Annotated in this window: 100 protein-coding genes and 2 pseudogenes (2 of these 102 only partly in view); 55 read left to right on the top strand and 47 right to left on the bottom strand. The window is 36.8% G+C overall.

All coding sequences use genetic code 11. From position 1 onward, the window contains the following. Positions 1-3,175, top strand: partial view of a T9SS type A sorting domain-containing protein gene (locus IPK91_08895; protein ID MBK8297375.1) — the 3' portion only. The gene continues 476 nt to the left of window position 1, outside the view; the window shows 3,175 of its 3,651 coding nt (coding positions 477-3,651); its start codon lies off the left edge, out of view; it ends in the stop codon at positions 3,173-3,175. A 177-nt stretch (positions 3,176-3,352) separates the two neighbouring features. On the opposite strand, the gene IPK91_08890 is transcribed toward IPK91_08895, so the two are convergent. The 7 genes from IPK91_08890 to pheS all read right to left on the bottom strand — a co-directional run bounded on the left by IPK91_08890 (position 3,353) and on the right by pheS (position 11,773). Beyond that, positions 3,353-4,642, bottom strand: coding sequence for a hypothetical protein (locus tag IPK91_08890; GenBank protein MBK8297374.1), 1,290 nt, complete (start codon positions 4,640-4,642; stop codon positions 3,353-3,355). A 331-nt stretch (positions 4,643-4,973) separates the two neighbouring features. Then, entirely contained in the window at positions 4,974-5,573 is a 600-nt protein-coding gene (locus IPK91_08885; protein ID MBK8297373.1) for a DUF4230 domain-containing protein, read from the bottom strand. Further along, entirely contained in the window at positions 5,574-6,380 is an 807-nt protein-coding gene (locus IPK91_08880) for a DUF3108 domain-containing protein (GenBank protein ID MBK8297372.1), read from the bottom strand. Positions 6,381-6,514: 134 nt separating this feature from the next. Next, the gene (locus tag IPK91_08875) at positions 6,515-7,744 is read right to left on the bottom strand and encodes a transglycosylase SLT domain-containing protein (GenBank protein MBK8297371.1); all 1,230 of its coding nucleotides are present in this window, start codon (positions 7,742-7,744) and stop codon (positions 6,515-6,517) included. 407 nt (positions 7,745-8,151) lie between these two features. Further along, positions 8,152-9,318, bottom strand: coding sequence for an ATP-binding protein (locus tag IPK91_08870; GenBank protein MBK8297370.1), 1,167 nt, complete (start codon positions 9,316-9,318; stop codon positions 8,152-8,154). Between the two features lie 85 nt (positions 9,319-9,403). Beyond that, positions 9,404-10,735, bottom strand: a complete 1,332-nt coding sequence (locus tag IPK91_08865) for a histidine--tRNA ligase (GenBank protein ID MBK8297369.1) — start codon at positions 10,733-10,735, stop codon at positions 9,404-9,406. 15 nt (positions 10,736-10,750) lie between these two features. Then, positions 10,751-11,773 (bottom strand): phenylalanine--tRNA ligase subunit alpha, encoded by a 1,023-nt coding sequence (pheS, locus tag IPK91_08860; GenBank protein MBK8297368.1) that lies wholly within the window; start codon positions 11,771-11,773, stop codon positions 10,751-10,753. A gap of 127 nt (positions 11,774-11,900) precedes the next feature. Between pheS and IPK91_08855 the strand changes: the two genes are divergently transcribed. After that, on the top strand, positions 11,901-13,121 hold the full coding sequence (locus IPK91_08855) for an O-antigen ligase family protein (GenBank protein MBK8297367.1): 1,221 nt from the start codon (positions 11,901-11,903) through the stop codon (positions 13,119-13,121). Positions 13,122-13,194: 73 nt separating this feature from the next. Here IPK91_08855 and IPK91_08850 read toward each other — a convergent pair whose 3' ends face one another. The 3 genes from IPK91_08850 to IPK91_08840 are packed head-to-tail and all read right to left on the bottom strand — an operon-like array spanning position 13,195 to position 15,737. Continuing rightward, positions 13,195-13,488, bottom strand: coding sequence for a hypothetical protein (locus IPK91_08850; GenBank protein ID MBK8297366.1), 294 nt, complete (start codon positions 13,486-13,488; stop codon positions 13,195-13,197). A gap of 27 nt (positions 13,489-13,515) precedes the next feature. Further along, positions 13,516-14,823 (bottom strand): ester cyclase, encoded by a 1,308-nt coding sequence (locus IPK91_08845; GenBank protein ID MBK8297365.1) that lies wholly within the window; start codon positions 14,821-14,823, stop codon positions 13,516-13,518. Positions 14,824-14,870: 47 nt separating this feature from the next. Continuing rightward, the gene (locus IPK91_08840) at positions 14,871-15,737 is read right to left on the bottom strand and encodes a nuclear transport factor 2 family protein (protein MBK8297364.1); all 867 of its coding nucleotides are present in this window, start codon (positions 15,735-15,737) and stop codon (positions 14,871-14,873) included. A 225-nt stretch (positions 15,738-15,962) separates the two neighbouring features. Here IPK91_08840 and IPK91_08835 point away from each other — a divergent pair, with 225 nt between their 5' ends. The 19 genes from IPK91_08835 to IPK91_08745 all read left to right on the top strand — a co-directional run bounded on the left by IPK91_08835 (position 15,963) and on the right by IPK91_08745 (position 36,743). Beyond that, positions 15,963-17,678, top strand: a complete 1,716-nt coding sequence (locus IPK91_08835) for a hypothetical protein (protein MBK8297363.1) — start codon at positions 15,963-15,965, stop codon at positions 17,676-17,678. A gap of 141 nt (positions 17,679-17,819) precedes the next feature. Beyond that, a complete protein-coding gene (locus tag IPK91_08830) occupies positions 17,820-18,236 on the top strand; it encodes an SET domain-containing protein-lysine N-methyltransferase (protein ID MBK8297362.1) in 417 nt (138 codons plus the stop codon). Positions 18,237-18,339: 103 nt separating this feature from the next. Next, entirely contained in the window at positions 18,340-19,416 is a 1,077-nt protein-coding gene (locus IPK91_08825) for a hypothetical protein (GenBank protein MBK8297361.1), read from the top strand. A gap of 29 nt (positions 19,417-19,445) precedes the next feature. Further along, positions 19,446-19,982: an ArsR family transcriptional regulator gene (locus IPK91_08820; protein ID MBK8297360.1), complete on the top strand. Its 537-nt coding sequence runs from the start codon at positions 19,446-19,448 to the stop codon at positions 19,980-19,982. 2 nt (positions 19,983-19,984) lie between these two features. Next, positions 19,985-21,274: a nucleotide sugar dehydrogenase gene (locus tag IPK91_08815; GenBank protein ID MBK8297359.1), complete on the top strand. Its 1,290-nt coding sequence runs from the start codon at positions 19,985-19,987 to the stop codon at positions 21,272-21,274. 12 nt (positions 21,275-21,286) lie between these two features. After that, positions 21,287-22,591, top strand: a complete 1,305-nt coding sequence (locus IPK91_08810; GenBank protein ID MBK8297358.1) for a UDP-glucose/GDP-mannose dehydrogenase family protein — start codon at positions 21,287-21,289, stop codon at positions 22,589-22,591. A 39-nt stretch (positions 22,592-22,630) separates the two neighbouring features. Then, complete coding sequence (locus IPK91_08805; protein MBK8297357.1) at positions 22,631-23,749, top strand: DegT/DnrJ/EryC1/StrS family aminotransferase; 1,119 nt, start codon at positions 22,631-22,633, stop codon at positions 23,747-23,749. 3 nt (positions 23,750-23,752) lie between these two features. Beyond that, complete coding sequence (locus IPK91_08800) at positions 23,753-24,328, top strand: N-acetyltransferase (protein ID MBK8297356.1); 576 nt, start codon at positions 23,753-23,755, stop codon at positions 24,326-24,328. Beyond that, positions 24,325-25,260 (top strand): Gfo/Idh/MocA family oxidoreductase, encoded by a 936-nt coding sequence (locus tag IPK91_08795; GenBank protein MBK8297355.1) that lies wholly within the window; start codon positions 24,325-24,327, stop codon positions 25,258-25,260. Before IPK91_08800 ends, IPK91_08795 begins: the two co-directional genes overlap by 4 nt. 6 nt (positions 25,261-25,266) lie before the next feature. Then, positions 25,267-26,268 carry an N-acetylneuraminate synthase family protein gene (locus IPK91_08790; GenBank protein ID MBK8297354.1) on the top strand — a complete coding sequence of 334 codons (1,002 nt, stop codon included), beginning with the start codon at positions 25,267-25,269 and terminating at the stop codon, positions 26,266-26,268. After that, positions 26,258-27,424, top strand: a complete 1,167-nt coding sequence (neuC, locus tag IPK91_08785; protein ID MBK8297353.1) for a UDP-N-acetylglucosamine 2-epimerase (hydrolyzing) — start codon at positions 26,258-26,260, stop codon at positions 27,422-27,424. The genes IPK91_08790 and neuC overlap by 11 nt, the downstream gene beginning before the upstream one ends. Beyond that, positions 27,421-28,374 carry a hypothetical protein gene (locus tag IPK91_08780; GenBank protein ID MBK8297352.1) on the top strand — a complete coding sequence of 318 codons (954 nt, stop codon included), beginning with the start codon at positions 27,421-27,423 and terminating at the stop codon, positions 28,372-28,374. Before neuC ends, IPK91_08780 begins: the two co-directional genes overlap by 4 nt. 1 nt (position 28,375) lies before the next feature. Further along, positions 28,376-29,071 carry an acylneuraminate cytidylyltransferase family protein gene (locus IPK91_08775; GenBank protein ID MBK8297351.1) on the top strand — a complete coding sequence of 232 codons (696 nt, stop codon included), beginning with the start codon at positions 28,376-28,378 and terminating at the stop codon, positions 29,069-29,071. Continuing rightward, on the top strand, positions 29,068-31,170 hold the full coding sequence (locus tag IPK91_08770) for a bi-domain-containing oxidoreductase (GenBank protein ID MBK8297350.1): 2,103 nt from the start codon (positions 29,068-29,070) through the stop codon (positions 31,168-31,170). Before IPK91_08775 ends, IPK91_08770 begins: the two co-directional genes overlap by 4 nt. Positions 31,171-31,179: 9 nt before the next feature. Next, positions 31,180-32,271 (top strand): UDP-N-acetylglucosamine 2-epimerase (non-hydrolyzing), encoded by a 1,092-nt coding sequence (gene wecB / locus IPK91_08765; protein MBK8297349.1) that lies wholly within the window; start codon positions 31,180-31,182, stop codon positions 32,269-32,271. A 10-nt stretch (positions 32,272-32,281) separates the two neighbouring features. Continuing rightward, on the top strand, positions 32,282-33,871 hold the full coding sequence (locus IPK91_08760; GenBank protein ID MBK8297348.1) for an alginate lyase family protein: 1,590 nt from the start codon (positions 32,282-32,284) through the stop codon (positions 33,869-33,871). After that, positions 33,868-35,052, top strand: coding sequence for a glycosyltransferase WbuB (locus tag IPK91_08755; protein MBK8297347.1), 1,185 nt, complete (start codon positions 33,868-33,870; stop codon positions 35,050-35,052). Before IPK91_08760 ends, IPK91_08755 begins: the two co-directional genes overlap by 4 nt. Then, a complete protein-coding gene (locus IPK91_08750; protein ID MBK8297346.1) occupies positions 35,039-36,172 on the top strand; it encodes a glycosyltransferase family 4 protein in 1,134 nt (377 codons plus the stop codon). Before IPK91_08755 ends, IPK91_08750 begins: the two co-directional genes overlap by 14 nt. A 10-nt stretch (positions 36,173-36,182) precedes the next feature. Next, positions 36,183-36,743: a hypothetical protein gene (locus IPK91_08745; protein MBK8297345.1), complete on the top strand. Its 561-nt coding sequence runs from the start codon at positions 36,183-36,185 to the stop codon at positions 36,741-36,743. Here the strand turns inward: IPK91_08745 and gmk are convergent. Genes gmk through IPK91_08730 form a run of 3 tightly spaced genes read right to left on the bottom strand, consistent with a single transcriptional unit; the run spans position 36,724 to position 38,212 of the window. Then, a complete protein-coding gene (gmk, locus tag IPK91_08740) occupies positions 36,724-37,299 on the bottom strand; it encodes a guanylate kinase (protein ID MBK8297344.1) in 576 nt (191 codons plus the stop codon). The two genes, IPK91_08745 and gmk, sit on opposite strands and share 20 nt — an antisense overlap. Positions 37,300-37,307: 8 nt before the next feature. Beyond that, entirely contained in the window at positions 37,308-37,583 is a 276-nt protein-coding gene (locus IPK91_08735; protein ID MBK8297343.1) for a DUF1732 domain-containing protein, read from the bottom strand. A gap of 38 nt (positions 37,584-37,621) precedes the next feature. Then, entirely contained in the window at positions 37,622-38,212 is a 591-nt protein-coding gene (locus IPK91_08730; protein MBK8297342.1) for a hypothetical protein, read from the bottom strand. A gap of 186 nt (positions 38,213-38,398) precedes the next feature. On the opposite strand from IPK91_08730, the gene IPK91_08725 reads away from it, so the two are divergent. The 5 genes from IPK91_08725 to phbB all read left to right on the top strand — a co-directional run bounded on the left by IPK91_08725 (position 38,399) and on the right by phbB (position 43,458). Then, positions 38,399-38,725, top strand: a complete 327-nt coding sequence (locus IPK91_08725) for an integration host factor subunit beta (protein ID MBK8297341.1) — start codon at positions 38,399-38,401, stop codon at positions 38,723-38,725. Further along, complete coding sequence (locus IPK91_08720; GenBank protein ID MBK8297340.1) at positions 38,725-39,498, top strand: hypothetical protein; 774 nt, start codon at positions 38,725-38,727, stop codon at positions 39,496-39,498. The genes IPK91_08725 and IPK91_08720 overlap by 1 nt, the downstream gene beginning before the upstream one ends. A gap of 396 nt (positions 39,499-39,894) precedes the next feature. Continuing rightward, positions 39,895-41,448, top strand: coding sequence for an Rne/Rng family ribonuclease (locus IPK91_08715; protein ID MBK8297339.1), 1,554 nt, complete (start codon positions 39,895-39,897; stop codon positions 41,446-41,448). A gap of 58 nt (positions 41,449-41,506) precedes the next feature. After that, a complete protein-coding gene (locus IPK91_08710; protein ID MBK8297338.1) occupies positions 41,507-42,598 on the top strand; it encodes a hypothetical protein in 1,092 nt (363 codons plus the stop codon). Positions 42,599-42,702: 104 nt separating this feature from the next. Continuing rightward, positions 42,703-43,458: an acetoacetyl-CoA reductase gene (gene phbB / locus IPK91_08705; protein ID MBK8297337.1), complete on the top strand. Its 756-nt coding sequence runs from the start codon at positions 42,703-42,705 to the stop codon at positions 43,456-43,458. 214 nt (positions 43,459-43,672) lie between these two features. Here phbB and IPK91_08700 read toward each other — a convergent pair whose 3' ends face one another. Continuing rightward, positions 43,673-44,179: a DUF1905 domain-containing protein gene (locus IPK91_08700; protein ID MBK8297336.1), complete on the bottom strand. Its 507-nt coding sequence runs from the start codon at positions 44,177-44,179 to the stop codon at positions 43,673-43,675. Beyond that, positions 44,166-44,552, bottom strand: coding sequence for a hypothetical protein (locus IPK91_08695; GenBank protein MBK8297335.1), 387 nt, complete (start codon positions 44,550-44,552; stop codon positions 44,166-44,168). Before IPK91_08695 ends, IPK91_08700 begins: the two co-directional genes overlap by 14 nt. 178 nt (positions 44,553-44,730) lie before the next feature. On the opposite strand from IPK91_08695, the gene IPK91_08690 reads away from it, so the two are divergent. Continuing rightward, on the top strand, positions 44,731-45,075 hold the full coding sequence (locus IPK91_08690) for a single-stranded DNA-binding protein (protein ID MBK8297334.1): 345 nt from the start codon (positions 44,731-44,733) through the stop codon (positions 45,073-45,075). Positions 45,076-45,586: 511 nt separating this feature from the next. Here the strand turns inward: IPK91_08690 and IPK91_08685 are convergent. The 4 genes from IPK91_08685 to IPK91_08670 all read right to left on the bottom strand — a co-directional run bounded on the left by IPK91_08685 (position 45,587) and on the right by IPK91_08670 (position 48,420). Continuing rightward, positions 45,587-46,045 (bottom strand): gliding motility lipoprotein GldH, encoded by a 459-nt coding sequence (locus IPK91_08685; GenBank protein ID MBK8297333.1) that lies wholly within the window; start codon positions 46,043-46,045, stop codon positions 45,587-45,589. Positions 46,046-46,087: 42 nt separating this feature from the next. Continuing rightward, complete coding sequence (dnaJ, locus tag IPK91_08680) at positions 46,088-47,254, bottom strand: molecular chaperone DnaJ (protein ID MBK8297332.1); 1,167 nt, start codon at positions 47,252-47,254, stop codon at positions 46,088-46,090. Between the two features lie 27 nt (positions 47,255-47,281). Further along, positions 47,282-47,824: a nucleotide exchange factor GrpE gene (locus tag IPK91_08675; GenBank protein ID MBK8297331.1), complete on the bottom strand. Its 543-nt coding sequence runs from the start codon at positions 47,822-47,824 to the stop codon at positions 47,282-47,284. A gap of 71 nt (positions 47,825-47,895) precedes the next feature. Beyond that, positions 47,896-48,420, bottom strand: a complete 525-nt coding sequence (locus IPK91_08670) for a TlpA family protein disulfide reductase (GenBank protein MBK8297330.1) — start codon at positions 48,418-48,420, stop codon at positions 47,896-47,898. A gap of 74 nt (positions 48,421-48,494) precedes the next feature. On the opposite strand from IPK91_08670, the gene IPK91_08665 reads away from it, so the two are divergent. Beyond that, the gene (locus tag IPK91_08665; GenBank protein MBK8297329.1) at positions 48,495-49,370 is read left to right on the top strand and encodes a flavin reductase family protein; all 876 of its coding nucleotides are present in this window, start codon (positions 48,495-48,497) and stop codon (positions 49,368-49,370) included. Here the strand turns inward: IPK91_08665 and IPK91_08660 are convergent. Then, positions 49,367-50,413, bottom strand: a complete 1,047-nt coding sequence (locus IPK91_08660; GenBank protein ID MBK8297328.1) for a quinone-dependent dihydroorotate dehydrogenase — start codon at positions 50,411-50,413, stop codon at positions 49,367-49,369. The two genes, IPK91_08665 and IPK91_08660, sit on opposite strands and share 4 nt — an antisense overlap. A gap of 10 nt (positions 50,414-50,423) precedes the next feature. Next, positions 50,424-52,145 (bottom strand): DNA polymerase III subunit gamma/tau, encoded by a 1,722-nt coding sequence (gene dnaX, locus IPK91_08655; protein MBK8297327.1) that lies wholly within the window; start codon positions 52,143-52,145, stop codon positions 50,424-50,426. Between the two features lie 186 nt (positions 52,146-52,331). Here dnaX and IPK91_08650 point away from each other — a divergent pair, with 186 nt between their 5' ends. Both IPK91_08650 and IPK91_08645 read left to right on the top strand, forming a co-directional pair. Further along, positions 52,332-56,045, top strand: coding sequence for a T9SS type A sorting domain-containing protein (locus tag IPK91_08650; GenBank protein ID MBK8297326.1), 3,714 nt, complete (start codon positions 52,332-52,334; stop codon positions 56,043-56,045). Positions 56,046-56,280: 235 nt separating this feature from the next. Continuing rightward, positions 56,281-57,917, top strand: a pseudogene (locus tag IPK91_08645) (NAD+ synthase). A gap of 18 nt (positions 57,918-57,935) precedes the next feature. On the opposite strand, the gene IPK91_08640 reads toward IPK91_08645, so the two are convergent. From IPK91_08640 to IPK91_08620, 5 genes are all read right to left on the bottom strand, one after another. Then, positions 57,936-58,550: a NifU family protein gene (locus IPK91_08640; protein ID MBK8297325.1), complete on the bottom strand. Its 615-nt coding sequence runs from the start codon at positions 58,548-58,550 to the stop codon at positions 57,936-57,938. Positions 58,551-58,605: 55 nt separating this feature from the next. Beyond that, a complete protein-coding gene (xth, locus tag IPK91_08635) occupies positions 58,606-59,373 on the bottom strand; it encodes an exodeoxyribonuclease III (protein ID MBK8297324.1) in 768 nt (255 codons plus the stop codon). Positions 59,374-60,004: 631 nt separating this feature from the next. Continuing rightward, positions 60,005-60,853 (bottom strand): carboxylating nicotinate-nucleotide diphosphorylase, encoded by an 849-nt coding sequence (gene nadC / locus IPK91_08630; protein MBK8297323.1) that lies wholly within the window; start codon positions 60,851-60,853, stop codon positions 60,005-60,007. A gap of 2 nt (positions 60,854-60,855) precedes the next feature. Continuing rightward, positions 60,856-61,014: a hypothetical protein gene (locus tag IPK91_08625; protein ID MBK8297322.1), complete on the bottom strand. Its 159-nt coding sequence runs from the start codon at positions 61,012-61,014 to the stop codon at positions 60,856-60,858. Beyond that, a complete protein-coding gene (locus IPK91_08620) occupies positions 60,987-61,562 on the bottom strand; it encodes a PorT family protein (protein ID MBK8297321.1) in 576 nt (191 codons plus the stop codon). Before IPK91_08620 ends, IPK91_08625 begins: the two co-directional genes overlap by 28 nt. Positions 61,563-61,737: 175 nt before the next feature. Here IPK91_08620 and IPK91_08615 point away from each other — a divergent pair, with 175 nt between their 5' ends. The 4 genes from IPK91_08615 to IPK91_08600 all read left to right on the top strand — a co-directional run bounded on the left by IPK91_08615 (position 61,738) and on the right by IPK91_08600 (position 64,641). Beyond that, positions 61,738-62,853, top strand: coding sequence for a hypothetical protein (locus IPK91_08615; GenBank protein MBK8297320.1), 1,116 nt, complete (start codon positions 61,738-61,740; stop codon positions 62,851-62,853). A gap of 66 nt (positions 62,854-62,919) precedes the next feature. Then, positions 62,920-63,870 carry an isopenicillin N synthase family oxygenase gene (locus tag IPK91_08610; protein ID MBK8297319.1) on the top strand — a complete coding sequence of 317 codons (951 nt, stop codon included), beginning with the start codon at positions 62,920-62,922 and terminating at the stop codon, positions 63,868-63,870. A 23-nt stretch (positions 63,871-63,893) separates the two neighbouring features. Further along, the gene (locus IPK91_08605; GenBank protein ID MBK8297318.1) at positions 63,894-64,112 is read left to right on the top strand and encodes a twin-arginine translocase TatA/TatE family subunit; all 219 of its coding nucleotides are present in this window, start codon (positions 63,894-63,896) and stop codon (positions 64,110-64,112) included. Then, a complete protein-coding gene (locus IPK91_08600) occupies positions 64,093-64,641 on the top strand; it encodes an OmpH family outer membrane protein (protein ID MBK8297317.1) in 549 nt (182 codons plus the stop codon). The genes IPK91_08605 and IPK91_08600 overlap by 20 nt, the downstream gene beginning before the upstream one ends. Before the next feature lie 215 nt (positions 64,642-64,856). Here the strand turns inward: IPK91_08600 and IPK91_08595 are convergent, their stop codons facing one another. The 4 genes from IPK91_08595 to IPK91_08580 all read right to left on the bottom strand — a co-directional run bounded on the left by IPK91_08595 (position 64,857) and on the right by IPK91_08580 (position 67,257). Next, positions 64,857-65,636: an AMP nucleosidase gene (locus IPK91_08595; GenBank protein ID MBK8297316.1), complete on the bottom strand. Its 780-nt coding sequence runs from the start codon at positions 65,634-65,636 to the stop codon at positions 64,857-64,859. 60 nt (positions 65,637-65,696) lie between these two features. Next, positions 65,697-66,251 (bottom strand): crossover junction endodeoxyribonuclease RuvC, encoded by a 555-nt coding sequence (ruvC, locus tag IPK91_08590; GenBank protein ID MBK8297315.1) that lies wholly within the window; start codon positions 66,249-66,251, stop codon positions 65,697-65,699. A 149-nt stretch (positions 66,252-66,400) separates the two neighbouring features. Continuing rightward, entirely contained in the window at positions 66,401-66,826 is a 426-nt protein-coding gene (locus IPK91_08585; protein ID MBK8297314.1) for an Hsp20/alpha crystallin family protein, read from the bottom strand. Positions 66,827-66,852: 26 nt separating this feature from the next. Continuing rightward, on the bottom strand, positions 66,853-67,257 hold the full coding sequence (locus tag IPK91_08580; GenBank protein MBK8297313.1) for an Hsp20/alpha crystallin family protein: 405 nt from the start codon (positions 67,255-67,257) through the stop codon (positions 66,853-66,855). Positions 67,258-67,439: 182 nt separating this feature from the next. On the opposite strand from IPK91_08580, the gene IPK91_08575 reads away from it, so the two are divergent. Continuing rightward, positions 67,440-68,162, top strand: a complete 723-nt coding sequence (locus IPK91_08575) for a hypothetical protein (GenBank protein ID MBK8297312.1) — start codon at positions 67,440-67,442, stop codon at positions 68,160-68,162. A 243-nt stretch (positions 68,163-68,405) separates the two neighbouring features. Here IPK91_08575 and IPK91_08570 read toward each other — a convergent pair whose 3' ends face one another. Continuing rightward, entirely contained in the window at positions 68,406-69,797 is a 1,392-nt protein-coding gene (locus IPK91_08570; protein MBK8297311.1) for a vanadium-dependent haloperoxidase, read from the bottom strand. Positions 69,798-70,109: 312 nt separating this feature from the next. Further along, the gene (cphA, locus tag IPK91_08565) at positions 70,110-72,761 is read right to left on the bottom strand and encodes a cyanophycin synthetase (protein MBK8297310.1); all 2,652 of its coding nucleotides are present in this window, start codon (positions 72,759-72,761) and stop codon (positions 70,110-70,112) included. Positions 72,762-72,848: 87 nt separating this feature from the next. Here cphA and IPK91_08560 point away from each other — a divergent pair, with 87 nt between their 5' ends. The 3 genes from IPK91_08560 (at position 72,849) to IPK91_08550 (ending at position 75,663) form a co-directional block, all read left to right on the top strand. Further along, the gene (locus IPK91_08560; GenBank protein ID MBK8297309.1) at positions 72,849-73,715 is read left to right on the top strand and encodes a cyanophycinase; all 867 of its coding nucleotides are present in this window, start codon (positions 72,849-72,851) and stop codon (positions 73,713-73,715) included. Positions 73,716-73,848: 133 nt separating this feature from the next. Then, positions 73,849-75,219 carry a hypothetical protein gene (locus tag IPK91_08555; protein ID MBK8297308.1) on the top strand — a complete coding sequence of 457 codons (1,371 nt, stop codon included), beginning with the start codon at positions 73,849-73,851 and terminating at the stop codon, positions 75,217-75,219. A gap of 81 nt (positions 75,220-75,300) precedes the next feature. Then, positions 75,301-75,663, top strand: coding sequence for a hypothetical protein (locus IPK91_08550; protein MBK8297307.1), 363 nt, complete (start codon positions 75,301-75,303; stop codon positions 75,661-75,663). A 69-nt stretch (positions 75,664-75,732) separates the two neighbouring features. Here IPK91_08550 and IPK91_08545 read toward each other — a convergent pair whose 3' ends face one another. Then, complete coding sequence (locus tag IPK91_08545) at positions 75,733-76,746, bottom strand: hypothetical protein (GenBank protein ID MBK8297306.1); 1,014 nt, start codon at positions 76,744-76,746, stop codon at positions 75,733-75,735. A 52-nt stretch (positions 76,747-76,798) separates the two neighbouring features. On the opposite strand from IPK91_08545, the gene IPK91_08540 reads away from it, so the two are divergent. Next, the gene (locus IPK91_08540; GenBank protein ID MBK8297305.1) at positions 76,799-77,581 is read left to right on the top strand and encodes a class I SAM-dependent methyltransferase; all 783 of its coding nucleotides are present in this window, start codon (positions 76,799-76,801) and stop codon (positions 77,579-77,581) included. Positions 77,582-77,676: 95 nt separating this feature from the next. Here the strand turns inward: IPK91_08540 and IPK91_08535 are convergent, their stop codons facing one another. The 4 genes from IPK91_08535 to IPK91_08520 all read right to left on the bottom strand — a co-directional run bounded on the left by IPK91_08535 (position 77,677) and on the right by IPK91_08520 (position 81,431). After that, positions 77,677-78,795 (bottom strand): hypothetical protein, encoded by a 1,119-nt coding sequence (locus tag IPK91_08535; protein ID MBK8297304.1) that lies wholly within the window; start codon positions 78,793-78,795, stop codon positions 77,677-77,679. Positions 78,796-79,572: 777 nt separating this feature from the next. After that, on the bottom strand, positions 79,573-80,616 hold the full coding sequence (gene thiL, locus IPK91_08530) for a thiamine-phosphate kinase (protein MBK8297303.1): 1,044 nt from the start codon (positions 80,614-80,616) through the stop codon (positions 79,573-79,575). Further along, positions 80,613-81,281, bottom strand: coding sequence for an RluA family pseudouridine synthase (locus tag IPK91_08525; GenBank protein MBK8297302.1), 669 nt, complete (start codon positions 81,279-81,281; stop codon positions 80,613-80,615). Before IPK91_08525 ends, thiL begins: the two co-directional genes overlap by 4 nt. A gap of 12 nt (positions 81,282-81,293) precedes the next feature. Continuing rightward, positions 81,294-81,431 (bottom strand): hypothetical protein, encoded by a 138-nt coding sequence (locus IPK91_08520; protein ID MBK8297301.1) that lies wholly within the window; start codon positions 81,429-81,431, stop codon positions 81,294-81,296. Between the two features lie 163 nt (positions 81,432-81,594). Here IPK91_08520 and IPK91_08515 point away from each other — a divergent pair, with 163 nt between their 5' ends. From IPK91_08515 to IPK91_08500, 4 genes are read left to right on the top strand one after another with little or no spacing between them, the layout of a single operon-like run. Next, positions 81,595-83,019, top strand: coding sequence for a DUF2723 domain-containing protein (locus IPK91_08515; protein MBK8297300.1), 1,425 nt, complete (start codon positions 81,595-81,597; stop codon positions 83,017-83,019). After that, the gene (locus IPK91_08510; protein ID MBK8297299.1) at positions 82,974-84,512 is read left to right on the top strand and encodes a hypothetical protein; all 1,539 of its coding nucleotides are present in this window, start codon (positions 82,974-82,976) and stop codon (positions 84,510-84,512) included. Before IPK91_08515 ends, IPK91_08510 begins: the two co-directional genes overlap by 46 nt. 8 nt (positions 84,513-84,520) lie before the next feature. Then, a complete protein-coding gene (gene rpiB, locus IPK91_08505) occupies positions 84,521-84,952 on the top strand; it encodes a ribose 5-phosphate isomerase B (protein ID MBK8297298.1) in 432 nt (143 codons plus the stop codon). Continuing rightward, positions 84,949-86,538: a M28 family peptidase gene (locus tag IPK91_08500; GenBank protein MBK8297297.1), complete on the top strand. Its 1,590-nt coding sequence runs from the start codon at positions 84,949-84,951 to the stop codon at positions 86,536-86,538. The genes rpiB and IPK91_08500 overlap by 4 nt, the downstream gene beginning before the upstream one ends. 588 nt (positions 86,539-87,126) lie before the next feature. On the opposite strand, the gene IPK91_08495 is transcribed toward IPK91_08500, so the two are convergent. From IPK91_08495 to IPK91_08485, 3 genes are read right to left on the bottom strand one after another with little or no spacing between them, the layout of a single operon-like run. After that, positions 87,127-88,503 carry a T9SS type A sorting domain-containing protein gene (locus tag IPK91_08495; GenBank protein MBK8297296.1) on the bottom strand — a complete coding sequence of 459 codons (1,377 nt, stop codon included), beginning with the start codon at positions 88,501-88,503 and terminating at the stop codon, positions 87,127-87,129. Continuing rightward, entirely contained in the window at positions 88,428-88,886 is a 459-nt protein-coding gene (locus tag IPK91_08490; protein MBK8297295.1) for a hypothetical protein, read from the bottom strand. Before IPK91_08490 ends, IPK91_08495 begins: the two co-directional genes overlap by 76 nt. Beyond that, positions 88,883-91,702 (bottom strand): T9SS type A sorting domain-containing protein, encoded by a 2,820-nt coding sequence (locus IPK91_08485; GenBank protein MBK8297294.1) that lies wholly within the window; start codon positions 91,700-91,702, stop codon positions 88,883-88,885. Before IPK91_08485 ends, IPK91_08490 begins: the two co-directional genes overlap by 4 nt. Positions 91,703-92,159: 457 nt before the next feature. Between IPK91_08485 and IPK91_08480 the strand changes: the two are divergent. The 3 genes and pseudogenes from IPK91_08480 to IPK91_08470 all read left to right on the top strand — a co-directional run bounded on the left by IPK91_08480 (position 92,160) and on the right by IPK91_08470 (position 95,894). After that, positions 92,160-93,116: pseudogene (locus tag IPK91_08480) on the top strand (peptide MFS transporter). 15 nt (positions 93,117-93,131) lie between these two features. After that, positions 93,132-93,827 carry a hypothetical protein gene (locus IPK91_08475; GenBank protein ID MBK8297293.1) on the top strand — a complete coding sequence of 232 codons (696 nt, stop codon included), beginning with the start codon at positions 93,132-93,134 and terminating at the stop codon, positions 93,825-93,827. 39 nt (positions 93,828-93,866) lie between these two features. After that, positions 93,867-95,894, top strand: a complete 2,028-nt coding sequence (locus IPK91_08470) for an oligopeptide transporter, OPT family (GenBank protein MBK8297292.1) — start codon at positions 93,867-93,869, stop codon at positions 95,892-95,894. Between the two features lie 310 nt (positions 95,895-96,204). Here the strand turns inward: IPK91_08470 and IPK91_08465 are convergent, their stop codons facing one another. Beyond that, positions 96,205-97,149 (bottom strand): GSCFA domain-containing protein, encoded by a 945-nt coding sequence (locus IPK91_08465; protein ID MBK8297291.1) that lies wholly within the window; start codon positions 97,147-97,149, stop codon positions 96,205-96,207. 95 nt (positions 97,150-97,244) lie between these two features. Here IPK91_08465 and IPK91_08460 point away from each other — a divergent pair, with 95 nt between their 5' ends. From IPK91_08460 to IPK91_08430, 7 genes are all read left to right on the top strand, one after another. Next, positions 97,245-98,546 (top strand): hypothetical protein, encoded by a 1,302-nt coding sequence (locus IPK91_08460; protein ID MBK8297290.1) that lies wholly within the window; start codon positions 97,245-97,247, stop codon positions 98,544-98,546. After that, complete coding sequence (locus tag IPK91_08455) at positions 98,543-99,622, top strand: trypsin-like peptidase domain-containing protein (GenBank protein ID MBK8297289.1); 1,080 nt, start codon at positions 98,543-98,545, stop codon at positions 99,620-99,622. The genes IPK91_08460 and IPK91_08455 overlap by 4 nt, the downstream gene beginning before the upstream one ends. A 102-nt stretch (positions 99,623-99,724) precedes the next feature. Then, positions 99,725-100,792, top strand: a complete 1,068-nt coding sequence (locus tag IPK91_08450; GenBank protein ID MBK8297288.1) for a PorP/SprF family type IX secretion system membrane protein — start codon at positions 99,725-99,727, stop codon at positions 100,790-100,792. A gap of 185 nt (positions 100,793-100,977) precedes the next feature. Next, entirely contained in the window at positions 100,978-101,409 is a 432-nt protein-coding gene (locus IPK91_08445; GenBank protein ID MBK8297287.1) for a polymer-forming cytoskeletal protein, read from the top strand. A 225-nt stretch (positions 101,410-101,634) separates the two neighbouring features. Then, complete coding sequence (locus IPK91_08440) at positions 101,635-101,904, top strand: hypothetical protein (protein ID MBK8297286.1); 270 nt, start codon at positions 101,635-101,637, stop codon at positions 101,902-101,904. Positions 101,905-102,141: 237 nt separating this feature from the next. Then, positions 102,142-102,396: a 30S ribosomal protein S20 gene (locus IPK91_08435; GenBank protein ID MBK8297285.1), complete on the top strand. Its 255-nt coding sequence runs from the start codon at positions 102,142-102,144 to the stop codon at positions 102,394-102,396. A 133-nt stretch (positions 102,397-102,529) separates the two neighbouring features. Beyond that, positions 102,530-103,090 carry a TetR/AcrR family transcriptional regulator gene (locus IPK91_08430; protein MBK8297284.1) on the top strand — a complete coding sequence of 187 codons (561 nt, stop codon included), beginning with the start codon at positions 102,530-102,532 and terminating at the stop codon, positions 103,088-103,090. Positions 103,091-103,389: 299 nt separating this feature from the next. On the opposite strand, the gene IPK91_08425 is transcribed toward IPK91_08430, so the two are convergent. The 6 genes from IPK91_08425 to IPK91_08400 are packed head-to-tail and all read right to left on the bottom strand — an operon-like array spanning position 103,390 to position 109,857. Further along, positions 103,390-104,130: a glycosyltransferase family 2 protein gene (locus IPK91_08425; GenBank protein ID MBK8297283.1), complete on the bottom strand. Its 741-nt coding sequence runs from the start codon at positions 104,128-104,130 to the stop codon at positions 103,390-103,392. A gap of 10 nt (positions 104,131-104,140) precedes the next feature. Further along, positions 104,141-104,572 carry a DUF5606 domain-containing protein gene (locus tag IPK91_08420; GenBank protein ID MBK8297282.1) on the bottom strand — a complete coding sequence of 144 codons (432 nt, stop codon included), beginning with the start codon at positions 104,570-104,572 and terminating at the stop codon, positions 104,141-104,143. Positions 104,573-104,580: 8 nt separating this feature from the next. Further along, on the bottom strand, positions 104,581-106,578 hold the full coding sequence (locus IPK91_08415; protein ID MBK8297281.1) for a dehydrogenase E1 component subunit alpha/beta: 1,998 nt from the start codon (positions 106,576-106,578) through the stop codon (positions 104,581-104,583). Positions 106,579-106,624: 46 nt separating this feature from the next. Then, positions 106,625-107,338: a DNA repair protein RecO gene (gene recO, locus IPK91_08410; protein ID MBK8297280.1), complete on the bottom strand. Its 714-nt coding sequence runs from the start codon at positions 107,336-107,338 to the stop codon at positions 106,625-106,627. Between the two features lie 45 nt (positions 107,339-107,383). Next, positions 107,384-108,607 carry an OmpA family protein gene (locus IPK91_08405; protein ID MBK8297279.1) on the bottom strand — a complete coding sequence of 408 codons (1,224 nt, stop codon included), beginning with the start codon at positions 108,605-108,607 and terminating at the stop codon, positions 107,384-107,386. 53 nt (positions 108,608-108,660) lie between these two features. Then, positions 108,661-109,857, bottom strand: a complete 1,197-nt coding sequence (locus IPK91_08400; GenBank protein ID MBK8297278.1) for an acyl-CoA dehydrogenase family protein — start codon at positions 109,855-109,857, stop codon at positions 108,661-108,663. Positions 109,858-109,944: 87 nt separating this feature from the next. Between IPK91_08400 and IPK91_08395 the strand changes: the two genes are divergently transcribed. Beyond that, positions 109,945-110,295: a dihydroneopterin aldolase gene (locus IPK91_08395; protein ID MBK8297277.1), complete on the top strand. Its 351-nt coding sequence runs from the start codon at positions 109,945-109,947 to the stop codon at positions 110,293-110,295. Positions 110,296-110,481: 186 nt separating this feature from the next. Then, positions 110,482-115,343, top strand: the 5' portion of a protein-coding gene (locus IPK91_08390) for a hypothetical protein (protein MBK8297276.1). Its footprint extends 1,168 nt past the window's final position; 4,862 of the gene's 6,030 nt are visible here — the first part of the coding sequence; the start codon lies at positions 110,482-110,484; its stop codon lies off the right edge, out of view.

The following is a 115,343-nucleotide window of genomic DNA, read 5'->3' as shown; positions in this document are numbered from 1 at the left end:
CCTGCGATTAAATGATCCAGTTCAATTGAGTTGTGGTACAAAGGATATCACCGAAGTGAAAGCACCCGTTGATCCACAAGTCGAACAAAAATTACAATCCAGAACCGGGGGCATTTTGGGCACTCCGGTTGAATTAAAAACATACCGATTGGCTTTAACCTGCACGGGAGATTGGGGAGGACGTGGCGATTTAGGCGGAGGAACCCTTGCCCTGGCATTGGACAAAATGGTTGCTTCCTTATCATTGATCAATGCAGTTTATGAAAAAGATATTGCGGTCCATTTAAGTTTAATTGCATCCAATGACCGCTTGATCTATTTAGACGGGAATGCAGACCCTTACCCACAACCTACGATGGGTGGTGCTACTTTAGGAATCAACACCAGCATCATCAATGCTAAAATTCCAAGATCAGCTTATGACATTGGTCATATCTATACCATTGGCTGTACTGATGTTGGGGGCATTGCATTTTTAGGATGCGTATGCAACGACAACAAAGGGGGTGGCGTGACCTGTTGGTATACTTCCGACATTGCATATGTCAGTCAACGAATCACTTGCCATGAAATGGGGCATCAATTCAATGCTTCGCATACCTTCTCCAATTGCAATGGAAATGAATCAGGCACTTCGTATGAGCCAGGAAGTGGTACAACCATTATGTCTTACAGTGGCTTGTGTGGTGCCGGTTTAAATGTAGAACCAGGCAACGGACCACATCCTAATTTTTTTCACGTAAACAGTGTCGAACGCATTTACAATTTTACAAGAAATGAAATTGGTTCATGCGGAACAACCACACCAACAAACAACAGTTATCCTCAACCAGAAATACTATTTCCTTCAGGGCTCTATATTCCGATCAGAACTCCATTTAAATTGAGTGGTAGAGCAACAGATATGGAAAACGATGCCATGACCTATAACTGGGAACAATACGATGCAGGAGGTTATGGTCCGATGTTGGGTGAACCCTCATTGACCGAAGAAGGACCTTTGTTTAAATCCATTTTCCCAAATAATAATCCCATTCGAATTGTTCCTGTTTGGAATACCATTCTTACCAAAGCAAATTTTGAGCGTACAGAAGTTTTGCCAACTGTTGACAGACAAATTACATTCCGGTTTACTGCAAGAGACAATCATGCTGGGGCAGGAGGTACTGCCTGGAAACAAATTGGATTTAAAGCGTTGGAATCAGCCGGGCCTTTTGCGGTTGTTTTTCCAAATGAATCTACTTTAGATACACTCTATACCGATTTATGTAATAAGATTCGTTGGGACGTTGCCAATACTGATAAATCGCTGGTGAACTGTAAGAATGTAAATGTTTATTTAATGCCTAATCGAACCAATCCGGATAATTTAATTCCGTTGGCATTAAATACGGATAATGATGGAGAGGAATTGGTTACAATTCCTGATTCATTAATCGGTTCTTCACGAGCACGAATCTTGGTTGAATCAGTTGGAAATATTTTCTTTGATGTATCTGATCAAGATATTCGAATTCGCAGCTCGGTATCTCCAAAGCTTTTATTTGGTGTTGCACCCAAATCGTTGCGAGTTTGTGTTCCTACCAAAACAGATATCCAGGTTCACTCATGTGCAGCAAAGATTTCAGGCAACATGCAGATTTTTGTTGAAAGTGGATTACCGGATAATTCAAGCTATCGTTTTGATCAATCGTCATTTGATGTCAATGGATCAAATGTATTGCATTTGGATTTTACCAATGTGGTCACATCAGGAATCAACACCTTGGTTATTGCTGCAATCACACCCAATGGAGATACCTTAAGAGAATCCATTGAATTGGATTTGGTCAGCGTGGATTACACAGCGGTAAAAACAATTTATCCTGCTGATGGACTTTCAGGTTTGGCTCAATCTATTGAATTTAAATGGAATCCAAGCGTGAATGCAGAATCCTATAATTTGGAAATTGCAAGTTCACCTGTGTTTGGAAATACAATTGTTTACACATTAAAAGGAATTAAAGGTTCGACCTTTAAGCCAAATTTTTTCTTTGAAGAAAACAAATTATACTACTGGAGAATCATTCCTGTAAACCGCTGCGGTGATGGTGGACCAACCACACCGGCTGCATTTCATACAATCAATAAAGCATGTATTGAAACGGATTATATAGGAAATGTGATTAGCTTAAAATCAAACAGAACCGGATCCATGATGCTTACCATACCCGATGCGGGATTTATCAGCGATGTCAATGTGAAAAATTTTGAAGCCACTGCAGTGGGTATAAATAGTGTGAGCCTCACTCTGGTAAGCCCCTTGGGCACTAAAGTAAAATTATTTGATAAAAATTGCGGTGTTACCAGCAATTTTGATTGCAGCTTTGATGACGATGCTTCAGTTACTTTATTGGCAGGAGGCTGTCCGCCCATTCAAGGAAAGCTGATCCAGCCTTTAGAATCCTTAAGTAAATTTATTGGTGAAAATAAAAAAGGAGATTGGCGGATTGAACTGGCAACTGATAATTTTTTATCAGGCTTTGCAGAATTTAATAATTTCAAATTAGATATTTGTTCGGATCTCATTGTAAACAATCCATTCAATTTAAATAATTTGGGTTTGTATTTGAATGCAGGCGAAACCAAAGGCATTGGTTTGGATTTGTTGCAATCACAGGACATTGATAATACCGCTGACCAATTGGTTTATACCATTGTAGCTAAAACGCAACGGGGAGATTTGTTATTAAATGGACAGCCTTTGGATTACGGTTCCAGGTTTACACAAAAAGATATTGATGATGGCAAATTAAGTTATCATCACAAAGGTGCTGATATGGAAATTGATGGCTTCTTATTTACTGTTGAAGATGGAGCCGGTGGTTGGTATGGCACGGATTATTTTAAAATACAAATTGGAGCCGTAGCAACAGACGATAAAACACTTGATCCGGGATTGCTGGTGTATCCAAATCCAACCCAAGGACAGTTGCAGATTTCAACCAATGAAATTTTAGATAAAACGGCTCGACTCCGATTGATTAATTTACAAGGGCAAGTGATCCTTAATCGTTCGATGGCCAATTCAAAAGCAGAACAAATTAGTATTCAAAATTTAACCGATGGCATTTACATTTTGGAAATAAAATCTGATAAGTACTTTGCTGCCAAAAAAGTGGTGTTGAAGAAATAAAAATCCGTTCCTATCAGGAACAAAGGGGCAAGAAGAAATTTACTTTTTTGCCCCTTTTTTAATTGAAGAATATTTTTTTTAATACTTTGTTGTAATATTTTAAAATGCAATATTCAATTGATTGATTTCCATTCTGTTATAATTATTTTGAAAAATTTATTAGAGATTATAATTCAATTATTTTAATAAATTATACCTTTTCATTGCTGGAATTACATACAGATTTGCTAATCTTTCAGTTTCAACTTCGTTACGGCCAGGACGTCTTTTTAATTTATTTTCATCTTCAAAACTACCAGAATAATAAACATTTGAAATAACCAAAATATATCTCAAGGCCTTATCTTCGTCGCCTTGAGCTTGGGCTGCATCAGCATTATTAATCATTTCAATTATTATATTTTCATTAAGAATTGGATTAAGGTAGGCCGAAACAAATCCGAATAAATTAGTGTTACCTTCATCAATCCATTGATAATGTTTTTGGATAACCATATCCCACAATCTGATGATCTGACTTTTTGACTCTGATACCAATGCAAAAGAAGAATCCCTTACTATAAAATCTGAATAAAGGTTCATGTAATTATCAATGATACCAATTTGCTCATCATTTGGGGTGAATAATCCATAAACATATCTATCCCCTAATAATTGAAATACTTTCCTTAAATGAATAATATCAGGGCTACCATTTAGTTGATATTCAAACTTAATAGTATCATAAATTGATTTAGCATCAATAGAAGTTAAGAAAACAAACAATTCTTCATTTGTTAGACTGTCAAATCTCATTCCATCATCTCCCAAGCTAATACTAGGGTAGCCATCTTCCCAAAGCATGGTATCAGAGGCTACATAAATTTGATGCTTCTCGGCTTCAGATAAATTTTCCCAATGTGAAATCTCATTCAAAGAGTCTTGAAGTTTTTCCTCATTTTCACGCAACTGTTGCAGAGCTGTTCTCGTACTGTCATCAGGATAAGAATCGTTATTTCTAATATTTATCTCGAGTGAATCAGGCTCATCACCATAAATTTGATTTATAATATATTTTGCATAAACATTGCTTGTATCATTAATAATAAACCAATTGTATTCACCTTCAAGTAAACTGTCTTTTTCATCTAAATTAGACATTTTAAGTCTCAATAAATATCTTGAATAAGCCAAATTACAACCTCTGACTTTATTTAAATTATTTTGAGTTAAATTGAAATAACGCCCGCTCCCGATACTGTCATAATAGAATAAATTTAAGAATTCTTCTATGGAATCACAATTATTTAAATTGGATAATTTAGTTGCCAAATATTTAAAATTTATCGTTTTAAATAGAAATTTAAGTAAATATATTTCATTACAACTTAACAGTGTATCTGCCAATTCTCCTTCAGTCAAATGATTAAAATTTAATGATTTCAAATATATTGTATGTTCAATTTTAGTGATTTTAGCAATATCCATACCACCTATTGTTGTATCAATGTAATAATCTAGGTATTGGATGTTGGAATCAAGGCACATTTTCAAGCCCATATTGTTTGAAAATTTGTTCACTTCAATTATCGAATAAATACTTTGAATCCAAAAATTGATTTCATTAATGTGATCATTTTGATATAAATAAATATTCTCTTGACTTAGTTTATTAAATAATACCCTAACCGAATCCGTGTTAGGATCTTGTGAGTAAACCATATTGGTATAAAAATGTATTAATATTAATACTAATCCCCAATTCAACTTTACTCTCATAATTTAGATTTATTAATGCTGAGATCAACAAATTAGTGTACTATTTCAAATGATGTGCACTTATTTTTTTGTTTGGGTGTAAATTTAATTTCCATCCAACACCCTTTGCCAAATCATCCATAAGTTGGATCATTTCATTTCGTTTTGACGAACAGCGATTGAGTAAATCACTTTGCAATGCTTTTTGTCGGATATACGATGTTGCGTTTTCTTCTAAACTGCTGAGTTCTTCTGGTTTAAAATAATTAAAACTGCCTTGTTGGAGATCGAAATAATCCATTTTATGTTCGATGCTGAGGATGACCGGAGTGGTATCTAAATAAAAATTAAGTGTTTTATGGAGTTCATCCAATTCCAATCTGGATGAATCCATATCGATGCCGGCATGAACGGTAGCTTGTACCCGAATGATGGCAGTTTTTCGAAAAGGACTTAAATCAAACCAGGTATAATCTTTGTGATTGATGATCTCATTAAACTGAGCTTCTACATAAACTACTTTAAACACATCTTTGATGCGTTCCAGTAAAATACTCTGATCTGTTTTGGATATGTTGTTGGACGAATTATAATTTTTTCCAAAATAGAATCCGAGTCCGGCGAGACTGCAGGCAATCAAAATATAAAACAGGTATTTCAATTATTTAATTTTGGCGGAAAAAGGATATTTAAGATTTTGGTAGGAGGTCAATATTCCTTTAACTGAACCAACTACCAATGGAGATTCCATCAATACCGGTATTTTGTTTGAGTCATTGGCAACCCAAAAATTCATTTGAACTCCTTCATTAAAGACATTTCCTGAAATGACATCACCGATAGCGTGGATGGTTTTGTAAGTACCACTTTCTTTAACTTTAAAACCAGGATCTTCTTTTTGATATTTCAGGTTTAATTCGTATTTGGTATTGTCCAAAATGAGTTTAAAAGCAGTTGATTTATTATTTTGGAATGATTTTAAGTCAATATTTCGCAGATAGTACATGCTTGAAATCATATCATAATAGTTGCCATCTAAATCAATCTCAGAAGTTTTTGTATTGTTAAAGCTTCGACCCGTTGAACTATAGGCTTTATGATTTGGATAATCAAATACAATTTTTTCATAATGTCTGTAATTGCCCTGATGGATTTCCCGAATGTATAATTTAGGAAGGCCGGTTGTTTTATCGATATACGAGTGATATTTATCCCGCACTTTATAAAACCATTCATAGGAAGCATAGGTTTTACCGGTTACTTCGATGTGATAGGAATCGGGTTCGTCTTTAATTTCAAATATTACCTCACCTGCGGTCAACCAGACGAAATTCCAGTTGTAGAAAATCTTATAAACCAATTTTTCACCCGTACTAAATGCAAAGCCAGAAGCATCTGATGCTGGCCTAAATGACCAAAATCCGAGGGCTGAAATTATTAAAAGGACTATAAAGATCCGTAGTTTCATTTCAATCAAGGCTTTAAACCATATAACAAAAGCAGGCAGTAATAATTGCTTGCACTATCAAATTTAACAAATAATAAATGAAAAGGCTGCGTTGTAAACTGAATTTCCTTCAAAAGGATGTAAGAAATTGTGTCTTAATCCTTGCTTAAGCTGGGTTCAAGACCCAAAACATTTGATTTGGAAGGGTAGATTTTTAAAACAGTACCCGTTAAAAGTTCCTTTGACGGATTTAGTTCATTCCAGCTCAGGAGGTCTTCCAATTCAACCTGATAGAAGTCGGCGATTTCCGAAAGGGATTCCCGAGTCTTTACCAGATGGCGTAACAATTGACGGTTTGAATCCTTTTTATAATCGGTCTGTTTTTTAATATCTTTAATAGAAGCAGACTCAAATGCCAGATTTATTGAACTTGGATTTTGAATGGAGATGTTGTCAGGTGAAAAAATAAAAGGCCTGTTGAAGGAAATGATTTCATGATCAGGCATTGCATCTTCCAACAGCCGGGCTTCATCTAAAACCGGATTAAATTTATTTTGAAAGCGGTAATAGTCCACAAATTCAACCATCAGGCCGTCCGGTAAACTGACAGACGAACCGCTGTTTAATCCGGGAATGCTAAATCTTTTATAAGATGGATTGAGACTTAAAAACAGCTCTTTCTTAATGCTGGTTTTCTTAAATAAATCGCGGAGATTGACTTCCTTATAAATTTTAGCAAAGGTGATTTTTTCGTTTGGAAATTCTTCGATAACCGGTACAATGTTATGTTCCGGGTAATATTTCATAAAGTAACTGGCACCTATAAAAGCCGGTACAAAGAGTTGGGTTTGGCGTGGTAAAAGCTTTTTAATTCCCCAAAAGTCAGTGGCTTTACTGGATTCGAGTAAATCTTTTACCTTGTATTCTCCACAATTGTAAGCCGCAATGACCAATGACCAGTCATTAAACATAGCATACAGATTTTTAAAATACAGGGCAGCTGCCTGAGTTGCTAAAACAGGATCCAAGCGTTGGTCCACTTTAGCATCAACCCGTAATTTAAGGATCCGGGCCGTTGCGGGCATTAATTGCCAGATTCCTGCAGCCCCAACGTGGGATTTTGCATCCAGCTGGAGTGCAGATTCTACAATGGTCAGGTATTTAAGGTCAGTTGGAAGGTTGTTTTCGGTAAAAATCCGGTCAATCAACGGAAAATAGTTTTCAGTCCGTTTGAGGATTTCGAGGGTAGCTGCTTTATTTCGGCCAACAAATCGTCTAACCTGGTCCATCACATCGTCTTCAATACGCAGGGAGACCAGACAGTCCATAGATTCTAAACGGGAACGTACTTCTTCTTCGTAAAATTCAGGTTTATTTCCAAGCAAATTCAATATTCCTGTAGCCCTCAACCCCTGATGGGAATTGGCATTGTGCGACAAAAGCACAAATAGGAATACAATGAATATGGACGAAAGCTTGTTCATGGAAAAATGCCGTAATTTCTTAAATCGAACCGTAGTCCCTTCTTCGATCTTATACAAATATAATCAAATACATATACTTAATCGCAGAAGGATCACAAAGGTACGAATATTATTGAAAATGAAACGTTAACACGCTAAATATAATGTTAATATATATTATAATTATATTTAATATGTTTCCGATCTCAGTTTATAAACTCCAAATTCATCCGGTTTAATATGAGCATTTTGGGTTTTAACGAGTGTTTAATAATTTGGAGGGACGTTTGGAACCGATTTTTTTGAACTCTATTTTATTCTAAATTAGCTTAGAGCATGGCAGCTATTTTGTTTAAATTCTGAATGCTAATTATTTCTGTATTTTCATTAAGTGGGTAAGACTTTTTTATCGGACAGACTATAAAATGATATTTAGTCTCTAAATCTTTCTGTGCTATGAAAAACCCTTTAGTAGGTTTTGGTGTCACGGAGTATTTTATTTCCACCAATAATTCTGGAATCCCTGATTTACTAATAACTAAATCGGCCTCTGTACCATCCTGGGTCCGGTAGAAATGAATTTCACATCGTGGAGGCAATAGACCAACTATTTGTTGAATAACAAAGGATTCCCACGAAAATCCTAAGCTAGGATGTGATTGCAATGCATACCATGTTTCAATTCTCAGTAAAGCATGTAATATTCCACTATCTCTGATATATATTTTGGGTGATTTGATCAGCCTTTTTCCTGAATTTTTATACCATGGATGGATTCGTCGCACTAAAAATGCGGACTCTAAAAAATCTATGTAGCGTCTTACAGTGGGGACACTGATATCCAGACTATTTGCAATTGTTGACAGATTTAATAATTGGCCATGTAAATGAGCCAACATTGTCCACAATCGTCGAATTAAAATAGGATCGGTTTTAAGTCCCAATAAGGGTAAATCACGTTCCAGATAACTTCTTATAAAATGTTCTCTCCAGATTAAACTTTGTGTGTCGTTTTTTGCAAAGAGAGCGTTAGGGAAACCGCCACGAATCCATAATTTCTTGTAGTCGAAAATTGCCGGTAATTCGTTTAAAAACAGAGGATGCATCTCCAGGTAGGCTACTCTACCAGCTAATGATTCTGAGGTATCCCTGATTAATTCTGGACTGGCAGAACCTAATAATATAAATCTACCAGGTTTACGGAACATATCAATAAGACTTCTGAGCGTTGGGAACAGTTCTGGCTCTCTTTGAATTTCATCCAGAATCACCAGTTTGTTCTTTAAGGAATCTAAGAAAAGTACCGGATTACTAAGTTGGTTCATTGCTTCCGGATTTTCTAAATCAATGTATTCGATTGGTTTTTTTAGTTTTTTGTCTAAACCTTTTACCAAGCTTGTCTTGCCAACTTGTCTTGGACCCACTAGTACAATTGCTGGAAAATGAACAATTAAACTAAGAATCTCCTTTTCAATCAAACGGGGTATTAATTTCATAGATCCCTGCAAATTTAATATTAAAATTTAAATATGCAGGGTTAATTATTCAGAACAAATTAATAAGAGGCATCTAAATGCGGGCTCATAACAAAGCATTTATAAGCTCCGTGGAAGCGATGCGTTCTTGATTTCCTGAATGAAGGTTTTTTATTAAAACGGTTTGATTCATACGTTCTTCCTCTCCAATAATTATCACGAAAGGGACTCCTAATTTTTCGGCATGGCTAAACTGTTTTTTAATTTTAGCAGCCTCTGGATACACTTCAACGGCTATGTCAGATTTTCGGAGTTTGCCTGCTAGCTCAAACGACACTTGCAAACTTTGCTCATCCAAACTTATGAAGAGTGCTCGCACTGCCTGGGAAATTTCTATTGGAAATAAATTTTGCTCTTCTAAAACGTCGTAAATCCGATCTGCTCCAAAGGAAATGCCTACTCCGGATACATCTGGCAATCCAAATACTTCGGTCAGATTATCATAGCGTCCTCCACCGCCGAGACTGCCCATTTTGACTGTAGTGGGTACTACTTCAAAAATACAGCCGGTATAATAACTTAAACCACGCGCAAGTGAAGCAGAAAATTTTAAAGTTTGACCGTAGCGATAGTTTGTATTAAATGCAAGGATTTTTTGAAGTTCGTTTTTACCTTGAATGGCAAGCTCATTAAAATTGAAATCTTCCAAATTCTCTGATGCAGTAATTTTTAAAATCCAGTCTGCTTGATCCGCTGCAATGCCCAATTGCATCAGATTATTTTTAACTTCTACCGGTCCGATTTTATCCAATTTGTCTAATTCAAGCGTCATGTTCATAAATTGATCAATGCAACCTGCTTGACTGGCAACCCCTTCCAATATTTTGCGATGATTAAAAATGATGTTGACCGGAATTTTTAAAGTGCTAAAGACCTGATCATAAATTTGAATTAATTCCGCTTCGTACAGCAAGGAGTTTGAACCAACTACATCGGCATCGCATTGGTAGAATTCACGGTATCGCCCGCGCTGGGGTCGATCGGCTCGCCAAACCGGTTGGATTTGATATCGTTTAAATGGAAAATGGATGCTGTTTTGATTCATAGCTACCACTCGGGCAAAGGGTACGGTTAAATCATACCGGAGTCCTTTTTCTGAGATAAATGGAAGGAGTTTATTTGAATTTTTTTCTTGCACAAATTCATCGGGAGCATCTTTTAAATAATCCCCACTATTCACTATTTTAAATAATAACTTGTCTCCTTCATCACCGTATTTTCCGGTCAGTGTGCTTAAGTTTTCCATGGCCGGAGTTTCCAGGGCCTGATAAGCATAATTTTTAAAAACGGATTCAATCGTTTGAAAAATAAACTTCCTTCGATTGGCCTGTAAGGGTAAAAAATCACGGGTACCTTTTGCTAAAGAAGGTTTTTTCATGTTGATGAATCTTAATTAAAACTGATTTAAAAAGCGTTGATCATTTTCAAAGAAATAGCGGATGTCTGGAATTTTATGAAGTAACATCGCCTGGCGTTCGATTCCCATGCCGAAGGCAAAACCTGAATACACCTCCGGGTCAATTCCACAATTGCTCAGCACAGCCGGATCGACCATGCCGCAACCCAGAATTTCCAGCCAACCGGTTCCTTTAGTAATCCGGTAATCGGTTTCGTCTTTAAGTCCCCAGTAAATATCCATTTCAGCAGAGGGTTCTGTAAATGGAAAATAAGAGGGTCGAAGCCGCATGCGGACCTCAGTTCCATACATTTCTTTGGCAAAAAAAAGCAAAGTTTGCTTGAGATCTGCCATGCTGATATTCTTATCAATATATAAACCTTCAACTTGATGAAACTGGCAATGCGAGCGGGCAGAGATGGTTTCGTTGCGATAAACCCGACCGGGAGCTAAAATTCGAATGGGAGGTTGGTTTTGCTCCATATAGCGGGTTTGGACTGAGGAGGTATGGGTTCGGAGCAGCATGTTTCCAAAATCGCGGAGGTAATAGGTATCCTGCATATCTCTGGCCGGGTGGTCATCCGGTGTATTTAAGGCTGTAAAATTGTGCCAGTCATCTTCAATTTCACGATCTTCTACGATTTCAAAGCCAATTTTATTAAAAATGCCAACAATTCGCTCCAAAACCTGGGAAATTGGATGTCTGGTACCATTTGACATTAATTGCACCGGCAAACTTAAATCTAACTTGGATGCTTCGGAGGCAGGAGCAGCTTCCTTGAGTTCTTTAAATGATTCAAACCGTTCTTCGGCAAGGATTTTCGCTTCATTGACTAATTGGCCGTATTCTTTTTTTAATTCGTTGGGGATTTTGCCAATTCCGGCAAATAGAGGTTTTATCAAATTTTTTGATCCAAGAAACTGGAGTCGGAATTGTTCAAGACTGGCTGCATCTTTTATTTCAAAAGACTGAATAGCTTCGATCATCCGTTTTATTTCTGCAAACCAATCCTGCGACATTGTAATTACATTTGTCGCGCAAAGGTAACTGATAAGCAAGACAATCAAAAGTTTAGCCCTTCGAATGCAACGCTTCCTCAACTTCTTTAAAAGTCCCCGGTCTATCTCGTATATATTTACATTGGGAATGTTATTATTTGCCATTGGAATCAGTTGGTCGCCGGCTTTGCTTTCAATTGCTGTGATGATTTTAAGTATTTTGATATTATTTCAGTACGATGAAAGCAAATCCAGAATTGGTTGGAATCGTAACTTCCTCCATAATTTAGATAAGTTATTTCAAGTTCCTTACTTAGTCTGTTACCTGCTCTTTTTTGGAACTTGCATCCTGTCCGGACTCTGGTCGGAATCTTTAAAAGATTGGTATTGGTTTTCCAGAATGCTCTTGCCTTTTTTATTATTACCGTTTGCATTTTATTTTCATGGGAATTTAAACAGGGCGCAGTGGTATTTAATTCTTTATGTATTTGTACTTTCCATATTTTCTTTCTCGATTTCTATTTGCATTGATTACTTTAGGCATTTTGAGGCCTATAATCTTGATTTATTAAAAGGCAAACCCATTATAAACAAGATCTCCCACATTCGATTTAGCATGTTGATTGCCATCAATGCCATCTTGTGTTTTCATCTGTATGTAAAATCTGAAGGGTATCGCTATCGATTTGAAAAATATCTTGCACTGGCTTTGTTTATATATTTTTTCATCTTCATTCATTTAATATCAGTCAAAACAGGAATTGCCGGCATGTATCTGGCGCTTTGCTATTATTTAGTTGCGGAATTTAAAAAACAAAAAATTTGGCATACTCTCATACCAGCTTTAGGAATGATCTTGTTGATCGTATTGGCATTTATTTTTATTCCGAGTTTGCAGAATAAATTTTATTACAGCATTTGGCAATTGGGAGAATGGTCTCGAGGAAAATGGATTTTATATTCTGATTTAGAACGACTGGTCTCCTGGCAAATGGGCTGGGAACTGATTAAACACGATCCGTTTTTTGGAAGCGGAATCGGAGATCTATACCAGGCAACTAAAAATACCTATTTAGAATGCTATGGATTTGAACAAGGAAAACTTCCCCACAATCAATTTATATTTAGTTGGGCGTTTACCGGAGTTTTTGGATTGATTTCTTTGCTCGGTATCATTTTCTACAGTGTGTTTCAAAAATCATGGCGTAAAAACGATTTGATCATGAGCATCCAGGTCGTTTTAATATTCTCCTTTTTGTTTGAATACACTTTGGGTACTCAAATGGGATGTGGCATGTTTGTATTTATAAGTCTTGCCTCCTGGGCCTGGATGCAATTTGAGGGGAATTCAAAAATAAAAACAAAGTAAAAATAAAATGAGGCCCGGGGACCTCATTTTAAATTAATTGCTTTAAAAATTACAATATGAAAAATTCCTTCAATTATTTCACAATATTCATTAGTCCTCTTTGAAGTTCTTCCTGATTCATAACCGGTTGAAATTCAACTCGAGCATTAAAATTTGTAAACATAAGTTCGCCAATAGGTGGAATTTCTGAAGAGTCTTTCATATCAAAGAAAACGTAGATAGTCCGTTGACCTCCATCCGCAGTAAAATAGGCTGCTTCTGGTTTGGTAAGTTCCATAAGTTTTCCGACAATGGCTGGTAAACGGCCTTCAGTAAGTGCTTTATTGGAAGCGTTCACTTCAAGAGAACATCGCAACATGGTACGCATGGTAATTTAATTTAAATGATTAAAAAATTATTTTTTAGATTTTATTTTTTGCTTTTGCAATTGCTCGTTAAATGCGGCTGAATCAAATTCTACTCTGCCGGATTCAATTTTATTGGATTCATTTAATTTATAGACAGCCAACCATCCTATTTTTATAGGGTTGTTCGTTGCAGGTTTTCCCATAAATTTACCAGTATGGGTTCCTGTTAATGTACCATGTACGACGAGCTGATTTCCAGAAACCAAAATTTCATCAACGACTCGATGTACATCTGGAATTCCGGTTTTAAATGCGAGAATTCGTTGTTTGGTTTCTTCAAGATTGTTTTCTTGATTGCCAAAGTAACTTTTTCCTTGTCGATCCCAGAAACTTTCAAATTTTGCTACATCTCCCGCATCAGCAGCTTTCATTAATTCCAGAATGATTTTTTCTTTTGCAGTATTTGGATTGATGCCTGCCATAATCTGGGCATCAAATGATTTGCCGTCAAATTGAACAAAACGGTTTTTAATTTTACCCATAGCATCTAGTTCATCCAAAACCAAAAATGGGAGATTTACTTTATTTCCAGTTGGAGGGTTTCCCATCATACTGCCGGTATTGGTCCCTTTAAAAATTCCTTTGGTGGTTACATATTTGCCATCCGTTATCAGTTCAGTAATTTCATGTTTCATATCAGGGAATGCAGTTTTTTGTGTTACCAAGATGCCTTGAAAAGCTTGTATAGGAGAAGGTTCCGTTACAAAAGGATTCATGATTTTAAAGTCAGCGCTACAGTAATTTGAGAATTGATTTGAGTTTCCTGCATCCATCATTGCAAACAATTCCCGCACTGTTTTTTCTGCGTTCATTTTAGGATTGGCATTTCCTGACATCAACTGTTCTTCAAGCAATTTTTGATCAAATTGAGTAGTAAGAGATTTAATATACCCCTTGCCATTCAATTCAAAAAGGACGGTGATCGGTACACGCACTTTGTTGTTGGTTGCAGCTTGTCCAAACATGGCACCTTTGTTTGTTCCAGTAAATTCACCGCGTACCGCTACCCAGTTATCATCAGCAAACCAATACGTGTTTGCGTGTTTCATATCAGGATAAGCTGCTTTTAACGTTTGACCAACAGCTTTCCAAGCAGTTTTTACAAAAGGTTTGGGCGAAAAGGGTGCAATAGCCTGGAAGTCATCTGTAAGTAAGTTTCCAACGGCATCCAAATTTCCCGCATCAAGTAAGGCAAAATAGTCACTCACAATTTTACCAGCTTTCTTTTCCTGAGCATGCATGCTCTTAGCACTTAGAATAAGTACTAACAACACGTAGACAAATTTTATTTTCATGATTATATTTTTTAGTTTTTAGTTTTTAATTTTTAATTCTTCATTCTTCATTGTAATTCCATTGCCATCCCATCCATTCCTTTGAAATAGCTTAATTTACCATTGGTCGCCTTGAATTGGTGTGCATAGCTGTCGCTGTAATTTTTCTTATTAGAAGCATTGGTATAGTTTACATCTACTTTTATAAAAACATCATCACCATCTGCTAAGAACCGGCTGGGTTGAAATTTACTATACTTTATTTTGCTATTTAATTCTGTAAAAAATTTACTTACTTCTTCTTTGCCTTTAAATGTTCTGATTTTAGAATCAAATGTGCGATCGTGAATTTCAAAAGTTATATCTTCATTGCAAAGTGCTAATAAACCTGGAATATCTCCCTTACCAAATGCTTCATAAGCTGCAGTTACCAGCATGGTATTTGGATTGTTTAAAAAGCCATATCCAATTTGACTCAGGGATGCATTCGGATTTGCACTCCAATGTGAATTGCATTTTCCTTCTGCATTTAATGTGATGATATCCATGTCCTGAACGTCAATTTTTTTATTGGTAGCTGGAAAATTCATAAAATTTCCTGTATTTGTACCCGTTAAATGAATTTGTAAAAAATAGCGATTGGGTCCAGCCGGAACTATCGATTGAATTTCAAACTTGGTATCTGGAAATGCATCTAGAAATACTTTGTATTGGGCGATGCTTGCTTCAATTCCTTTTATAGGCTCTGGGCCCAAAGCTAGTTCAGTGTAGTCTGCGCTACACAATGCAGCAAATGCAGTAAAATCTTTTTGCATGATAGCAGCATATGCTTTTCGGATATTGGCTTCATCTCTGGAAAGATTGGATGAGCCTGTGCAAGCATTAAACAGGAGCATTCCGGAAAAGAGGTAGGTTAAACAAGTACTGGTTTTCATCTTTTTGTTTTAAATTTATTAGAAATATTAAGTTTTAAATAGTTCATTTTAAATGTTGGTTTAAATTGAAGGTATTTACGCAATGAAATGGAAATTGGATTTTAGAATAGAAAAAAATCTTATGGTATGCCAATCATTATCTTTGTTGCATTTAAAAAAATGTCAAATAATCACATATTTATGGTATGTTCAATTTTGGGAAAGGCTGTATTTTTAACAAAAAAAATGATGAGTCCTAAGCTTATTTACATTGTTCTTCTTTTATTGGCATGTAAGAGTAATCAAAAGGAAGCCTTGCCAGTTAATGATTTGAATAGACCGGTCTTGTGTGCTGCCAAAACAACGGATGCAGCATGGTATCTTGAAAATAATACGGCCCCATTATTTGAAGGACTTGGTTCTTTGCATTATCCAATTCAAACGAACATTCCGGAAGCACAGAAGTATTTTGATCAGGGACTTATCTTATCGTATGCATTTAACCATGCTGAGGCAGCCCGGTCATTTTACTATGCAAGTAAAATTGACAGTACTTGTGCCATGTGCTACTGGGGATTTGCCTATGTCTTGGGTCCAAATTACAATGGAGGCATGGAACCCGATAATTACCAGCGTGCTTATTTAGCAGTTCAACAGGCTTTGAGCCTGGTTATCAATGGCACTCAAAGAGAGAAGGATCTTATATGGGCTTTATCAAGTCGGTATACAAAAGAAGTTCCTGAAGTGCGAACTACTTTAGATAGTATGTATTCAGCCCGGATGAAAACAGTTTATACCAACTATCCAGATGACCCTGAAATTGCAGCTTTGTATGCGGAGTCTATCATGGATTTACATCCTTGGGATTTATGGGATAAACAAGGAAACCCAAAAGAGTGGACTCCTGAAATTATTGAAATTCTTGAAAGACTTTTAAAAAAATACCCAAAACATCCGGGCCTTAATCATTTTTATATCCATGCCGTGGAAGCTTCATATAATCCACAACGTGGTTTAAAAAGTGCACAGTTATTTGATGATGGTTTAGTTCCCAATGCAGGACATCTGGTACATATGCCGTCTCATATTTATATTAGAACAGGAGATTATCATTTGGGATCTATTGCAAATATCAGGGCAGTTGAGATTGATAGCCAATATGTGAGTGCATGTCATGCACAGGGAGTTTATCCATTGGGATACTATCCCCACAATTATCATTTTTTAGCAGCAACAGCAACCATGGAGGGAAATAAGGAATGGGCAACAAAAGCTGCACAAAAAGTAAGTGATCATGCAGATCGCGAATTAATGAAGGATCCGGTTTGGGGCACCTTACAACATTATTATGTAATCCCTTATTTTGTAAAAATCAAATTTGGGCAATGGAACGAAATTCTGCAAATGGAAAATGAAAACAAAGATTTAAAATATCCAGAGGCCATTCGGCATTATGCTAGAGGATTTGCATATTTGGCAAAGAAAGACTTATTAAATGCTAAAATAGAATTGGAAAGCTTAACAAAATTTGCAAATGATAGCAGCTTGAAAGAAATTACAATTTGGTATATAAATTCTGTTCAAACGATTGTGCAAATAGCAGAAAAAGTATTGCGCGCTGAATTCTTTTCAACTGAAAATAAATTTGATGAAAGCATTGCGCTGTTGAAAGAAGCAGTAGTACTTGAAGATGCTTTAAATTATAATGAACCACCCGATTGGTTTTTTTCAATTCGACATCATCTGGGCGCAGTGCTAATTGAATCCGGAACGATTGATGAGGCAATTGAAGTGTATAATAAAGATTTAAGCTGGTGGCCTAAAAATGGCTGGGCATTGCATGGGTTGAAAAATGCATATAAACTTAAAAAAGATTTAAAATCCTTGCATCAAGTTGAGGAACAATTAAAAATTGTTTGGGCAAATTCTGATACTCAATTAACGGGTTCCAGAATAAAATAAGGGAACACAATATTGAGCTCTAAGTAAATCATTTTTTATAAATCTCGATAACTGGAGTACATATCTGATTTTATAATTGATAAAATCATCGAATCAGCGGATTTTAATTTTTCGTTCAATTCTTATTTGTAAACTTGCAGGATGTCAGAAAAGAAACTGGAATTATTAAAAGAATTGCAATTTCAAACCTATGTTCGCATTTTACCATCTACAATACATGGCATCGGTGTCTTTGCAATCAAACCCATTCCAAAGGGTTGCAGGGATTTCTTTTCAAAAGAGGAAGGGGAATGGACTGAATTGAGCTTTGAAGAAGTTGCAGACTTGCCAGAGTCGTCCCGATACTTAATTGAAACCTATTGTCTCTTTAATGAAAGTCATTATTATGTGCCAACCAAAGGATTTAAAGCTATGGACTTAAGTCTATTTTTAAATCACAGCACAGAACCCAATATTAAATCGGTTGATGACGGACTTGAATTTGAAGCGCTTCGAGCCATTGAAGTTGGGGAAGAACTATTGATTGACTATGGCACCATTGTATCTTCTGATGAATAATTGGAAGGAGCTGTTGGATTGAAAATGGGTTCCACTTAATGTGCATAAATAAATTACGGGCTTCTACAAATTAAACTATTTTTGCATATGAATATACCTATGCATGAATCAAAACAAGCCACAAGCTCCCTCAGCTGACTACAGTACGATTAAAGACCTTGTTTTGAATGTTCGCCGCTATTTGGATGAATTGCGAAATCATCGAAAGCTGTGTTATGCATTTTTAGCGGTAGGATTGCTTTATGGTTTTTGGTTTTATTGGTCTAATCCAAAAATTTATGAAGCAGAGCTTAGTTTTATGTTGAATGAAGATCAAAACCAAGCCGGAGGTCTCAGTGCCGTTTTAAGTGAATTTGGCGGATTGTTAGGTTCGCATGGGGATGAGGTAAATCTTCAAAAAATATTGGAGCTCGGTAAATCTAGAAATATAGCAGAAAAAGTCTTTTTTGATTCCTGTACCGTATATGGGAAATCCGATTTTATTGCAAATCACCTGATTAAAGAATTAGAAACACATGGAAAATGGGGGGCCAAGGCATATTATTTCATTGAGAACCCATTAAAAGGATTTCAGTTTAAGCATCATCAAGTCGAGGCATTTACCAGACTTGAAAACGCTGCCTTAAAACAATTGCATGCTTTGTTTCTATCAATGCTCACTACAGCGGTCAGTGAGAAAACAAGTATCATGAAACTCAATGTCCAATGTACCGAGGAGGTGCTTGCTTATGAATTGGCAAATCGACTGTTTGACAAAATGAGCCAATTTTACATCAATAAAACCATTGAAAAACAGAAGCAGACCTATGATGATTTGGCCTCTAAGACAGATTCTCTCCGTAAACTCCTCCACAATAAACAATATGGATTGGCAGATTTGAAGGATAGTTACCGTGCAGCCTGGTTACTTAAAGAAGAAGTCCCCAAGACAATTCTGGATCAGGATATTAAAATGTTACAGCTTATTTACGGAGAGGCTTTAAAAAACAAGGAAATTGCATCCTATGCATTAGATCACAAAACCCCATTTATCCAAGCCATAGACCTGCCCATTATGCCATTGAAAGTCAGTCGTTTAATTTTATTTAAATCCTTGATATTAGGGGTATTATATGGAATGTTATTGGCTTCAGCCCTCATTTTTGTTCGAAAATTCTACAAAGAGAGTATTCAAAATTAATCAAGAATGAGTAATTTTGTTGCTCAAATATGATAGAGGTTTTAATTTCTTCGAAAACCAGAATTAAGCTATTATTGAAGTTTTTTCTCAATAGCAGAAATACCACGTATTTACGAAGTCTGGAATCTGAATTTGGAGAATCCAGCAATGGCATCCGACTGGAATTAAATCGGCTTGAAAAAGCAGGCTTGTTATCCAGTGAAACCAAAGGAAATCGAAAGTACTTTAAAGCAAATACGGGTCATCCTTTATTTGATGAAATTCACAATATCTTATTGAAACATTTAGGTATTGATCAGATTACTGAAAAAGTTATTGAGCGGCTTGGGGCAGTTGAAGAAGTATACCTTACCGGTGATTTTAGTAAAGGCAAAGACAGTGAGATCATCGATTTAATCATTATAGGCCGTCCAGATAAAGAATATTTAGTTCAATTAGTAGACAAAGTTGAACAATTGATTCATCGCAAAATTCGTTTTTTGCTTTTTGAAAATAGAAGTGATAAAGCCATGCTCAAAATTTTAAAAGATGAAGAGCCTTTATTGTTGTGGTCAGCAAAAGTTTAGATATGTATCAGGAATTATTAAATAAAGAAAAAAAATTAGCAGTTATAGGACTTGGATATGTAGGGTTACCTCTGGCATTGAGCTTTGCAAAGAAATTTAAGGTAATTGGATTTGATATCAATGAGGAGCGGATCGAAATGATGAAGAAACACATGGATCCTTCCAGGGAGTTAAGTACCGATGCATTTAAAGATGCAGATATTGAATTTACGCATTCATTGGATATTCTCCGTCAAGCTCATTTTTATATTGTTGCCGTACCCACCCCAGTTGATGAACACAAAGTACCGGATCTAAAACCGATACTTGGAGCATCTAAAACGATTGGTAAGGTTTTAAAAGAAGGGGATTATGTTATCTATGAATCTACCGTATATCCTGGATGTACAGAAGAAGATTGTTTACCTTTTTTAGAAGAAGGTTCCAATTTGGTGTGCGGAACAAATTTTAAAATAGGATATTCTCCGGAGCGCATTAATCCGGGTGATAAAACCCGAACACTGGAATCCATTTTAAAAATTGTATCAGGGAATGATGCTGAAGCATTGGATGAAATTGCTAAAGTCTACGGTGCGATTATTCATGCAGGAATTTATAAAGCATCAAGCATTAAAGTTGCAGAAGCTGCAAAAGTTATTGAAAACAGTCAGCGCGACTTAAACATTTCATTTATGAATGAGCTGGCTATGATTTTTGACCGGATGGGGATTGATACACACGAAGTACTTGAAGCAGCTGGAACCAAATGGAATTTTCTGAAATTTTCTCCTGGATTGGTTGGGGGTCATTGTATTGGAGTGGATCCATATTATCTTTTACATAAATCAAAACAACTGGGTTATGATCCGGAAGTTATTTTAAGTGGACGTAGAATCAATGACCGGATGCCGGCATTTATTGCAAAAAAATTGGTTCAACTTTTAATAGGAAAGGGTAAAAATCCAAGCAATTGCAAAGTACTGATCAGTGGCATTACATTTAAAGAAAATGTATCAGACATTCGGAATTCAAAAGTAGCCGATTTGTATGATGAATTGCGCGGATACTCTGTACAGGTAGATGTAAATGATCCCTATGCTGATCCAAACGAAGTGAAACATGAGTATGGCATAGAAATTAAGAAAACGCCTGATACAGATTATGATGCGGTTGTAGTAGCAGTTGCTCATCAGGATTACAAAAATCTTGATATGAGTTTTTTTAAAAATCTGATGAAACCGGATCCAGTTTTAGTTGACTTGAAAGGGCTCTACCCAAACCCTGGAAATGGGATGACCTATTGGAGATTATAATAAACCATTAAAATGAATATCAGCATAATTGGTACAGGCTATGTAGGATTGGTTACAGGTACTTGTTTTTCGGAAACAGGAAATCAAGTGATTTGTGTAGATATAAATGCCAAAAAAGTTGAAGACTTAAAAAATGGAAAAATTCCAATTTTTGAACCCGGTCTGGAAACTTTATTTGAGCGAAATGCGGAAGAGGGTCGATTGAAATTTACCACAAGTCTCCAGGAAGCTGTACAACATGCAGAGATCCTTTTTTTGGCGCTCCCCACTCCTCAGGGAGAAGATGGAGCTGCAGATTTAAGTTATGTGTTGCAAGCGAGTTCGGACATCGCAAAACTTATCACAAAATATACAGTACTTGTTAATAAAAGTACCGTTCCGGTTGGGACAGCAGAACAAGTGATCGAATTATTGTCAACTCAATTGGATCGAAAGCTCTTTGATGTCGTTTCAAACCCTGAATTTTTAAGGGAGGGAGTCGCTGTAGAAGATTTTATGAAACCGGATCGAGTTGTAATTGGTAGCAGTTCAGCCAAAGCCAGAGATAAGATGACGGAATTGTATGAACCGTTTGTCCGACAAGGAAATCCTATTTATCACATGGATTTACGAAGTGCAGAATTGACCAAATATGCTGCCAATGCCTATTTAGCAACGCGTATCAGTTTTATGAATGAAATTGCCAATCTATGCGAACAAACCGGTGCTAATGTCGATATGGTGCGCATGGGCATGGGCAGTGACAATCGAATTGGGAAACGATTTTTATTTCCGGGAGTTGGATATGGTGGATCTTGTTTTCCAAAAGATGTGACGGCATTGCATCAAACAGCTGAACAACATCAATATGCATTCAGGATTTTAAAAGCTGTCATGGATGTAAATAAATCACAAAAGAAAATTCTTAGCAATAAAATAATAAATCATTTTGAAAATCATTTGAAAGGCAGAAAAATTGCCTTCTGGGGATTGGCATTTAAACCCAATACCGATGACATTCGGGAAGCCCCTGCATTAGAAATTATAAGTGATTTGTTAGCAGCCGGTGCTAGTATCAGCGTATACGATCCGGAAGCGACCCATCATGTAAAACAAGTGTTTGGAGAGCAAATACATTATGCAAAAGATATGTATGAAGCCATTCAGGATGCGGATGCATTGGCTTTGGTTACTGAATGGAATGTTTTTAGATCACCGGATTTTGATAAAATGAAAAATGGGATGAAATTGCCTGTCATTTTTGATGGCCGAAATGTTTTTGAACACAGTAAAATGGCGGAGTTGGGTTTTAATTATTATAGTATTGGAAGACATTAATATTTAATCAATAAAATATTCGATTGTATGAAATTGCACATGGTAGATTTAGGAACGCAGTATGCTAAGATCAAACCGGAAATAGATGCTTCCATTCAGGAAGTTTTAAATTCAAGTATATTTATTGGTGGACCGGTAGTAAATGCTTTTAGAACGAATTTAGAAAATTATTTAGGAGTAAAACATGTGATTCCTTGTGCAAATGGAACGGATGCTTTGCAAATTGCATTGATGGCACTCGGTCTGCAGCCTGGAGATGAAGTGATACTCCCGGCATTTACTTATGTGGCAACTGCAGAAGTTATTGCATTGTTGCGATTGGTTCCAGTCATGGTGGATGTGAATTTAAATGATTTTAACATCAACCTGGATGAAATCAAAAAAAATATAGGACCTAAAACCAAAGCCATTGTGCCAGTTCATTTGTTTGGTCAGTCCTCACAAATGGAAGAAATTATGGCCATCGCTAAGGAGCATAACTTGTATGTTGTTGAGGACAATGCACAAGCTATAGGTTCTGATTATTTTAGCCAAAACGGAACGACACAGAAAACAGGAACCATTGGACATATTGGTTGCACTTCTTTTTTTCCATCAAAAAATCTTGGATGTTATGGTGATGGGGGTGCGATGTTTACCAATGATGACGCATTGGCAGAACAAATTCGGATGATAGCCAATCATGGCCAGGGTTCTGTTCGGTATTATCATGATGTCGTAGGTGTGAATTCAAGATTAGATGCCATTCAGGCAGCCATCCTCAATGTAAAATTAAAATATTTGAATTCCTATGCAAATGCCCGAATTGCTGTTGCAGATTATTATGATGCTGCATTTAAAGAACTTCCGATGGTACTAACACCATATCGAGCAAAGCATTCAAGTCACGTATTTCATCAGTATACGTTGCGAATCACCAATGGAAAGCGGGATGCATTAAAAGCGTATTTGGATTCAATTCAAATTCCCAATGCAATTTATTATCCCGTACCACTGTATGAACAAAAGGCATATAAAGCCTTTAAAGGAAATGTAAACCAATTAGAAGTCACAGAAGTATTATGCAAAGAAGTCCTCTCGTTACCCATGCATACTGAATTGAATAACGAAATGCTTGATTATATAATTAATCACGTCAAAACATTTTTAACTTCTTAAATTATGGAGGGCTATTATGCGCACCCAACTGCAGTGATTGACGCAGATTGTACAATAGGTGATGGAACTAAGATCTGGCATTTTTCGCATATTATGTCCAATTGTATCATTGGAAAAAATTGCAACCTGGGTCAGAATGTAGTGATTTCGCCAGGTGTCGAATTGGGTCAAAATGTTAAAGTGCAAAACAATGTTTCAATATATACCGGTGTGATTTGTGAAGAGGATGTTTTTTTAGGACCTTCTATGGTTTTCACAAATGTGATTAATCCAAGGTCGGCTGTAAACCGGAGGGATCAATATTTAAAAACACGGGTTAAGCGCGGGGCATCTATTGGTGCAAATGCAACCATAGTATGTGGAAACGATATAGGTGAATATGCATTTATCGGAGCGGGCGCAGTAGTAACCAAAGAAGTACCCGATTATGCACTGGTGATTGGAAATCCTGCGAGACAAACGGGATGGATGAGTTCATATGGTCATAAATTAAATTTTGATAATGATGGATTTGCTGTTTGTCCGGAATCAGGAGAGCGCTATAAATTAGAAGACCGAAAAGTTATAAAATTATCATGAAACGATTTGCATTGATCGGTGCCGGTGGTTACGTTGCACCCAGACACATGAAGGCCGTCAAGGAAACTGGACACACAATGATTGCTGCTATGGATAAAAATGATTCCGTTGGAATCATGGACTCTTATTTTCCTGAAGCTGATTTTTTTACTGAATTCGAACGATTTGACCGACATCTCTATAAGTTGAAACGCAAAGGAGAAGGGATGGACTATTTGTCTGTATGTTCTCCAAATTATTTGCACGATGCGCACATTCGTTTTGGATTGCGCATGGGTGCAGATGTAATCTGTGAGAAACCATTGGTGTTAAATCCATGGAATATAGATGCTTTAAAGGAGATGGAATTGGAAACAGGTCAGAAAGTAAATACGATCTTGCAATTAAGAGTGCACCCAAAGGTAATTGAATTGAGAACGAAACTATTAAGCGAAGTTTTTAGTAAGAAGCACCAGGTAGATCTAATTTATATTACATCCCGTGGAAAGTGGTATCATTCGTCCTGGAAAGGAGATATCAGTAAATCTGGTGGAATTGCGACCAACATTGGAGTTCATTTTTATGATTTACTTTCCTGGCTATTTGGTGAAGTCAAACAGAATATAGTCCATCTAATAACGGAAGACCGGGTGGCTGGAATGATAGAATACGAGCGTGCACATGTTCGTTATTTTTTAAGTATCAATGAAAATGCCTTGCCAGATTCTATTCGTGCAAGCGGAAAGAAAACCTATCGTTGTTTAGAAATTAATGGTTCGGAATTTGAATTTAGTGAAGGATTTACTGATTTGCATACATTATCATATCAGGAAATTTTGAATGGTCACGGATTTGGTTTGGAGGAATCCAGAGCTTCTATTCAAACGGTTTATGAGATTCGAAATAAACAAGCCATTGGATTGGTTGGTGATTATCATCCATTAGCTAAATAAAATACAATGAAAACCCAACTCATTGCAGAAATTGCTCAAGCGCACGATGGTAGTTTGGGAATTTTACATTCATTTATTGATGCTCTTGCAGAAACAGGTGTTCAAACAATAAAATTTCAGATCCATAATGCTGAAGCGGAGAGTAGTGAATTTGAAAAATTTAGAATTCCTTTTTCATATGTTGATAAAACCCGTAAAGATTATTGGAAACGGATGGAATTTAGTTTCGGGCAATGGCAGGATATTAAAAGACATGTGGAAGAAAATGACATGGAATTTTTAGCTACACCCTTTTCAATTGCTGCAGTTGAAATGCTTGAAAGGCTCCATGTAAACCGGTATAAAGTTGGTTCAGGGGATGTTAATAATTTATTATTGCTTGATCGAATTGCACAAACCGGAAAACCAATTCTTCTTTCGAGTGGTATGAGTGATTGGAAGGAATTGGAGCATTCCGTAAATTTTTTAAAAGCATTTCAATCTGACCTTAGCGTAATGCAATGCACGAGTTTGTATCCATGTCCACCAGAAAAAACAGGTTTGCATTTGATACCTGAAATGAAACAACGTTTTGGAGTGCCAGTCGGTTATTCTGATCATTCCGGAACTATTTATGCTGGAACCTGCGCAGTCGCTTTGGGCGCAGAATTATTGGAATTTCACGTTTGTTTTGATAAACGCATGTTTGGTCCGGATGCAATTGCTTCATTAACTATTGAAGAAGTTAAGCAATTGGTGGAGTCAATTGAATTTGTTGAAAATGCTTGTGGACAAACGGAATTAAAAGAGCCTTCCGATCAATTCAATGAAATGCGAACCTTGTTTGGTAAGTCGCTTGCAACCAGAAAACACTTGGATGCCGGTCATGTGATATTAAAATCAGATTTGGAAAGCAAAAAACCTGCTGGATTTGGAATTCCAGCTTCTGAATTCCAAAAATTAATAGGTAAAAAATTAGTTCGTGGCTTGCATGCAAATCAATTTATAAACTGGTCCGATGTCGAGTAAAGAAATACGCAAAATTTGCGTGGTTATAACAGCAAGACCCAGTTATAGCAGGATTAAATCGGCTTTGACTGCCATTCAAAATCATAAAGATCTTGAATTGCAATTGGTTGTGGCAGCATCCGCATTATTGGACCGATATGGTAAGGCATTTGAATACATCGAACAAGATGGATTTCGCATCGCTGCTAAAGTTTTTAATGTTCTGGAAGGCGAAAATCTTACAGCACAAGCTAAAACAACGGGCTTGGGAATTCTTGAACTGGCAACGGTATTTGAAAATCTTAAACCCGATGCCGTAGTAACAATTGCTGATCGTTTTGAAACGATGGCAACTGCAGTTGCTTCAAGTTATATGAACATTCCTTTAATTCATATACAAGGTGGAGAAGTAACTGGTAGCATTGATGAAAAAGTTAGACACGCAATCACAAAACTTGCAGACCTTCATTTAGTTGCATCTGAAGATGCCTACCAGCGTGTGATTCGGTTAGGAGAATCGGTGGAATCCGTGGTCGTTACGGGCTGTCCATCTTTGGATATTGCATTAGATGTTATACAACAAGAAAAGTCCATTTTTGATCCATTATCAAAATATGGCGGCGTAGGTACCGATCGGTTTAATCCAGATGATTTTGTAGTTGTATTGCAACATCCAGTCACAACAGAATATCATGAAGCGCGTTCACAAATTGAAATTAGCTTGCAAGCCATTAAAGCATTGGACAAATCCTGTCTGTGGTTTTGGCCAAATGTTGATGCAGGTTCAGATGGAACTTCTAAAGGGATTCGAGCGTTTCGTGAGAAGTATCCAGACTCTAACATCCATTTCTTTAAAAATATGGAGCCTGCTGATTTTTTAAGGCTTTTATTATCGTGTAAATGCCTTATCGGAAATTCAAGTGTGGGCATCCGTGAAAGCTCGTTTTTGGGAATTCCAGTGGTAGACATCGGAAGCAGACAAGCTGGACGGTCCCGTGGTGCCAATGTCTTGCATGTGGAATACAACCAGGAAGAAATAGTAAAGGCAATCCAATCCCAGATAAATCATGGTAAGTATAAACCGGAATTTATTTATGGCGATGGGAAAGCAGGTGTTCGAATTGCAGATGCTTTAGCGAGCTTGCCGCTTACATTTGATAAAAAAATCAGCTATTGAATTTAAAATTTAAACCGGTAGTGTGGGTAGCTGAACCAGACGAACTAGCTATCAAAAACAAACAATTGTTGGAATTGAATTTTGATGTGGTTTATCAAAAAATAACAGCTTCAGAATTAAAGCAAGTGTTTACGCAGTGCGATGTATTATTTTTTAAACTTGCTTTTAGAATTCATGAATTCGATTTAGATCCTCATCAACGATGCAAAATTATTGCGACTCCTGTCACTGGATTGGATCATATTGACCTGGCAGCATGTGATAGATATAATATCCGGGTTATTAGTTTAAAAGGAGCAACTGGTTTTTTGAAAGAGGTTCGTGCAACAGCAGAGCATACAATGGCATTGATGTTGTGTTTAATACGAAACATTGTTCCGGCAGCAAACCATGTAAGTTCAAATCAATTTAACAGGAATGCATTCAAAGGGACTGAATTATACCAAAAGACTTTGGGAATCATTGGCTACGGTAGATTGGGAAAAATTGTGGCAGAGTATGCCATTGCTTTTGATATGAAAATTTGTTGTTTTGAAATCGATAAATCTAAACACATCCAGCATCATAAGATTCAATTTTGTGAATTAGATACTTTGTTAGCCGAATCAGATATTATTAGCATACACATTGATTTGAATGAGGGGAATGAAGGATTTATTAATAAAGAGTTCTTTTCTAAAATAAAGAAGCGAGCTTTTCTGATCAACACGTCTAGAGGAAATCTTGTAATTGAAGAGGATCTCGTTGATGCCTTGAAATCGGGTCAATTGGCAGGTGCTGCATTGGATGTTGTGAGAAATGAACCTGAAATTCAATTCAGTGATACCTTGTATCATTATCATAAACAACATGATAATTTAATTATCACACCGCATATAGGTGGTTTAACATTAGAATCCTCTGAAAAAACGGAGGCTTATATTATTGATCAAATCATAGCCAGTGTTTGATATGAGTAAGGTATTAGGTATCATTCCAGCCCGTGCAGGATCAAAAAGAGTTCCAGGAAAAAATATGCGGCAGCTCAATGGAGAACCCTTGATAAGTTATGCATTGGATGCTGCTTTAAATTCCAAAAAATTGACTGCAATTGCTGTAAGTTCTGATGATGAATCTATCTTGAGTTATGCTAGACTTTATAACTCAAAAATACTTTGCATTCAAAGACCCGAATCTCTCTCCACGGATCAATCCACCGCACTGGAATACACGCAGCATGCACTGGAATTTCTGGAAAAACATAATTCCTTAAATTTTGATCTTGTTGTCATCATCCAAGTTACAAGTCCTTTTACAATAAATGACGACATTGATTCAGTTATTGAATGCCTTGAAGCTAGCAAAGCCGATTGTGCAGCAAGCGTCAGAAGGGTCCCTCATGACCTTCATCCTATTAAATTTAAGCGAATAGAACACGGATTATTAGTCCCTTTAGTGGAAACAGAAAATGGTCGTATGGCAGCCCATCAATTAGATCCCGTGTATGTTCGGAATGGGGCTGTTTATGCTTCAAAGATTGAGTTGATTCAAAAAAAACAATTATTAAATGAAAACTGTGCTGCTTTTATAATGCCTGACGAACGTTCGTTAGACATTAATACAGAAATGGATTTGCAATTTGCCCAATTTTTAATGCAGGCTTTATGAAGTTATTAATGCAAAGTCTTAAATCCGGTGAAACATTTTTTGAAGAAATTCCAAAACCGGCAGCTGGTAAAAATTTTGTACTTGTAGAGTCTGTGTGTTCGTTGGTATCTCCTGGTACTGAGCGAATGCTGGTACACTTTGGAAAGTCAAATTGGATCCAAAAAATTGCACAGCAACCTGAAAAATTTAAACAGGTGGTTCAAAAAATTCAAACCGACGGTTTACTAAATACGTATAAAGCAGTTGAAGCTAAATTGGATCAGGCAATTCCATTGGGATATTCAAATGTTGGGATCATTCGAGAAATTGGTGCTGGGGTCCACGAATTTAAAATTGGAGATCGTGTTGTTTGCAATGGATTTCATGCAGAATATAATATCATTTCAAAAAATTTATGTGCGAGAATACCGGATTCAGTTTCAAATGAAGATGCTGCAATGACCTTGCTTGCTGCAATTGCTTTACAAGGAATCCGGCTGGCTGATGTTGAGTTGGGAGAGCGCGTTGTGGTTATGGGTTTGGGTTTAATTGGTTTGTTGGCATGTCAAATTTTAAAAGCCAGTGGATGTGAGGTGATCGGTATGGATGTTTCTGATGATTCCATAGAGCTTGCGAGACAATTAGGAATCCGTTCATTGAATAGCAGCATCCACAAATCAGGAGAATTATTTCAATCTGAATTTAAAGGAATAGGAGCAGATGCAGTGATCATAACTGCAAGTGCAAAACAAGATTTGATTAATGATGCTGCAGCATTGTGTAGAATACGTGGGCGTATCATTTTAATCGGACTTGTTGGCAATGAAATCAGCCGTGATTTATTTTATAAAAAAGAACTTACTTTTCAAGTTGCATGTAGTTATGGCCCCGGACGATATGATCCTGATTACGAGGATAAGGCCATCGATTACCCAATCGGCTTTGTAAGATGGACAGAAAAGAGCAATATGGAAGCAATCCTGCAATTGATGGAACAGGGTCAACTGCAATTAAGTCCACTAGTGAAACAACGCGTATCCTTTGATCAGGTGATACAATCGTATTATATGAACTTAGATCAATTGAAATATGCTAATTTAATTGATTACCAAACTGAGAGTCCATTAAAAGATCGGCAGACAATTTTTTTGAATTCAGATCAAGATCGCAAAGGCCCATTTCGAATTGGAGTGATAGGTTCGGGAAATTTTTGTTCATCCATTATTTTACCTGAACTTAAAAAATTTCCTGTTGAATTGATCACATTGTGCAGCAGTCGCCCCAATGCGGGTCAACTTGCTAAAAAATTTGGATTTCAAAATATCAGTTCTGAACTGGACGCCGTGATTCTAAATCCAGACATTAATTTAGTAATCATTGCAAACAGACACCACGCGCATGCCAGTTTGATTATTAAATGTTTGGAAGCAGGGAAACAAGTGTTTGTTGAAAAACCGCTATGCATCCTAAGGGAAGATCTTAAAAAAATTCAGACATCCTATAATGGCAATAGCAGACTTGCGGTAGGCTATAACAGACGGTTTGCACCATCAATTACCAAGATTTGCAATTTAATTAAAGGAGTTGAAAACCAATTAAGCATAAATTATGTAATTAATGCTGGATATATTGATCCAAAACATTGGGTTCAGGATCCTGAAATTGGTGGTGGAAGAATACTTGGTGAAGTATGTCATTTTATTGACCTGTGTAATTTCCTTACAAAATCAAATGTAATTGCTTTGAATACAATCTCAATGGGTACAGAGACAAATTCCCAATTAGCAGATACCTTGAGCATCCAGCTGAAATATGCAAATGGGAGTATGGCAACCATTCAATATCTAGGCAATGGATCAAAGCAACTAGAGAAAGAAACTATTCAAGTTTTTTTTACAAATAAAGTAATTGAACTCCATAATTTTAAGCGAATCAGAAATTTTGGATTACGTTCTCCGGTTCATTTATTTCAAACACAAGACAAAGGGTATTACCATCAATTCAAGGAATTACTCAATCCTGAATCTGACTATTTTAATAATTCGTATTTTGAAGAAGTGTGTCATGTTAGTACCTTGTGTTTTGATATCATTGATCAACTTCAAGGAAAGAATCAATAGATGCGTCCAATGAAAATTATACAAGTGGTGGGTGCGCGACCAAATTTTATGAAGGTAGCTCCTTTGCACAATGCGCTGAAAGCATGGCCACAGATCGAATCTATTATTGTTCACACCGGGCAGCATTTTGATAAACAAATGAGTACGGTATTTTTTGAGCAACTTGCTTTGCCCAAACCTGATTTTTATTTAGGTGTAACAGGAGGATCTCACACCAAAATGACAGCAGAAATTATGCTTGCATTTGAAAATGTGTTGGAGCAAGTTCAACCGGACCTAATCGTCGTGGTGGGGGATGTCACCTCCACAATTGCGTGCGCTTTAACAGCGGTTAGATTGAGAATTCCGGTAGCGCACGTAGAAGCTGGACTTCGCAGCAATGATCTTCACATGCCCGAGGAAATAAATAGAATCCTTACAGATCGTTTGAGTGAATATTTATTCACAACCGAGGCTTCTGCAAATTTAAATCTTATACAAGAAAACATTCCTCAGCAGAAAATTCATTTTGTAGGAAATTGCATGATTGATTCTTTGCACTATTATTTGCCTAAAGCAAAATCTTTGCAAACAGCCCTTACCTACAACCTGGGAAACAAGGAATTTGCAATGATGACAATGCATCGTCCATCAAATGTTGACGATCAAAACGGATTAAAGAAAATGCTTGACCTAATTGTTGAATTATGCAAGCGTTTTCCATTGGTATTTCCTGTTCATCCACGAACTCGGAAAAACATGGAACGTTTTCAGTTACTCGAGCAATTTAATTCCATCCCAAACTTGATTATTACAGAGCCACTTGCATATCTCGAATTTATTAGTTTGATGAGTGCGTGTAGTTTAATTTTAACAGATTCGGGAGGAATTCAAGAAGAATCTACCTATTTGCAAATTCCCTGTTTAACATTTAGAAAAACAACTGAGCGTCCAGTGACCGTTGAAATTGGAACAAATATTCTGATAGATGACCTTGATGTACAAAATGCGCTAGTTTATGTGGATCAAATTCGTTCTGGAAATTTAAAAAAGGGACAGATACCGGAATTATGGGATGGTCATGCAGCTGAACGAATTGCAACGATTCTTGTAGGTATTTAAATTCAAACGATTGATCAAAATAGCACTTTTATATATTCATACGCTTCGCTTTTTAAAATTCAGGCAAATTTATTATCAACTGTATTATCGCATCAAGTGGACTTTTTTTTATAGAATTGCAAATTATAAAAAATGGGATTTATTGCAGTGGGACCTTAGAGCCATTTCATATCCTTATATATATTGCGGAAATCAGTCCATCCGGCATTTAAGCTTTGATTTACTCAATCAAACCAAAGAATTTGAAAACGCAGTGGATTGGAATTTTTCAGAATATGGAAAGCTCTGGAATTATCACTTACAATACATGGACTATTTATTGGATGATTCCATTCCAATAAATCAGCGAAGCGATTTACTCAAAGACATTTCCAATCATATTCTCAAGGGGGTTTTGAAATTGGAACCCTATCCTGTTTCTCGTCGTATCGTCAGCAGTTTGCTTTTCATAAATAGTTACAATCAGGACCTGGATCCTTCTATCACCTTTGCATTAAAGCGTCAGGTACATTTTTTGGAATCAAATATTGAATATCATTTGGATGCCAATCATTTGCTTGAAAATTATATGGCACTCTGCTTCGCTTTTTGTTACTTGAATGAAAAAGTGAAGTTTGATTTTTATTATATTAAACTAAATGAGCAACTAGATAAGCAACTTTTAAGTGATGGAGCACATTTTGAGAAAAGCCCTAGTTACCATTTGCATATTCTATACCGTCTTTTGTTAATTTATCAAACTGCGGAGGTTTATTTTAATCCATTAACTGATTTAACCAAGCTAAAGGATTTCATTTCAAAAATGGTTTCATGGGCTGATCAAATGTTGTTGAACCAATCAAATTTTCCATTATTTAATGATTCTACTTATGGACAAAATCCAGACTACATTCAATTGCAATCCATTTGGAAACGATTGGTTACTTCATTTAAGGAAATTGAATTGAGTGAAAGTGGATACAGGAAACTGCAACAGCATGATTTTTGTTTGATTGTAAATTGTGGACATGTTATTCCAGTTTTTCAACCGGGACATATCCATGCAGACATGTTGCATTTGGTTCTTTATTATAAAGACAAGGCCGTCCTTGTTGATTGTGGCATTTCGACTTATGAAAACAATTTGATTAGATTGTTTGAGAAATCAACCGCTTCACACAATACAATTTGTTATGAGAATGAAAATCAATCGCAGATTTGGGGTGCATTCAGAATGGCAAAACGAGCAAAGATACAGCTAATTTCTTTTTCTAAAAATTCTCTTGAAGCCAGAGTAACCTGGCATAATGGATTTCAACATACACGTAAAATTTTGTTGACTGAAAATTGTTTATGTATTGAAGATAGTGTTGTACCTTTGAATAGAAAATTTAAATCAACAATAGCCAATTTTCATTTTGATGCAGGGATTCAAATAGTACCCATTGAAACAGAATGGTACATTCAGGAACTTGGATTGAGAATTAATTTTGAAGGATCCCATCAAAGCGAGTTAGTTCCATTTGAACAGGCTGTTGATTTTAATTCGAAATTGGATAGCACGAAGTTAGCTGTTCAGTTTGAGGAAACACTTGTAACATATTTTAAACTGATTTCTTGAAGCATATCCTTTATTTGAGTTATTACTATGAACCGGATCTTAGTGCCGGCTCTTTTCGTAATACCTATCTTGCTAAAACGCTATCAAAGTGTCTCACGGAGTTTACGCACATTCATCTTATTTGTACCCATCCGAACCGATATGCATCTCATGACAAGAAAGTACCGGATGTTGAGGAACATGGAAATTTAACAATTTACCGGATTCATGTACCACAACATCATAACCGTTTTTTTAAACAGTTGATTTCATTCTATTATTATCAGCGAGGTGTATGGAAACTTTTAAGAAAAATTAAATTTCATACGATTTTTGTTTCTTCTTCTAAATTGTTTACAGCGCATTTGGCATATAGAATTTCTAAGAAAACCATGGCGCCTTATTATTTAGATTTAAGGGATTTGTTTTCAGAAAATCTGGCTGAATTTATTCCCTACCCACGGTTGGCAAATGCAATCAGCAAGTTTGTTCGAAATAAGTTTGAAATTCCAACTTTGATGCATGCTAAACACATCAGTATTAACTCAGAGGGATTTCGTGACAGTATTCCAAAGACCTATAGGGGTAAAATCAGTTTTTTCCCAAATGGAATTGATGATCTTTTTTATGGATGGTCCCAAAATACAGAATTATCTACAAAAAGAATGATCGTAACCTATGCCGGAAATATAGGAGAAGCTCAAGCACTTCACAAGATCATCCCGCCTTTAGCAGACTATTTAAAAGGAAGTCATACATTCCAGATTATTGGCGATGGTTCAGCCAAGCACAAATTGGAAGCTGAAATTGAACGATATGGTTTAAATAATATAATCATAATTCCTCCGGTTGAGCGCAGTCAACTGTTAAATTACTATTGCAATTCACATTATCTATTTTTACATTTAAATGATTATAAATCGCTTGAAAAAGTGCTTCCATCTAAATTGTTTGAATATGGGGGCGGAAATGTACCAATCATCGCAGGTGTTTCTGGTGTTGCTAAGAAATTTATGGAGGAGGAACTTAAAGAGAATATTTTTATATTTGAACCTTGCAATTTTCCTATGATTAAAGATTACATGGAAATGCATCCGTACACAATTAAATTTCGAATGGAATTTATTAAAAAGTACAACCGTCAATATATTACTTATATGATGACCGAATCCATCTTAGCCGAATTTTATGGTCACCGATGATAGCTTATGCATAGCAGTTCTTGCTAATTCTTCCTGGAATATTTTTAATTTTCGAAAAACACTGATTCAATTTTTAACGGAGCAAAATTATCGGGTTTTAGTAATTGCACCGGAAGATGAATATACAAAGTTTATTGAAAATTGGAAATGCGTTGAATACATTCCAATTAAACACCTTAATGCTAAATCACACAACCCATTTCAGGATTTGATGTTGTTTTTTGAATATTTTAAGATATTAGAGCATTATAAACCCGACTTGATTTTACCACATACGATCAAGCCGAATATATATTCGAGTTTGGCAGCAAGATGGCTTAAAATTTCAACCGTTTCAAGCTTAACCGGTTTAGGCAGTGTCTTCATTCGGAATACATTTGTTAATAGGATAATTCAGAAATGCTATCATTGGGCCTTAGCAAGCAACAAGTATATTTTATTTCATAATCACATAGATCGCAATGAGTGGTGTCAAAGGAGTTTATTTCCAATTGCAAGGACTGGTATTATTCCAGGCAGTGGCATTGATTTAAATTTTTTTAAACCTGGTTCAGTAAATATCAATTCAGGGCAAATTATTTTTTTGTATTTAGGGCGGCTTCATCCAGACAAAGGAATCAGGGAGTTTTTATTTGCAACTCAAATTTTGTCTCAGACACAATTGAATGCACGCTTTTGGGTTGCAGGCGATTTGCTTGAAGCAGATTATAAGAAAGGGTATGAAGAAATTCTCCATTTATTGCATTCAATTCCAAAGCTTGAATATCTGGGAAAACAAACTGAGATTGCATCTTTATTAGCGCAGGTTCATTTTGTGGTGTTGCCTTCTTATCGGGAAGGGATGTCCAGATCCTTAATGGAGGCAATGGCTATATGTAAACCGGTTATTGCTACGAATGTAACAGGGAACACTGAATTGATTACAGATGGGGTGGAGGGATTATTGGTCCCCGCCAATGATATTCAAGCGCTTTCCAATGCGATGGTACGCATATCGCAGATAACAGCAGAGCAATACAAAGCAATGGGTGCAGCAGGTCGCCTTAAAATTGAATCATTATACTCCAATCAAAAGGTTTTGGAAGCATATTCAAAATTCTTTTTGAAAGCAATACAATAAAAGAAATCAATTGAGCCGCAGGATTTATTTAAAAAACCGTCGATACTATCAAAACAGAATCAAACATATTTTGAATTATATTTCTGTTGAAAATGTCTCGGTGCTCGATTTAGCTTGTGGTGAAATGCTTTTATATAAACTGGAAGGCCCCCGAATGAAATCCTATTTGGGAATTGATCAATTGGATTTTCAACGACATTCCTTTTTTATTCAGGCTGATATTCTGGACGAAACGGTGACTACGGATTTACAATTTGATCTTATTTTTTTATTAGGATTACTGGATCACATTGATATCAATCAAAAAATCAAATTGCTAGATAAATACAAACATCAGTTTAAAAAAATCTTAGTTGTGAGTCAATTTAATGAAGCCGCCTGGTTTTTTAAAAAGAGAAATCCTGCAAATGCTTCTATAGATTTAAATGCCTATTTTCAAAATTTAACAATTCAATCCATTTACTTATTTAAACTACCCATTTTGCCCTTGGTTTGGGATGTTACAAATGCACCCAATTGGATTAAAAAAAATTGCACAGAAAAGATTGCACTTATTTCAAGGAAGTCTTGACAAAGTCTGAGACAATTTCATGGACTAATGATTGCGCTAATTCCAGTTTATCATTCGAGATCACGTAATCAAAATATTTTGCGTATTCAAGTTCATCTTGTGCTTTTAATAAACGTCTTTCCAGACTTTCAGCTGTTTCTGTGCCTCTCAAAATAAGACGTTGTTTCAAGGTTTCGATACTGGAAGCTTTAACATAAATAGAAAGAATGTTTTCTTTAAAATTGGATTCTATTACATGAGCACCTTTTACATCGATATCAAACAAGGCAATTTTATTTAAGGACCAGATCCGTTCAAGTTCAGACAATAAGGTGCCATAATATTGACCGGGATAGACTTCCTGAAATTCTAAAAATTCCTGTTGCTGTATTGAAGTTTGAAATTGCTGTTGTGAATAAAAATAGTAATTAACACCATGAGTTTCACCGATTCTTGGTGGCCGGGTTGTGGCAGAAACAGAAAATACTAATTGATCGAATTGATTTAATAAGTAATTGGCAAGGGTCGTTTTGCCAGAACCGGATGGTGCCGTCAGGATGATAATTTTACCGGCCAATTTTGAAATCATAAAACATTTGCCATTTGTTCTTTTATTTTTTCCAGTTCGTCTTTCATATTGACTACCAATTTCTGAATTGGAGAAAATTGTGCTTTTGAACCTAAGGTATTTATTTCTCTTCCAATTTCCTGTGTAATAAAATTAAGTTTTCTGGATTTTTGTGTAGTCTCTTTATTAATTTCTTCTAAGAAATATTCGCAGTGTTGCCGGAGTCTAACTTTTTCTTCAGTGATATCCAGCCGTTCGAGGTAGTAAAGCAATTCTTGTTCAAATCGATTCATATCAATATTTTCACCTTCAAAATTTGTACGAAGTGATTTTAACAATTTTTATTTAAGATAACAAATCGCTTGGGATCTTCTTTTTCAACTGCTTCTAATTGATCTAAAATGCTTTTAATTCGGAAAACCATGTCATTTGCAATGATAGTCCCTTCGATCGATCGAAAATCATTTAGTTTTTCAATGGCTTCAAACAGCAAATCCAATACATAGTTATACTCTTCTTTACTGATCAGCGTATCCTGTGACATGATGACATTGGGAAATTTCATAATGGCGTTCAGAATATCCGAATGGCTCAGGTCGATATGAGTGGAAAGAGCTTGAATTTGACTGTAAAAATTCAGAAACAAATTCTTGTTGATGGCAAATTCCTCTTCACCACCTTTAGAGTCTACCGAAATGCTTAGATCCATTTTACCCCGGATCACCCGGTCATTGAGAATTTTGCGTAAATCCAGCTCATGCTGGCGGTAGCTATTCGGAATTTTAAGTCTAAAATCGTTTACTTTAGAATTGACGCAGCGTATTTCAATAATGATCTCTTTGCCTTGTAAATGGCCTTTCGAATTTCCAAAACCGGTCATAGACATTAACATAAGCAAAAATTGAAGGGCAAAGGTAGCCATATATTTAAAAATACCCCATTTAAGCCCATTTTGCTGGAAAACTACCCGCTATCTGATTGATATAGAAAAAGTTACAAAATATTTTTGTGAAAATAAACGGGATAAATGTTTCTAAAACCGAAAAATTTGCGAAATTTGCCACGCTCTTTGAGAGCCATTATTCATAACTGTCTAAATATCAAGCAAATGAGAAAAGCTGATCTGGTAGCATTGATCTCTGAAAAATCAGGTGTTCCGAAGGTGGACGTATTAGTTTCACTTGAAATGTTTTTTAAAGAAGTTAAACAGTCATTAGCTCAGGGAGAAAATGTCTATATCAGAGGTTTTGGTTCTTTTGTTGTTAAGAAAAGAGCAAAAAAGATTGGTCGTCACATTAAAAAGAATGTTGCGATTGAAATTCCAGAACATTTTATACCGTCATTCAAACCTGCCAAAATCTTTGTTGACCACGTTAAATTGGGCAAAGAACCGGAAGGGCATGAATACGAAGAAGATGAAAACGATGATCATTAATGATCAATACACCGTTTAGACTGGGAGCCGTTTTTACTGTTCTGCTACTCCTGGTTTATTTTGGATTCCACACAGTTTCGCCGGATATCCGGCAAGCTTCGAATTCCAGAGACGGTAAACTTGAAATTACAGGGTTTGAAAATATCGAACGAGCGGTATTTCAAAAACTGAGCACCAATCAGAAAGCTGAATTGGAGCAATTGAATAAACAAATAAGTCAAGCTGACAATGAAGCTGATAAACTGAATGTTCTTAAAAAAATATCAGGATTTTGGTATGATTTAAATGAATTTGCATTAGCCGGTTCTTATGCTCAAAAAGTAGCGGTTTTAGAAAAATCTGATACCGCCTGGCAAATTGCAGGAACTACATTTCTGTATGGTTTAGAAGGTGATACGGATTTAAAAACCAAGCAGTTTTGTCAACAGTCGGCAATTCATTGTTTGGAGCAAGCCATTTCTATTAAACCAGAGGAACCTGCTTACCAAATTTATCAGGCAATGGCTTATGTAAAACTTCCAGGAGAAGAACCTATGAAAGGCATCAAAATGTTGTTGAATCTGGAGGGAAAATATCCTGATTATGATCCTCTTCAATTGCAATTGGTGGAATTGGGAATTCAAACCGGACAATTTGAAAAAGCAAAAAGCAGGTTGGAAAAATTATTGGTAAAAACGCCTGAAAATCCAAGGGCCAATTGCTTAATGATTGAGGTACTCCAACAATTGAAGCAAATAGAATTATTAGATAAATATAAAATATACTGTAAATAAATAATTATGCCTTGCGGTAAAAAAAGAAAAAGACATAAAATCGCTACTCACAAACGTAAAAAGCGATTGAGAAAGAACAGGCACAAGAAGAAGAACAGGTAGATTTTTACTCTGCGGGACTTAGGTATTTTCTTGAGAAAGAATGTAGTGGATTCTGCGAATCCCATTCCCTATAATTAAAAATTTACTCTTGTAAAATCTTTTGATTGTAGAGATTACCTGTTTTATTAACCCTTGAACCGAAAATTATTCTTATTGCTAATGGTTTAGCTCATAATTTTTCTATCATGGTTTGTAGATCATGCCATGATCTAAAAGATTAGCAATATTTATGGGATTCCAATTTGCCTCTTCTTCTCTTGTAATCCACCGGGGTTTCGCATCATTGATAGAATGATGGAAAAAGAATTAATTATCTCCGCCCAACAGGGATCGGTAGAAATTGCGCTGGTTGAAGACAAAAAACTAGTTGAACTTCATAAACAGAAGTCCAATACCCAATACAATGTTGGGGATATCTTCCTTGGGCAGATTAAAAAGCTTATGCCTGGCCTCAACGCGGCATTTGTTGATATTGGCCATAAGAAAGAATCGTTTTTACATTACACCGATATGGGACCTCTGTTCAATTCAGTGGTCAATTATACCAAGGATGCAGTAGATGGAAAATATACTGCAAACCTTCTCGACAGTTTTGAACTGCAACCGGAAATTCAAAAAAACGGAAAGGTTTCCCAAATTACTGACAAGCGTGTCAACATGTTGGTTCAAATTTTGAAAGAGCCTATCTCAACCAAAGGACACCGACTTACTTGCGAGATTACCATTCCGGGAAGGTTTTTGGTTTTGACTCCCTTCAATAATTCCATTGCAATTTCTAAGAAAATTGCCAATCCGGATGAGCGAAATCGCTTATTTCATGTCATAGAGTCCATTCGTCCTAAAAACTTTGGGGTGGTGGTCCGTACAGCTGCGGAAGGTAAAAAAGTAGCAGAAATGCATGAAGAAATTAACATGCTTTGCGAAAAATGGAAAACACTTCATGGACAATTGTTGCATGCCAAAGCTCCCATGAAATTATTAAGCGAGTTGGATAAAGCCACCAGCATCATTCGGGATTTACTCAACACCAGTTTTACCAAAATTGTAGTCAACGATCGGGATATTTATGAAGGAATAAAAATTTATCTGGAAAATAACTTGCCTGAAAAATCAGACATTGTACAGTTATATAAAGGCAGTAAGCCAATTTTTGATCACTACGGAATCAAACGGCAGATTAAAGCAGCTTTTGGTACAACAGCAACCTTGAGCAGCGGAGCATACATTGTCATCGAGCACACAGAAGCCATGCACGTCATTGACGTCAACAGCGGTCCAAAATCACAGCGCTTAGATCAGGAAACCGCTGCGATCCAGGTAAACATGGAAGCCGCAGAAGAGATTGCACGTCAATTGCGATTACGCGATATTGGTGGCTTGATTGTCATTGACTTTATTGACATGAAAAGCAATGAAAACAAAAGTGAACTTTACAATGCCATGCGGAAATGCATGGAATCCGATCGATCCCAACATACCATTTTACCATTAAGTAAATTTGGTTTAATGCAAATTACCCGGCAACGGGAACGCCAGGAATTAAAACTGGATACTTCAGAGACGTGTCCGTCTTGCGGAGGATCCGGCAAGGTCAATGCATCCATTTTTGTAGTTGATACCATTGAAAAAGATCTGCATTTCATTTTAAGTACCAGACCCACCAAGCAATTGGTATTGGAAGTCCATCCCTATGTTGCAGCTTTTTTGAAACGCGGATTTTGGAATTATAGAATGAAATGGTATTTTAAATACTACAAGAACATTAAAATTATGGAAAATCAGGATCTGCCAATGATTGCATTTAAATTTTACGATGGCCCGGATGAAGAAATCCGATTGAAAGGTTAATACTCTTTTCACACGATTCCAACTCGATCCTGCTATATTTACAGTTCATTCCTTCTAAATGGCCAGCATCCAAACGGTATTAATTTGTCCGCAACATTGGGGTTTAGGCCATGTAACCCGCACAATACCAGTAATCCATTATTTTATTGAAAAAAATTACCGGGTCATTCTGGCTTCCTCCGGTGCTGGATCTGATTTGCTACGCATGGAGTTTCCACAACACAAGGTATTGGAATTGCCTGATTATGGTATTCGATATCCATTCAAAAGTATGTATCTGAATATTGGCTACCAAATGCTTCAAATGCATTGGGCGATTTTAAGAGAACACTTTGCCATCCGAAAAATTTGTAAACAGGAGCAAATTGATCTCATTGTTTCAGATGCAAGATTGGGTGCTTTCCAATTTGGAAAACGCTCCATCATCATTGCACATCACTTGCATTTTTCATTGGGATTTAAATTTATTGAATGGTGTTGTGATACCTGGATGAAATTATTTTATGATCGCTTCGATCAACTCTGGATCCCGGATGTAGAAGGCCCGGTAAATCTTTCAGGTGAATTGGCACATTTATACCGTGGAAAAAACAGACACTTTGTAGGCTTATTAAGCCGATTTAAAAAACTGGAACTAGAAAAAATATACGACTTTACTTTTATGTTGTCGGGACCAGAACCACAACGTAGTTTCTTAGAAGAAATCATACTGAAACAACTTAAAGACATACCCTATCAAAAAGCAATTTTAATAAGGGGCACCCAAAATGGACCTAGATTGGATGAACTGGTTCAAAAGCAAAACCCAAATTTGATTATTAAATCGTTAGTTAAAGGTTTGGAATTGAATGAAATTATGTGTTCATCCAAAATGCTGATATGCCGTTCAGGTTATTCAACCTTATTGGATTTAGCAGTTATTCAGACACGGGCTATATTAATTCCAACCCCTGGACAGCCCGAACAAGAATATTTGTCTGAAGAGTTGATGAATAAAAAACTGTACTATTCTGTACAGCAAGAGGCATTAAATTTAAAGGAAGATATAAAGCAGCTTGATAAATATTCCTGTAACTTACAAATAGATGAAGCACTGAGTTTGGAAGAACGACTCAATCCGCTTTTAGAGAAAATTGAAGCAAATGGATAAAAGTATAAAATTTATTTTCGAATGAATGATTTTTCGGATTGCTAAGGACTATTCTGGGATTGAAGAAAACAATTCTATTTTTTAATTACACATAAATTTTAAGTATGAGTTTTAAAGAAGTAAAAGATAAAAACATCGCTCTGGTCACTGGAGCAACCGGAGGATTGGGTACGGCCATGTGTCAAAAATTATTGGATGATGGTTTTTTTGTAGTAGCCAATTACCGGAATGAAGAAACTGCATCCCGATGGCATGATAAGAATTTTGCATTAGGTTATGATTGTGCAATGGTCAAAGGGGATGTAACCTCTTTTGATGAAGTGGGGGATATGGTACGCTCAATAAAAGAACAATACGGACCGGTTGCCGTATTAATCAATAATGCTGGGATTACCCGGGATACCCCAATTTGGAAAATGCAATTGAGTCAATGGCAGGAAGTAATTAATACAAATTTAAACAGTGCGTTTTATTGTGTGCGCCATGTCATTGAAGATATGATAGCCAAAGGGTATGGAAGGATTATAAATATTTCTTCAGTCAACGGACAACGCGGACAATTTGGACAAACAAATTATTCAGCTGCTAAAGCAGGGATGCATGGATTTACAAAATCGCTAGCTATGGAAGTTGCAAAAAAGGGGATTACTGTCAATACCATTTCACCGGGTTACATTGCCACGGATATGGTGATGGCCGTGCGAGAAGAAGTCCGCAATAAAATTGTCGAACAAATCCCCATGGGTAGATTGGGCGGTACCGAAGAAATTGCACATCTGGTTTCATTTCTTGCATCTGAAAAATCCGCTTACATTACAGGAGCGAATTATGCGATCAATGGTGGACAGCATGTTTATTAATTAAGAATTATAGTAGCTTAGCATACATTCCGCGTACTTGCGAGACGAATTATGGGAGCGTAAAGTACATCCCGACTACTCATGGGACGAAATATAAGTGTGTTTTTTAATATCAACTAAGACTTTATAAAACATTTGGATTGCAAAAGGAAGTGTTGACTATTTATAGGGCGAATTGCTTTTTAAATTTTTGTTTTAAAGTCAATTTCGCAATTTACAATTCCTTTTTCCTGGCACGCATCATTTCTGGATAAGCTTGTTTTTGGCGTAGGGCATTGATGGCTTCGGCAATTCGTTGTTGACGGGTGTTGGATGTTTTTGCACTTTCGATCCATTTGCTAAAATAATTTTGATGGGCTCGGGTCAGTGTTTTAAAAAAAACAGCGGCAGCGGGTTCGATTTCAAGGCATTCCTGAAAATCAGCATTCAAGGTGTATTCAGTTGGATCGTATTCGATGCTAACGGAAATTACGTCACCCTGTTTTTTTCGTATGGCTTTGCGAATGTGGTTATTGAGGGGCAGAATAAAATTTCCTTCCCCCATTGGGAGTATATTATATCCTTCAAATGCAAACTGGTCTAACGTACCTTTAATGCGAAACGATTTGCGAACTCCCGGATTTATTTTTTCTGCAACCGCTTGTGGAATGTCAATATAGGTCCATCCGGTTTTTTCACCTTGTTTTTTAAATTTTTCGATGGGGGCTTTAAAATGATGCATGCAATTTTAATTTTCGAAGCAGCAAATTTTTAATTTGAACGTCGTCCTCATTTGTACAAAGGTACGCAAAGTCATAGCATACAAAATAATTGTGCATACCCCGCACGCGTTTGATTTGTGTGAAGTAATTAAAATTAAATCCAAGTTCGGCTAATTGCTCTTTTTTTAGTTTAATCGAACCATACATTAAAAACAAGGCTTCCAGGATTTTGCGATTTTTTATGAGGATGCGATTGATGTGTCGAACGGACTGTAGCATTTGGGCGTACTGGTGGTTATTAAAACTACTGCGACAATGGTCATCGCAAAATTTTTTATCGGGTCGTCCCAATAAAATGGCTCCACATTGGAGACAGGATCTCGGTGTGCTCATAGGTGTTTATTTAAAACAAATATACTGGTTCTATTTAATCCAAACAATTTTATCCGATTGTAATCGGGTATTTTCGGAATTAAATGTTTATTACGCTGCATGACTAAATTAGACTTCACAATTTTACATTCGGTACCGGACCAAACTTATTTTTAATTATTATCAAAAAAATTCAACTATGAACAACCTAAGAAACAGCGTACGGCTGATTGGAAATCTGGGTTCTAACCCGGAAGTAAAATCCCTGGAAAAGGGAAATAAAGTAGCTCGTTTTTCTATAGCTACCAATGATACGTATATCGATAAAGACGGTAAGAAAGTAACCGATACCCAATGGCACAATATTGTAGCCTGGGGTAAATCGGCCGAACTGGTAGAAGAATATCTCAGCAAAGGAAGCGAAATTGCATTGGAGGGTAAATTAACTTCCAGATCTTATGAAGCTAAGGATGGAGAGAAAAAGTACTTTACTGAAATTGTAATGGCAGAAATGCTGATGTTAGGTAAAAAACCAACGGCCTGATCCATTAATTGTAATTTGTTCTGGAATGAAGAAACATAGTTTACTATGTTTCTTTATTCTGGGTTACAATCAATATACAAAGTGGATTCCTATAACGTAAATTGTACAGAAATGTAGTTTTAAAGCATTGAGTTTTAAATTTCAGAATGTATTCTTTGTTTTAAGTGCTTGGAATAGGCTGGTTTGGCTATTTAAAATCATGCATTGAATTCTAATCAAAAATTGGAGTGTAAACCGAGATTTTTATTTAAGTTTCGGTTGAGAATTAAAAGTCTGATAAAATCATTGCTCAAAGAATATTTTTACCGCAGGCATCGAAATTAGAATGTTGAGGATAAAAACATGCGTATTGATTGCGTTTGAGGGAATTTCGTATTGTAATAGAATTTTAGTGAAAATTTGGGTTTAAATAGGAATTTAAACAATCTATTAAATTCAATCAGAGTCACAAATAAATTTGTATTTAAGATGATTGATTGGGTATGGAAGTAACTGTTGTTATTTAAAATTTCTATTTACTTTTAGAAACTTCTAATTCAAAAGATGAAATTCCTTTAACAGATTGATCTCTTCCATATTGACTGAGTGAAATTTGATAATTTCCAATAAATGGAAATTTAAATCTTTGAAGTAAACTAATTTCAGTATTGCATTTTGTACCAGAACAGTGCCCGGTTGGTTTGCCGGAATTGTCAAACAATTCCAAACTGATAATTTGTTCTTTTTGGCTTTGATCCGGAAATCCCGTTGTACTTTTTACATACAGGTTTTGATATTCCATTTCAATGGAATGTTTTAATGTAAGATTTAATTGATACCAACTTGCAGTATCCTGGACCTGCCAGTTGAATGTTAAAATTTGAGTACTGTCCCATTCATTATTTTCAATCTGGATTTCATTTTTATAAATCACAGATTGATTGCATGCAGAAAATAAGCTAAGAATTGCAAGCAATTGAAAAAAATGCATATTTAAAAAAATGGAACGATCTATGATACATGATTTGGATCACTAACTGAAATACTCTTTCATTCGTTCGTAAAAACTTTTTTCGTCTTTACCAGGATGCGGTTTAAAGTTTGGATGGCTGCGGAGTTTTTCGAGGATGGATTTTTCTTCTGAAGTAAGATCCTTTGGAGTCCAAATGGTAATGTGAATCAGTTCGTCTCCTTTTTCGTAGGATTGTACGGATGGGAGTCCCAGATCCTTGAGTCTGAAAATCTTGCCGGCTTGGGTTCCCGCCGGAACCTTGATTTTTGCAGCACTTTGGAGCGTGGGTACTTCCATCTGGCAACCCAAGGCTGCATCAGCAAAATTTAAATACAAATCGTAATGGATGTTGTTTCCTTCACGACTAAAATGTTCATGAGGCTTTTGCTCGATGCTTATTAATAAATCACCAGCAGGTCCTCCTTTACTTCCTGCATTGCCTTTACCCCGCAAAGACAATTGCATACCATCTTCTACACCAGCCGGAATTTGGATGTCAATGGTTTCTTCACCTACTTCCATTCCAGATCCCCTGCATGCAGTACATGCCGCAGATATCATTTGACCGGTACCGTTGCATGTAGGACAAGTGGTCGTGGTTTGCATTTGACCCAGAAAGGTATTTTTTACTTGTCGTACATACCCTTGGCCATTACAAGAACTGCAGGTTTTGACAGATTTAGCATCTTTAGCACCTGAACCATTACAGGTTTTACAATTGACTTGTTTTTTTACTTTTATTTTCTTGGTGATCCCGCTTGCAATTTCTTCTAAAGTCATACTGACTTTGATCCGAAGATTGCTTCCTTTTGAACCTCCTTGAGCTCTGCCACCTCCTCCGCTGCGTCCTCCAAAAAATGATTCAAATGGCGAACCGGAATCTCCAAAAATATCTCCGAAATGACTAAAAATATCATCCATGGTCATGCCATTTCCTCCATTGCCTCCAAATCCAGCATTTGGGTCAACTCCTGCATGTCCATAACGATCATAGCGTGCTTTTTTGTCAGCATCGCTCAATATTTCATAAGCTTCTGCAGCTTCTTTAAATTTTTCTTCTGCTGCTTTATCCCCTGGATTTCGATCGGGATGAAATTGCATTGCTACTTTACGATAAGCTTTTTTTATTGCATCCGCATCAGCTCCTTTGCTTACTCCCAATATTTCGTAAAAATCTCTTTTTGCCATTTCGTAATTCCAAATTTGAAAATCCGCTTACTTGCAAACTACTACTTTTGCAAATCGAATAATTTTATGATTTAATAAATAACCTTTTTCAAGGGTATCGTAAATTTTTCCTTTTTGACTTTCATCCGTTCCGGGAATTTCAGTAATTGCTTCATGAAATTCCGGATCAAAATCTTTTCCGTTGGTATCCATAATTTCTAAACCTTTGGATTGTAACAATCCCAATAATTTGTGATGAACCAATCGCATGCCTTCCGGAAAAATTTGTTCGTTTTCCTGTGTTTCTGATAACTTCTTTGCCCGATCAAAATCATCCAATACTACCAATAAATCCTGGATTAATTCCTGGGATGCATTGCGAATGGTATCTATTTTTTCTTTAATTGTACGCTTTTTGTAATTGTCAAATTCCGCAAATAAACGTATGTATTTATCTTTCTGATCGGCCAATTCTGCTTTTAAAATAACAAGTGGGTCCGGTCCGGATTCTGCTGTAGATTTTTCAGTTTGCTCTGTTTCCAATCCATTTGTTAGCTCTTCACTTTCGGGTATTTGCTGCTCTTCTGTCATACTATTAAATTCTGATTCACTGGAAAGACTAAGGTCAATTATACTGCCACAACTGAAATTAGGTCAATTTGTCAGTTTTTTAGTATTTGAAACGCCAAAAAATCATCTAATTCACGAATACTGGGGTCCGCCAACATGATAATTTGGTCAGGTCCAATCAGGTATTTTGCTGGAATTGACTTAATCTTATAAATTTTAGCCAATTGACTTTCAAACATGTTGGGTTCGATGACATGATGAGGCCAGATCAAACCATCGTTTTCAATGGCTTTTAAAGCAGCAGCCGGATCCTGGTCAAAGGCAATGCTTAAAAACTGAATTCCTTCTGCTTTTTTAAATTTTTGATCTCTATAGTGGGCATACATCATGGTTAGGATTTTATTTTCCTGACGACAAGGAGCGCACCAGGAACCCCAAAAATCTATTAAAACATACTGCCCTTTAAAACTATCTAAATTGATTTTATTTTTCCGCAAATTTTCAACTTCAAAATTGGGGGCTTGCTGTCCCAATACCAGCATGGTATTGAAAAAAAAATAATAAATCAGGTAAGAAAAAAATAAAATGCCGCTAAGGCCTAAGAGGTATTTCTGCATAATAAGTATAAGAGGCTGCAATATTACTTAATTTTGAGGTCCGACAAATCACGGGCAATCAATTAAATCCATTTATGAAGCGAATTATAACACCAGGGACCTTGCCCACTCCAGATTTACATCAATATTTGTTAGGGGCAGTAGCACCGCGACCGATTGCATTTGTGAGCACCATAGATCCTGAAGGACGTGTCAATCTGGCACCTTACAGTTTTTTTAATGCCTTTAGCAGCAATCCACCCATTTTGGTTTTTTCTTCAAACCGTCGGGTTGAAAACAATACGACCAAAGACACCTTACACAATATTATGGCATCCAAAGAATGTGTGGTCAATGTAGTTTCATATCCCATCGTTCGCCAAATGATGGTTTGTTCAGTTGATTTTCCAAATGGCATCAGTGAATTTGAACAAACGGGATTGACTCCAGTGCCAGCTTCACAAGTAAAACCACCCTTAGTAAAGGAATCACCAGTTAACATGGAATGCCGCGTCACAGATATTTTAACACTGGGAGACCAAGGTGGTGCAGGTCATTTAATCATCTGCAATGTGGTCTGTATGCATATAGATGAATCGGTTTTAGATGAAAACCAACGGATTGATCCGCATAAAATAGATCTTATGGGTCGCATGGGTCGTGCATTTTATGTACGTGCAAGTGGTGCTGCTGTAATGAGCATGCCACAATCCCATAAATTGCCGGTTGTTGGGTATCCAAAGCTCCCGGAACACATCCGCCAAAGTAAATTTATTACTGCCAACCTCATAGGTGCATTGGCAGGAATGAAAGAATTGCCCACAAATCAGGAAGCAATCACAACGATTTTAGGCTGGGAATCCGGTGATCAAATTTTAAAATTAGATTCTGATACCAAACACCAGATTGCACAAGAGTATTTTAATGGAAATCAATTGGAAAAAGCTGCCGCTTTGTTGATGAGTATTTAGTTGCGCTGGTGTGCTTTGGGTTTTATTAATTCTTGTTTTATTTTTTTAATAAACCAGGGTCCTTCATAAATCATTCCGGTATAAATTTGAATCCAGTTTGCACCGGCTTTCAGTCGTTCTAAAGCAGCTGCTTCATTCATAATACCCCCAACGCCAATTAATATAAGTTTTGGCTTCGCTTTTGATTTTAAATGATGCAAAGCTTGCAATGATTTTGAATGCAAGGCTTCTCCACTTAATCCGCCGCTTTCTTTTGCAATTTCTTTTTCTAGTAAAAAATCAGGACGGTCAATGGTCGTATTGGAAACAATAATTCCTGAAAAGTCATTGGCTTGAACCACTTCTAAAATATCATCCAGAGCTTCTGCACTTAAATCAGGAGCTATTTTTAAAAACAAGGGTTTTTTATTTAAATGCGTTTTATTTTCTAATTGAATGGCAGACAACAATGCGTTCAGCGGTTCTTTATCTTGCAATGCTCTTAAACCCGGTGTATTAGGCGAACTGACATTAATGGTAAAATAATCTACAAAATCAAACAAGGCAGTAAAACAATATAGATAATCTTGTATAATTTGATCATCAAGGCTTTCTTTGTTTTTTCCAATATTTCCGCCAAGGATTAATCCATTTGGTTTATGGAATTTTTTTAATCGTTCAACCAATGCATCTACGCCTAGATTATTAAAGCCCATCCGATTAATAATAGACCGGTCTTTAATAAGTCTGAATAATCTGGGTTTAGGATTTCCTGATTGAGGACGTTTTGTCACTGTACCCAATTCGATATGTCCAAAACCTAAAAGCATCAATACATTCAACCAATTTCCATCTTTATCAAAACCTGCGGCCAATCCGATGGGGTTCGTTGCATTCATACCACAGATTTCTGTATGCAACAAATCCGATTCAAATTTAAACGAACGTTTAAGCAGTTGAGAAATTACCGGAATTTTTAATGAAAACGCCAATAAATCCATAGCAAGATAATGTGCTCGCTCTGCATCCAGTAAAAAGAAAAATGATTTAAGAAGTTTCCACATGCTGGCTCACTCAATCTTCATCCATCTTTAATGAAAATACGTCCTTTAAATCCGAAAGCTTTTGGTTACTGGCAAGCATCATATCCCATTTTTCATTGGCAGATAATTTTTTTACAATTTTTTTTTCTTCCAGTGCTGCCAGTTCAGGATCTATTTCAATTCGGCTGGTAATGTTTTTTGTTGAAAAGGTATTGCGTATTTTTTCATCGAGTTTCAATTCCATCCGGATAGAATCGCGCACAATGCCGGAACCGGTTAAAATAGTAATGCTGTGTGGTTCCCATTTTACTTTAGTGCTGTTTAACATGACTTTAAATGAAGCTGATTTTTCATCCCGTTTACAATCTTCCCAAAATTGCAGAAAATTTTCCTCAGTAAAATCGATTAATTTCTCTTGCTTTTGTTTTTCATCTGCTTCAATTTTTTGTTTCAATGAATCCAAATTCCCCAATTTTGGAATCATAAATGCATCTTTCATGATTTGTGAAGCAGCGATGTTGACTTTTTTTACAACCGGACTGGTTTCACTTTCTTTTTTTTCTGTTTTACCAGGATTAGATGCTAAAGGAGTACTTATATTTTCAGTTGGAGACGGATCAGACAGTACCTGATCCATTTTTTTTCGGGAAGCATAACAAATTTTAATCAATAAAATTTCTATATGCAAGCGTTTGTTTCTACTCCTAACTAAATTGACATCTGATTCATGTACTTGATCCAGCCAGTTAATTAAATCAGAAAGTCTGCATGCTTCTGCTTGTTGGATGTATTTTTTTCTGATTGCATCACTTCCTTCAAACAAAGACTGTAAATTGGGATCTTTGACGATCATCAAATTGCGGAAATGGGAAGCCATGCCTTCCAGGATAATTTCAGGATCAAAACCAAGAGATAATACTTGATCCAGCAATACCAATGCGGCTTCCACATTTTCTGTTAGAAAAGCATCAGAAAATTTGAAAAAATAATCGTAATCTAGTACGTTCAAATTTTCAACTACATCTTTATATAAAATACTTTTATCAGAGAAACTTTTAATGCGGTCAAAAATAGATAAAGCATCCCGCAGCGCACCATCCGCTTTTTGTGCAATTAAGTGCAGTGCTTCATCTTCGGCTTGAATGGATTCCTGTTGACAAATTTTTTCAAGCTGAAATACGATGTCCTTTTCCTGAATTCTCCTAAAATCATAAATCTGACAACGGCTTAAAATGGTTGGTATGATTTTATGTTTTTCAGTTGTAGCTAAAATAAATTTGGCATAGGGTGGAGGTTCTTCCAGGGTTTTCAAAAAAGCATTAAAAGCCGCCGTTGATAACATATGAACCTCATCGACTATATAGATTTTATATTTTCCAGCCTGGGGTTGGTAACGCACCTGATCAACCAATTCGCGGATGTCTTCAACCGAATTATTGGAAGCCGCATCCAGCTCGAAAATATTAAAAGAAGCATTTTCCATGAAAGCCCGGCAATTATCACAGGAATTGCAAGGCTCCCAATCAGCGCTGGGATTGGTACAATTGAGTACTTTAGCCAAAATCCGGGCACAGGTGGTTTTGCCAACACCCCTGGGACCGCAAAACAGAAAGGCATGTGCAATCTGGCCTTTTGCTAGGGCATTCTTAAGGGTATGGGCAACGTGTTCCTGACCAATGACATCCGTCCATTTTAAAGGGCGGTATTTACGGGCTGATACGATAAATGAATCCATGAGTTTTGTGGTGGGCAAAAGTAGGAAATTTTCAGGGCAATCTGAATCTGGATAATTTGTAGTATCTTTAAAAGCATTTGCGCCTAAATGCTATCTATTTAATCCTACCCGATTTGTCTTGAAAATCGAAATTTTTGCATTCAATTAAACAAATGCAATCGAAGCCCTTTGCTTGATTAATTTTTAATTTCTAAATTGGTTCTTATGAAAATTTCAAACTTAAAAGCATTGCTAATTTCTCTAAACACATACTATCTTAAATTTATTTTTATAGTAAGTTTTGTAGGTATTTGCGAACATGCATGCGCGCAATTCCAAACTGCTGTTGGATTTACCTTTCCATCGAATGAGCGCGCTGTAAGGGGATTGCAAACAAATTCTGGTAATTATTTTATTTTAGCAGATAATAACAATCATCCAAATGGAATCTTTAATCCAAGTGGGGATCTGCAATATTTAAATTTAAATTCAACTGGGTTTTTATTGAATCCTGCTAAATTACTGGGACAAGATGGAACGGAATCAGCTGCCTGGATGGAGAAAACGAGCTGCGGAAACGGGGCTTACATTATTGCTGCAAATGAAGATTTTGGAACAGGTAATAACATGTTAGCGATTCTTATTGACATCAACGGCAATCCAATCTGGTCACGAAACATCGGATCTAATTTTAGTAGGGAAGAAGCCACTTGTATCAAAGAAGATGGCAATGGCGATTTCATCATGGTCGGCTCAAGAGAAAGCAATGGTGTTTACAATATACAGGCTGTAAAATTAGATTGCAATGGAAATCAAATCTGGTATCGAAATTATGCTACAGTAAATTCGGCGATTGCAACTTCCGTTACCAGTTTTGCTACACAAGCGAGTTCATGTGCAAGTAGTTCGAATTATTTTGTTACCGGTGTGATTCTGGGTCCGAATGGAAATGACGAATTATTTATTCTAAACATTGATGCAACGACTGGAAACCTAATTTGGATTACATCTTACGACATAGCTCCAAATGCAGCAGAATACGCAACGTGCATTCAGGGCTCTTGCTTATTTAATGCAGGATCCCTAGGAGAAATTTGGGTTTCAGGGTATTCAACGGATTTGAATTCAAGTTTGTCGCAAGTATTTATGATGAAAACAGATATTAATGGAAATCCGTTATGGGCAAATAATTATGAAATTGTCGGTGATGTTGAAGCAGCTTCTCATTTTGAATTTACCAACATCGGAGATTTTATGATTACAGGCCGTGCCGAAAGCCTAACCTTTCCTCCAAGACCCGCAACCAGAACTGGAAATTGCATGCTTATGAAACTGGCTCATTCCGGAAATCAAGTGATTTGGAATCGTGCGTATGATCAGGGGTTTGCATCTCAGGGAAATAGTGTTGAAGTTTTAAATAATAATTCTTGTTTTATTAGCGGTTATAGCTACAAAGCGGACCCACCTTCTGCTTTTGATTTTAATGTATTGACAATCAAAACAGATAGCTCAGGTCGTACAGGTACTACTTGTAATCACAATTTAATAACCGATATTATCAAAAGGAATCCGATACCAACTTTATTAACTTCCATGGTTTCAAGTCCTATCGATTTTAATGTACTTCCTTTGACAAGCAAAACCTATCAGGATACGCAAATTTTTTGTTTAATTACGCCTCCGTCTAAATGTGATTCACTTTTTACAATATTAAATCCATTTAACAACGGACAAGCAATTTGTTGTTTTGATTTATTCGTGAATAATCCAACTGCCAATTGCTTTAATCAAATTTTATTAAATCTGAGTTCAGGCAACATCGTTAATCCGATTGCAAATCCAAATTGGATGATCAATTCAAGTGGCAATCAAATGACGATTGCACACAGTTCCGGTTTTATTCCGGCAGGGTATGTTAATCCTGGTAATTTTTGTGTAAGCAATGTGACGAATCCAGTAACAGTCAATATCAGTTATACGTATTCAAGTGGTGGCGTTGCGGGTCGTTGTGATGAACACTTGATGCTACAATGTCCTGCGCCCCCATTCCAATCATGCAGATGCGATTCCAATGCGATAGCAGGGCCAAACCTGGTTCAAAATGGAGACTTTAGTTTGGGCAATGTGGGCTTTACAAATGGATATCTTTACATGCCACCTAATTTAGGATTAAGTAATGGTAGGTATTCTGTAAAGAATTCAACCAATTTGGTTAATCTGGCCTGGGCTTGTGTAGATCATACCTTGGGCACACCGCTCGGAAATTTTCTTGCAGTAGATGCTACAACAGTTGCAGGTTCAGTATGCTGGAGACAAATTGTAAATGTAAATTTCGGAGTCAATTATTCATTTTGTGCATTTGTAAACAATCTGGTAAATACCTCCAATAATTTTACAAATCCTACGGTCGAACTTTGGATTCTCAATACACTGCAAGCAACAATCACTTTGCCGGAAATTCCGGATAACTGGATTAATCTCAGCGCCAATTGGACCAGCACTGTAAATGGAGCTGTACCTATTGAAATAAGGGTTGGCGCACCAGTACATCCCTCTGGTTCAGGTTGTGATTTTGCAGTAGATGACATTGCATTTCACGAATGCAGACCCATTGTTTTTCATCTGGACACTTGCTGTACTGTGTGCAATCCTGTCAATTTAACTTGGACAACCTTGTCTAACCAGTTTTTTATTACTGACATGACCGTTTATGACAATAAATTAATTGTCGGTGGACAATTTGCATTTGGTGGATTTAATGCCATTGCAGCATGGGATGGTAGTAATTGGTTGCCGTTGGGTGCAGGTTTTAATGGAACCGTTGAAGCGCTTGAAGTACACAATGGAAAACTCTATGCCGGTGGTGCATTTTCAAATAATGGAAACAACATTGCAGAGTGGAGCGGTACCATTCCTGGAGGTTCCTGGAATCCTTCGTTCCCGGGTTTAACAGGCGGCATTTTTAATCGGGTTACCTCTTTATTGTCTACACCACAAGGATTGGTCGCAGGCGGGGCATTTCAGATTCCAGCCAATAACATTGCACGCTGGAATGGAATCAATTGGACCAATCTTGGAAGTTCTGGAATCAATGTTCCAAATACGAATTCAGGAGGCGTTCATGGATTGGGTTTGTTTAATGGAAATCTGGTTGCAGGTGGGGTATTTAGTCCGCCTTTAAAAAATATAGCGCAACTCAATGGGAATGTTTGGCAAAACCTGGGCAACGGCATCAATTTATTTATTGGAAACAATGGAGAAGGCATCAAAGCCATTTTGCAATTTGACAACAACAAACTTGCTGTTGGTGGACGCTTTCAGGAAGCTGTGAATGCTGGAAATATAGTAGTGGCCAATACCCAATTTATTGCACAATGGGATGGGAACAATTGGTCGTCAATGAGTACTGGCGTCAATTCTAGTTTTGAAGGAATCTATGATTTAATAATTCATTGTGGAGATCTGTATGCAGGAGGTTTGTTTGGATCTATTGGAAGTAATCCAATTACCGGCGTAGCGCATTGGGATGCAAATTCAAATTCCTGGCTAAGTGTTTCTAATCACTCCAATTTGTTGATCAGAGCATTAGAAAATTTTAGATCCAATGCAGGATCTGCTTGTGATTTATATTCTGGGGGGGAAGTCACACTAAACCATTTGAAATGTGCAACCCAAATTGAAAACCCAGCTGCAACATTTTTTAAAGTTTTTCCAAATCCTGTTAGTTCAAATTTAATATTGGAATTGGATCATGCAGCTGCAAAGGAACTATTGGTTTTTATTATTGACATCAATGGCAAACGATCCTTGATTCAAAAAATATCAAAAGGCAAATCACGTATTTCATTGGATCTATCAGAATTTCAGAAAGGAGTATATATACTTGAAATTTTTGACAATAGTTCAAAGAAATGGTACAAAAAGGTTTTGAAAGAATAAGACAATAATAATGCTGCAATGGTTCAATGCTGCAATCCTGCAAACCTGCAATGGTATAATTTGTTTGTAAGGCTGCATTTAAAATTTTACAATTATAAACTGCGATGGTTTATTAAAATTGATTGAGATTTCCAATTCAAAAATTTTAAGATTGAACCATTGCAGCATTGAACCATAGCAGCATTTCCCCTCAGACTTCCTAAACTTTTCTTTACCTTGTTCCTTATTTAATGTAATGAAAATTGCACTCGCCCAACTCAACTACCATATCGGAAATTTTGAAGGAAATTTTGCTAAAATGCAAGATGCCATATTCAAAGCTAAATTGGAACAAGCTGATCTGATTTGTTTCAGTGAATTGGCAAGTTGTGGCTATCCGCCTCGTGATTTTTTGGAATTCAGAGACTTTATCAGACAATCAATGGATTTGATTAATAAACTCTGCGAAATGAGTTCGGATATTGCCATCCTGGTGGGTGCTCCAACGGTGAATCCTGAGATCGAAGGCAAAGATTTATTTAATTCTGCATTCTTTTTGTATAATAAAAAAGTTCAATCCATTACACATAAAGCACTATTACCTAACTATGATATTTTTGACGAATACCGTTATTTTGAACCAAATCGTAGCTTTGAAATTGTCCATTTTCAATCAAAAAAAATTGCCATTACCATTTGTGAAGATATCTGGAATCTAGGGAATGAAAATCCTATGTACACCATTTGCCCATTGGATGAAATCATAGATCAAAAACCGGACTTTATACTCAATCTTTCAGCGTCTCCTTTTTGCTATGAACATGCAAAAGACCGTTTAAATGTATTGCGTGCGAATGTCCTGAAATATAAAATTCCACTGTTTTATGTAAACTGCGTCGGTGCTCAAACGGACATTCTGTTTGATGGGGGTTCTGCTGTTTTATCCGGTGACGGTATGTGCTATGAAGAACTTCCTTTCTTTGTTGAAGACCAGCGCTATTTTGAATTGGATGAGGTATTGAAAGGAGGCATCAATCGCGAACAAGAAAAAAATGAAATTGAACTCATCCACAAAGCTTTGGTATTAGGGATCAGGGACTATTTCAGTAAAATGGGTTTTAGTAAGGCCATACTTGGTTTATCGGGTGGCATCGATTCAGCCCTTACCGCTTGTCTTGCGGTCGATGCACTTGGCAAAGATCAGGTACGTGTCCTCTTAATGCCTTCACCCTATTCTTCAGAGGGTTCAGTGTTGGATGCAAAAGCATTGGCCGAGCAACTTGGGATACAGTATGATGTCATTCCAATTGCAAGTATTTACGATGAATACAAATCCAGCCTGGCAGCTTATTTTAAAATCTGCCCGAAAATGTAACGGAAGAAAACATTCAGGCTCGCATTCGTGGAATGCTGTTGATGGCCTTTTCCAATAAGTTTTCATCCATCCTTTTAAATACCACCAACAAAAGTGAAATGGCGGTGGGCTACGGCACACTATATGGTGATTTGTGCGGCGGATTGGCAGTCTTGGCTGATGTTTACAAAACCCAGGTTTATCAATTATCCAGTTACATCAATCGGGAAAAGATCATTATACCTGAAAATACCATCCAAAAACCACCTTCAGCAGAATTGAAACCCGGTCAAAAAGACTCTGATTCATTGCCCGATTATAATATCCTTGATAAAATCTTGTATCAATACATTGAAAATCGCAAAGGGCCATCAGAAATCATAGAAATGGGCTTTGATCCGGAAATTGTACTGAAAACCTTGAAAATGGTTAACAAAGCGGAATTCAAACGGTACCAATCACCTCCTGTAATTCGGGTTTCTTCCAAATCCTTTGGTTTGGGTAGACGCCTCCCCATTGAAGGAAAATACCTTTCTTAAAATTGGGATAAATTGGGCTTATTCTGCCTCGGCAACAACTTCCTGTACTTCAGGCACCATACGTTTCAATAATCCTTCTATGCCAGCTTTTAATGTGACCGTTGACGAAGGACATCCGCTGCAAGAACCTTGCATAGATACCGTAACGACCCCATCCCGGTAGGATTTGAATTCAATGTTTCCACCATCCATTTCAACAGCTGGCTTCACATACATCTGAATCATATCTTTAATTCGGACCACCAATTCAGTATCTTTTTCGTCAAAATTGCCTTCCGAAGAATCGGCTTCTAGTTGCATTCGAAATGCTTCAAATCCTTCCTTAATCAAAATAGATTCCTGTTCGATGATCTTTTTAAGCGTTTCTTTTGCGGGAATCATGACTTCTTGCCAGTCATAACTCGGTTTTTTCGTGATGGTTACAAAATTATTTGAAATATATACGGATTGGACAAATTCTTCAGCATATAGCTGACTTGCCAAAGGAGACCAGGCAGCTGCAAGTTCTTTATCTTTAAAATCGGCAATTCCCTGATAAAGCATCCGGTTGCTCACAAATTTTAAGGATTCCGGATTGGGTGTTTGTTCGGTATAAAGTAAAATACCGGGTTTAGTAGGTTGTACAGTTTCCATAAGCAATTAATTCACTCAAAATACAATTTAAAATCAGGAAGGTTCAATCATTAACTTAGATGTCATAGTGAGCCTCCAACGGACAATGATCTGAAAATCGAATTTCCCGGTGGTGTCTAAATGCTTTGACCTTATCTTTTAACGATTTGGAAATCGATTGATAATCAATGCGCCAACCTTTGTCCTTTCCATAAGAACCAGCCCGATAACTCCACCAACTGTATTCTTTTTTTTCAGGATTTAATAAACGAAAACTATCATAAAATAATTCTTTAAACCAATGATCCAACCAGGCGCGTTCCTCAGGACGGTAACCGGATGGATTGTCGGTGCGTTCCGGATTGTGAATATCCAAGCCTTGATGAACGATGTTGTAATCTCCCACCACGATTAAATTTGATTTTTGCTCATTCATTTTTTTAAACTCCGGGTACATATCTTCTAAAAACTTCATTTTAAATTGATGTCGGTCTTCGCCTGAGGAGCCAGATGGAAAATAACAATTGGCTAAACTAAATCCAGGATAATCCAACACAATCAATCGGCCTTCCCTATCATACAATTCCTTGCCGGTTCCCAGTTGCACCTGATTCGCTTTTTCTTTGGCTAAAATCAAAACACCGCTATAACCTTTCTTTTCAGCACAATGCCAATACGAATGATAATTTAATTCTTTAAAATAATCCGGATCCGCGTGGGATGCATCCATTTTGGTTTCCTGAATACAAACAAAATCAAAATCATGTTGTGCAATCCATTCTTTAAATCCCTTATCGATTGCAGATCGCAATCCATTGACATTAAAGCTTATAATTTTTTTCATCACTAAATTTTATGCATTGTAAAATTAATCAGCTATTTCAATTCACACTGGCAGGTTTTTGATTTCCAAACCTAGAGTTTAAACCCTAGGTTTGGAAATCAATAGCATCATGTATAAAATGGTCGCGGGTGCTGTTTCAAACCAGCTCAGAAAAATTGTAACCTATGTTCCTTTTATGTAATAAGTTTCACTACCTGTTTATAGTATTTATTTAAATTAACAAGCATTCATATTACAATAAATTGAGCCATGAAGGCTTTAGAGCCTGTAAAATCAGTCATATTACAGATTTATGCTATGGTATGGTTTTTGGAATTCTATTAATACCCGTTTGCCGTTTAAAGATTACTACAAATTCACTCACACCGTTTAAAAAAATATTGATATCACATTAAATGCAGCTGTTGCAAATCCTAATAAAATTTACATACAGCCATTTTGATGGATGAATACATGTTAACCTGTTAACGAACAAGGCGAAACGAATTTTCTCATTATATTAATTTCTGAAAGCGTATGAAGGCAAACCAGACCCCAGCTGTGTTGTACAAGGATATGCGTTTTTGGCTGGTGATTACGCTCACCTGCATTCTAGTTGGAATGTTGTTGGGTACGTATCCGGCTTAAAAACTCAGCTTTGTATCTTCAAGCTTAAATCGAGGCTTCCGGCACTGTGTGTTAAAGCTCCTACGGAGATAAAATCTACCCCGCTAAGGGCAATTTTACGAACCGTTTCGAGACTGACCCCTCCGGAAGCTTCGGTTTCATGTTTTTTTGAAACCATTGCAACAGCTTCTTCAAGTAAGGGCAACTCAAAATTATCCATCATGATGCGGCGTACATTTCCTGTACGCAACACTTCTTCCAATTCTACTAAATTTTTTACTTCAATGGTGATTCCCAAATTTTCCAAATGATGGGATTTTTGATATTTGTTTACAGCTTTAATTGCTTTTGCAATAGAACCACAAGCTGCAATGTGATTGTCTTTAATCATAAACCAATCATACAATCCATCCCGGTAATTCTGACAACCTCCCAATCGGACGGCCCATTTTTCAAGGTACCGGTTTAAGGGGGTGGTTTTGCGAGTATCCAGCAAAGTGACTGGCAAATCAGACACCTCCAATAAAAAGCGATTGCATAAACTGGCAATCCCACTCATGCGTTGCATAGAATTTAAAACCAATCGTTCTGCCATCAATAAATTTCGGGTTCCGGTTTCAACTTCAAATGCAACTTCACCCAGATGAACGTATGAACCATCTGGTTTAAATACATTCATTTGAACCGTATCATCCAAATAATTGAAAATAGATTTAGCTAATTCAACACCGGCCAAAATACCATCTTCTTTTATTTTTAATATAGCCTTGCTTCTATTTTCTGATGGGATGCAAGCCAATGAGGTAATGTCTCCAGTTTGGACATCCTCTTGCAAGGCTTGTTTAATAAATTGGTTTAGGTCAAACGAATTCATAATTAAAAAATCACACCAAATCTAAAATCTAAACTCGATAAAATCCCTTTAGAATCTTCTCTGGTTCCATCTGAATAGCGCCCACTGTCATCCGTTATATCTGTAAAGCTTTGATAAAATCGCAAACCTCCTACTAGCGAAACGTCTGTGGAAATACGCATTTCACCACCCAATCCAATACCGTAAAACAAACCAAAAAACTGACCATTTTACGGATGTCTTCTCCTTCTGTATCGGGTAAGGGCGCTGCTTCTATAGTCCCTCTGGCTCGGGTGCGTAAACTGATGCAAAATTCAGGTGCATGCACATAGAATCTGAATTTTCCAAATTCATTCGTGCGTAATTTAAATCCAAATGGAATATCAATATAATTCATCCGATACCCTAAGCTTGCATTGTCAGGAAGATTTTTATATTTTGTATCACTCAGTTCAGCTTCTTTCCAAAGATCTCCGCCTTTAAGAAATTCGAGATGACCACCTTGACCTAATGATAGGCCAATACCACCCGTTGCTGCATAACGATCATTAAACCAATATTCCGCTTGCACATGGGCTTTATAGGAAATTTTAAATCCGGATGATGAAATTTGATTGTCATTGGATGCAATCCAACTAATACCAGGACCCGTTAATACACTGAATTTTATCTCCTGACTCATTAACATCCCTGGTAAAAAGGCCAGACTTAATAGTTTTAGGATTTTCATAATTTTGTTTTTAGGAATAGTCATTTTATTGAAAATAGACCTGTAAAGCTAAAATAATTCAATCTTTGCAGAAATAAAAATACCCAATAAAACAAGTCCGGATTCGTTTAAAGAATGCGTAATTTATTGTCCCTTAACAGTCCGCATGTTATCCATTATAACAAATTATAAGATATTGAAAAATGCATTAGTAAGAAATTGCAAACCCAGTGTTGCCATGTTCCAAAAACGATTGTTTGATTGGATGTTGATTGGTTTTTACCTCTGCTGTTTTGGATTTATTGCCTGTCAGAAATCAAATCGGGACCCGGTTCCCGACGTTTCAAACATTGCTGCAGAGTTAAAATGGATTCGTTTTGAAAAGGAACTGTTTGCACTCGATTCAAACAGGTTGACTAAAGGGCTCAATGCACTCATACAGCAATATCCAGCTTTTTCGAAATTGTATTTTACACAAATTGTTCCTATGACAGAACAATTGGATTCGATTCAACCAGAATTTAGTACAGCGCTTCGCACATTTCTAAATGATCCGTTTACAAAAGATCTTTATATTAAAACAAATCGTGTTTTTAGTGAAGATCAGGATTTAAGTAAATCAATGCTTCACGCGGTTCAATTGATGAAATATTATTTTCCGGATGAAAAAGATCCGGTGTTCTACAGTTTGATTAGTAATTTCAATTTTGCAAATTTTATTTTTTCAGATAAAAATAATGCAAACGGTATAGGAATCATTCTGGAATATTTTTTAGGATCCGAAATGAATTACAAAATGGTGGATCCTAAAAATCCGGTGTTTTCAGATTATCTCACACGGTGTTTTAATAAAGATCATTTGTTAAAAAAAACATGGGAAACATATCTCACAGATAAATTAACTGAACCACAATCAGGAAAATTTATTGAGTACCTAATTCATAGAGGCAAAAAATTATACATACTCCAAAAGTTGTTACCGGAAATTGAAGATACGGTGTTGTTTGAATTTACCCCAAAACAACTGAAATGGTGTAATCAAAATCGTTTAGAAATCTGGTCGTATTTTCTTTCGGGTTCCATGTTGTATTCTACGGAATTTTTACAATTCAATAAATATATTAATCCGAGTCCAAATTCTCCCGGTATGCCAGAGGAAGCACCAGGACAAACCGGATCCTATATTGGCTATTACCTTGTGCAAGCTTATATGCGCAAGCATCCTGAAGTAAGCCTTCCTGAATTGTTGGCACAAGAAGATGCCCAGCTGATATTAAGAGCATCGCGATTTAAACCCACGAATGAAAAATGAGTCCAATACAGGACGATCAAACTTGAATTGGATTGATTTTTGATTTGATTAAATTAAAACAATTTTATGGAACGGGTGATCCCATTAGTTGATTTAGATTTATTTGTAAAAGGCGATGCAATCCAACGAAATGCATTTGTAGATCAATTGGGAAGAGCCTTTCATGAAATCGGGTTTGTTGGAGTTGTAAATCATGGCGTTCCGAAAGATTTAGTGGATGGATTTTATGCGGCCTCCAAGGCTTTTTTCTCTCTTCCGGAAGGAGAAAAATTGCGCTATGAAATTCCGGGATTGGCCGGACAAAGAGGTTACACCTCTTTTGGAAAAGAACACGCCAAACATTCTGAGGTCGGTGATTTGAAGGAGTTTTTTCAAATTGGGCAAACGGTATTGGATGGGGATGTCATCCGCTCTGAATATCCTGAAAATGTATTGGTTGAAACGCCTGCTGCATTTACAGATTTAGGAATTAAATTGTATAAGGCATTTGAAGAAAGCGGAGCGAAATTATTGCAGGCGATTGCCTTGTTTTTGAAATTGGGTGAAGACTATTTCGATTCTAAAATTCACAATGGAAACAGCATCCTAAGAGCGATCCATTATCCGCCGATTATCAGTGAACCCAAATCAGCAATTCGTGCAGAGCAACATGAAGATATTAATCTGATCACCTTGCTCGTTGGTGCTTCTTCCGGTGGACTGCAAGTATTGACCAAAACGGGTCAATGGATGGATGCCATTCCGGGTGAAAATGAAATTGTGGTCAATGTTGGGGACATGCTCCAAAGATTAACAAATAATTATTTGGTATCCACCACCCACCGGGTAGTGAATCCTCCACGGCAAGAATGGCACATTCCGAGGCTATCTATACCCTTTTTCCTGCATCCAAGGAGTGAAATGGACCTTAGTTGCCTCGAATCCTGCATTTCAAGTGGCAGCCAGGCTTCCTATGAATCCATCACCGCAGGAGCATATTTAGACGAACGATTACGAGAAATCGGATTAAAAAAATAACTTTGAACCTTAAATACATCAAAATGAACTTATTATTTTTAGGCAATCTGGGTTCTACAGAAGTACTGGTAATCCTGCTTATTGTCTTATTGCTTTTTGGAGGTAAGAAAATTCCTGAATTAATGCGTGGCTTAGGCTCCGGTATTCGGGAATTTAATAGTGCCAAAAACAATATCTCCAATGAGATTCGGGAAGGTATGCGCGATGCTGAGCGCAAGAACCTTGATTCAGAAAACAAATAAAGAAAATTCTAAAATTTTATACTCAATGAAGGTCCTATCACTTTCGTTCATGTGTTCTATTTGTCTTTTTTTAAGCAATACCCATGCTCAAAAAGTTGGACACATTAATTCCGTACAATTAATTGATTCCCTCAACGAAGCCAAAGTAGCTTCTATAACCTTAAAACAATACGACGCTTCTTTAACTAAAACTGGCGAAGAAATGTTGGCCAAATACCAGGAAAAAGTACGCAATTACCAACAAAATATCAGTGCTGGAAGCTTTACGGCTGTGCAAAAAAGTCAGGCAGAATCTGATCTGCAAATAGAACAACAAGCTTTAAGTACTTACCGACAATCAGCACAAAGCTCTTTAGAAAAAAGAAGACAAGAACTTATTCAACCCATCTTGGATAAAATCAATAAAGCCATCCAGGATGTAGGAAAAGAAGAAGGCTACGCTTTCGTTTTCGATTCAGCAATGGGCGTTCTTTATTTCAATAAGACTGATGATATTTTCCCCAAAGTAATGAAGAAATTGGGCTATTGAGTCGATTTTTTCGTTTTGTCTAGCGATGGGAATAGCTTATTGCCTTTTAGTCTATTGCCTTTTAGTCTAAAGCCTTTAGTCTATAGAAAATAAGCTTATAATTCACTTGTAAATTAACCATTGAAACATTAAGCAAAATCCAATAAAACATTAAACTATTAAAACATAGCAACATTTTAGCATTGCAGCATTGGAAAATTGCAAAATTTCCCCATTTATTCTTCAAACCGCAAATGTTTTACAGTTAATGCATTTTCTATTAGTTTTCTCAAAGAGTCGATGCCGATTTTTAAATGTAAATGCAAAAATTGATCGGTGACGGTTTTATCGCTGGCTTCAGTTTTTACGCCTTCCGGTACCATGGGCATATCAGATACTAAAAGCAAAGCACCTGCGGGAATTCGGTTTTTAAAAGAAGCAACAAAAATGGTTGCGGTTTCCATATCGATGGCCAATGCGCGTAAACGCATTAAATATTTTTTAAAATCCAATCGATGTTCCCACACGCGTTTGTTTGTAGTATAAACCGTTCCGGTCCAATAATCTTGTTCGTATTCCCGAATGGTGGTTGAGATGGCTTTTTGCAAGGCGAAAGCTGGTAAAGCCGGTACTTCCGGAGGTAAATAATCATTAGACGTTCCTTCGCCGCGTATCGCTGCTATTGGCAAGATAAAATCACCCAATTTATTTTTACCTGATTTGAGTCCACCGCATTTTCCTAAAAATAAAATGGCTTTTGGTTTAATTGCAGTTAGTAAATCGATGATCGTTCCTGCATTCGGACTTCCCATACCAAAATTAATGATGCTGATGTTGTGGGCTGTTGCATTGATCATCGAACGATCCCGTCCACGGACTTCTACTTCATTCCACTTTGCAAACAACTCGACGTATAAACTGAAATTTACCAGTATGACATACTTTCCAAATTCATCCAGATTGGTACCGGTATAACGAGGCAACCAATTTTCAACAATTTCTCTTTTTGTTTTCACATTTATAAAATTATCTTATTTATAAATCCGATTTCAATAACATAGCCATTTGAAAAAAAATTAAATCACCCGACTTGGATTATTTGCAATAAACGATTTCCAGGATTTGCCCGTAGATTTTATTCCTTTTGAAGGTGAATTTAATTCATTCATCAAACACAATGCTGCTGCCAATGCATCTGTAGCATCATAATATTTTTCATCAATTTTAAAATCAAGCAAACGATTGAGCATTTGTGCTACTTGTTCTTTCGTAGCATTGCCATTTCCGGTAATCGCTTTTTTGATTTTCTTAGGTGAAAACTCATAAATTTCCAAACCCATCACCATAGCGGCTGCAATCGCCACACCCTGTGCACGTCCTAATTTGTGCATACTCTGGGCATTTTTACCAAAAAACGGACTTTCAATTGAAAGACTTTGGGGTTGAAAGGTTTCAATTAATTCTTGGACCCGGAGAAAAATTTCACGGAGTTTTGCCTGATGGGTATCAAACTTTTTCAATTGAAGGGTATTTACATCCAGTACAATGGATTTTTGGTCGCGGAATTCCAAAATACCATAACCTAGGATATTAGTTCCGGGATCAATTCCTAAAATGCGAGGGGTTTTCAATGAATGTTGATCTGTTACTTTTAACAAAGGTAGTTCGTTCGTGCGATCCAAATACCTGACGATTAAAATAAAACATACATGTTCGGTTACCTCAAAAAAAAACCCGGAGCAAATGCCTCCGGGTTACTAATCCCTGAATATGAAATCAACTACGAAATTTCAATGGTTTTGTTGTTTTTACCAATCTCAATGGTTTTAGGAATTTGAATGTTCAAGATTCCATTTTCGTATTGAGCGGTAATTTTTTCTGCGTCTGCTTCTGCCGGAAGTTCAAACATTCTTTTAAATGAATGATAACTGAATTCTTTTCGGAAATAACTTTCTTTAGATTCCGTGTTTTCTTGTTTTTTATCTGCTGAAATAACCAACAAATTATTTTCTAATTCAATTTTGAAATCCTGCTTGTTCAATCCGGGAGCAGCCAATTCAAGTTTAAATTCCTTACCTGTATCCACCACGTTTAAACCAGGTGTATTGTTGCGGAAAAGTTGTCCTCCATTAAGATCATGGAAGGTTTTACCAATCAAATCATCAACGATTTGAACAAAAGGTGCTAGTGAATTAATATTTCTCATGGTTTTAAAATTTTATGTTTAACAAATTAATTTACAGAAATGCTGTGAGTTACTTTTTTAATACGGTTCATCTGAACATACAATACGCCATTTTCAAATCGAGCTTTCAAGCTTTCAGTATCAATGTCTTCAGGTAATTGAATGCTGCGTTTGTAGCTTACATCTGCAAATTCTTTGTGCAATGATTTGGCATCTTCTGACTTCTGAATGCGTTTTGCATTTAAATGCAATAGCTTATTTTCCAATTGAATGGACGCATCTTCTTTCAACACACCCGGCATGGAAAATTCAATGATCAACTGTTCATCTTTTTCGTACGCATTCATTTTTGGTCGGATGCTTTGATCAACAGCTGGTTTATAATCAACCGCGCAATTTGATTTGACGCGAAATGTTTTTGGGTAGGGGAAGTAGTAATTTGAGTACATCATAATTTTTAAGTTTTATAATAGCTATAGATCAATTGATGTACCATTCTAAAAATTAGTAAATTCTGGCATTGATTCTAGCTCATAACATGCCAAATTGGCAAATTTTAAATAAAAAATATGCCACAATGACATGATATTAATATTTCTGCTATGTGTTGTAATTTTACATCAAACATGCTAATATGAAACAGGTCCATTTTACCATTAAATTCTTAAAAACATTGGCTGCAATTGGAATGCTGATGGCCTGCAATAGCAACCAACTGGTTTCCCAAGCCAATGGATTTGGAATCAAACTTGGTCCCAGTATGGGATTTCAAAAATGGGGTGGAGGCAGCCAGCGGGATCCCTTAGTACGCTGGCATGTCGCTGCATTTATGGATTCAGAAAGTTCGGACTCAAAAAATGTAATCTATGGGCAATTAGGATACCACGTTAAAGGCGGGGCCTTCAGGGTCAGCTATTTTTACGACATCAATGGAAATCGGTATCCTGGAAGCACCTACGGCATGGAATTTCACAATTTGAGTTTGGATATTGGTTTAAAACGATACATCCGTAAAGGAATCTGGAAGCCCTATTATACGATTGGACTCCGCGGCGAATACACGGCAAAAACTAAATTTGAAATCTACCAGGAACTCGAAGAATGGGTTCGCAAATGGAATTATGGATTTTCCATCAAGTTAGGCACAGAATACAAAATGAGTAAGTTGACACATGCCGGACTCGAACTCAACATTGCACCTGATTTATCCAAACAAGTATATGTCCCGGCCACCATTCGCCGGATCAATCCCTGGACCGGACAAGCCGAACCTGGTTACGAACAATCCACTGTAAACACAACCATCGAATTGAGTTTTTACCTGCGATTTATGCAAGTCATTGAATACGAAGAATAAGAATATGGTTAGTTGATAGATGTTGGTTGATAGTTGTTAGTACGGGAGTGTTAATTGTCATTTGAATTGAATCATTCTCTGAAAATTGGTCAAGGAACATAAATAAATCTGCTTTTGAGCATAAATGATAGTTTTCAATAGGAAACCCTCTTTCAACTATCCTCTAACAACTAACAACCATCAACTAACAAAAAAGGGATCCTCATAATGAAGATCCCTTTTCAGAAGTTATTTAAACTTCAATTATTTTTTCCAGGGCAATTCATGAATACGTTTTGCTGCTAACAATCCACAAAATTCACCACCTTCCATGTCGATTCTCCAATGCACCGCTAATGGTAAACGACTGAAAGCGTTTTCGTAAGCAAGCGTACGCAATGTATTGAATGAGCGAGGCGTTCCGCAGAAGTCTGTACGTTGCTCATGGCAATGATCTGTAAAGCTGTAGTTTGGTCCGACAAAATATTCCAGGATACCAGCTCCTGCATAACCAAAAGTAGAGTGGCCGGAAGGATAGGCTGGAAATGGAGGTGTAAAACCTAACCAGGGTACTTCAAAATTAGGATCAATATTTCTTTTAATATAAGTGATCGGTCTTTCCAGATCGTATTTGTATTTATTATACCAAGCTACCACACTAGCATCATTTAAAGCCATACCTATTTGTGCATACAATACACAGGTTGTTTCTAGATTTAATTTTTCTTTTTGTACAATCTGATCTGCAATAGCAATAAAACGTGGAGCCGGACTGAAAGTCCAACCTACACGATCATCGCTCCAGAATTCTGCAATGCATTCCATTTCACCTTTCGGATTGCTGCGGGCTTCATTTGCAATCACATACATTTCCCATGCTTGTTGGTAGTTGATGGAATTTTTACCATCATCACAGGTGAAAGGTGCTTTTAATGCATCCATATCAATTTGACTTAATCCAAAACGTCTGACCTTTCCCCAAAGAGCATACATCCCTCTTGTAGAATTCTGAGGCTCAGTAGCAACCCAATCACAGGTATTTACTGGGTTGTTTTCAATTGGAAATGGATTTAAATGGGCATTGTATCCTTCAGCATCTGTAGTAGAAAATCTCCAGACAGCAGATGCTACCTCACGGCCATGTGCTTCTGAGTTATTTAAAATGGTCTCCACTGTATTTTTACGGAAACGCTCTCTAAGCTCTTTTTCTTTTGTTTCGATTAATCTTAAAAATTGTTGTTTATCCAGGGTAAGTCCAGCTTTGTCCTTAAAAGTTACGTTTTCAAAAAATTTGTTCATCAGGTAACCATAAGATGCATTGATAACCTCAGGCCAGTATAAATTGGTTTGTACAGCAGGCATATCCTGAATACCTAAACGAAATTGCAAGGATTGATAATCAGGCATACCTCCCAAACAAGCTTCGTAAGCACTTAAACCGAGATAAGCTAAAGCACGGGGAGCAGGACCGGGTCTGTACGCAGCCGCATAACGCTCAACTTCCATAAATACCGAGCTCCATTCATGGTACACTTCGTTTTCTTGAGATTTCATCAGGTTGTTTCCACCTTCTGTAGGTTCTACCTGATTACAAGAAGTTGAGAGGAATAAGGTAATAGTTACTAAACCAAATAGTAATTTGGATAAAAATTTCATAAGAGGGATTTAAGTCTTAATACAAAAAAATTAAAAACTTTCAGGTTTAACCCTGCAAAAATAATATTTGGTTTAATAAAAGCTCATAAAATTCTAAAAATTATTTTTTTTTATTCAAAAATACATATTCGAAATTTTACTATTTAATTTATAGTAAATTAATCAGATATATATAACAATTAATTAAAATATTAAAAAAATTAGCAATTTTATCAATACATTATATATGATAATATTTATAATATATTAACTTCTAAGAAAATTTTAAGGTGTTATTAATTCACTTTTAATCCAATATTATATTTGGCAATTTTATGTATTTGGAATATCTTCTTTTTTAAATTTGTATAAACTCTTAGCTTCTTCTTCAAGGTAACGTTGCACCAATTCGAGCGCATCCGGTACTACATCACTGCAAACAACGATCAAAGAACCTTCTTTTACATTTTCAATGGCATATTTGATGGCTTCCGACTCTTTTGGAATAACTTTAAAGGGTTTGTCGATGTCGTGTTGCTTAATTCCAGCTGTGAGCATATCGATAATTTCCTGGTCGGTTTTGCCTCGGAGGTGTTTGTCTTGACGTACAATGATTTCATCAAACATCTCGGCTGCAACCTTGCCGATTCCTTCATTGTCTTCTTGCCTTCTATCACCAATTCCAGCAATAATTCCCACTTTCGGATAGGCATCAATTTTATCAATAAACTTCTTAAGTGCCTGCAAACCTGCTGGATTGTGTGCATAATCCAATAAAATACTGAAATGTTTAAAATCAAACATATTCAATCGGCCAGGAGTTTGGGCCGGACTTGGTATAAACGATTCTAATGCGGCTTTGATATCATCCAATTCAAATCCATTAAAATAAGCAGTCAAAACAGCAGGTAAGACATTCTGAATCATAAAACTGGCTCTGCCCCCGTATGTCAATGGTACATTGACTGCTTTAACAATTCGCATTTTCCATTCTCCTTTGCAAATGGTAATAAATCCGTTTTCATAGATCGCTGCTATGCCATGTTCACGCATGTGCTTTTTGATCCGGGGATTGTCTTCATCCATCGAAAACAAAGCAAGCTTGCAATTAATCCGCTCTCGCATGGCATAGACCAGGTCATCGTCTGCATTTAAAATGGCATAGCCATCTGGTAAAACCGATTCCACAACCACACCTTTAACCTTTGCCAATTGTTCCATGGTGTGGATCCCTTTTAATCCAAGGTGGTCGGGTGCTACATTCGTGACAATGGCATAATTGCAATTTTTAAAGCCTAAGCCTGCACGAAGTATTCCACCTCGGGCCGTTTCAAAAACTGCAAAATTGACCGTTGGGTCCTTTAATACAAACTCAGCACTCCCAGGTCCACTGCAATCTCCCTGCATCATTAAATGGTTTTGAATATAAATGCCATCGGTTGTAGTAAACCCTACTGTATAACCCATCATTCGGGCCATGTGTGCAATCAAACGGGTCGTTGTGGTTTTGCCATTGGTTCCGGTAACGGCTACAATAGGAATCCGGCTGTTTTTTCCAGGTGGATACAACATATCAATCACAGGGGCCGCCACATTTCTTGGTAAGCCTTCTGCAGGCGCCAGATGCATTCTAAATCCGGGGCCGGCATTGACTTCGATCACTGCACCACCCACTTCTGAAACGGGCTTGCTGATGTCTTTAGTTAAAAAATCAATTCCACAAATATCCAAGCCAACGATTCGGGAAATACGCTCCGCCATAAATACAGTATGTGGATGGACAATGTCAGTAACATCCACAGAAGTGCCTCCTGTAGAAAGGTTGGCCGTGTCCTTTACAACCAAAACCTCCCCTTTAGCTAATACGCTATCTAAAGTATAGCCTTTTAGCTCCAATAACTTTAAGGTGATATCATCTACAGTGATATAAGTAAGTACTTTTTCATGCCCATAACCGCGTTTTGGATCAGCATTTGTTTTTTTAATCAAGGCATCAATATTCAAAACACCGTCTCCAATAATTTGAGCCGGAAGCCGCTTAGCAGCTGCAACCAATTTATAATTAATCAATAAAATCCGGTAGTCGTCACCAGTTATGTATTGTTCGACGATCACCGCATTGGAAATCTTCTTGGCCATGTGAAATCCTTCCAACGCTTGTTCCCAATTCATGATGTTGGTAGTCACTCCGCGTCCGTGATTTCCATCGATTGGTTTTATAACCAATGGATATTTCAAATAATCTACTGCTTCCTGAAGACCGGTTTCTGTTTTAATTATTTCTCCTTTTGGAACGGGTATTTCAGCCTGGCCGAGTAAAAACTTGGTATCTTCTTTATCACCCGCAATATCAACTCCAATACTGGAAGTTTTACTGGTTACGGTTGCTTGAACCCGCACCTGATTGCAACCATAACCCAGCTGACACAGTGAATATTTATTCAGACGAATCCAGGGAATGCCTCTTGCAATGGCTTCTTCTATGATGCTGGCGGTACTTGGCCCTAAACGTTGAATTTCACGCAACTCTCGCATTTCCTGAATGTCATCTGTCAAATCGTAAACAGTCCCTTCAATCAATGCTTCAGCAATTCGTACCGCCGCTTTAGCAGCATATACGCCGACTTTTTCTTCCAAATAATCAAATACAACATGATACACTCCGGGTTCACCATAACTGCGGGTCCGGCCAAAACCAACATCCATTCCTGCCATGGTTTGAATTTCCAATGCAATGTGTTCTACGACATGCCCCATCCAGGTACCTTCTGCTACGCGTTTGTAGAAGCCACCGGGTTCGCCTTCCGAACAACGATGTTCGTACAATCCTGGCAACAAGGCTTTCATTCGTTCTAAAAACCCATCTAGAATATTGGTTGGTTTTTGTTCGAGATCTTCCAGATCTAAAACCATGACAATTAATTTGTGTCTTCTGATGGACCAGTAGTTGGGTCCGCGCATGACATTGATTTCCCGGATTTTCATTTTGGTTCGATTGAGGCCTTAAGGTAATAATTTTAGGCAATTATCTGCATTCCTTTAGCTTTGTGAACTATTTTCAAGAGCCAAATCATGGAATTTAAAGGAACACTGATACCGGTGGGGGGGAATGAAAATAAAGGAATAGGCCTGAAAGAATCAGAATGTCTGGACTTTATTAAACAAGGAATTTTATCTGCGATCGTTCGTGAAAGCGGCGGGACCGGAGCACGAATCGTGGTAATCACTACAGCATCCAGCATTCCGGTTGAAGTGGGTGAAAATTACAGCCAGGCCTTTGAAACCCTGGGTTGTCAGGCTGTTCAGATCGTCGATGTCCGCAAGCGATCCGAAGCACAGCTAAAAAAGAATGTAAAACTTATTGAAGAGGCCGATTGCATTATGTTTTCAGGCGGAGACCAATCTAGAATCGTAAAATGCTTTGCAGATACACATGCTCATCAAATCATTCGAAAAAAACTAGAAGAAACTAAATTGGTGCTCGCAGGAACCAGTGCAGGGGCTATGTCCATGTCCCTTCAGATGATTGCAGGTGGAAGTGTGGTGGATGCCATGCAAAAAGGCAATGTCAAAATGGCCCGGGGGATGTCCTATCTCGATCAAGTTATCATAGATACTCATTTTATCCAACGAGGGCGTTTTGGAAGGTTGGCTGAAGCGGTTGCCCGTTTTCCGAATCAATTAGGGATCGGACTTGCAGAAGACACCGGACTCATTATTAAAAAAGGCAATGACTGCGAAGTCATTGGCACGGGTATGGTGGTTTTATTTGATCCTCGAAATCTGAATCACAACCGCTATATAGATTTAGAACCCGGCACGCCCATGTCACTCAGCAATTTAACCACCCACGTTTTAGCCAATGGCGATCGATTCCGGATTCGGGAACGGAGTTTGAAAATTCTCCCATTAGAAGCTTCGTTTGTGGTAAACACCTAATTTTTTAAAGAAGTTTTAATTAATTGGAATTTTTTTACCAAATTTGCATATAAATACTTGATATTTAATTAATTCTATTGTATATGAGTCAGTTAAATATTAATATTTTTATAATAAAATATACTCCCTGAATATGTTCGCGAAAAAATTACTCGCTTTCCAATTGCTTTGCTTACTTTTTGCAGGTTATGTATTTACCACCTGTACAAGAGAAATAGCTCAAGATGTTACCAGCCTGGATGATCAATTAATTAAACAAGTTAAATCGGCATCTCCAAATGGAGACGTTCGTGATTACATCCTGGTAAGTGGTGAAAATTTAGCTGAAATTCCTAATCAGGATCCCAAAAATATTTTAAATCCAGCAAAAGTTAGATTAGGCCGTATGCTCTTCCACGAACCAGCTATTGGAATTTTACCAAACAAGCCGGTAGGAATGACTTCCTTTAGTTGTGCCTCTTGTCATATTGCCAGCAAATCATTTACGGCTGGACGCATTCAAGGTATTGCCGATGGTGCCGAAGGCTTTGGAATTTTAGGCAACGGCCGCAATAAAAATCCATTGTATACGGGCGACGAAGTAGATGCACAAGGTGCAAGACCCTTACCAACAATTAATTTAGCCTATGTCAGAAATGCACTGTGGGCAGGTTCATTTGGGTCCTTTAGTTTAAATATTGGGACAGAATCCGTTTGGCGTCAGGATACACTGACTGAAGTCAATTTTAAAGGATTGGAAGGTTTGGAAGCCAATAACATTCGCGCATTGCAAGTGCATCGTATGACTATGAACGAAAATTTGGCTTCTTACTTAGGATATAAATCTTTATTTGATGAAGCCTTTCCAGAAATTCCACTTGAAGAACGTTATTCATTAATAACTACTTCATTTGCCATAGCTTCTTATTTCAGAACCATTACAACCCACGAAGCACCTTTTCAAAAATGGTTAAAAGGAGATCATGCTGCGATGACCGAACAACAAAAGAAAGGCGCTGGTTTGTTTTTTGGAAAGGCAGGTTGCTACCGTTGTCACAACAGCCCATCCTTAAATAGTTTTAATTTCTTTGCATTGGGTGTGTATGACTTATATGAAAATAAAATCACTGAAGTATTTCGTACCGGACCAACAGACAAACGCGTTAAAGGTCGTGGTGGATTTACCGGCAAAGCAGAAGATTTATACAAATTCAAAGTACCGCAATTGTATAATTTAAAACCAGTTGGTTTTTATTTTCATGGAGGAAGCAAACAAAGCTTGAGAGAAGTAGTAGAATATTTTAATAAAGCTGAACCTGAAAATCCGATAGTACCAAAATCTCAAATCAGCGGATTTTTCCAACCTTTAAATTTGACTGAGCAGGAAGTCACAGACCTTACTGAATTTTTAGAAAATGGTCTGTACGATCCAACGCTTGAAAAATATTTACCGGATCATGTATTGTCCTTTATGTGTTTTCCAAACAACGACAGCAGGTCTAGGAAAGAATTGAATTGCGAATAAGCAAAGAAAACAGTTTTTTCAACTTTTAATCGTAACAAGTAGTTCCTGAAGGCGTCCTCGCCGAGGGTAGATAGTTGTTAATTGCAAAGAAAAGTAAGAGTTCCTGCAATCAACAAACAACTATCAACTATCAACAAACCATTAATTTATTTCATGCAGAGAAGCAAAGAAGAAAAAAGAAAAGAAGCAAAGAAGCAAAGAAGCAAAGAAGAAAAGAAGAAAAGAAGAAAAGAAGCAAAGAAGCAAAGAAGAAAAGAAGAAAAGAAGCAACTACCAACTACCAACCATCAACTACCAACTATCAACCAACAACTAACAACCAATTTATTTCACGCTAAGATCACAAAGGAAGAGCACAAAGGAAGAGGAGGGATGCTCTGTATTCCTTCGTGTGTGTTTCCTTCGTGGACTTTGCGTTATAGGGATTTTCACGCCGAGACGTAGAGTCACAAAGAAATGCAAGTGTTCCTTCCAACTATCAACTATCAACCAACAACTATCTACTATCAACTATCAACCAACAACCAATTTAACGTTGCTGCCAATCCATAAACAATAGAGCGGTATAATCAAATAAAACATTCTTGCCAGATCTCCTGATAACAACATTTGGAATATAACGGCCAATAAATACAACGCACAAACAATATGGGTTTCATTTATTTTAAAAATCATCTTAGGCTTATTTTTTATCCAAACAAACATCGGAATCAATATCCAAAAACCGCAAACCGAAAATAAATCGTACATTCCATGGAAACTAAACAGCTTTATAATGGAATCCCGAATGCTTGAAAATGAATCAGCAACTTTTGTAAAACTATTTATAAATGGATGCCCCAAATAGAGATCCCAAAAATAGCGAAATCCAAATACCAGCATTCCTGAAATTCCTATTAGTACCATGCATTTAAAAAGCTGTTCCCGCTTCATGTAAATAATCATTGGAATAAAAAAAACAAAAGCTTCTTTGGCCCAGGGCCCGAAGAATATTCCTGTTACAAACCAATAGTCTTGTTTGCTAAAAAATCCATACAAAACCAACAGCAGACTTAAAAAATACAAACTATCTACCAGTGGAAGTCCTGCAATTTCCATAGTCCAGCGACAACTTAAAAATGGAATCAATGCAAAGGCCGCGATCCAATGATTCATACCAAAGTTTCTACAAAGTTTGAACAGAAATACACCTGCAATCGACAGGATGCTCACATTAACCAACAAAAAACTAAAACACAAGGAAAAATTTCCATCAAAACTAAGTGGATGTAAAAGTTCGAACATCCAACCAAAACTAAATTGTACGCCACATGCTACTAAAGGAATAAGGATACGATAGTGCCTGACAGGACTTTGGTTCCAATCAAATTGAGCCATCTTTAAATAATCTTGAATATCCGGACTCTGGTCCATTGGAAAATAAATCATAACTTCAAATCCCAGACTAAATAGAATGCAAAAACAGATGCCAAACACAAGCAACTCTTGAGCGTACTTGTTAATTAATTGTTGAAGTACTTTGATCATATGACAACAAAAATAGTAAACAAACTATCTTTGAGTCGATTTAACAAATACAATGGCACTACTAGATTCTTTATATACGGCAGAACGAGCCAATGAACATGCTGTTTCTGATCGGCCGGTTTTTATGCGGCAATTGTTTGCCTATGAACGGGCCGTTTCTGAAATTAAAGGTTCTGTTTTAGAAATAGGTTGTGGTGAAGGGTATGGAATTAAATTGCTTGCGCCGCATGCATCCAAATATTTGGCATTGGATCGGCACATTCCCTCCGACCTTCGCAATTTTGATCAGGTAGAATTCATTCAAAAAGAAGTTCCCTGGTTGGAAGGCATGGAATCCAATCAATTTGATGTAGTCATTTGTTTTCAATTGATCGAACACATTCAGGAAGACACCACCTTGTTGTCAGAAATTTACCGGGTATTAAAGCCTGGTGGAAAATTAATTCTGACCACACCCAATAAAGAAATGTCGCTTACGCGTAATCCGTATCACATGCGCGAATATAAAACGGAAGAATTCAGAAATTTGATCAGTCATTATTTTAATCCTGACCAAGTTTATTTTGGCGGAGTCTATGGCGATGAAAAAATTATGGATTACCAATCTAAAAATGCAAAAAGCATATCAAAATGGAAACGTTGGGATCTTTTCAATCTGGAAGAAAATTTACCAGCTAGCTGGTTTCAGATACCATACGATATTTTAAATCGACTCAATCGCAATAAACTAAAAAATCAACACGACCAACTGGTTGGTGATATAAGTACTGCTAATTATTTTTTAAAAGAAATGGATGGCAAACAGTTGGACTATTTTTGTATTGCAAGGAAGTGAACACTACTGCTGGCTTGAAACGACTGGACAATGCTGCAATGCTACAATGTTACGATGCTATAATACTGTAATTCTGTGTTAATAACTTGCCTTATCTAATGTCGTTTATCCAATTGTTTCCAATTTCCATGTAACTCTTGATTTGGATCATAGGATTGTGTTTCACTCATCAGGTATTCTCCTTTGTCATTGACCCACGCATTGGTATAACCTGAAGGCAACTGTATATTATTTTGTCCGTCAGAATATCTATCTACACCGCGCAAATAATCACTGAATTGTTGATTGCTGCGTTCATTTGATTTTTGTGTATTCCAATAGCTGTCGCTGATGGTTTTTGAAATTTGATCATTGGTTTGACTAATTATCTTACTGATTTGTCCGGCAGCATATATGCGTTGATAGACTGCATCAGAAAGCAACTGGGTAACTTGTATAAATTTATTATAAAAAGCTAAGGTCAATTTGCTGGAAGATTTTACAGTTAAAGCAATGCGTCTGCATTTTTCTAGTTCCCCAATGGGTGCTTTGCAACTGTACAATCCGGAAGCCCACCAGATAATACCGCTTAATGTAGCATACCCTTGAGAAAGGGAATTTGTAATTTCCAAATTGCCATAAAACTCTTCTTCTATGTCATTTTGATTTTCTTTGTAACGGATACGAACCAGTCCACCAGTAGAATGGGTGCGAAATGATGTACCCTGAACGGTATGATCTGATGGGCCACTTCGGTTAATAATTTTTTCTTCCGTAATTTGATATTGAATTCCTTGCCGATGTCGTTTTATAAAATCTTTTAATCCAATTAGGATATTTTGCGGAGGCGGATATCCACTGCTTCCCGTAGGACCTTCACTATAAACAGATCTTATATCAGGATATGCAAAAATTTTAAAACGTCCATTTTCACTTTGTAAAGTCCCTTCATAACGAATCGGTAAAGTCGCATCCTGATACTCCCAATACAACCGATCCTGAATGCTCCATCCCTCCGGGATTAAACACGTAATAGCCGTCATACCCGATCCTTCCCGATCCAAAATATAATGCGGAACCAATTTCATGGTTATCGGATTGGCAACGACCTTTTTAGTTTCTTGTTGGTTCCTTTTAAGTGCTCCCTTTTCTGCTTGTGAATTTGAATTTTGCTGACAAGAACTACATAAAAGAATGCACAACCAAATCAAGGTCATGTTTAATTTCATTTCCATTGCTTAGATTTATCAAAAATAATGAAGAATGTTGCAATTCTGCAATTTTGCATTGCTAAAATGCTACAATATTTGAATTAGTATTACTTTCAACTTAGATGTAATTTCTTGCTGAAACTTATTATTTAAATAAAAATAGGCTGTTATAAATTATTTTTTAGCCTTTAGCCTTTAGCCTTTAACCTTTAGCCTCTAGCCTCTAGCCTCTAGCCTTTAGCCTTTAGCCTCTAGCCTCTAGCCTCTAGCCTTTAGCCTCTAGCCTCTAGCCTCTAGCCTTTAGCCTTTAGCCTCTAGCCGCTAGCCTCTAGCCTCTAGCCTTTAGCCGCTAGCCTCTAGCCTCTAGCCTCCTAGCCTCTAGCCTCTAGCCTCCTAGCCTCTAGCCTCCTAGCCTCCTAGCCCCAGCCTCTAGCCTTTAGCCTTTAGCCTCTGGCCTCTAGCCTCTAGCCTCTAGCCTCGGCTCTAGCCTCTAGCCTCTAGCCTCTAGCCTCTAGCCTCTAGCCTCTAGCCTCTAGCCTCTAGCCTCTAGCCTCTAGCCTTTAGCCTCTAGCCTCTAGCCTCTAGCCTTTAGCCTCTAGCCTTTAGCCTTTAGCCTCTAGCCTTTAGCCTCTAGCCTCTAGCCTCTAGCCTTTAGCCTTTAGCCTCTAGCCTTTAACCTTTAGCCTCTAGCCTTTAGCCTTTAGCCTTAATTTCAGTATCGCAGCATTACAGCATTTCAAAATTCCTTCTGATTTCTTTTCTATAGACTACAGCCCTCCTCTTTTCAGACATCCCGACTTCCTAAAAATGCACCCATCCCTGTGCTTTGAGTGGATGATGTTTATTGCTGTTACTTTTTAATTGTACACCAAATGCTGCATCTTTAATTTGGCCGATATAAATCAAATCGGGAAACATGCGGACTTTGTTAGAATCTTCTGGACTCACACAGAGAAGCAATTCATAATCCTCCCCACCATTTAGTGCGCAGGTCAATGGATCCATATGAAATTTTAAAGCCATCCATTTGGTCTGTTCGTTTATTGGAATCAATGCCTCTTCGATTTCAGCACCGCATTGACTTTGTTTACATATATGTAAAAGATCGGAAGATAATCCATCGCTTAAATCAATCATGGCATGCGGTGCAATACCGGTTTTTGCTAACCAATCTACGGTTTCACGTTGTGCTTCCGGTTTTAAAAATTTACCAATCAGGTATTTTTGATTTTCAAGGTCCGGTTGAATTCCAGGATTGGATAAATAAATTTGTTTTTCGCGTTCTAATAATTGCAATCCTAAATAAGAAGCACCCAATTCACCACTAACATAAATATGGTCACCTGGTTTTGCGCCATTCCGGTAGCTGATTTTATCAGCATCTTGCACACCAATCGCAGTAACAGAAATTACAAGGCCTCGCAACGAGGCAGTGGTATCGCCTCCCACTAAATCGACCTGATAGGTTTCACAAGCCAGCCGAATGCCTTCATACAAAACTTCAAGTGCTTCCACTGAATACCGATTTGAAACAGAAATGGAAACGGTCACTTGTTTAGGAATTGCATTCATTGCATACACATCCGACAAATTTGATACAACTGCTTTATATCCTAAATGTTTGAGAGGAAAATAGGCCAAATCAAAATGAATGCCTTCGACCATCATATCCGTTGTAATCACAACTTGTTTGTTTTCAGGATTAAAAACAGCAGCATCGTCTCCAATTGCTTTAATGGTAGATGCATTTGTTGTGACAAATAATTTTGTTAGCCGCTCTATGAGTCCAAATTCACCTAAATCTGCAATTTCCGTACGTTTAATATCAGAAGGCGTTTCATTCATATACTTTGTATTAGTGTTTGTACAACCGGCCATATATCATTTAATGGGATGGGAGCTGTAAATGCTACATCCAGATGGGTCGTTGGATGGGTAAAATTGATTTTCCAGGCATGCAAACCGATACTTCGGTCTTTATTGGATCTGCGTGCACCGTATTTGACATCCCCTTTTATCGGAATTCCCGCATGGGCCAGTTGACTTCGAATCTGATGAAATCTTCCGGATTTTATCGCAACCTGGATTAATAAATAATGGTCCATTTCATTCAGTACCCGATATTCTAAGCGGGCTAAATCTCCGGCCTCATCCTTACTTACATACGATTTTTTAAATTTCGAAGATTTCTGTAGCCGGTTTTCTAATTTACCAGTCGCATCGATGACTTTTTTCTCTACCAAGGCCAGGTATTCTTTATCCATGCCATTGTACGTATTCTGTTCATTTAAAAGCGCTGCATCATCTTTTGATTTTGCAAACAATACAATGCCCGACACAGGTCTGTCAATTCGATTGCATAAATGCAAATCCCGTTTACAATAAGCCTGTAATAATTTATGTAAAGAGGGATCTTTGCTCAAATCATCCTGCACCGGCATTCCGGAGGGTTTATTGGCAACTAATACGTGGTGATCCTGATAGATAATGTAGTCCCGGATGGAATCCAAAAGCTGTAAGTTTTATTTTATTTCTTCGTAATCTGAATAGGAATCTTTTGGTTTCTTTGGATCTTTGGGCTGGATGATAATGGTCTTATCTTTTAAGAACAGGATGTATAAGGCATAAATTGCCAATCCAAAGACAATAATTCGAATCATAAACATCGATTAAAGCAATAAAGATATAGCTTTCATACAAATTCGAGCCCTGTGTGCGTTATGCCTAATTAGCAGCAGCCTGATTTATGCAGGAATTTCATACTTTTACAGGAATTATTTTTATTATATATAAAATATATATTTATAAATCATTGATTTTAAGATGAATAATAAGTTTAACAAAACCAACATCGTTGGTTGGCTCGTTTTTTTTCTCGTTTTTATAGTTTACTATTTTTCTGTAGAACGAAGTGGCAGCTTGTGGGACTGCGGAGAATTTGTTCTCGGTGCTCATAAACTTCAGGTAGTCCACCCGCCGGGTGCACCCTTTTTTATTATAATCGGTAGAATGTTTGCCTGGATTGCGGAAATATTTTCTGATAATCCAGCCTACATCGCATTTGCAGTAAACCTGATGTCAGCCATGTGTTCATCTTTGGCTGCCATGTTTGTTTGTTGGATTACCATGATGTTTGGCCGTGTCGCCTTATTTGGAAGAGATTACAACAATGAAAACAACGAATCCTGGGCAGTTTTAGGTGCAGGTTTGGTAGCAGGCCTTTCAACAGGGTATATTTCCACCACCTGGTTTTCAGCAGTCGAGGGAGAAGTATATTCCATGTCTACGATGTTTACGACCATGACCATGTGGGCCGCTATGAAATGGTATTATCTGGAAGACAATCCAAAAAATGATAAGTGGTTGATTTTTGCTGTATTTGCAGTCGGATTATCAACTGGGGTGCATTTGTTATCCTTATTGGCCTTCCCAACCATTGCAATTTTGTATTACTACAAGAGATTTCAAAAACACAGCTGGCTGGGTATGTTTGCTGCTGCTTTTGCAGGGATTATTGCCATCTTCCTGTTTCAGATGTTGATAATTACCGGAATTCCCAATTTGTGGAGTTTTTATGAAAAATTATGCGTCAATTCTTTTGGATTGCCATTTCATTCCGGATTGATTCCAACCATCATTACAATTGTTCTGGCAGCCTATTATCTTTTGCGCTATTTTAAAAATAAAGGAAATGATTTAATGCACAAAGTGGTCTTCACATTGGTGCTTTTATCAATATCCTATTCAACGGTTGGTGTTGTTATTATTCGTGCCAATGCAAAAACACCCGTTAATATGAATGATCCGTATGATGTGATGCGATTAATTCCATATCTCAATCGCGAACAATACGGAGATCGCAGTTTGTTAAAAGGTCCTATATTTGATGCAAAACCAATTGATACCAAATCGGAAGACCGCTGGGGACGGGTTGGCAATAAATATAAAGTAGTTGACCAAAAATATGATTATGAGTTTCGCGAAAAAGATAAAATTTTATTTCCGCGGATAAGTCACAGCGACCAGGGTCGCCCTACCTTATATCGCATGTGGATGGAATATTTACAAGGTTCCAAAACAGGTGCGCCCAGCATGGCTTTCAATATGAAGTTTATGTTCAGCTATCAGTTTGGCTGGATGTACTTGCGTTATTTTTTATGGAATTTTGTTGGAAGACAGAATGCCGAACAAGGATTTTATCCATGGATCACTTTAAAAGAGATCGAAATGATTTCATGGCATTGCTGAGTTTCTTTATTTTAACTGGTATTGCATTGTGCGTATTTAATAATTCACCTCCTAACGAACCCAGAGAGCGGGACTATGTTTTGGAAGGTTCCTTTTTAACCTTTTGCATCTGGATTGGAATGGGAGTTTTATTTCTAACGAATTTATTGACGGAACGACTTAAACTAAATGCTTCTGTATCAGGTATTGGTGCATCTGCATTTGGATTGTTGATTCCTCTGGTATTGGTCACACAAAATTTTGATGATCATAGCAGGATGAAAAGTTCTGCTGCTCGGGATTATGCATCTAATATACTCGAATCTTGTCAACCCAATGCGATCTTGTTTACCTACGGAGATAATGATACGGATCCTGTTTGGTATGCACAAGAAGTGGAAGGAATCCGAAGGGATGTGCGTGTAATCAATTTAAGTTTGATTGCTGTAGATTGGTATATTGAAAATCAACGTAGAAAATTTAATGAATCCCCTTTGGTGAAAATGTCCATTCCACAGGAAAAACTTCGGGGAAGTTTAAGAAATCAAGTATTTTATTATAACCCAGAAAATCCGGATGGTTCCGGTACAGATAGATCTTGGTCAGCCGCAGAATTTTTAAAATTTATTGGGGAAGATCACACGATCGAATCAGGAAATGGCCGCAAGTTTGAAACACACATGCCAACGCGAAATGTTTACATCAGCATCGATCGTGAAAAAGCAATCGCGGCAGGTTTGGCTTCAGCCAATGATACCAATTTTGTAGATAAGATTCCTGTGAGTTTAAATTCAACGTATATTACAAAAGATGATATCGCAGTGTTGGATATCATCAATTCCAATATTTACGATCGCCCAATTTATTTTTCAGTTACTTGTAATGGAGAAAAATTGATGGGATTGGATGATTACACGAATTTAGAAGGAATGGCTTTAAGGGTGGTTCCTGTAAGAACTAAAAGTGATCCAAGTTTATACATTTATGGAGCAGGAAAAGCAGATCTTGACAGAAGTTATGATGTGATCATGAATAAATTCCGTTGGGGTAATTTTGACAAAGAACAACAATTTGTTGATCACAGTTATGCTCCAAGTATTCAAGCCATGCGTATGATTATGATGCGGACTGCTGTCAGTTTACAAGAAATGGGAGACACTGCAAGAGCTTCTAGAATGGCAAATAAATATTTTGAGGCATTTCCAAATATGAACTTTCAGTATGATGTGCGGATTATGCCGTTTATTCAAGTATTGATCGAATCAGGTGATCAGGAATCTGCAAAAAAACAATTGCGCATCCTTGCAACAGAAACAGTCGATATGCTGAATTTTTATGAATCATTAACGAAAGAAGATTTAGAAAAAGGCTTTTCTCAGGATCGAAGTTTGTCTTTATCTGCTGTCAGGGAAATTATTGACCGTGCTAAAATGCTTCAGGATGGTGCATTCTTAAAAGAAATGGAAACATTGCTCAATAAATACAATGCTGCCAATCCGAATGCACCAAACTAAGAACGAATATGAAGGTATCTGTTGGAAGTGACCACGCCGGATTTGAATGCAAACAAGCAGTCATTGCATTTTTGGAATTGAAAGGAATCTTGGTAACCGATCACGGATGTTATTCTACAGACTCAGTGGATTATCCTGATTTTGTGCATCCGGTTGGAAATGATATCGATCTGGAGCAAGCAGATTTTGGAATTGTTTTATGTGGCAGTGGCAACGGAGTTGCGATGACAGTCAATAAACACAAAGCAGTACGTTGTGCGCTTTGCTGGAATGAAGAAATTGCACAGTTGGCCCGAGCACATAATAATGCAAATGTTTTAAGCATTCCGGCACGATATGTTACTTTAGAAATTGCATGCAGCATGGTAGCAGTATTTATTGATACTGCTTTTGAAAGTGGAAGGCATCAGCGAAGAATTGATAAAATTAATCTTCCATGAAATTCATTTTAAAATCTGTGTTTTGTTTATTTCTGGTAACAGGAAATGCACAAAAGGATTTTATCAGTGCAGTTATAATTCCGGATTCTAACCTTGCGGTATTTCCAGATTCTGCCTATCAATATGCTCAAAATATTAAAACAGAGAATTTAAAAGAAATTATTGAGTACCTCGCTTCTGATTCTTGTGAAGGTAGAGAATTGGGAAGTGCCGGCATTGATCGTGCAGCTCATTTTATTTCGGCTCATTTTGCTAAAAACAATATTGAAAAACACGGGGAAGCGAATACCTATTTTCAAAAAGTTGGATTTAAATGGATTTATTGGGATAAACTGCATTTTAAAATTAATGGGGTTCCCTATAAACAATTTTGGGATTATCTGGTGATTCCGGCAATCAACGATAACTTGGAATGGAATACCAATGAACTCGCTTTTGTAGGTTATGGGATTGATCATAAAAATTACAATGATTATAAAAACATCGATGTAAAAAATAAAGCCGTTTTATTTTTTAAAGGAGAACCAAAGAATAAGGAAGGTAACTACATACTAAATGGGACAAAAACACCCTCAGAATGGTCTAGTGATTTGGACATGAAGGTGGAAGCCGCACGAAAGCATGGTGCAAAACTGGTATTGGTGATTGAAGATAAATTTAAGGAATATGTGGATGCACATCGCTCAGAAGTCGTTTCTCCGGATGTAATTTTAGATACCAGTGAAACCATGCAAATACATGGAATCAATCAAATAGTACTTTCAACTACCACCGCTTCTATGTTAATGGGAGGGAGCTTTAAGAAAATTTTAAAAGCAAAAGATAAAATTAATAGAAGTGGGAAGCCTAATGCTTTTTTAATAAAAGCAAAAATCGATATTTTACAAAAAAAATCAGTTCGTGCGGTTAAAGGTCAAAATGTGATTGCATTTATTGAAGGTTCTGATCGAAAAGATGAAATTATCAGCTTGACGGCTCATTACGATCACATCGGGATGCGTGGGAAAGAAGCTTTCAATGGTGCAGATGATAATGCAAGTGGAACTTCTGCTGTTATGGAAATTGCAGCGACTTTGCAAAAATTAAAAAGTGAAGGAAAAGGTCCGAGCCGATCTGTATTGTGTATGTTGGTTACCGGTGAGGAAAAGGGTTTGTTGGGTTCGCTTTACTACGTAAACAATCCACTGTTTCCACTCAGTGAAACCAAAGCAGAAATCAATGTTGACATGATCGGAAGAATTGATCCAAAATATGGTACGGACGAAAATTATATCTATGTCATAGGTTCTGATCGGATCAATCCTCTATTGCACGAACTAAATGTCAATGTCAACCAATCGTATTCTCAATTAAAATTGGATCATACATTTAACAGTGAGTTGGATCCCAACCGTTTTTATTACAGATCGGATCATTACAATTTTGCAGAAAAGGGAATCCCGTCTATTTTCTTTTTTAGTGGAGTCCATGAAGATTATCATCGGGTTACAGATGATGCATTTAAAATCAATTACAACAAAACAACAAAAATTGCCCGTCACATTTTTTTACTTACCTGGGCATTGGCAAACGGGAGCCGAATATAATATTTTTTAACCCTTTAAGAACAAAGAAATTTTGAATAACCTATTTGATTCTATGTGTTCCTCTATTGTGTCCTATGTTCTATGTGTTTCAAATAGTATTTTTTTTTGAACCACATAGGCACATAGGGATATAGAAAAAATAGAAAGCAAATTCTATGTGAGGTCTATTGTGTCCTATGTTCTATGTGTTTCAAATCATCATTTTATTTGGACCACATAGGCACATAGGGATATAGGGAACATAGAAGGAATTTCTATTTGTTTCTCTATTGTGTCTTATGTCCTATGTGTTTCAAATAGTATTTTATTTTTGAACCACATAGGCACATAGGAATATAGAAAAAATAGGAAGAAAATTCTATGTGAGTTCTATTGTGTCCTATGTTCTATGTGTTTCAAATAGTATTTTTTTTTTTTGGACCACATAGGCAAATAGTAATTTAAAAAACATAGGGGGAAAATTCTATGTGTTCCCCTATTGAATTCGTTCAGAAGGGATAATTGTAAATTATCCGCTAGCTGCCATTTCTTTTATAGAGTCTTGGAAATTACTCAGTTTTTTGGGGATTAAAAAATCGAAATAAATTATTATTTTTTGAAAAACTTAAGTTCTTTTACTAATACATTTTCAGAGGTAAATATTTTTAAAAGATAAATTCCTGGGGAAATATCTTGAACATTAAGACGATTCTCTCCAGATACCAATTTGGCTCTTTTAACGACCTGAGAATTGGCATTCAACAAATTTAATGATATTGGTGTCGTGTAAATTTTTTCAATCTTGATGCTTATAAAGTCTTCCGTTGGAATTGGATAAATAGTAATAAATTCTTGATTTGAATGTGAACTTGTAGAAACTGTTTCAATGTTTATTGTTTTGCAAAATGTATCTTTTCCAATCGGATTACTTACAATTAAGCATACATTAAATAATCCACTTTTACTAAAAATATGTTGTGGGTTTTGTAAATTACTGCTATTATCAATGCTGCCAGGATCTCCGAATTCCCACTCCCATTTGTTTATTTGAAATTTGCTTTCATCTTTAAATTTTAATAAAAATTTGTTGCTATTGTCTTTTTCTTCTTTCCAAAAAGATATAGGCAATCTACCCAGAGCGAGTGTATCGCAACTGGATGCTTCTAAAGGGCCCAGTCTGAAATAAGGAAAATTTGGCAAAGTAGCATTACTGGTAATATTGATATGATGTTGTCTAACTTCACATTCCTTACCAAGTAAATTCGGTTTTTCAATCGTGCTCAAAAAAGCGGGATCTCTTCCATTATTAATATAAATTTTTCCATCCGGAGCAAGCTGCATAAAGGAAAAGTAACAAGGAAACAAGGGCATCCATGTAAAGCCATCAATGCTGTCAACTCGAAATCTATTTTCAAAAGGTTCCACATCATTTAAATCTAATTGAAATAACTCATAAGCAGTACTTATGTACAACAATTTACTGTCTGGTGAAAATGCTACACCAACAAAATCATATCCTGGAATCGAATTAAATTTAATATTGGAATAAATTCCATTACATCGATCAAATTCTGCCAATAAAAATTCACGGTAATTTTGGCTGTTTCGGTGAAAAAAACAATATGTATTGCCATTTGGACTAAATTGGGCCTGACCATTTCCGCTTGGCTCAAAAGAATAAGGAATTTCCTGTATATGGTGTAATCTGATTCCAGATGGATCAAACAAAAACATAAAACATTTTTTTCCAGAATAATTAAAACAAGGAATCCACCAATCTCTTCCATTTGCATGCTTGCAAGCGCTTAGGCTGCCATTGACCAAGCTATCCGTATATACTGGTTGATTTTTATATATTACATCACCTTTTGTGGAATCTAGAGAAATATCAACTAAGGTAGAGTAAAGGTTTAAAGAATACCAAAAAATGGCATTCCATCGGTCGTAACATGTAAGATTAAATACAAATTTTGATTTTCGGGCCATGGAAGTATTAAAGCACCTCCAAGTAATTTTGCTCCACTTTCTTTTGCAGAATTTGCAAAAACACCTGCTTCTAATCCATCTCCATTTTGCATGACTTGATGGGCTTTATTGAATATCGAATGTCCATTTGTGTAAAAAAGTAAATTACCCAAATTGTCAGAAATAGAAGCATTGGTATAATCCATTCTATAATCCACTTTATATGCTCTCTGCTCATGATAATATCCTTGAGCATTAAAAGTCCACTGAATCCTGCAGAAGTTTGAATCGGATTCAATTCCACTCCGACCAAGCATCCAAGTGAAATCCTCTTTTTGGGATCTCACTTCGATGCTCGATACAAGGAGTAATTTGATTAATAATGTATAACTTAAAAATTTCATTCGTGATGGACCATAAATTTCTTAGTGGTTGAATTTCCTTGTTCATTTACCAATTGAATTAAATATAAGCCTGATTTAAGAGGTTTATTAATCCTTATTATATTTTGATCAGATTGAATTCTAATAGAAATTTCGCTATTTAAATTATAAATGGAAATAGTATTATTAAAATGATTAGGATTATTAACCACCTCAATAATAAAATTACCTGAATTAGGGTTAGGTTTAATACTAAAATCAACTAAGTTAACTTTTAAATTATTGTTTCTGGCTCCAATAAAGGTATCACAGGTACCAGAAATGAAATTAGTAACTTGCATTAGATCATTTAGCATTGCTCTTGCATTTGAAACCCCTTCTCCACCATCAAGAGGACATTGTGATGCAGTTAAAATTAAACTGGACAATTGTAACTCAGACAATATATATTCTTCATTGATATTTTTAGACAAGAAAATTCCAGTCGTAAACAAATCGTTTTCTTCCATGATATTAACTGGATTAATCGATTCTAGTTCGACTTGAATGTCTAATAATTGACTATTATTATTTGTATGGTAAGCATTTAATATGTTAACCATTTGTTGATTAATTAAACTTAATTGATTTACTTGACTAATTCTAATAGCAGACCAATAATCATAATAAGTACTATCTATTTCCCAAATTGAATCCAATTGATAAATGGACCACATCATTTGATTTTTCAGAATATTTAAGGAATCCAAAGTAAATTTTTCTAATGCGGTAAGTGCGAGTGAATTGTTTATATTATTTAATATTCTAGCTAATTTCCCCAAATTGGAATTTAAGTTGGCTATTTTAAAACTATCAACTAAGGAGGTATTGCAACCAAAATTTGAGTCCTGCCACATTTTTCTCAAAACATTTTTCCTAGCTTGCCATGTAATTCCTTCTCCATGTAGTCCAGAATAGCCTTTTGTTAGTAAATACTCGTCGTTTGGAAAATCATTGCAATTTGATCCAGGCATTCCATTGCAATCTGGATCAATTAAACATAAATATTCTTGATCTGGATTTAAGGGTTTAATAAACCAGTCAATTGGACCATCGATTGGATTGTCCGGATGAAATGGCAAGCCAACCGAGGAGACTATAAAATTATCATTACTAGCGATAAAAGGATCACCTATATATCTGGCATCAATTGGTGATTGACCAATCCAATTATTACCTGGATAAATTTGTTGGATAGCTGTCCAGGTAAATGAAAACAAAAGTGCATTTGAAATATATGGACCATTGAAATTACTTCCGCTGATTTTTGAATCGAGGCAGGTACCATTAAATTCAGTTCCTATATCGACTGCTATTGAAGTATTACAACATAATAAATTTATATCTGAATCTCTTATATAGTAACCTGTTGAATTTGGTGTGTTAACTCCACCACCAATCATGGTATTGTTGAAAATATTAATAGCTGGACTTCTTACTGTGCTTATTCCATATTTTGGCATAACAGTTGGATTCGAAAAGACAGAGGTATTATCTGTAACCAATAAATTGCCAACATTAAATAAGGAAATACCAAAATAATTTGGTGTAACTAAATTATTTTCAAAAATAAAATTATTATTAATCTCCGAATTTTGTTCAACATCCAGCAGCACATCATTTTCGATATCAATCCCTATAGATAAATCACCTGGATGGCCATATATGGAAAAAGAATTAAAATTTATTAAATTATTTGCAATTCGTGTTTTTAATGTTGGAGTTGAATTTTGTATAACTATTCCGAGTTCACTTAAAGTATCTAGGTTATTATTTGAAATATCAATATTTAATCCTTTATTTTCAGTTACAAGGATACCTGATAATACATTTCGAATGGTATCATTCGTAACCAAAGTATTAGAGTTACCACTAAATACTCCAACTGGATATGACCTGATTAATGAATTAGTTAGTTTTAAATCGCTATAATTCCCAGCTGCAATCCCGAAACTGGTAATAAATATTAGTGGAGGATGACTAAAGTCCAGAGGCCCTCCATTTTGGATAAATATCTTATCTCCTTGATAAATTGTGCCAATGAGTTCAATTCCAATTTTCATGTGATCATATCTTCCTTTTCTTTCTGTTACACCTGCAATATTTATTAATAACATTCCTCTTTCAGGATAAAGCCCTTGAAAAGGCGGAATCATTGTACCATTTGAAAAATAACTGTTTCCTACAAATGGACTGCCAACAATTGCGCTTTGAGCATAAAGTCCAAATTGACATCTATTAAATTTATTCTGAATCATCAACTTAAGCGTAGTATTTGGATAACAATATATACCAGTTTTAGCGTCATTAATTGTATTATTGTTAAATTCCAAAACAGAGCCCCATGTTCCAATGATTCCATTCCACATGAAACTTTCGCAGGCTTCATAAGTACAATGAGATGAATTAAATTTATTATTATTTGAAATATAAATTGAAGAATTTTTAAACATTTTAAAACGGCAATTTAAAAATTTTATATCCACATCAATAATTAAAGTGCCTTTAATGCATATTATTTTGTCAACCACATATCCGTTGCCAGCAATTCCAGATTGGCTCCATATGGATGTGCTAAATTCACTATCACCAAAATTGAGATTGCAAACACACTGACCAAAGGAACTTGAATTTGCCAGTATAATAATTTGTAAAATCAGCAACCATATTTGGATAATTTTATAAATGGTTTTAAATTTTTGTACAAACCCTGCTTGAATCTCCTTAAGAGTAAAAGAAGATTTGGTTACAACATCTGACTTAAACTTGATTTTACCTAAATTCGAACGAAATATCATTCTATAAAATAGGGGGGGGGCAAAATTTAAATTAGGCCTCATATTAGTAGTTTTAGAAATTAAAAAATCAGATTTATGCCTATTAAAAATTGAAAACAGGAATTACCTACTATAAATTATTAAACTAAATTACAATAATGTTTTGATAAACCAGAAATATTAACAGTTGTAATTTTTTATTCATATGATTTGAGTAATCAAAAAAAACATATCATAGAGTAAAATATTTTCATTTAAGTCATGATTCAACAAGATTGATTTGCAATACTAAATTTTGTAAAACATATATTAGAATCTAATTTTCAAAATATAATTTGCTTGTTGGATAAATTAACTGATTTTCGAATTGAAATAATCATAAAGTACTAGGTTTAACATTTGTCTTCTTAGTCAATTCCAAAGATTCCATTTATATTTAGCCTTAGAAAAACCATTCTTTTAACAAACTTATACGAAAATGAGCCAACAAACGGGTCACCCCAGAGGACTTTACCTTTTGTTTTTTACAGAAATGTGGGAGCGCTTCAGTTACTATGGAATGCGCGCCATCCTGGTACTTTTTCTTACCAAACAACTGCTGATGGATAAATCCTTTTCATCCGGGATTTATGGTAGTTATACAGGACTTGTTTACCTAACACCGATTATAGGCGGGTACTTCGCAGATCGTTATTGGGGAAACCGGAAATCAATCATTATTGGTGGTTTGATTATGGCTGCCGGGCAGTTTATGTTATTTGCCAGTGGGCAATTTGACAGCAGTTTTATTATGTATTTAGGTCTTGGTTTGATGGTATTTGGAAATGGATTTTTTAAACCAAATATTTCGACCATGGTAGGCCAATTATATCCTGACAACGATCGCAGATTGGATTCAGCTTATACTATTTTTTATATGGGCGTCAACCTGGGTGCATTTTTAGCGCCCTTGTTATGTGGTTGGTTAGGAGAAAATGTTGCCTTTAAATGGGGCTTCTTGGCAGCGGGCATCGGTATGTTATTAAGTGTTGCCTCTTTTCAATGGCTAAAGAATCGCTTCCTCCTTTCACCGACCGGTGAGCAAATCGGTGTTGAACCGAATAAAAATAGAATCAAAGAAGGGGACTCAGCAGGCAATTCAAAATTTGACAATAAACAATTGGCTGCCATAACAGCAGGTTCCCTTATATTATTTGTTATATTTTATAAATTGATTGGCTTTGATGTATTTGGTGCTGCAATTTTTGCATTTGCTATAAGCATTCCAGCAACCATCATTCTAGATCCATCCTTAAATCCAATTGAAAAAGATCGGATTTGGGTCATTTTTATTTCAGCGTTTTTTGTTATCTTTTTTTGGTCGGCATTCGAACAAGCTGGAGCATCCCTTACCTTTTTTGCAGACGAGCAAACCGATCGGTCCATGAACCTTTTTATACCCTGGTGGCTTATGGTTTTGGTTTTGAGTGGAATCGTTTATTTTTTAGGAAAATTTATCGCCTGGTTATTTGAACATTCACCAAAATCTTCGATTTATTATGCATTAGGTTCCGCGGCCTTATTATCAGCCTTGCATTTTGGTGGCTATCTAAATGATTTTACAATGACCGAAATGCCCGCAAGCTGGTTTCAAAGTTACAATGCTGCATTCGTAGTAATTTTTGCTCCAGTACTTTCAGCCATCTGGTTAAAATTGGATGACAAGCAACCGGCATCATTGACAAAACAGGCTATGGGACTTGGATTATTGGCATTGGGCTATTTATACATTTCCTTTGGTGTAAACGGAGTGGAAGGAACTGCAAAAGTGAGTATGATCTGGTTGACTGGTTTGTATTTTATCCATACCATTGGCGAACTTTGTTTATCACCTATCGGATTATCCATGGTCAATAAATTAGCACCGGCACGTTTAGCATCCCTTCTAATGGGAGTCTGGTTTTTAGCAAATGCTACTGCAAATAAATTTGCAGGCATGTTATCTGCTTTGTATCCAGAAACTGGAAAACCCAGTTCGTTTCTAGGATATGCAATGGCCAATACCTATGACTTCTTCTTGTTGTTTGTAGTAATGGCAGGTATCGCTTCAATCGTGATGTTCTTGCTTTCTAAAAAATTGCAAACCTGGATGCATGGCATTCGATAAAAATTCAAATTAACATTCAAACAAAACAATTCGAATTATATGGAAGGTTCACCACACAAAGAGTTTAAACCGTATATCTCACCGGAGATTACAAACATTGCAGAGTTTTCAATAAAAGCAATTTTACTTGGAATCTTTTTTGGAATTCTGTTTGGAGCTGCAACCGTTTATCTTGCATTAAAAGCAGGATTGACTGTATCGGCATCAATTCCAATAGCAGTATTAGCAATTTCATTGGGAAGGCGTTTTTTTAAGACGACCATTCTTGAAAATAATATTATTCAAACTACAGGTTCTGCTGGGGAATCAATTGCAGCCGGTGTAGTATTTACGCTGCCCGGATTTTTATTTCTTTCAGCTGAAAGTGATGGGATTAGCTCATTCAATTATTGGACGATTTTCACATTGGCAGTATTGGGAGGTATTCTCGGTACGCTCATGATGATTCCTTTAAGACGCTCTCTGATTGTCAAAGAACATGGAAGTCTTCCGTATCCGGAAGGCACCGCCTGTGCCAGCGTATTGGTAGCCGGTGAAAAAGGCGGTGATTTTGCAAGAACGGCGTTTATGGGATTGGGAATTTCCATCCTGTATGCTATGTTGCAAAAAGTCTTACACCTGATCGCTGAAGTCCCTACTTATGTTACCGGATTGACTAATAAATACTGGCCTGCAGGTAGAATTCATGGTGAAATCACACCAGAATATCTAGGGGTCGGTTACATCATCGGACCTAAAATTTCAGGCGTATTGGTTGCCGGTGGTGTATTGAGTTCTTTTGTTCTCATTCCTTTATTGGCTACACTCGTTCCTGGGGATATTATTTATCAACAAGTGCTCAAATTAGGATTTAATCCAGTTCGATTTGGCTGGGATGAAGCCAGCCACACGTTTACGAATTCTGCTGAGGCTATCTACCGGGTCTATATAAGACAGATCGGTGCCGGTGCAGTAGCAGCAGGTGGTTTTATCACCTTGATTAAAACGATCCCTACCATTGTGAGTTCTTTTAAAGATTCTATGGGTGCTGTAAAAGAAGGAGCCGGATCAAGTGTCATACGGACTGAAAAAGATCTCAATATTAAAGTGGTTTTGTTTGGTAGTTTAGGTTTAATTCTAATGGTGGCATTGCTCCCAATAATTCCTGGCCAGGGCTTTGTTTCTAAATTATTGGTAGGCTTACTGGTCGTCATATTTGGAGCATTTTTCGTCACGGTATCATCCAGGATTGTTGGAATTATTGGTTCATCAAACAATCCGATTTCGGGGATGACCATTGCGACGATTATGGCAACCTGTCTGGTGTTTATCGGTGTCGGCTGGAGTGGCAAAATATACGAACCCATGGCTTTGGTAGTGGGTGGTATGATCTGTATTGCTGCAGCCAATGCAGGAGCTACATCCCAGGATTTAAAAACTGGATACATCATTGGGGCAACTCCAAGGTATCAACAATTGGCATTGTTTATAGGGGCTGTCTTTTCTTCGATCGTCATCGGATGGACTGTTAAATTATTGGACACCCCGGATTCAACCATGATTTCTCAAGGCATTCAACATGCAATTGGAGAAAAATACAATGCACCTCAAGCAACCTTGATGGCTACTTTGATCAAAGGAATTTTATCTTTTAATCTCGATTGGCAATTTGTAATTGCTGGTGTTTTTCTCGCAATTGTGATGGAGTTATGTGGTATTAAAGCACTGTCATTTGCTGTGGGAGCCTATTTGCCTTTGGCTACTACCTTGCCGATTTTCATTGGTGGTGCAGTCAAAGGAGTCGTTGATTGGTACAACAAGAAAAAGAATCAAGAATCTGAGGATGACGAATTGGGTAAAGGCTCCTTGTTTGCAACCGGTCTGGTAGCAGGAGGCGCGCTGGCAGGAGTCATCGTCGCCTTATTAAATGTAAACGAAGGGTTTGCTGCCAAAATAAATGCAATCTCGTTGGAACATAGTTTGACAGGTGCAATCGGCGAAGGAGGCTATCAAATTTTAGGCGTTCTGTTTTTTGCAGCGCTTGCATTTATACTCTATCGCACAGCTGTTCAAACTAAAACTGAATGATCTAATTTAATTAACATAAAATAAAATAAAGTCCACGGTAATTAAAACTAATTTTCCGTGGACTTTGTATTTTATGAGTTTCCATTCATCTAAATACTCTTTAGAATAAAATGAATTTTTAAATAGGCATAAAATAAAGCAATAGACCAATATGAATATTGAATAATATTCTATTGCATTTAAGGAAATTAATTTGTCTATCCAGCAATTCTAAACCCCAAAGCCCTTCAAAGGGATATTATGCATTGTTAGAATCAAAACCTCCTTCCAATGAGTCTGGGGATTTTACAGCTTCTATAGTTTTGATGTTTCAGCTTATATGTGCAATTTCAAGTTCTATTTCTGCTTGCAGCTGTTCCAATTGCAAACAGTACTTGGCATATGACTCGGACTCTGCATGCAAGACCCTGTGATTGGAAAGTTGATTCCACTTTTTAATTTTAGCTACCAATACCCTTGTGTCCTGATTAAAATAAGCTTGTTCAAAATAATTGAAGATGTAATCAATTGCCATTTGATTCGGATGAACTAAGTCGTCTTTTACATATCGATAATCCCGCAAGTCATCCATAAAAATTTCATAGCTTGGAATGTATTCACAACTTTCAAATTGATTGCATAATTGTTCGCATACCAGCAATAACCTAGATTTGCTGCGTTGATTTTGAATAAATCCATCTTTTAAATAACGCACCGGACTTACGCTTAATAAAATCTGTAGCGAAGGATTAAATATTAATATACGTTCAATGACTTGGTGTAATCGTTTATAGATCTCTTCGAGGCTTGCAAGTTTTTTGATAAATAAATTGGATGGTAGCTTATGACAATTTGCAACGACATGCTGATTAGAATTTAATCGATAATAAAAAGAGGAACCTAGTGTCAGGACCAGAAAACGACAATTTTTTAATTGTTCATACGCTTCTTCAGAACAACGATTCAATTGGTCAAGAACATGATTTTTATGGGGCGATGAAAACGAACCATGGTGTTCCATTGAATGGAAAAGTCCATTCTGAACGATAAGATCTGATTCTGTATAAAAATTTTGAGCAAGCAATTTATCAAATTGTTGTGCAATGCTAAGCGGATTGTAAACAATTCCATATGGATGTCTTATGATTTTGAATCGGAGTGAATCCAGTTGATCGCCTAATTCACTTGCAAAGCAACTGCCACAACTATAAATCAAATCATTGTGTCGAATTTTAAACGCACTCTCGAAAAACGGAAACGTCGTTTTAGTGTACATAAAGAGTGCAAATTTAAATGAGTTTAAGCTTTTGTAGAATTTTTATTCCAAATTAAAGAAGATGGATTAGTACCTTTGAGCCGCTTAAAAATTCTATGGGATTCTGGGATAAAATTTTATCAAGACAACAAATTGCAGCGCCTGAAATTTCTTTCGGCCGGTTTTCAGATGCCTACAAATCAAAAGAACAATATGCAGAATGGGATGCCAGCTTAAAGTTATTTGAAGAACAAAACTGCAGAGAAGCTATTAAACATCTTTTGCAGTATTTAAAAAACCAGTCAGGGGATAACATAATAATTGAACAGGAGGGCAAATTTATTTTATATCAGGGATCGAAGCAGATTCATTGTACGTATGATGAGCGGATTTTTAAAGCAGTTTGCCTGGTAGCCCATTGTAAAGAACTCAATGTAGGATTTTTACGAAAAGCGGTGGAACATAATTTTCGATTAAACTATGCACGATTTGCTTTAGATGCAGACGATAATTTATGTTTGATATTTGATAGTTTGCTTGCGGATGCTTCGCCTTATAAATTGTATTACGGATTGAAAGAATTGGCTTTACAGGCAGATAAGGACGATGATATTCTGTTGGATGAATTTGAATATTTGGAGCCCATTCAGAATCATCATATAAAAACTTTGAGTCCGGAAATTATAGCCATTAAAATTCAATTCATCCGTGCTCAGATCCAAAAAGTATTTGAACCAAATGTATTGGGAACCCTTAATCCGAGGCGATTTCAAGGGGCCTTGACCTATGTCTATTTAGCCGTAGTCTATGATCTGGATTATTTAGTGAAACCAGAAGGCAAACTGATGGATATATTAGGTTCCATGCACATTCGTTATTTTGAAACAGCTCCGGAAAACACTGAATTAAAAGTGTCTATTCTTGAAACGGGATTGAAAGAAATCCTTGAGATGAAAGATGAAGATCTGGCAAAAGAATTGTACGAAGCCATTGCCAGTTTTGGAATTACCAGTCCGGTAAAACAACCAACCATAGCTCAATTTATTGAGGCCGAGCTTCAAGCCATAAAATGGTATGAAGAAAACAAACACGAAGGGATTTGCCTTGCAATTTGTAATTACATTGCTGGATATTGCATGTACAATTTTGCAATGCCTGAACCGGTCCGAAGTTTATTTCATCTTTATTTTGAAATTTCATTTGATTCGTATTTTAAGTCGCTCGGATTTCCGATGAACTATTGGAAAAATGAACGCACCCTAAATTATAATGAAATCAATGATGAAATAGAAACGATTCTGGATAAATTTCCGAATGCATTTTCAGATGAATTACCTAAAGCAAAGTTTAAAGATTCAACACCCAATCTATTTCTAAAAGAATTTTTGGTATTTATTAAAGAACTGCCCCTTACATGAGAGCACTGATCGAACAATATAAAGGTGTGGTTATACAAATTGCGACTCCATTTTCAATTGGAACCGGATTTTACCTCAAGGAGTATGATTTAATAATAACCAATGAACATGTGGTCCGAAACAACAAAGATGTGGTTGTTGAAGGCAAAGGCGTTCAACGTGTTTTGAGTTCCGTCCGATATTTGGATCCAAAATTTGATTTGGCCTTTGTACAAGGTCCTAAAGCGAATCCTTGGATGAGTGTCAAATTACATGATCAAGAGGATTTTAGAGAAGGAGATCCCGTCATTGCTGTCGGACATCCATTCGGCTTAAAATACACCGCGACTCAGGGGATTATTTCAAATTCCAGCCACCAGCAAGATGATTTATATTATATCCAGCACGATGCTGCATTAAATCCAGGTAACAGTGGGGGACCTTTGGTAAATGATGCCGGTGAAATATTGGGAGTTAATACCTTTATTATTCAAAATGGTCAAAGTATCGGATTCTCATTGCCAGCCAGATATCTTAAACAAGCATTGGATGAATTTAAAGCAGGTGGAGATAAATCAGGGGTCCGGTGTATTTCATGTGCCAATATTGTATTTGAACCCAATCCTGAAAAAAAATACTGCCCTTTTTGTGGTTCGAAAATTCAGATGATCTCCCAAATTGAAGATTATCAACCAAAAGGGATCAAACTAGAGATAGAAGATGCATTAAAAGCACTCAACTACGATGTAAACTTAACTCGAAGAGGCCCCTATAATTGGGAAATCGAACACGGTTCTGCAAAAATATTACTCTCGTATCATGAAGATACTGGAATGATTGCAGGAGATGCTTATATTTGTTCGCTGCCTAAGGAAAATATTAAGGAAATTTACGTGTACCTCTTGCAGCAGAATAGTCAGTTAGAGGGTCTATGTTTTAGTATTCAGAATCAGGACATCATTCTTTCATTGCAAATTTTTGATCACTCGTTCAAACCTGAATTAGGCAGTCAGATTTTTCAGTATTTATTTGAAAAAGCCAATGCATATGATGATTTACTGATAAAGAATTTTGGAGCTATTACTCGTGTGGATTAAGCGATTAAACATTGTTTTTTTTAATATTTGTTAAATTTTAAGCAAATGGGAATATTATTTGAGGGAAAGGTCATAAATTTATGCACTTATAAAGTAGTAGGCATGAAGCGTTTAGCTATTCTTTTCTCAATCGTTTTGAGCTGGGGAATCCAGGCACAAGACATTCATTTTTCTCAGTTTTATATGTCACCGACCAATTTAAATCCTGCTTTAACGGGGGTTATGAATTGTAAGATGCGGTTTGTTGCAAATTACCGGAACCAGTGGGCTCCAGTAATTGGATTTGCAAATTCTTTCAATACCTATAACATGTCATTCGATCAAAAAATTCCTGTAGGTCGTTATGATTATTTTGGATTTGGAGGCACATTTTGGGGAGATAAAGCGGGTTCATTGGATTTTAGTACCCTTCAATTTAAACTTTCAGGTTCCTATAGTAAACGGATGTCTGGTTCAAGAACCTCCTCTAATTATTTGGTTTTTGGTGCCGAAGCTGGTTTAAATCAACGAGGCGTTAAATTCCACAATGCAATTTGGGGTACACAGATAACTTCAAATGGTGTAGATCCAAACGGTCAAAAAGATCCGGCAGTTTTTGATCCAAGCTTTTTATTTGCAGACGTTTCTGTAGGTGCATTGTGGTTTTCCGTATTAGACAAATACAATAACTTTTATATTGGTGGTGCCTATAGTCATTTAAATGAACCTTTACAAAACAACATTACAGACATTCCCAACAATGGATATGTACCTGCTCCTTTATATTCAAAATTAACCGTTCACGGGGGTGGTGTATTCAGATTGAATCGCCGCAATGCGATCGTACCTGGAATGGTAGCCTTTTTTCAGGGACCCTCCTTTGAATTAAATGGAGGTACCAGTTTCCGTTTTGGATCTGGTAACAGCCGTACCAATGAAGCCACCTTCCAATTAGGACTTTGGGCACGTCTGGCCAACAAATACAAAACCGACAATTCATCAGGGATTCATATGGATGCACTCATTCTGTCATCCCGCTTTGATTACAGCAAGTATGGTTTCGGACTGAGTTACGATATCAACACGTCGTCGTTGAAAAAAGCCAATGCCGGAAATAATTCTTTCGAATTGTCTTTTATATACAATATCTGCGGTCCAGAACGCCGTGGAATCTATTGTCCGAATTTCTAGAAAAGAATCTGGCTTAACAACTTAAAGCAGATTGCTTCAAGTTAATTTCACTCTCGCAATAATGAACCATCCTAAGATGGAAGTATTTATTTAACTATAGACTATAGACTATAGACTGCTCCTCCATTTTTCCGTTCATTTATTTAATTAAATCGTATTTTTGTTACCCACCAAAAACAATGGATATGTTTGGGAGTAAAAACGCTTCAAATGAAGCAACTAAATCATCTGTAGGGCCCTTGCCACAAGGAGCTTTAAACAGTCTGGTCGTAGGGACCCAGGTCGAAGGGACCATTACAGCAGAAAGTGATATTCGAATTGATGGATTTCTAAAGGGTATTTTAGTATGTAAAGGGAAAGTCATCATTGGTCCGAAAGGTAGTATTGAAGGAGAAATTAAAGCTCAGAATGCAACCATTGAAGGTCGGTTTAAAGGGATCGTACAAATTGAAGATTTACTGCAAGTGAAAGAGACCGCGATCGTAGATGGAGAAATTAATACAGATAAATTGGCAGTTAGCCCCGGAGCTAAATTTAATGTGACCAGTAAAATGGGATCTACTTCTGCAAAAGTCAATCCGATGCCGCAGGTAAAACCGGATATGATTAAAATGTAAGCCTCCCAAACAGATGGCTAAATATGACCTGAAGAGTAATAAGATCCTAAAATATTCGGGTCTTGCCACACAATTGTTTGTTTCAATGGGGCTTGCGGCCTGGTTTGGTAGCGTTCTCGATCGAAAACTGCAATTAGAAAAGCCCATTTTAACCGCATTGTGTAGTATGTTTATGCTAATCGCTTTTATGGTTTGGTTAAATTATGACCTTAAAAGGATGGACAAATGAGTGTCTTAAAGTTTTATTCATTTTTGGTGCTTACCGCGGTAGCCTGTCTGTTTATTAGTTTATATGCACCCAAAACAGATATTTCGGACTTGGTTGCAAATGCCAGCTTTGGAATCATTGGTTTTTTTGTTTTTTTTACCAGCCTGATTTTTCAAATATCAGAACGTGCCGTGCGCTCCACAAATCCTTTTTTATTCACTCGGGTATTCATGGTGAGCATTAGCTTGAAAATTGTATTCCTCTCCATGTTGGTTATTATTAGTTAAAGTACTGGGTATCAAGCCTCGTGAATTGGTCTTACCCCTCATTTCCTCCTATCTTTTATTTACCATTTTAGAGACCTGGGTGCTGATGAAAATGGCAAAAATGAAGTAATTATAATTTTATTTAATATATAATATGCTGACAATAAATTTTTTAATTGTAATTTTCAATTAATTGTTAAAAATTTATTTAAACCAAGTATGCGTTTTATCTTTGCATTCCTTTTTTAAATTAAGTATATGGCAAATCATCAGTCGGCTTTAAAAAGAATGCGTCAAAATATTGTCCGCAGAATCGCAAACCGCTATTTCAAAAAGACTACTCGTACCGCAATTAAGAAGTTGAGGGAGTTTTCTGATAAATCCACTGCCTTGGCTTATATGCCTAAAGTTGCTCGAATGATTGACAAACTGGCTAAAAAGAATACTTGGCATAAAAATAAAGCTGCCAATATCAAGAGCAGCTTAATGCACCATATTGCAAAAATGAAATAGAATTTCCTTAAAGAATAAATGAAGAATCGTGTGCAGATTATTTTTGTACGCGATTTTTTTTTGAGGGCGAGTACTGAAAATATTATGGTTGTATTTTTAAGCTTTAACCAGATTCAAGAGACCTGCGTTTTTTATGACTAAAAATCAAATTTTACTGCAAGCAGAAGTCCTGTTTTATAACAAGGGATTTGGTACGGCAACGATGCGAGAAATCGCTTCAGCTGTCGGAATCGAAGCTGCCAGTTTATACAATCATTTTAAATCAAAAGAAGAAATTTTAGCGGCTATTTGCTTGAATCTATTGCAACACATGAATTCGCAAGTAGACGAAATTGTAATGACGCGTCGCACCAGCATGGCACGCTTAGAAACGTTTATCCGTTTTTATCTTAAATACCAGGTAGATCATTGGGACGCATTTCAAATCGTACATACAGAATATAAACATCTTTCAGATAAAAATCTGGAATTGTATAAAAAATTGCGCAACCAGTTTGAGTCAAGAATACTCATTATTCTTAAAAAAGGAATCGACGAGAATAAATTTATAGATACAGATCCGGATTTAATTTTGCAAATTTTATTGGCAGCACTCCGTTGGAGATATAACACTCCTAAAAAAGTGGATAAAATTTTGCAAAAAAATTTAAACGATGTGTATCAAATTATTTTGAAAGGCATTTTAATTCGCTAACATCCCGAAATAGTTTGGGTAGGCTTTAAACGGTTGAAAATCTCTTATCACAAAACACACGATAAAATCGAAGTTAATCTCCTCTTCCTCCGTGTTCCACCTCTTTGATCTTAGTGTGAAATATCTTGGTTGATAGTTGTTGGTTGTCAGTTGATAGCAAGAACACTGCATTTTTTGCGTCTCTGCGTGAAAATCCTATAACGCAAAGCACACAAAGAATATACGCACAAAGAAATACAGAGCTAATCTCCTCCTCCTCCGCATTCCTCTTCAGTGATCTTGGAGTGAAATTCCTTTCATCAAGAATAAATTTCAAATCTCATAATTCCTTTTCGCTGAAGAAAATGTTTTAGACTTACCCCTAAAACACCCATCCCATATGTAACACTCCGTTTAAAATTTATTGAAGAAGCTTCATCAAAATATTTGGTTGGACAACTAATTTCAGCAATAGCAAATTTTTTATAGATGATTTGTGATAACATTTGATTGTCAAATACAAAATCGTTGGAGTTTTTTGCAAATGAAATTTGCTCTAATACCGTTCTTGAAAAAGCACGATAGCCTGTATGATATTCCGATAATTTATAATCAACCATCCAGTTCTGTACCAAAGTTAAAAACCGATTGAATAAATATTTGTAATAGGGCATACCCCCTTTTAATGCGCCTTTGCCTAATATTCTGGATCCTAAAACGACCGGATAAAGTCCTTCTCCAATAATATTAACCATGCTTGGAATTAATTTTGGAGTGTATTGGTAATCGGGATGCAACATGATAATGATGTCTGCGCCAATTTCAAGTGCTTTTGAATAAAGTGTTTTTTGATTGCCTCCATAACCCAGATTGTTTTCATGGCGAATGCAATGTTGAATTCCCAATTCTTTTGCCAATTCAAAGGTGCTGTCTTTGCTTGCATCATCACAAAGGATTAATTCATCCACCAAATCCATTGGAATTTCATCCAATGTTCTTTTTAAGGTAAGAGCCGCATTGTATGCCGGCAATACCACCACCACTTTTTTTTGTTTATACATGCAATTTCAACTAAGCAACAGAAGGTTCAATGCTTGAATCGATCAAGGGTTCATCTGTTTTTATAAATCCCAATGCTTTTAACTGATAATACCATTTAAGACATTTCTGCATGTCTTTAAGATGCACACGGTAGCGATCGTATTCTGGTAAGATGGTTTCAAAATATGTTTTGTAATCCTCATTTGAAGCGTTTTCATCCGGTGGAGTCAATTCGTTTTCTTTTTCTAAAAAACGGGTATATACATCTTTTAAAGGAATGTTATCGGACAGGGTATAAATTCCAATGGATTCCAATGGTGAAAATTGAAAGCTTCGGGATGAATAAAAATTCGTTTTGTGAGTCAGTAAATCTTCCAGAATCAATCCATTCGAACGTGATGCAACGAGTTTGAATAATCCAACTTTACTTCCAACTGCAATAATCTGATCTATTTGTACCATACATTCATTTAATAAGCTTGCAAATATCTAAGTTTTTCTTCTAATCGGGTAACAGCCAGGTATTGATCCTCCAGACGCTTTACAAACGGGATGGGTGTGTCCAAGGATGCACAACGCTGTATAGGCGCATCCAATGCTTCAAAACAATTTTCCTGAATCCAGGCTGCAATTTCTGAACCAATAGAACAAAACAGATTATCCTCTTGTAGAATACACACTTTTCCTGTTTTTAAAACACTTTCCCGTATGGTATCGTAGTCTAAAGGAACCAAACTTCGCAAATCAATTAAATCGGCATCAAAAGATTCTTTTTGTAACAATTCCTGCGCCCATTGAATGCCCAGGCCATAACTTATAATGGTCATTGAATTGCCTGTATGTACAAGTCGAGCTTTACCCAAAGGAATGTTGTAATAAGCATCCGGGACAAGTCCATTAACAGCGCGGTACAGGGCTTTGTGTTCAAAAAACAAGACTGGATTGGGATCTTCAAATGCACTAATTAAAAGTCCTTTTGCATCATAGGGGTTGGAAGGGTACACAATTTTTAATCCGGCTGTATGGGCAAACCAGGCTTCATTGGTTTGTGAATGAAACGGACCGGCTTGAGTTGCTGCTCCGCAAGGCATCCGAATTACAATAGCTGCTTGTTGACCCCATCGGTAATGAATTTTTGCCAGATTGTTTACTACCTGATTGAATCCACTGCTTACAAAGTCTGCAAATTGCATTTCCACCATTGATTTGATGCCTTTAAGACTTAGGCCCAACGCAGCACCGAGGATCGCGCTTTCACAAATGGGTGTATTGCGCACGCGGTGGTTTCCAAATTCTGTTAGAAAACCTTCGGTTATTTTAAAAACACCCCCATATTCAGCAATGTCTTGGCCCATCAACACCAAATCAGGATGTCTTCGCATGGCTTGTTGCAATCCTTCGCGTATGGCATCAATAAAACGAATGTTTTTTACAGCGGCATCTTTCGGTGGTAAAAGTTCTTTAAAGTCAAATGCTTTGTAAACATCCGCCAATTCATCTTCCAATACGACCGGATCATCTGGCCATTCAAATACTTTTTCGACTTCCTCCTGAATTTGTTTTTTTAATTGAGATCGAATGTGTGTAACTTCTTCCGCTTGAATAATCTGTTCTTGAACTAACCAGTTTTCATAATTGGTGATTGGATCTTTTTCTGCCCATGCTTCCAATAATTGTTTCGGAACATATTTTACACCACTGGCTTCTTCATGTCCACGCATCCGAAAAGTCATGCATTCCACCAACACCGGTCTTGGATGTTCCCGGATGCTTTTTGCTAATTTGTTGATGGTAGTATGTACCTCAAGAATGTTATTCCCATCGATGGTAATTCCTTCCATTCCATATCCAATGGCGCGATCTGCTAATCGTTTACAAGCGTATTGCTCACAGGTTGGTGTGGATAAACCGTAGCCATTGTTTTCAATGATAAAAATTACAGGAAGTGACCATACAGAAGCCACATTGAGTGCTTCGTGAAAATCACCCTCACTGGTTCCACCTTCTCCGGTAAATGCGACACTCAGTTTTTGCTCTTTTTTTAAAAGGGATGCCAAAGCAGCACCATTGGCTAAAGTGAGTTGCGGACCCAGATGTGAAATCATACCCACAATGCCATAGTCCAAATTTCCAAAATGGAACGAGCGATCGCGACCTTTGGTATAACCCTGAGATTTTCCCTGCCACTGAGCAAATAATCGATCTAAAGGCATTTTTCTTGAAGTAAATACGCCAAGATTGCGATGCAGTGGGAATATTAATTCATCCTGATCCAGGGCTTCAGTGCATCCAACTGAAATGGCTTCCTGGCCAATTCCCGAAAACCATTTGGAAATCCTGCCTTGACGCAAAAGAAGCAACATTTTTTCTTCGATGAGTCGTGGGTAAAGGAGGGCATTATATAAATCTATTAATTCAGCATTTGTATAATTGCCACGCTTGTATTGAATTTTTTGTGGTGTCAACATCGTTTGCAATTGCTCTGGTTTAGTTTGTGAGTTAAATACATTCCAATTAAAAGATCCCTTTAAAAACTTCAATCGATTTTATATCTTTAAAATGTTCTAAATGTAACTTAAAATAGAACAATAATAAATCAAGGATGCGTCTTCGTTGTTCTAAGGTTTTGAAGGAGTCAGTACCTGTCTTTTTTTGGATTAATAAAAAAAGTAACTGGCTGTCTTCAGGATTCACAGCATATTTGTTGGATAACTCAAATGGACAAAATGAACCATTTAATAAATCTAAAGAATTTGCAGTTTCAGAATAATTATCTAATGGACTAAATCCCAGAAAAGATGATAAATCCAATAAAAAATCGATAGCAAATTGAGGACTTATTTGCTGCTCATAATCCAATTGCTGATAACAATTTTTAATAAATTGAAATAATTCTGGATTGGTTTGGTGTCCGCTGATTGATTTTCGACAAACCTCAAGGATAAAAGTGCCAATGGCAGAACGTTTTATATCAAATGGGATGCGTTGATAAAGTATCGCAGGACTCACTTCTTTAATTCGATGAATTTCTTTTTGTTCATTGTAATAAACCAAGAGATCTAATACATTCATCAACTGAAATAAGGAAGCCAATCGTTGATTTGATTTTGAAAAAACCCCATTGGCAATAAAACATTGCAATCCTTTTTCAGCAGTATAGATATCCATGATCAGGCTGCTTTCGCGGAAGCGGGTTGTGCGAAAAACGATGCCTTCAGTTTGCAACATGGGTGTAAAATTAGTTAAGCCGCGACCAATTGTCAAAAGAGCCGCTTAGCCTGCGATACTCAGGATCTTAATCTCTACGCGTTGATTTAATGCCCGACCTTCTTTTGTTGAATTGGATGCAACCGGATTTTTTCCACCATATCCTTTGCAATTAATTCGTTTGGTATCAATGCCTTTTGTTACCAGATATTCTTTTACTGCTTCCGCACGTAACAAGGATAAGCGTTCACAATATTTTTCAGCGCATTTATTATTGGTATGGCCCCCAATTTCAATCCGGATTTTTTTATTTTTATTGAGGTATTCGTATAATTCATCCAGTACAGTATTTGATTCGGACTTAAATCTGGCTGAATCCGTTTCAAAATACAATTTTTCGATTTTCATTACTTGACCAACACTCAATTTGCTATTATCCAGGTATTTTAAAATACGTTCTTTTGGTTTGGCGGTCGTCCCGTTTCCATTGGTGGTTTTAGTTTTAGCGTTTTCTTTGGGCTTTGCAACCGTTACCGTATTTTTTGATTTCGTCGCGTCGCGTTCTTTTTTGTATTTATCATATGCCGGATCTGTTGGACAGGGTATGACCGTTAAATGAGACGCATTATCCAACAAAATATTTCCATTGTATGGAAACAGTACAGGTGTTTTGTAAAAGGCTTCCAATTCAAGATACTGTAAATCGTATTTTGCTTCCAATTCAAATTCAAACTTTTTCCAGTCTGTATTATCAATTAAAGGAGATTCAGCCAACAATTGTTTCTGATTGCAAAATGCTTCACCCCCCCAAATTCTTAAAATCACCGGAGTTGTATATTGTTTTAAATTGGTGGGCTCATTTTTATTGGAAGCACTCAGATACGTACTCGATCTGCACAGCATGATGCTAAAAGAATAGCAAGTCCCTTTAAGTAGGGGTTTTATCAATCGCTGAGATACGCGTTCGTAGGTATCATTTTCACGGACCACCATCCCGAGATAGGTATTTCCATGAAAAGCTGATTTCGTAACGCTAAAGAAGGGTTGATTTTTATCATCCAGAGCAGGTTGCACATCGGGTGGGGTTTCCCCTTTAAATCCACAATCAATCCATCCATTCGGGGGTTCACAACATTTAGGAATTCCCTCAAAAGATCCATTTTGAAGAAAGATGTCATTGGTATTTTGAACCTGAGTAAATCCAACTTGAGTGCAGCAAAAGATCACTATACAAACACAAGCAAAAAGCTTGCATAATTTATAATCTGAAAAATGTAAAGTAGTTTCCAAAATTCAATTTAAAATTGCTAGTGTAAAACGATCAATACGCAGAATATTGTATATTAATTTTCAAATGCATTAATTCCAGTAATATCCATTCCGGTAATTAACAAATGAATGTCATGAGTCCCTTCATATGTTAAAACGGTTTCAAGATTCATCATGTGACGCATTATAGGATATTCATTGGTTATTCCCATTCCTCCTAAGATTTGACGAGCTTCCCTTGCAATAACCAAAGCGGTATGGACATTGTTTCTTTTAGCCATAGAAATTTGTGCAGGACTGGCTTTACCATTATTGGCCAATACACCCAATCTCCAGGCCATGAGCTGGGCTTTGGTAATTTCAGTAATCATTTCAGCCAATTTTTTCTGAGTCAATTGAAAGGCAGCAAGCGGTTTGCCAAATTGAATCCGTTCTTTGGCATAGCGAAGGGCTGTATCGTAACAATCCAACGCTGCTCCCAATGCGCCCCATGCAATTCCATAACGCGCCTTAGAAAGACAGGACAGTGGACCTTTTAGACCTTTTACTTCTGGAAACACATTTGATTTGGGTACCCGTACATCTTCAAAGACCAATTCTCCGGTTATGGAAGCACGTAAAGACCATTTCCCGTGGATTTCAGGTGCTGAATATCCTTTGGAGTCTTTTTCAACGACCATTCCAAGAATTTCTCCAGCTTCATTTTTAGCCCAAACTACTGCAAGATCCGCAACCGGGGAATTGGTGATCCACATTTTCGAACCATTAAGTATATAACTATCGCCATCATCCTTAACGGTACTAATCATTCCAGCGGGGTTGGAGCCAAAATCAGGTTCTGTAAGTCCAAAACAACCAATAAATTCACCAGAACCCAGTTTGGGAAGGTATTTTTTCCGAAGGGCCTCAGAGCCAAACTTATAAATTGGAAACATGACCAGGGATCCTTGCACCGAAGCCATTGACCGCACTCCAGAATCTCCCCGTTCTAATTCTTGCATGATAACCCCATATGCAATTTCATCCATGCCACCACCCCCGTATTCGCGGGGAAGACTGGGCCCAAAGGCACCAATTTCAGCCAATCCCTTAAACAAATGCTGTGGGCATTCTGCTTTATTGCTGTATTCTTCAATGATTGGACTTACCTCTTGCTTTACCCATTCCCGGACCGCTTGGCGGGCCAATAAATGTTCTTCACTGAGCAATTCGTCGATCTGGTAATAATCATGACCTTCGTAACGATCCAATCCTTTGGTTTTTGATGTCATGTCTTTTCTTTTCGTCAATTTTGCACAAATTTATATAAGACTCAGCCTGCAGCAATGAAACAGCTTGTTAATATTATAAAAGGATAAATGAAAAAAATTAGCCTGGTTTTAGAAGGAATGCGCTTTTTCGGTCATTATGGATATTATCCCGAAGAACGAATGCTTTTGACAGAATTAAAAATGGACCTTAGACTGGATTTTAAAATTCCCGATAAAGAGCTCTTAAATTTGGATGACAGCCTCAATTATGAAACAATCTATACGCTGATACAATCTGAAATGAAACAACCTGAAGCCTTATTGGAAAATATTGCAAAGCGGGTTCTTCAGACCGTTAAACGTTTTGATTCACGCGTTGAAAATTGCCAACTAACGCTCTATAAACAAGTTCAATTGGGTGGAGCTATTCAAAACGTCGCATTGAAATTTGAAGATTAAAACTATAAATTCAGATATTGTAAATTCATCTATACATTTTTTTTCATTTTGTATAAATGTAGTTTATAGTCAGCTATGAATTTCAATAATAAATATTAATTATCTTTTATTAATTACGGCTACAGCTCTGGATTGCTCTAAATACTTTTGTTTTAGCGAAGATTAGAACCAATCAAAAACCGAAGCATGTTTTCACTATTCAGTCTGAGGAACAATAGTGCGTTTTTACTATTTTTATTAACCAGCGCTCAAATGCACGCTGAGGCATATTATAACTATGTTCCCCCTATAAATTCAAAAATATCCAGAACCCATGAAGGAGATTCTGTCAAGAATCATTCTTGTGAAATTAAATACGATCAGGGGATCTTTCATTTAGATTTAACTGATGGAATTCATTTTAATTCTACAGGTTCATTTATGATCGGAAACGATAGTCCCTGTGAATGCACGCAGCGTTGGACCGGAGGATCGCACTGGAATTCGGATGGATCAATTGATGATGGTATTATGGCTCCCAGTGCGCATGGTATTATAAGTTGTTCCGGTTCTGCCAGTAGCCAAACGAATATTGGTCCAGGAACCTGTACGTATGATCCTTCTCAATTTACAATCGATTTATCTCAAATTACTTGTTTTAACCCAACAACCGGAAATGCTGTGGCCGTTTCAACACCTGGCTTGGGATGTAAAATTATTTGGTTGAATTTTGATGTGCGCGCTTTAGCTGGTAGCTATGATTTTCAGGTTGAAACTTCAGATAATATTGGTTGGGCTTTGTATTATTCTCTCAATCCCACGCAAAGTGTAAGTGGTCCTGACAGCTTGTCTGGTAATTGTTCCAATTTAAAACTTTATGCTTGCGGAAATCAATTTAATACTTCCTGGTTGACAAAAGCAACTCCAGTATTTAGTAAAACCAGCAATTTATATCTTGCAATCTGGGATCAGAGCAATTGCAATCCAGCAAATTTTTCTGTAAATTTTAAAGCGCGATTGGGCTGTGGTAATGCGGATGCATGTTTACTCTATGTTGATTCTACAAAAGCAATTTGCAATGCAATTAATACCTATACTGTTACAAGCTATGTCAGCGGCATAAACGGCACATTTACTGTTACTGACAATACGGGTTTGGCAAGCTCCATTTCAACAAATCCGAATCCATTAAAATTTACAAACATAGCAGATCCCAATCCGGTTGTCAATGGTGTGATTAACCTGGTATATCCTATTGGTTCAAATTACAATTTTACAATTTCTGCCGGGGGAACTTGTACGCAAACTGTAAGTGGAGTCAGCCCTGTATTGACTGTGGGTTGTCCACAATCCAGCAATGTCATTTATCCTTGCAGACCGGATGTTCCAACTGCAATTACGAATGAAGCAGGATTTATAGGATTAGGTGGCACGATCAATAGTTATTGCGGAGTTTTAAGTTTTTCAAATACCGATAGCTGGAATGTAGGTGCCGGATGCGCATTTGATACCAGCAGATTAACACGAACCTATAAAATTAAATCTGGTACCGATTCAGTAAATTGTGTTTTGAATTATAAAGTAGTCGATACGACCAGACCAATAATTTTTTGCCCTGTTGATATTACTATAAATTGTGATGCTTCTACAGCACCGGCGAATACGGGAATACCGACTGGATCGGACAACTGTAATCCGGTTCCTGCAAGTATTTTATTTCATGAATTATATACAAACGGGAATTGCCAGAATAATAAAACGCTGACCAGAACCTGGACTGCAACTGATTTATGCGCAAACACGGCAACTTGTATTCAGACCATCACCATTCAGGATACAACCAGACCGGTTTTGACTTGTCCAATGAATTTAAATGTTAGCTGTGCTTTATTAATTCCACAACTAAATCTAAACAGCGTAATCCCATCAGACAATTGTGCCGGAATGTTTACAATTAGTCATGTCAAGGACAGTATTTATAACCAATCTTGTCCGAATCGATTTACTGTCGCAAGAATATATCAGGCAAATGATATTTGTGGGAATAGTAATTATTGCACACAAACAATCAGTGTCAATGATCAAACCGGACCGGATGTAAATTGTCCTTCTACTTCTGTTATCAGTTGTTCGAAAGATGTGCCAAGCATTATGGACAGTAAAAATGCAGTTTTAACTAACGATGCATGTGGGGGATTAGTGATTGTAGAACACATGAATGATGTTTTAACAGGACAAACTTGCCTCAATCGATTTAGTATTTTCAGGAGTTTTAAAACAACAGATCTTTGTGGAAACACTTCAACTTGTACCCAAGCAATTATTGTAGCAGATTACGTGGCACCAATCCTCACGTGCCCAACAAATATTACTGTAATGTGTTCAGGAAATGTACCTCCTGCCAATGTGAATGCACCATTTGCATTTGATTTTTGTACAAATCCTGTTCGGGTAAATCATATATCTGATATCATCACCAATCAAACAGGTGAAAATAAATATACCACTTTGCGTACCTATCGCGCAACAGATACCTGTGGCAATTTTGTTGAATGCACACAACAGATTTTTATATTGGATGAAGTTCCGCCTAGTATTACCTGCCCCATCGATCTGACAATTAATTGTGCGGAATTAGTACCTCCACCGGATCCAAATTTGTTATTGCGTTCTGATAATTGCAGTTCGACGGTAACCGTGTTATTTTTAAGTGATGTTGTAAACAATTTTATAAACGCAAATAATTATATTATTACACGTACCTATCGGGCAACCGATGGAAGCAACAATTCAATTACCTGTAGTCAACAAATTACAGTCCGCGATTTAATTCCACCAACAATTATTTGCCCTGGGGATGTAAATTTAAATTGTGCAGGAGATGTTCCAATGGCTGACATAGGAAATGTAATTGCAAATGATAATTGCGTCGGTCAGGTAAATGTCAATTTTAATGGGGATGTCATTTCAAATCAAATTTGTCCAAATCGGTTTACGATTTCAAGAACCTATCGGGTTTCTGATTTAAGTGGGAATACCCAACTGTGCACTCAAATGCTTACCGTCAACGATCTTACACTTCCAAGTATTAGTTGTCCAGGAAATGTAACAGTCTTATGTGCTGGTGAAGTGCCCCCGGCAAATGCAATGGCAATTGCTGCAACAGACGGATGTGGTGGCAATGTAGGTGTTATTCATCATAAAGATTCGATCAGTGATTTTATTTGTACAAACAGGTTTCTAATCAATCGGATTTATAAGGCAACCGATGCTTGTGGCAATGAGGCATTTTGTACCCAGTTAATTACAGTTGAAGACTTAACGGGTCCAGCGATTACCTGTCCGCCTTCCCTGACAATTAATTGTGAAGCTCCTTCAGATACCAGCCAAACCGGTATTCCCCAGACTTCTGATCATTGCGGTGGACAATTTGTGGTATTACGTCATGCTGACAATCGGGTGGATGGTACTTGTATTTATAATTACCAGATCCAAAGAAGCTGGACAGCAACTGATTTATGCAACAACAGCAGGGTATGTGTTCAAACGATCACAGTGCAGGATACCAGCCGACCTGTGTTTTTACCACCAGCAGATGTTACAATTTCATGTACCCAAAACTATAATGATTTAAGTATTACAGGAGATGCCAGCATCCTTTTTAATAATTGCGGATGGCCAAAAATTGATTATGATGATCTTATTGATCTGACCGGATGCAATGGTTCTGGTACAATCATCAGAACCTGGTTGGTGACCGATGACTGCGGCAATACGAATACAGCCAATCAAACAATAACCGTGCTTTGTCCAAAATTTGACCTTGCTTTAAAAAAGACCTTGCCAATGGCAAACGGTACTAAATTTGGAGATACGATTACCTACAAAATTACCGTGGTAAATCAAGGATGCGATACTGCCTATCAAATTTTGATCAGTGATTACATGAGTCCAGGATACAGCTTTTTACCTGCAATTAATCCAGGCTGGTTTATTACAGGAACTTTGATGCAGACCATAATACCTGGTCCAGTAATTCCAGAAGACAGTGCATATGTATTAATTAAATTCAAAATAAATCCGCTTTCAGTAACTGGTGCATTGAGTTGGTTAAACATTGCAGAAATTTCAGATGCCAAGGGGGTTCACAGCAGTTTAATTCAGGATGTTGACAGTCAGTATGATACCATACCTGGCAATGACAATGGAGGAATTCCATTTTCTCCATTTGATGATTTTCTCGGTGGAAATGGATTGGATGATGCAGATGCATCTGATATTGCACTCCCATTGATTCAAGATGTTGCATTAAGGAAAACAATTACGAATTCCGGACCCTTTGTATATGGAGATTTAATCAATTTTAAATTGGCCGTTTACAATCAGGGAAATACCCCAATATCGAATGTGGTTGTTCGTGATTATTTTCCAAATGGATTTGAATTTGATCCCATGTTAAATAGTAGTTGGATTAAACTAAATGACTCTGTCTTAACTACAACAATCCAAATTACGATTTTGCCAAATGACAGCTTCTGCATTTTCTTAAACTTAAAATATATCAATCCGGCAATTCGTAAATCAGATAGTTGGTTAAATTATGCAGAAGTATATAGCGCAGAAGGATTCCAGGTAATGAACATCATTGAGGCGGAATCAAATCTGGGTTCTAATACAGTCAAAGAACGATCCGTATTTCAAAATTCAGTAGACAATAATAATATTTCCGGTCATTTTAAATTAGACAATACCGATGAGGATGATCACGATGTGGAAGGGTTTGATGTGGTTGCTCGAATTGGCGATTTTGTTTGGAGAGATTTAAATGATAATGGCCTGCAGGATCCATTAGAACTTGGAATGCCCAATGTAGTTGTTTGTTTATATAATGTAATCGGTGGTTTAATTGCAAAGGATACCACGGATGCAAATGGACTCTATGAATTTACTAATTTGAATCCAGGGCAATATTTCATTTTTGTACAGCTGGGCACAGCAGCTACAAATTATTATTTTGGTAAAAGAATGATAGGGACAAATCGTAAAATTGACAGCGATGTGGGGTCAAC

The sequence above is a fragment of the Saprospiraceae bacterium genome (assembly GCA_016712145.1).
GTDB lineage: Bacteria > Bacteroidota > Bacteroidia > Chitinophagales > Saprospiraceae > Vicinibacter.
Note: the sequence above shows the minus strand (reverse complement) of the source record. Positions and strands in the feature narration are given on the sequence as shown.

Coding starts and splice junctions, on each gene's coding strand:
- IPK91_08890 (MBK8297374.1), bottom strand. CDS start 4,642: ATGGATATTGCTAAAATCACTAAAATTGAACATACAATATATTTGAAA.
- IPK91_08880 (MBK8297372.1), bottom strand. CDS start 6,380: ATGAAACTACGGATCTTTATAGTCCTTTTAATAATTTCAGCCCTCGGA.
- IPK91_08870 (MBK8297370.1), bottom strand. CDS start 9,318: ATGAAATTAATACCCCGTTTGATTGAAAAGGAGATTCTTAGTTTAATT.
- IPK91_08865 (MBK8297369.1), bottom strand. CDS start 10,735: ATGAAAAAACCTTCTTTAGCAAAAGGTACCCGTGATTTTTTACCCTTA.
- pheS (MBK8297368.1), bottom strand. CDS start 11,773: ATGTCGCAGGATTGGTTTGCAGAAATAAAACGGATGATCGAAGCTATT.
- IPK91_08855 (MBK8297367.1), top strand. CDS start 11,901: ATGTTATTATTTGCCATTGGAATCAGTTGGTCGCCGGCTTTGCTTTCA.
- IPK91_08850 (MBK8297366.1), bottom strand. CDS start 13,488: ATGCGTACCATGTTGCGATGTTCTCTTGAAGTGAACGCTTCCAATAAA.
- IPK91_08845 (MBK8297365.1), bottom strand. CDS start 14,823: ATGAAAATAAAATTTGTCTACGTGTTGTTAGTACTTATTCTAAGTGCT.
- IPK91_08840 (MBK8297364.1), bottom strand. CDS start 15,737: ATGAAAACCAGTACTTGTTTAACCTACCTCTTTTCCGGAATGCTCCTG.
- IPK91_08835 (MBK8297363.1), top strand. CDS start 15,963: ATGATGAGTCCTAAGCTTATTTACATTGTTCTTCTTTTATTGGCATGT.
- IPK91_08830 (MBK8297362.1), top strand. CDS start 17,820: ATGTCAGAAAAGAAACTGGAATTATTAAAAGAATTGCAATTTCAAACC.
- IPK91_08825 (MBK8297361.1), top strand. CDS start 18,340: ATGAATCAAAACAAGCCACAAGCTCCCTCAGCTGACTACAGTACGATT.
- IPK91_08820 (MBK8297360.1), top strand. CDS start 19,446: ATGATAGAGGTTTTAATTTCTTCGAAAACCAGAATTAAGCTATTATTG.
- IPK91_08815 (MBK8297359.1), top strand. CDS start 19,985: ATGTATCAGGAATTATTAAATAAAGAAAAAAAATTAGCAGTTATAGGA.
- IPK91_08810 (MBK8297358.1), top strand. CDS start 21,287: ATGAATATCAGCATAATTGGTACAGGCTATGTAGGATTGGTTACAGGT.
- IPK91_08805 (MBK8297357.1), top strand. CDS start 22,631: ATGGTAGATTTAGGAACGCAGTATGCTAAGATCAAACCGGAAATAGAT.
- IPK91_08800 (MBK8297356.1), top strand. CDS start 23,753: ATGGAGGGCTATTATGCGCACCCAACTGCAGTGATTGACGCAGATTGT.
- IPK91_08795 (MBK8297355.1), top strand. CDS start 24,325: ATGAAACGATTTGCATTGATCGGTGCCGGTGGTTACGTTGCACCCAGA.
- IPK91_08790 (MBK8297354.1), top strand. CDS start 25,267: ATGAAAACCCAACTCATTGCAGAAATTGCTCAAGCGCACGATGGTAGT.
- neuC (MBK8297353.1), top strand. CDS start 26,258: ATGTCGAGTAAAGAAATACGCAAAATTTGCGTGGTTATAACAGCAAGA.
- IPK91_08775 (MBK8297351.1), top strand. CDS start 28,376: ATGAGTAAGGTATTAGGTATCATTCCAGCCCGTGCAGGATCAAAAAGA.
- IPK91_08770 (MBK8297350.1), top strand. CDS start 29,068: ATGAAGTTATTAATGCAAAGTCTTAAATCCGGTGAAACATTTTTTGAA.
- wecB (MBK8297349.1), top strand. CDS start 31,180: ATGAAAATTATACAAGTGGTGGGTGCGCGACCAAATTTTATGAAGGTA.
- IPK91_08750 (MBK8297346.1), top strand. CDS start 35,039: ATGGTCACCGATGATAGCTTATGCATAGCAGTTCTTGCTAATTCTTCC.
- IPK91_08735 (MBK8297343.1), bottom strand. CDS start 37,583: ATGAATCGATTTGAACAAGAATTGCTTTACTACCTCGAACGGCTGGAT.
- IPK91_08730 (MBK8297342.1), bottom strand. CDS start 38,212: ATGGCTACCTTTGCCCTTCAATTTTTGCTTATGTTAATGTCTATGACC.
- IPK91_08725 (MBK8297341.1), top strand. CDS start 38,399: ATGAGAAAAGCTGATCTGGTAGCATTGATCTCTGAAAAATCAGGTGTT.
- IPK91_08720 (MBK8297340.1), top strand. CDS start 38,725: ATGATCAATACACCGTTTAGACTGGGAGCCGTTTTTACTGTTCTGCTA.
- IPK91_08715 (MBK8297339.1), top strand. CDS start 39,895: ATGGAAAAAGAATTAATTATCTCCGCCCAACAGGGATCGGTAGAAATT.
- IPK91_08710 (MBK8297338.1), top strand. CDS start 41,507: ATGGCCAGCATCCAAACGGTATTAATTTGTCCGCAACATTGGGGTTTA.
- phbB (MBK8297337.1), top strand. CDS start 42,703: ATGAGTTTTAAAGAAGTAAAAGATAAAAACATCGCTCTGGTCACTGGA.
- IPK91_08700 (MBK8297336.1), bottom strand. CDS start 44,179: ATGCATCATTTTAAAGCCCCCATCGAAAAATTTAAAAAACAAGGTGAA.
- IPK91_08695 (MBK8297335.1), bottom strand. CDS start 44,552: ATGAGCACACCGAGATCCTGTCTCCAATGTGGAGCCATTTTATTGGGA.
- IPK91_08690 (MBK8297334.1), top strand. CDS start 44,731: ATGAACAACCTAAGAAACAGCGTACGGCTGATTGGAAATCTGGGTTCT.
- IPK91_08685 (MBK8297333.1), bottom strand. CDS start 46,045: ATGCATTTTTTTCAATTGCTTGCAATTCTTAGCTTATTTTCTGCATGC.
- dnaJ (MBK8297332.1), bottom strand. CDS start 47,254: ATGGCAAAAAGAGATTTTTACGAAATATTGGGAGTAAGCAAAGGAGCT.
- IPK91_08675 (MBK8297331.1), bottom strand. CDS start 47,824: ATGACAGAAGAGCAGCAAATACCCGAAAGTGAAGAGCTAACAAATGGA.
- IPK91_08670 (MBK8297330.1), bottom strand. CDS start 48,420: ATGCAGAAATACCTCTTAGGCCTTAGCGGCATTTTATTTTTTTCTTAC.
- IPK91_08665 (MBK8297329.1), top strand. CDS start 48,495: ATGAAGCGAATTATAACACCAGGGACCTTGCCCACTCCAGATTTACAT.
- IPK91_08660 (MBK8297328.1), bottom strand. CDS start 50,413: ATGTGGAAACTTCTTAAATCATTTTTCTTTTTACTGGATGCAGAGCGA.
- IPK91_08650 (MBK8297326.1), top strand. CDS start 52,332: ATGAAAATTTCAAACTTAAAAGCATTGCTAATTTCTCTAAACACATAC.
- IPK91_08640 (MBK8297325.1), bottom strand. CDS start 58,550: ATGGAAACTGTACAACCTACTAAACCCGGTATTTTACTTTATACCGAA.
- xth (MBK8297324.1), bottom strand. CDS start 59,373: ATGAAAAAAATTATAAGCTTTAATGTCAATGGATTGCGATCTGCAATC.
- nadC (MBK8297323.1), bottom strand. CDS start 60,853: ATGAATTCGTTTGACCTAAACCAATTTATTAAACAAGCCTTGCAAGAG.
- IPK91_08625 (MBK8297322.1), bottom strand. CDS start 61,014: ATGCGTATTTCCACAGACGTTTCGCTAGTAGGAGGTTTGCGATTTTAT.
- IPK91_08620 (MBK8297321.1), bottom strand. CDS start 61,562: ATGAAAATCCTAAAACTATTAAGTCTGGCCTTTTTACCAGGGATGTTA.
- IPK91_08610 (MBK8297319.1), top strand. CDS start 62,920: ATGGAACGGGTGATCCCATTAGTTGATTTAGATTTATTTGTAAAAGGC.
- IPK91_08605 (MBK8297318.1), top strand. CDS start 63,894: ATGAACTTATTATTTTTAGGCAATCTGGGTTCTACAGAAGTACTGGTA.
- IPK91_08585 (MBK8297314.1), bottom strand. CDS start 66,826: ATGAGAAATATTAATTCACTAGCACCTTTTGTTCAAATCGTTGATGAT.
- IPK91_08580 (MBK8297313.1), bottom strand. CDS start 67,257: ATGATGTACTCAAATTACTACTTCCCCTACCCAAAAACATTTCGCGTC.
- IPK91_08575 (MBK8297312.1), top strand. CDS start 67,440: ATGAAACAGGTCCATTTTACCATTAAATTCTTAAAAACATTGGCTGCA.
- IPK91_08570 (MBK8297311.1), bottom strand. CDS start 69,797: ATGAAATTTTTATCCAAATTACTATTTGGTTTAGTAACTATTACCTTA.
- cphA (MBK8297310.1), bottom strand. CDS start 72,761: ATGAAAATCCGGGAAATCAATGTCATGCGCGGACCCAACTACTGGTCC.
- IPK91_08560 (MBK8297309.1), top strand. CDS start 72,849: ATGGAATTTAAAGGAACACTGATACCGGTGGGGGGGAATGAAAATAAA.
- IPK91_08555 (MBK8297308.1), top strand. CDS start 73,849: ATGTTCGCGAAAAAATTACTCGCTTTCCAATTGCTTTGCTTACTTTTT.
- IPK91_08545 (MBK8297306.1), bottom strand. CDS start 76,746: ATGATCAAAGTACTTCAACAATTAATTAACAAGTACGCTCAAGAGTTG.
- IPK91_08540 (MBK8297305.1), top strand. CDS start 76,799: ATGGCACTACTAGATTCTTTATATACGGCAGAACGAGCCAATGAACAT.
- IPK91_08535 (MBK8297304.1), bottom strand. CDS start 78,795: ATGGAAATGAAATTAAACATGACCTTGATTTGGTTGTGCATTCTTTTA.
- thiL (MBK8297303.1), bottom strand. CDS start 80,616: ATGAATGAAACGCCTTCTGATATTAAACGTACGGAAATTGCAGATTTA.
- IPK91_08520 (MBK8297301.1), bottom strand. CDS start 81,431: ATGATTCGAATTATTGTCTTTGGATTGGCAATTTATGCCTTATACATC.
- IPK91_08515 (MBK8297300.1), top strand. CDS start 81,595: ATGAATAATAAGTTTAACAAAACCAACATCGTTGGTTGGCTCGTTTTT.
- IPK91_08510 (MBK8297299.1), top strand. CDS start 82,974: ATGGATCACTTTAAAAGAGATCGAAATGATTTCATGGCATTGCTGAGT.
- rpiB (MBK8297298.1), top strand. CDS start 84,521: ATGAAGGTATCTGTTGGAAGTGACCACGCCGGATTTGAATGCAAACAA.
- IPK91_08500 (MBK8297297.1), top strand. CDS start 84,949: ATGAAATTCATTTTAAAATCTGTGTTTTGTTTATTTCTGGTAACAGGA.
- IPK91_08495 (MBK8297296.1), bottom strand. CDS start 88,503: ATGGCCCGAAAATCAAAATTTGTATTTAATCTTACATGTTACGACCGA.
- IPK91_08490 (MBK8297295.1), bottom strand. CDS start 88,886: ATGAAATTTTTAAGTTATACATTATTAATCAAATTACTCCTTGTATCG.
- IPK91_08485 (MBK8297294.1), bottom strand. CDS start 91,702: ATGATATTTCGTTCGAATTTAGGTAAAATCAAGTTTAAGTCAGATGTT.
- IPK91_08475 (MBK8297293.1), top strand. CDS start 93,132: ATGGTTTTGGTTTTGAGTGGAATCGTTTATTTTTTAGGAAAATTTATC.
- IPK91_08470 (MBK8297292.1), top strand. CDS start 93,867: ATGGAAGGTTCACCACACAAAGAGTTTAAACCGTATATCTCACCGGAG.
- IPK91_08465 (MBK8297291.1), bottom strand. CDS start 97,149: ATGTACACTAAAACGACGTTTCCGTTTTTCGAGAGTGCGTTTAAAATT.
- IPK91_08460 (MBK8297290.1), top strand. CDS start 97,245: ATGGGATTCTGGGATAAAATTTTATCAAGACAACAAATTGCAGCGCCT.
- IPK91_08455 (MBK8297289.1), top strand. CDS start 98,543: ATGAGAGCACTGATCGAACAATATAAAGGTGTGGTTATACAAATTGCG.
- IPK91_08450 (MBK8297288.1), top strand. CDS start 99,725: ATGAAGCGTTTAGCTATTCTTTTCTCAATCGTTTTGAGCTGGGGAATC.
- IPK91_08445 (MBK8297287.1), top strand. CDS start 100,978: ATGTTTGGGAGTAAAAACGCTTCAAATGAAGCAACTAAATCATCTGTA.
- IPK91_08440 (MBK8297286.1), top strand. CDS start 101,635: ATGAGTGTCTTAAAGTTTTATTCATTTTTGGTGCTTACCGCGGTAGCC.
- IPK91_08435 (MBK8297285.1), top strand. CDS start 102,142: ATGGCAAATCATCAGTCGGCTTTAAAAAGAATGCGTCAAAATATTGTC.
- IPK91_08430 (MBK8297284.1), top strand. CDS start 102,530: ATGACTAAAAATCAAATTTTACTGCAAGCAGAAGTCCTGTTTTATAAC.
- IPK91_08425 (MBK8297283.1), bottom strand. CDS start 104,130: ATGTATAAACAAAAAAAAGTGGTGGTGGTATTGCCGGCATACAATGCG.
- IPK91_08420 (MBK8297282.1), bottom strand. CDS start 104,572: ATGGTACAAATAGATCAGATTATTGCAGTTGGAAGTAAAGTTGGATTA.
- IPK91_08415 (MBK8297281.1), bottom strand. CDS start 106,578: ATGTTGACACCACAAAAAATTCAATACAAGCGTGGCAATTATACAAAT.
- recO (MBK8297280.1), bottom strand. CDS start 107,338: ATGTTGCAAACTGAAGGCATCGTTTTTCGCACAACCCGCTTCCGCGAA.
- IPK91_08400 (MBK8297278.1), bottom strand. CDS start 109,857: ATGACATCAAAAACCAAAGGATTGGATCGTTACGAAGGTCATGATTAT.
- IPK91_08395 (MBK8297277.1), top strand. CDS start 109,945: ATGAAAAAAATTAGCCTGGTTTTAGAAGGAATGCGCTTTTTCGGTCAT.